Genomic DNA, 115,343 nt, shown 5'->3' with positions numbered 1-115,343 from the left:
AGAGCTGTGCATTGCAGGAAAAGGATTATCCCGCGGTTATATGCACAATGCAGCTGAGACCGATGCCCGATTCATTGCAAACCCCAATGTGTTGGGAGGCCGTTTGTACCGAACTGGCGATCTGGCCCGTATACTGCCGGATGGGGATGTTGAGTTAATGGGACGGTTGGATCAGCAGGTGAAGATTCGTGGCTACCGGATTGAACTGAACGAGATTGAGCAGGCAGCGATGAATTATGAACGTGTAAGAGAAGCTGTCGTTAAGGTAGAAGGGGCCGAGCAACATTCATTACAATTAATCCTTTTCTACAGTCTTAAGCCTGGGATTGGGCCTTCCGTTATGGAAGATGAAGACGTACAGCTTCGGACCTGGTTAAAGCAGCGGCTTCCACAGTACATGATGCCTTCTCGCTTGATTTGTCTGGAAAATCTGCCTGTGCTGCCTAATGGCAAACTGAATCGCAATGCCCTTCGTCTGGCTGATTTTGAAACGGGAGAGAAGGCTAATCCGGCTCTGGTTTATGGCTCATCGATTCAAGGAATGGAGCAGGCAAAAGTTGATCTGGAGCAGATGCTTATTGCAGCGTGGAAGGAAATATTGAATCTGGATACGGTTAATATCCATGATCACTTTTTTGACATCGGAGGCAACTCGCTGGGGCTTATTCTGATTAATAATCGGCTGAATGCCTATCTGGATAAAAGCGTTCCGCTGGTGCAATTGTTTGAGCATTCCTCTATTGCATCACTGGTCAATCATCTGGTGGCTGAGCAGATGCTGCCGACAGTTACACAACAGGTGCGAGAGGAGAGCGGGCATATCGCTACGGCTGGATATCCTGTTACGAACCCAGACCCGACAACAGCTCCCAAAGATGATGTGATGAGCACAGTTGAACACAGCAAAGTGGAGCAGAGCAGACTGGCACAGAGCAGACCAAAACAGAGTATCTCGTTTGCTTCAGACCACAGTAGCAGAGATTCTTCGTCGTCGGATATCGCAGTCATTGGCATGGCAGGGCATTTTCCCGGCTCAAGAAATATTGAGGAGTTCTGGGATAATCTAATGGCAGGTAAGGACGGTATCACCCGTCTGAATGAGGAGGATCTAAACGCTGCGGGTGTACGACCGCAAGACTTCAAACATCCTGATTATGTACGGGCCAAAGGTGTACTGCAAGATACTGAGTATTTTGACTCCGGATTTTTCGAATATCCGCATCAGGAATCCAACATGATGGATCCGCAAATACGGCTGCTGCATCAGTGCTCATGGGAGGCGCTTGAGCATGCCGGGTGTGATCCTTACAGTTATGAGGGATCTATAGGATTGTTTGCCGGAAGTGGACTGAGCTTACCATGGATGGTGCAATTTCTAGGTCGTTCCGGTAATTTGCTACAGGCTTTTGAAGCCATGACTTTAAATGAAAAGGACTATATTACAACCCGAGTATCTCACAAATTAAATCTGAGAGGGCCGAGTATGGCCGTACAGACCGCATGTTCAACTTCTTTGGTTGCTATCCACCAAGCTGCTGAATCGCTGATTCGTGGGGAGTGTGATGTGGCACTTGCGGGAGGTGTCTCTATCTCCTATCCGCTCAAAGAAGGTTATCGCTGGCATGAAGGCATGATTTATTCAAAGGATGGTCATTGCAGACCGTTTGATGAGCAGGCATCTGGTACTGTGTCTGGTAATGGATGTGGAATGGTTGTGCTCAAGTCACTCCGCGACGCGCAGAGAGATGGAGATCATATCTATGCAGTCATTAAAGGTTCAGCGATTAATAATGATGGCATGGACAAGATTGGATATACGGCACCGAGTGTGGCCGGGCAGGTCAAGGTTATTCAATCAGCCCTTCATCGTTCGGGAGTGTCTCCAAAAGAGATATCCTATCTGGAGGCGCATGGAACAGGAACCAAACTGGGGGACCCGATTGAAATCGAAGCACTCAGGCAGTCATGGGGAACAGATCGTAGAAATTATTGTGCTCTAGGTTCTGTGAAAGCCAATATTGGGCATCTTGATGCGGCAGCAGGTGTCGCCGGTTTTATTAAAACCGTACTGACGCTTTATCACCGGGTGGTTCCGCCACAGATTCATATGAATCGGACGAATCCGATGTTGGAACTGGAGCATAGTCCCTTCTATATCAACAAGGAGCCACAGTCATTAGAAGACGCGAAGCATGTCCTGCGAGCAGGTGTCAGTTCGTTTGGGATCGGGGGTACTAATGCTCACGTCATTCTGGAGCAACCGCCCGTCCAAGAGAGCCAAGCCAATTATGAATCATTGCTTCTGCTGCCCTTCTCGGCCAAAAGTGAATCTGCGCTGGAACGCACGTACGATTCGGTTCTACAGGCGATCCATGCATTGCCGGAGCAGTTGCCCAATGCTGCATGGACGCTACAGAAGGGAAGAAGCAGATTCATTCATCGTAAAGCGCTAATCGTTGTAGACGGTTATATTCCGCCAAGCGAGCAGTCTGTAGAGTTTGAGACACAGACAAGTGTGATGAATGGGAAGCCTAAGGTCATGTTTTACCTTAGCGGGAATGTAAGTTGGGAAGCGCGCAAGATTCGGGAACTATATGCTTCTGTGTATCGCAGCCAGGTCTCAGAGATATTCAAACAGCACTTTGAAGAGATACTGAATCTCTTTGAGTCCAAGGAACAGTATGCCATTCGCCAGGGCATAGGGCGATCGTTAACCGATCCAAGGCTTGAGCGCATGCAGTGCTTTGTTGTGCAATATGCTCTTTATAAAACCGTGATGCAGCTTGGTATCAAGCCGGATGCTGTCTGTGGACAAGGCGTTGGCGAACTGGTGGGGTTGGTTATTAGTGATGCACTTGATCCAGTACATGCCGTGGGGCTTTTATACAATCTGGAGCATTGGTCACTAGAAGAAGGAGCATTGTCAGATGCTTTGACAGGAAGGATGACAGATGCAACTGTAACAGACCTTGCGTCGAGTATTGCACCACTGTTATCTCCAAATTTCCTGTTCACGCTGCTAAATCGCAAGACGCTTTCTGAATCTGCTGGGCATACGCTGTGGATCGTTTCGAATCAGCAGCAGGATACAGACCAAATAGCCTTGGATTCATTTTCAGAGCCAAACATCATTGCTCTTACTGGAGATCGTCAGAGCTTGCTTGAGGCAGACGTGTATTTAATGAAAGTACTCGCTTTTTGCTGGTGCTCTGGCATGGAGTTGGATTGGGAACAGTTAAACGGAACGGGGCGTAGGCAAAAAATCTCCCTGCCGACGTATTCCTTTGATCCGATTGTTCATCAACATGATGTTGCGTTGTATCAGCTTGCAGGTATGTCGCAGGTTGCGGCGGGTTCTATCGCAGCATTAGACCAATCTCCATCTGGGAAAGTCACGGTTCAACGGACTGATGATGAGATAAGGCATATATTATCGCAATTGTGGCAGGAGTTGCTTGGTAATGGAGCAGTCAGCCTTGAAGATGATTTCTTTGAACTTGGGGGTCATTCATTAAAAGCGATTTCCTTGGCGTCGAGGATTAAAGAAATGTTTGGATTAAATTTGGGGCTGGAAGAGGTTTTTGATCATTCTGTGTTTGAACACATGGTCCAATGGATTGCTCAACATCAGGCTACAAGTGACTCTGATCCAGTGAACCCAATCTTGCCTGTAACTAAGAAAGAGAAATACAAGACCACTTCTGCACAGCGAAGAATGTATGTGGTGCATGAGTGGATGAAAGGTGAGAGTACGGCGTACAATCTCGCCAGCTCTTATATGGTAAGAGGAAAACTTGACCCTGTTAAATTCAGAGTAATAATGGATGCACTGGTAGAGAGACATGAAGCATTCCGTACTAGGTTTGAAATGATTGACGGTGAGCTTTTCCAGGTTGTCGAGGATCAGGTTCCAAGCGTTGTGGAGTTGCTGGAATTAGAAACAGCAGGGTTAGAGCAGGTCATGGAATGGATAAAGCCTTTTGATCTGACCAGCGCACCATTGGTTCGTGTTAAGCTCATTCGCCTTTCTCAAGAGGAACACATCTTATTCATCGACATGCATCATATCATTTCGGATCAGAGTTCCATTGCGATCCTGATGCAGGATTTTGCTCGCATGTACAGAGGAGAAACATTGCAATCTCTTGACATTCAGTATAAGGATTATGCGGAATGGCGTAATGAAGTTGCTTCACATGGACAATCCGTTGAAGACGCCAAGTTTTGGATACAGGAATTCAAAGACAAGCCTGCACCAGTTGTATTGCTTACAGACTTCCCAAGACATGGCGCGTCATCTTACAGAGGAGACAGACGTTCCATTGAACTTGGTGAGTTGTTAAGCACACAGGTCAATGATTTCTGTACTCAACAAGGGCTTACACCCTATATGTTGTTCATGGCAACTCTGAATCTATTAATCTGGAAGTATACGGGTCAAGACGACTTGGTCGTTGGTACAGCGGTTGCGGGGCGTGAGAAGCCAGAACTCAACAACGTTATGGGTATGTTCGTGAACATGCTTGCCATTCGCACCAACATGGACAAAGAATGGTCCACAGAGACGTATTTGAATGAGATGCGTGGCAAGCTGTTATCCTGTTATGAGCATCAACATTATCCTTATGAAGCACTGGTGGAACAACTTGGTCTATTCGGTGATTTAAGCCGCAACCCCCTATTTGATGTGGTGTTAAATTACATTAATATGGGAACCGATGATCCTGAAGCCGGGGAACTAATGCTTGAACCATGGGTCGAAGGTAAGGTGGATGCCAAATTTGATCTGACTTGGACACTGGTCGAGCACAAGCAATGTTACACGGTTGAACTTGACTATCGCTCGGATTTGTTTAAAGCGGAGTCCATGGAACTGATGCTGGATAAATTCCGGTATATCCTGTCTCAGATCACAACAGGGCATAATGAACGAATTGGTCAGATTAAGCTCACTACACCGGAGGAAGAGGAATGGCTGCTGTACGGAGTCAACGATAATGCCGCTCAGTATCCGCGAGATGCGACCATTTCCCAATTATTCGAGGAACAAGTTCATGTGCATGCACAGAAGACAGCATTGGTCTGGGAAGACGGTGAATGGAGCTATGCGGATCTGAATGAACGTGTTCAGTGGCTGGCGTTCAGGTTGCTTGGACAAGGGATAAAATCAGGCTCCAGTATTGCTCTCATTCTGGACCGTGGACCGATCCAGATGATCAGTATTCTTGCTACACTCAAACTCGGTTGCAGTTATGTTCCGATCGACCCGGCTTCGCCGCCATCGAGAATTGAATTTATTTTGCAAGATTGCGATGCGGCTGTGTTATTGACTGAAACGGCGTATGTCTCCACATGGCAATCTGTAGTTCCTTGTATCTTGCCGGCAGATGAACTGGCAGCATTTGATTCAGGAGACATGCAGGAGCCTGTTGAAGATATGAACATGACCGCTCTTGACCCGGCTTATATCATTTATACATCAGGGTCAACAGGAACCCCGAAAGGGACTGTGATGAGTCATCGCAATGTGACCAAAGTCATGAAAAATAGCAATTTTGTCACCGTCGTGCCAGAGGATCGTATCCTGCAAATTTCTAACTATGCGTTTGACGGTTCCATTTTCGATATTTTTGCTTCATTAATAAATGGCGCTACTCTTGTATTAATCTCAAAAGAGACCATTTTGGATATGGCTCGTTTGGCGGATGTCATCAGACAGCAACGAATTTCAGTATTTTATATTCCGACATCCTTGTTTAATATGCTGGTGGATTGGGATGCTGATTGCTTGAAGAATGTGCGTAGAGTGATGTTTGGTGGTGAAGCTGCATCGGTGAGTCATGCCAACAAAGCGCTTGCATGTGTGGGTCCGGGCAGGTTATTGAATGGATATGGGCCAACGGAAGCAACCTTTTTTGCCTCCTACCACTTATTACAGCAAACAGAGCCTTATACTGGCTCACTGCCTATAGGTTACCCCCTGTCTAACACAGCCTTGTATGTTCTGGATGATGAGCTGAAGCCTGTGCCACCTAACGTTCCAGGGGAACTGTATATCAGTGGGGATGCGGTAGGTATTGGATATCTTAACCGTGAGGATCTTACCCAAAAACACTTTCTTAATGATCCCTTCCGCAAAGGAGAACGAATGTATCGGACAGGTGACATCGTCAAACGTTTGATTGACGGCAGTCTGATTTTTATTGAACGTTCGGATTTCCAGGTCAAGATTAGAGGTTTCCGCATTGAGTTATCGGAGATAGGCAACTGCATGGAGCGTCTTTCAGGAGTTCGTGATGCCTTTGTCATGACAGTTACAGAGCCATCAGGAAGTCTATACATTGCTGCTTTTTATACAAGCAACACTGGGGCAGATACTGAGTACATTCGAAGAGAACTTCACCAGCAACTGCCAGAGTACATGGTGCCAGCACGAATTATTCGAATGGATCATCTTCCGATTAATGCCAATGGCAAAGTGGACCGAAGAGCATTGTCCGAGCATTTGGTTGAAGAGCAGCAGAGGTCTCTGGAAGTGAATTCACCTCGGACAAAAACAGAGCGTGTCATTCTTGCCGCCATGCGACAGATACTCGGTAATCCAAGCATTGGTGTGGAAGATCACTTCTTTCAAAATGGGGGGCATTCGCTCAAAGCGATTGCATTCACTCAAATTTTGTCAAAAGAAGGAATTGCCATCAATGTGAACGAATTATTCCAATATCCGACAGTTAGAGGACTTGCCAAATTAGTAGACATTAATCCTCCGGCGTCAGTTTGGTCCGAAGATAGCCTGCATATCCAGTCCCCGATAGTCATACCACAGGACATAACACTTCATGAAAAACAACTGGACAGCCTGGTCCTGCATGTCTTAAACAGCTGCAATCAGGTTTCATTTTTTATGGCGGGCATGACCCCTATGGGTCAATTCCCACTATCTCCAATACAACAAGCACATGCTTCTACGACTTCACGAGCAAGCGGATTTACAACAACGCTGGAAGGCGAATTGAATGAACAAGCTGTAAAACACCTGATACTTGGGGTTATATCCCGGCATCAGTTACTGCACAGCATGATATATGAGGAAGAACAATTGTATTGGCATCCATGTGATATGTCGTTAGCGGCGGACATGCTGCAACAGCTTATCCCATATCTTGATATTCGTCATTATGCTTCGGATACGATTGAGCAGTTGGAGTACAAACTGGTTCAGTCTCTGTTATACAAAACGTATACGCTGAAGGAACTACCTTGGCGTCTGTGTATTTTGCGTACAGGAGCCACAGAGCATAAGCTGATTTGGAGTTTTGATCATCTTGCGTTTGATGGTATGAGTGCTCAAATCATCAAACAGCAACTTGAGTCGAAGGCATTATATAGACCGCAAGGTGTAGGGACAGAGAGTGATCTTCTGTACCAAGTACGAAATTATGAGGATTATGTAAATTTTCTGTCTCAAGGCCCCATAGGGGTATCTGAAGATGAAATGAAGAAACAATTTTCACTTCAGGCATGGAATAGATATAACACCATCGTCATGGACAAGTTGAAGGAAATAGAAACATTGTCGCCTTCAGCAATGACTGCCGAGTTGTCCCTTGCAGGGAAGGAGCCTGCAGATGTTTGGTGGACATACTTTGAAACTTTTTCCAACATCATTGCGGCTTATCTGAACATAAGCCAATTGCCAATAGCCCTGGTGCATTACGGAAGGGAGTATGGCGAAGAATCCTACTACGATTATGTGGGAGAATTCCTTGATCTGATTCCAGTGCTGGTAGACAGTGAATTCACACAGGAAGATCTGTTGGAACGTCTGGAATTTACGAAGCGACACAGCATTAACTTTATGTCACTTACACATGATTCTTCCCTCTTGGCACAATATGATGGCATACGGGAACAATTGGGAACTGCCTACAGGCAAGCAGAACAGGAGCCGCGTCAGATGATTCTGTTTAATTATCAAGGCTTCATCTCCAGCAGCGAAGCGATCCCAATGTCGTCTCAGTCGTCGGATGACCAAGATTCGAATTCGGGACTCGCCCAATTCGAATGGGTAATTCGCTACGACGAAGAGTGTCTGTACGTACATCTGGCCTGTCAGGCTGGTCTGGACATCAAACGTATGAAACAGCTGATTGATGACAAGCTTGGTAGCGATGTGAAAGTGGTAGTTCACAATGAGGCAATGGAGGTGCAACATGTCCAGTAAATCCATACAGCGAGGACCCGAGCTGATTGTGCCAGAGCATTATTCAACAGTGGCTGAGATGTTAATCTACATTGCAGATACTCATCCAGAAAAGGGAATGACCTATATCAGCTCTTCAGGTGACGAACAGTTTGAATCATATCCTGAATTACTGATGCAGGCGCGCAAGTACCTGCAGTCTCTTCAGGAGCAAGGCATTCAACAAGGACAGGTCGTTATTTTGGAAATTGACCAGTCACAGGAATTTTACCGTACATTTTGGGCTTGTATGCTGGGGGGCATTATTGTCGCCCCGGTTAGTCCTCCAGCCGCCTGGGAACCAGGCTCAGCTGGTCTGGAGAAATTCACGAAAGTGTGGGAGGTACTCGGGCGTCCGGTTGTGATCGTCGAGGAAGCCTACATGCCCAAGTATAAGCAGCTTGCGGAAAGTCCGGTATTCAAAGATCTTATGTTGATTAGCGTGAATCAGCTTCAAGCAGGCCAGCAGATGGCTGATCTATGCCCAACCTCTCCTGATGACATTGTGTTCCTGCAATTCTCATCAGGAAGCACGGGAATTCCCAAAGGTGTGCAGTTAACAAATCACAATATTATCGCTAACAGTATTGCATGCAAGACTTTTCTTGGATCTGAAGAAGGAGATAATGTGTTTACCTGGTTGCCGCATACGCATGATATGGGGATATTTGGACAGCATCTGACACCCGTCCTGAGTGGAGCCAACATCATGGTGATGTCACCTTATACCTTCGTACGGTCGCCTTATCTGTTCTTGCGCAAGATTACGGAGCATCAGGGAAAATGGTTTTGCTGTACCAATTTCGGTTTCGAATGGATGGTTCAGAAGATCCCGGATTCCAAGCTCTCAACGCTTGATCTGTCTTCACTGCGTATGACCTTGAATGGTGCAGAGCCTATATCAACGTCTGTTATTGAGCGATTTGTCAAAAAATTCAGCTCTTGTGGCTATCGTCCCAATATGATGTTTCCTGCGTATGGCATGGCCGAAGCGACAGTAGGTGTATGTACCTCCAGACTGGGGGAAGAGCCGCGAATTGAACGTATTTCACGTTCGCGGCTGGTGCAGGATGGACTGGCTGTGCCAGTACAGCTGCCTAGCAGTGATAGCCATACTTCGGATGTGATCGAATTTGTTCATGAAGGATATCCCATGACAGGGATTCAAATCCGGATTGCGGATGAACAGGGTGAAGTGCTGGATGAGCGGGTTGTTGGCGAAATCCAGATCCGTGGGGAATCGGTAACCTCCGGATATTACAGTCTCCCGGAGATCAATCGTGAAATGTATGTGGATGGGTGGCTTCGCACTGGAGACTTGGGTTATATGGCTGATGGCTCCCTGGTTGTAAGCGGACGAATCAAGGACATTGTGTTTATTCGGGGACAGAACCATTATGCGCATGATCTTGAAGAAATTTTGTACCAGAATAGCAGCATTCCTAGAGGGAATCTGACGGTAGTCGGGCACTTTAACAGCCTCAAACAAGTAGAGGAGCTGCTTGTATTTGTTAAATACAAATCGGGCACTCCACAGTTTCTGGATGTACGTCAGGATCTGATCCAACGTATGAGGGCTGGATTGGGTATTGAGATCACCCATGTTCTCCCAATCAAGGTTATTCCCAAAACGACGAGTGGCAAGGTCCAGCGCTTCATGCTGAGAAACGAATATGAGCGTGGAGTATTTACCAAGGACATCGAGGCCATTGAAGAGCTGATTCGCGAAAACACACAACAACAACACGAGACGGTTTCCGCATCGTCTTTGGAGTATACCGTACGCAAAGCCTGGGCCGAAATTCTTCAATTGCCCGCAGGAAAGATTGAGATGGATACTTCTTTTCTCGCACTTGGAGGCAATTCCATCCTCTCCTATCAATTACTTGACAAGCTATCCGCACATATGGGGCGTGAATTAGGACAAGAACTACTTGTTTTTTGCAGTACTGTACGTGAGATGGTGGAATATCTGCAGGAACTTCCAGCAGATACGAAGGACTTTGAACAAGCTGAAACAACAGATAATCACCTGAATGTACATCGTGCTATTGCTATTACCGGGCTGTCTCTGCGTCTGCCTGATGCCGACACCCAAGAGCAGTTCTGGAGCAATCTTGTTAACGGGTTAGATAGTGTTGACCGGGTAAGCTTAGAGCGTGCAACACACTCCAAGCAACCCGATTGGGATGACTGGATTGGGGAACTAAAGCAACCGGATACGTTTGATCATGAGTTCTTTGAAATCCCCTCTGAACAAGCTGCATTTATGGATCCGCAGCATCGCAAGTTGCTGGAAGTTGCTCATGAGGCGCTGGAGGATGCGGGTATGCTCGTGGATCATGAGGATAAGCGTGATGTGGGTGTGTATGTAGGGATTAACCCAAGCACATACTTCGATCTGGTTGTTGATTATATGAACCGGAGTCTTGGAAAGGCTGTTCATTCTCACGCTATGGTAGGCAATATGTCCAATATAGCAGCGGCCTCCATTTCACACATGTACAATTTTACAGGGCCGGCACTGTCCATAGATACAGCATGTTCTTCTTTTCTGGTAGCACTGACACAAGCTGTGGCGGCCATTCAGGACAAGCGTATCTCTGGAGCAGTTGTAGGTGGAGCGAACATTTTGGCTACACCGCATGTTCATCAACTATCACGCAATGCTGGAATCTGTTCTTCCACTCAACATACGAAGGTATTTGACCGGGAAGCAGATGGTTCAGTCTTGGGAGAAGGTGCTGTTGTTGTATATCTGGAGCCGCTAACAGAGGCAGTTCGCAACAATAAGCATGTTTATGGTGTGATTCGCGGGACAGCGGTGAATAACGACGGATATTCCCTGGGCATTATGGCACCCAACCCTCAGGGACAATATGAGGTACTCCGTGCCGCTTATCGCGATGCCAACCTAAACCCGAGCGAGATTTCTTATATTGAAGCACATGGATCGGGGACAAGGATTGGAGATCCAATTGAGGTGAATGCCTTGCTCCGACTGTTCCGGGAAAAGGGATGCACAAGCGACAATTCGATTGGATTAGGTTCAGTCAAAACCAATATTGGTCATTTATTTGCAGCCTCCAGTGGAGCCAGTCTTGCCAAGGTTTTGCTCAGTATGCAGCATGGGGAACTGGCACCAAGTCTGCATATGGATAATCCGAATCCGGCCCTCCGACTGGACCAATCGCCGTTCCATATTGTAAGCGAGCATAAAACGTGGGATGTACCTGAAGGAAAAACACGGAAGGCAGGCATCAGTTCATTTGGCCTGGGAGGTACGAATGCCCACATTGTGCTGGAGGAATGGAAAGCCCCTGTCCGTGCAGTTGCCCCGGCACGCGGCCAATTGTTAACGTTCTCTGCCAAATCAGAGCATGCTTTAAAAAAGCTGATTGATAACACGGAGCAGTATGTGAAGAAACATGTGGACCTGGCACTAGAGGATCTTTGTTTTACCCGGAACAGATATAGAAAACATTATCGGTATCGTGCAGCAGTAGCTGTCAGCTCAACCGGAAAGTGGAACATCGAAGAGATGGAGTACGGCTTCAAGCCTAGAAACCGAGCTGCTCGTGTCAATATTGTGGTTGGGGGGCATGAGATTCGCGGAGAAGATGAGGCTCTAGCTCGTCAAGTAATCCGGCCAGACGATTCTAATGAAGATAAGGTATCTACCTTGAACTATTGGGTGACCTTGCTTGAGACACTTGTACGTCTGGTCCCTTCCATTCAGGAGATTCGAGGAATAGCTGCAGGAGAGGAGCTTGTATCCAGTTTACATCTGGATGGCGAGGAACATCACAGCGCTCATGCAAGCCAATCCATTCCAGTGAAAAATAGAGTGACGTTAGACAGTCTGCAAGACACACCTGGCAAGATGGCAAGCGCCGACATTGTAATTATGATTGCTGCAGATCATACAGTGCAGCAGCTTGAATACAGTGGCAAGGAGAGCTTCATCCGCCTGTCTGCCAAGCCGACGCTTACCATGGAGGATCAGCTTGCTTTATTACTGGGACAGCTTTATGTACGTGGTGCTGCGCTGGATTGGGAACAGTTACATCCGAATGGCTCTGGCCAGATTGTACATCTGCCAGCACATCCATTTGAGCCGTATGTACATTGGATAGATGTGAATCAGGGAACGGAGGTCATGATATGACAAAAGAAGAAATTGAGCTTTTTATCAAAAGCGAGATTGCAGCAGCGTTGAATCAGGAGCCAGAGGACATTGATGAAGAGATGAATTTTTTGAAAATTGGTGTCTCATCTGTGCAGGCGCTCAAGATCATTAACCGTGCGCGTAAGCATCTTCAAGTTGACATCAGTCCGGTTGCGTTGTTTGAATACAAAACAATTGCCGAGTTCGCCGCCTATCTGAATGAATCTCTTCTTCAAGAGGGGGTTGCCGAATGATTGAAGTGGATATAGAGCAAGAGATCATTCATGAAGCTGAATTGTTTGCTGCCCGTGAAATTCGTCCTTATGCTCAACAGATTCAAGAGCAACAAGCCATTCCCAGAACATTGATCCGTGCCATGGCTGAAAAAGGTTACTTGGCTGCCTCGATCCCGGCTGAATATGGCGGCATGGGTCTCGGCCCTAAGGCGTACGGGCTGTTGACTGAAGTATTTGGCAAGGCTCTTCCAGCCGTTCGCAGCTTGTTAACGGTACATACTTCACTTGTAAGTGAAACTTTGGTACGTTTCGGAACGCCTGAGCAAAAATCGTCCTGGCTGCCCAAGTTGGTGAAGGGAGAATGGATTGCTGCCTTTGGCCTGACTGAACCGGAAGTTGGTTCGGATGCCAAAAGTGTAAAGACCGAGTGGAGAGAAGAATCGGACTGTTATGTTTTGAATGGAAAAAAGAAGTGGATCACGTTTGGACATCTGGCAGATGTATTTATCATTATTGCCTCGAATCAGGGACGAAGCACTGCTTTTTGGGTCGAACGCCAGTTTGAGGGTGTACAGACCAAACCTATCGAAGGTGTCATGGTTGCGGGAGAGACAGGTATAGCTGAGATTGATCTCCATGAGGTGCGTGTACCAAAGAATCACATTATTGGACGTCTGAATGAAGGTTTTGAGTACATCGTAACCGGGGCACTCGACCAGGGCAGATATAGCATTGCCTGGGCAGGGCTGGCGATTGCGCAGGAAGCGCTGGATGCCATGGTGACTTACTCAAGGAAGCGGAAGCAATTTGATCAGAAGCTGAGTCATTTTCAGCTGATTCGCGGCATGATTGGAGATGCAGTGACAAAAGTCCATGCAGCACGAGCATTATGTTTACGGGCAGCCGAGCTGAGAGAAGCCAAGGACCCGCAGGCCGCCATGGAGACAACGATCGCCAAATATTTTACGTCCAAAGTTGCTGTTGAAGTTGCAAGTGATGCGCTACAGGTTCACGGTGCGAACGGAATTAGTAACCAATATCCTGTTGCCAGTCTGTATAAGGAAGCCAAAATTCTGGAGATTATTGAAGGTTCTTCTCAGATGCAGCAGGAGATGATCTCGCATTACGGATTAAAAGCCTATTACAAGCGTGGCGGTGGCGTATGACGTTTTGTGCGTTATTTCCCGGCCAGGGAAGCCAGTATATCGGAATGTGCAGCGAGTTGTTGGACAGTGAGCCGGAGGCGAATCAGATCTTTGCGGAAGCGAGCGAGGTGATCGGATTTGATTTGAAGGCACTGGTTATGGAAGGGACCCTGGATCAATTGACGGTCTCTGAATATGCTCAGCCTGCTGTACTGACGGCAAGCTACGTTCTATTTGACTCATTTGTTCGCCGGACTGGAATGACTCCAGATTATGCAGTAGGTCACAGTTTGGGGGAGATTTCGGCTTTAGTAGCGGCGGGTGCATTGCGATTTGCTGATGGAATCCGTTTTACAGCTCAGCGTGGTGCGTTGATGCATCGCTCCATCCAAGAGCAAAAAGGAAGAGCGGGTATTGTTGTTGATGTAACCCAAGAAGCGCTTGAAGAATTAGTCGAGAATATTCGTCAGAACGAGTATGTGACGATCTCCGGTTATAATTCACCGGGACAGTTTGTCGTCGCAGGTACTGCGAAGGGTCTTCAACTGCTGGATGATCAGGTGGATGGCTTCGGTGGGGAATTCATTCCTTTTCGCATGATGCCAATGAAGGCAGATGCACCTTATCATAGCGAGTTGATGCAGTTCATTCAGCCTGAGCTTGAAGAGATGCTTGCAGGGGTTTCCTTCTCTGCACCGGTGTTTCCCATATGCTCTACAGTACATGGTGAGTTCATTCGCGGAGCCGAGGACATTCCTCAGCTGCTGAGCAGCCAGCTTTTGCAACCTATTCGCTGGAATCAGGCATTGGCACGCGTTCAAAATCTGGGAGCGACGGTATGGATCGATATCGGTCCAGGCCAGAGCGTAAGAAATATGCTGGCTGAGAATAAGACCTTGCCCGCAGCCTATTCGCTGGATGATCCGCAAGATCGGTTCAGGTTATTGGAGCGATATGAAGCAGTAAACCAGACAAGTGGGGGAGGCGATAAGGGATGATCACGGAGATGATGCAGTACAATCAGCGGGTGAAGCAATGGCTGCCTGGCGGTGTCCACTATAATTTTCACCTTCCTTGGGAAGAGACGCCGCTCCATTTCAAGCATGCTTCCCGAAGCAGAGTGACGGACATGAACGGCAACGAGTATTTGGATCTATATGCCCGCTTTGGTGCCCTCATTGTTGGCCACGGCAACGAGGAGTATAACGAGTGTCTGAAGGATACCATTGACCGTGTTCTTTCTGTAAGTCATTGCGATCTGGATGCAGAGGCTCTGGAACTGATCCATCAATATGTACCTTCAGCAGAGATGATTCGTTTTGGGTTATCAGGCACGGAGATTGTCCAGAATGCACTTCGTCTTGCCCGGGCGTGGACAGGTAAAAATCGCTTTATACGTTTTGAAGGCCATTATCATGGCAATGCGGACAATATTATGGGTGGCAAGACTGCCCGTACAGGTTTGCCTGTACCTTCAGACTATCCTGGTGACATGAAAGGAACAAAGGGGAGGGCAAGGGATGCCATGGAATCTCAATCCTACCTCCTGCCATGGAATGACGCACCCCGTCTGGAGGAACTATTTCGCCAGCATGGAGACGACATTGCAGCAGTAATCATGGAGCCGGTTTGTGTAAATGGAGGCGGAGTCATGCCTGCTCCGGGTTATCTGCAAAAAGTCAGACAGTTATGTGACCAGTACCAGGTCGTGCTCATTTTTGATGAGATTATAACAGGATTCCGTATGGGACTCGGTGGTGCCCAACAGTTATTCGGTGTAACACCCGATCTGACTACACTTGGGAAGGCAATCGCCGGTGGCGGAGTTCCGGTGTCAGCCCTGGTTGGCCGAGCGGATATCATGAAGTTGCTTGTAGACAAAAAAGTAATTCATGCGGGTACGTTTAATGGCTATCCATTAGGTACAGCTGCTGTAAAAGCTACGCTGGAAATGTTGGGCCGCAATGGAGGACAGGCGATGAACAGCATGAACCGCCACGCTGAGATGATGCATGACATACTCTGCCAGGAAGCAGTGAAGGTAGGTCTGCCTTTAATTGTTCAGGGTCCGTCTGGCTGTGCTTCTTATCACTGTTGCACGGAGCCGCTTACGGATACGGCTGATTATACGTTTGAATTGATGTCTTTTGATATTTTGTTAAATAGCAAGCTTGCTGAGCACGGTGTTCTGGTATCTACGCTCTCGCGGATGTATCCGAATATCCTGCTTGATATGCAGGATGTTGCCTGGTTTAGTGAGCGTGTCCCAGCAGCACTTGCAGAAATGAAAGAGCTCTACGACGAGCTGATCTGATGGTAGCTCAATAAGGAGGTGATTAGGTATGCATAATCGACTCATTGCAATCATTGGCGCAGGGGTGATGGGATGCGCCACAGCACTGGATGTCGCGAGGGCTGGCTATCGTGTGATTTTGCAGGATATTTCGGCGTCGGTCATCGAACACGCTCCTGATGTTATACGTCGTGAATATCGTTCAGCTTGCTTCCTGAAGCAAGGGTACGGTCAGGTGCCACTGGATCAGATCATGGAACGAATTTCGTTCCAGACACAAGATGAAGGTGTGGAAGAGGCAAGTATCATTATTGAAAATGTAACTGAGAATCTGGAGTTGAAAAAGGAAGTTTACGCACGACTATACCACACGGCTCGTCCAGATGCTTTATTTGCGCTAAATACAAGCTGTATTTCCGTGACAAAGCTCGCTTCATTTTTGCCTGACCCAGGTCGAGTCATTGGGGTGCATCTGATGAATCCGGTTCCTGTTAAATCCATGGTGGAGGTGATCAAAGGACATCATACAACGCAGGGTACGGAACATGAGATGGTAGCGTTTTTGGAAACTCTTGATAAAAGTCCAGTTGTCATAGAGGATTTGCCTGGGTTTGTCTCTAATCGCCTCTCGCACTTGTTAATGAATGAAGCGGCGTACATTGTGCAGGATGGGATCGCTACACCCGAGCAGGTGGACGCCATTATGAAGAAGGGCTTCAATTATCAGATGGGGCCGCTGGAGACGGCGGATCTGATTGGTCTGGATACGGTCGTGCATTCATTGAAAGTATTGTACGACAGCTATCAGGACCCCAAATTCCGATGCTGTCCGATGTTGCAGAAAATGGTTGATGCAGGACAGTGGGGGCGTAAGACGGGTCAAGGATTCTATGCCTACTAAGATGAAGGGTGGCATGACCATGGAAAAGCTCAAGGATATCAAATGCATCGTTTGGGATCTGGATCACACCATATGGGATGGAGTTTTGCTTGAATCTGCAGATGTGCAACTGAAGCCGGGCTTAAAGGAGGTGATTGAAAAACTGGACCAGCGAGGTATTTTGCATTCTGTTGCCAGTAAAAATGATGCAGAGCTGGCTTGGGCGAAACTAAACGAACTGGGCATCGCCGAATATTTTCTGTATCCCGAAATCCATTGGGATGCGAAGTCCGTCTCTGTTCAGCGGATTCAGCAGAACATTAATATCGGTATGGATGCCATTCTGTTTGTGGATGATCAACCTTACGAACTGGAAGAAGTGCAAAGTGTACATGCAGACATCCAGGTACTTCATGCGGATCAATATGAAGCCATGCTTGATGACCCAAGGCTGATGCCTCGATTCATTACAGCCGACTCTGCGTGCAGAAGGCAGATGTATCAGGCGGATACACTCCGTAAACAGGCTGAGGAACAGTATGAAGGACCTTCAGAACAATTTCTGGCTACGCTCGGCATGAAATTTTCCATCTACGAGGCTACTGAGGATGATCTTCAACGTGCTGAGGAACTTACCGTTCGCACCAATCAACTAAATGCAACGGGAATTACCTACAGTTACGAGGAGCTGCATCAACTGATGACCTCGCAGGACCATATGTTATTGGTGTGTGAACTCGAAGACAAATACGGGACGTATGGCAAAATTGGGCTTGCACTTATTCACATGAAGCAGAAAGTATGGCGGCTAAACATGCTTCTGATGTCTTGCAGAGTGATGTCCAGGGGAGCAGGGAGTGTACTGCTAACGTATATCATGCGTGAAGCTCAGAAGCAGGGCAAACAGATGCTTGCGGACTTCAGGGACACCGGAAGGAACCGGATGATGAATATCAGCTATCACTTTGCCGGTTTCAAGCAGCAATCTGCAGATCAGGAAGGAAGAGTACTGTTTTATCATGATTTGCAGCAGGCTGTAGAGTTTCCAGATTACATTCAGGTTTTAGTGCCCGAGGGGCAACATCAATAACAAGGGGGAAGGGCAGTGGATTATCGTCAGGAAATTCGGGAGTTTATCGGGAACAACCTCACCATGGATCATGAGGACACTCAAATTAATGATAATGACAATTATTTTGAGCAGCGGTTCGTCAATTCGCTCTTTGCGATGCGTTTGGTGGACTTTGTAGAGCGTAGATTCCAGATTGAGATCGCAAATGAAGATCTGGATTTGGCTAATTTCTGCACGATTAACCGTTTGCATGATCTTATTGAGAGAAAGTTGACTGAGAAGGAGGCGGCACTATGATTACAGCTAATCAGGCATCCATTCGTCCAGTCACAAGTCCGGCAACCAGCCCGTCCAACAAATATATGTATTTGTTTTTGGGAATTTCCTTTGGCACATGTTATGGAATCGCAAGTTTGTTCATGTTCTTTGCGGATTTTATTGTACCCATAACAGGTGAGTTAACCTTGATGCATCCACTTGCAATCGTTGCTCTGTATTCACCTTCCATTGCCGGATTAATTACATGTTATGTGATGGGCGGCACAGAAGCATTAAAAGGAATGTTTATGAAGCTGGTTCCGCGCAGACAGGATCTGTTCTGGATACCGCTCATTATTGGAATTTCCATCATCTTTGCCTCAACAATGCACTTTGGTTCCTTGTTATTCGGCATACCGGTCCCTGAGTTGACATATAGTGTACCTGAAATGATCTGGTTGGGGATTGTGAATCTGATCAAGGAGACGGGGCTGATTGGTGGGCTGTTTGGCTGGATCGGATTTTTGCTTCCATTTTTGCAAGGGAAGTTAAAAAGTAATATAACAAGTGGTCTGCTTACCGGTCTGTTGTTCGGATTATGGGTGCTTCCGGGGTACTTGATTTCCTCTTTTGGCACCTCAACCACTTACATATACTACGTTGTTCAGCTTATGGCATTTATCGTGTTCCAAAGTTATATCTTCAATGCAACCAAAGGTACACTTCTGTTTTATCTGCTTGCATTCTGGCTTGTAGCTACAGGAAGTCAAATTGATTTGTACTACTTTAATCCGCAAGTTCAGATTATGCAATTTTTCTTTTTTGTAATATCGGCTATTGTCATACATGTCATCTTCAAGCGTAAAAATGTGGATACTTCACTTCAGACATTCCCTGCATATGTTCTGGAAAGAAAGTAAGCCTGATTATGGTGGTGGATAAGTGATGGAACCGATCTATTTGGAGCAGCTACAAAAGGGGGAGGGAAACAGACAAATGGTCTGTTTTCCTTATCTCGGTGGCAACTCCAACAGTTTTCAGCCCCTAGTGCCGTACCTTCATGACACGGAAATTTGGGCGTTTACGCCCCCGGGTCATGGTCTGAACACCGAAACACCCCTGGAGCATATGCAGCAACTCGTAGAACTGTATACCAGCAAGCTGCTGGATGTTATACAGCCCGGCAGTCTGTTATTTGGACATAGTCTGGGAGGGATTACAGCCTACTTCGTTGCGCAGCGCTTATGTCAGGAGCGTCCAGATGTAGCTAAAACGCTACGGCTTGTGTTATCTGCCTGCAACACGCCTGACGAATGCGGGATGCAGAATTATGATCGGATGTCAGACGAAAATCTGATTGATCATCTCTTTTCCTATGAAGCTCTTCCGCAAGAACTGATACATGAAAAAGAATTGTTGAATTATTTTCTGCCCGTCATCCGGGCGGATTTCAGGATGCTGGAATCTGCAGCAACGCTTGAATATGAGCCGCTCTCATTGCCGGTGTTGTATCTGTGGGGAGAACGGGATCGTACCGTTACCCTTCAATCAGCGTTGAGATGGGGCCGATATTTTGACACATCCATGAAGCTTCAAACCATCAAAGAGGGTGCTCACATGTTCATGATGCATCAACCTTCAACGGTGGCGCATTGTCTGACAAGCTTTATGACTCCAGATAAATAGGAACAACTTGTAGATGAGAGGAGCCATGTTCGTTTATGCTGCTACGAATGCTGAGAAACGATATAACGAGAAAAAAAGGGATTACGGCTGCGTTATTTATTTTTGTACTGCTCGCCGCCTTGCTGGTATCTTCGGGGTCACGAATGATTATGGAACTGACGAGTTCCATCCAATATCTATTTTCTGAATCCAAAACACCACACTTTGTGCAAATGCATGCCGGAGAACTCGATCAGGCCAAAGTGAATACATGGGCTGAAGAAAATGCCATGGTCCAGCAGCATCAGATTGTGGAAATGGTCAACATTGACGGCTCTAATCTGTTTCTCGGAGCAGAGTCCGAAAAGAACAGCGTTATGGACATTGACTTTGTTACACAGAATCAGGGTTTCGACTATTTGTTGAATTTGGACAGTGAGATTATTCAGGTGAACGATGGCGAGATCGCGGTTCCGGTATATTACATGCAACAAAAAAAATTGAGCGTGGGCGACCAGGTTCGGATCGATAATGGTCAATTTGAGCGTTCTTACACCATCGTTGATTTTGTCCGTGATGCTCAGATGAATCCATCAGTTGTGCACTCCAAACGTTTTATCGTGAGTGCAGGGAATTTGCAGGAACTGAAGCAGAGCGTCGGAGAGATGGAGTATCTCATTGAATTCCGGTTGAATGATCCCGGAATGACGAGTGAATTTACCCAAGCTTACCAAAATGCCGGACTTCCCAACGCGGGTCCAGTCGTTACCTATGGGCTGTTTCAGGTATTGAATGCCATGACCGACGGAGTTATTGCAGCCGTTATTATTTTGGTCAGTCTTGTGCTGATTCTGATCGCGATGCTTTGCATCCGATTCACGATGCTTGCGACCATCGAAGAGGATTATCGTGAGATTAGTGTCATGAAAGCGATTGGGATCGCAGAGAAGGATATTAAGAGACTGTATCTGATGAAGTATGTATTTATGGCCGGATTTGCATCCGTACTTGGTTACATTGCATCACTTGGCGTTAACAGATTATTTGTTTCCAACATCATGTTGTATATGGGAAAAGCACCTGCAACCCTGTTGCATTTCGCGATTCCGTTATTAGCCGCTGGAATCATATTTACCATGGTTGTTCTGTTCTGTCGAACGGTACTGCGACGTTTTCGTTCCATCTCCGCAGTGGATGCTCTCCGTACCGGGAGCCTGGGAGATACACAGATCATTCGAAACCGGCTTAGTTTGTCCCGCAATCGCTGGTCTTCTGTACCTGTCTTTCTTGGTCTGAAGGAAGTCATACAGCGAATCAAGATGTTCCGATTATTGTTGTTCGTGTTTGTAGTCAGTTCATTTATCATGATTGTGCCGGTCAACTTCCTGAACACTTTGCAGGCGCCAAGTTTTATATCTTATATGGGTGTTGGACAGAGTGATATTCGCATTGACTTGAGGCACACAGACGATGTGGAGCAGCGTTATGACAATCTGGTTGCCCAGATCCAAAATGATAAAGACATCAAAACGTATTCCCCATTGGTAACAAGCCAGTTCAAAATTAAAAATGCGGAAGGAAGTTACGACAATCTGAGTGTAGAAACTGGGGATTTCAGTATTTTCCCATTGTCTTATGTTAGCGGTAATGCGCCAACAACCGAGAATGAAATTGCGTTATCTGATGCAAACAGTAGCGAGCTGCGCCTGAAGACTGGTGAGCAACTTACCTTGCTCGTTAATGGCAAGGACCAGATGATGACGGTCAGCGGAATATACCAGGACGTTACGAATGGTGGGAAAACGGCGAAAGCCCTATTGCCTTACAACAAGGATAGCGTGTTGTGGTATGTGGTCAGTTTGGATCTGAATAATCGCGGGGACATGGCTACCAAAATTGCTGAATATGAGGCGGCTTTCTCGCCAGCCAAAGTAACCGATCTTCAAGGTTATCTGGATCAGACGTTAGGCGGAACCATCCAACAATTGAAATTGGTGACGATGTTGGCCTTGGTCATCGGTGTCTTCATATCTATTTTAATTACAGCACTGTTCCTTCAGATGTTAGTAGCCAAGGACAACAACGACATTGCTGTACTAAGAAGTCTCGGGTTTGCCTTGTCTAAAATCAAGTTCAAGTATGTCGTGATGTCACTTGTCATATTAATCTTAGGGGTTGTTACTGGAACGATATTGTCCAATACGTTGGGTCCGTTGCTGGTTAGTGCCATTATGTCGACGTTTGGTGCTTCCAATATTGTTTTTGTTGTTAACCCGTTACAGGCATATGTTTTGTGTCCATTGTTACTTGCAGGAACGATTGTACTAACAGCATGGATAAGCATCCAATCGATCAAGGAAACGAGCATATCCAAAATGATTGTCGAATAGGGAGGATCAACGATGACAACTATACTTGAGGCTAAAGACGTGAATAAATCCGTAGCGATCGGCGAGAATGAAGAACATAACATCTTGAAAGATATCAACCTTCAATTAAAAAAGGGAGAATTTGTTTCCATCATGGGGCCATCTGGCTCAGGCAAGTCTACCTTACTGTACAACATAAGTGGTATGGATCAGATTAGTGCTGGAAGTGTCTATTTTAATGGCAAAAAAATATCGGCATTTGAGGAGAGGGATCTGGCAAGTCTACGTTTGACCAAGATGGGATTCATCTTTCAAAATATTCATCTGCTCAAGAATCTGAATCTATTAGACAATATCGTACTTTCCGCGTATCTGGCCAAGAATAGCAGCAGAGAAACGATTAATACACGGGCAATGTCATTAATGAAAAAAATGGGGATTGATGAGCTTGCTGGGCATAACATCACCCAAGCTTCAGGCGGACAGCTTCAACGGATTGCCATCTGCCGTGCGCTGATCAATAATCCAGATATTTTATTCGGCGATGAACCAACGGGGGCACTGAATTCCAAATCAACGTATGAGATCATGGATATTCTGGGCGATATTAATGCAACGGGTACAACCATTCTGCTGGTGACCCATGATGTGAAAGTCGCTGCCAGATCGGAACGTGTACTGTTTATGATGGACGGTAAGCTTGTTGCAGACAGGAATATTGGAAAATATGCAAGAGAGCGTCAGGATCTAAAAACAAGGGAAAGCCATTTGGCGCAATGGTTGACTGAAATGGGGTTCTAAAAAAAGAACTCCATGACTACAATAGACCGACAGTCGGTCGAACGTATCGGAGGCCAGGGTATGAGATTGATAAAAAATCCGGAAGAACGAAGGAACGAGATTTTGGATGCCGCCGAGATTCTGTTCATAACAAAGGGGTACACCAAAGCTACGGTCATGGATATCCTTCAGGCGTGCAACATTGCCAAGGGTACATTTTATTATTATTTTCAGTCCAAGGAAGAGGTCATGAACGCCATCGTTATGCGTTTTATTCTGAGCGGGGAGGCATCAGCCAGACACGTGGTGTCCGACCCCAAACTGAACGCCCATGACAAAATTTTTCGCATCATGATGGCGCAGAATCAGCCTGACGGCAGAAAACATGATCTCATCGAGCAATTGCACAGTGTTCATAATGTGGAGATGCACCAAAAGAGTCTTGTAGAGACGGTAATTCGATTAAGTCCCATCTTGGCCGAGGTGGTAGAGCAGGGCATTCAGGAGGGGGTATTTCATACACCTAACCCAAAGGAATCCATCGAATTCCTGCTCGTATCGTCACAATTTTTGCTGGATCGAGGCATCTTTCAATGGGAGGAGGAAGAACTCCAAAAAAAGGTTGAAGCATTCACGCATATTATGGAACGTGTGCTGGGAGCAGAAAAAGGAAGCTTCGCCTACGTCACTCGTCTTTATTTTCCGAATCAAGGTTAGCCGAGAAAGGAGTATCATCCATGGAACATACCGTTCAAAAATCATTTAGAAAGTTTCTGGTAGTATGGTTCGGTCAGCTCATCTCCATGATTGGGATTGGACTTACAGCCTTCTCCCTGGGGGTGTATGCCTTCGAAAAAACGAATACAGCAACAAGTGTTGCGTTGATTACCTTATTCACGTTTTTGCCGAATATCCTGCTTCGACCTATTGGAGGGGTATTGGCAGACCGATTCGACCGTCGAACGATGATGATTATCGGCGACCTGGGGTCGGCAGCCGGTTTGATTTTCATTCTGTCGATTATGCTCACAGGTGATATCCAATTATGGCATATCTATGTGGGAGTGGCCTTTAGTTCGGTGTTTTCCGCGTTGCAGAGCCCGGCATACAAGGCCTCTGCTACGGACCTGCTGGATAAGGATCAATTCTCAAAAGGAAGCGGTCTTGTACAACTGGCTGAATCCTCGAAGTTTCTGTTTTCACCCATCATTGCGGGCATTCTGCTTAGTATAACAACCATTGAAGTCATTCTGGTCATTAATATTCTGACATTCCTGGTTGCCATTCTGGCTGTGCTGGTTATTCGGAAGAGCATGAAGGTGGAGCGAGAGGATCGAGAAGGAAAAAACTGGATCACCGATATTCAAGAGGGCTGGAGAGAAGTTGTAACCAACAAGGGAGTGCTGTTGCTGGTGGTGATTATTTCACTTGTCACCTTTTATCTGGGATTCCTGGAGACACTCATTGGTCCGATGCTTCTGTCATTCACGGATGCAAAGACACTTGGAACGTTTCAGTCTGTAAGTGCCATCGGCATGCTCATTAGCAGCTTGTGCATCGGCATATTTACAATAACAAAGAGATACGCAAGTGTGCTTGTGATGGGTCTGATTTTGTGCGGTTTGTCCTTTTCGCTTCTGGGGATATCCACCAACATTTATTTTATTATCTTCGCAGGTTTTCTGTTCCTGTCATCGCTGCCGTTTGTCAATATGAGCGCAGATGTGCTGGTGCGAAACAATATCGCCAACGAAAAGCAGGGCAGGGTATGGGGAATCATTGGTATTCTGTCACAACTCGGGTTTATTATCGCGTACAGTTTGGCTGGATTTCTGGCCGACCATGTGTTTAATCCGTTGCTGATGGAAGGGGGAGCACTGGCTTCGTCTGTTGGTCAAATTATTGGAACTGGGCCAGGCAGAGGTATTGCCTTTCTGTTTATCATCGCGGGTCTGTTTGTTATTCTGATCGCAATAATCACATCCCGTTTGAAAATGATCAAATCTCTGGAGCAGAGCCCAGATATAACGGCTCCATCCGATGTTGGCGGGTTGGCGCACGATTAATTCGAATCCAACAGCGTGAGCCCTTGTCCGCAGCAGCGTGTGATACTTCTTCTGTACGAAGAAGTTATTCACACGATGAGCAGACAAGGGCTTTTTGTGCTGAGGAGTCAGCAGATGTACTTAGACAAGATGCGTTTGTGTATTTGGATTGTCGGTGGAGCTTACCCTTTAACCGCCCCTGAAGTTAGTCCTCCTACAATATACTTTTGCCCGATGAGGAACACAATCAACACAGGCAATGACGTGAGCACGATATCGGCACTGACCAGATTCCACTGGGCACTGAATTGTCCGAAGAAGTTATATACAGCCAGCGTCATCGGCCACATCTCCACTGTATTCAGCATATAGAGTGGGGCAGTAAACTCATTCCAGACACTCAGGAAATTAAGAACAAATACCGTTACCAGCACCGAGGTTAACAAAGGTACAATGATTCTCAGGAACAGCTTGATCCCATTACATCCGTCCATGATCGCGGCTTCATCCAGCTCCTTCGGGATGTTAGACACAAACGCATACGTAATGAACAGCGAGATTGGAATCCCCATGGCGGTGTAAAGCAGAATCATGCCGACATGTGAATTGATCATACCCATGGACTTCATGACTTCCATCAGTGGAATGTAGTTGAGTGGAAGGGTAATACCAAGAATCAGGAAGAAGTAAAGGAACTTGCTGAGCTTCGAGTGATTACGGGATAACGTGAAGGCCGAGAAGGCCACAACAAACACCAATAGCAGGGAGGAGGCCCCGGAATGCAGCAGACTGTTGAAAAAGGAACCGCCCAAATGTCCCTGTTCATAGACAATTTTGTAATTTTCGAAAATAAACTTCTCGGGCAACGTGAGTTTAAGCACTTTGGCCTCGGCGTCCGACTTAAATGAATTCAGTACAATGACGACAAAAGGAATCAGGACCACCAGGCTGAGCAGCCAGGCGAGAGCATTTAACCCGGTGGAAGCCAATCTTTTTCTCAATCGCATGTTAGTATTCCACCTTTCGGTTCATCAAACGAATGATGAAAAAGGAGATGATCGCCATGATGACAAACAGAATGGTAGATAGCGCACTTCCGAGTCCCCAATACCCTTTGGCAAAAGAGGAATAGACCGCCGTGTTAATCACATCTGTTGCGTTACCGGGGCCACCGTTGGTTAACACGTATACGGCATCGAATACTCTCAGCCCATACGTAATATTGAGCACCGTGGCAATGGTAATCGTAGGCATCAGCATCGGAATCGTGATCCGGAACAGCTTTTGCCCAAACCCGGCGCCGTCAATGGACGCTGCCTCGTAATAATCCCGGGGGATGGCGAGCAGTCCGGCGATGAACAGCACCATGATGTACCCCATGCCTTTCCACGTGTCCACCGCCATAATGGATGGCATGGCCCAGGTTAGGGAACCCAGCCAGTTCTGGGCGAGAACATCCAGTCCCATGGAACGCAGGGTCACGTTCACGAACCCGTTGTTGGGATCGAGCAGACTTTTGAACACAAGCCCAACAATGAGAAACGACAGCACTTGCGGCGAGAAGATGATCATCCGGTGCAGATTGGCGGCCTTTACACCGCTAACTAGGAGTAGAGCCAGAAATAAGCCCAGAACGGTCTTGGCGATGGATGTCACGAGGGTGAACAGGACTGTGTTTTTGATAAAAAGAAGATAGGTCGGATCACCCGCCAATATGGTACGGAAATGCTCCAGACCGATAAAGTTCTTCTCCGAACTATAACTGTTCCAGTCGGTGAAGGAATAATAGATGCCCAGCAGGGCGGGAGCAACGATGAACAACAGATATAATACAATCGCTCCAGATGAGAAGTACCAGGGATATATTTTGTTTGCATTCATAACCGGTAACACCTTTCCTTCCTGCCAAAACAAAATACATGAGCGGGCAAATGCCCGCTGCATGTAACGCTGTTCAGCATTTATGTTTATCTACAATATGCGCTATTACTGCCACTTCTCATCTTTAAGCACTTTGGCTTGTTCAGCACGGCGTTTATCAATGTTTTGCAGAATCTGATCCGGTGTCATGGCTCCAGCGAACATGCCCGACAAGTCTTTACCAATATCCATCCATTGTGGATCAATATATTTCACAGCGGCCTGCATGACCGTACCTTTTTCATGTTTTTTCTCATAATCAATATAGTCCTGTGTCAGCTTTGGTTCGATTTCCGGCCAGCAGATCGTCAGATTACCTTCACCTTCGTCGAACACACGTTGCAGATGATCATGCTCAGTAATCCAGCGGAAGAATTTCAGCACTTCTTCGGGATGTTTACTGTTTTTGTTACCAAACATGGCAGCTGAACCGCCGGGATTCACACCAATCGTCTGATTATCTCCCCACGGCATGACGAAGAACCCCATGTTGTCTTTCATTGCAGGATACGCTTCGGAGACTTCCTTTTCCGTCCCTGGAACCCGCAGCAACATCGCTGCTTTCTCCTGACCAAACGCTTCAATTCCCGCTTCTACCGTATTGGACAAGAAGTCTTTGCCGAAATAACCTAGATCCGCAAATTCTTTCAACTGTTCAATGACCGTCTTGAGTTGCGTCATATCTGCGACTTTCATCTCATTGTTGTTTAATTTCTCGTAGGTTCCCGCTGTTGTTTGCTCATAGTTAGGTCCCGTTTCGAACAAAGGCAGAACCTGATACCACCCGCTGGCAGGTGCTTGATAGAACGGAATAATGTCTTTATCCATAATTTTCTGGCTGATTGCCTTGAATTCGGCATAGGATGTAGGAGGCTCTATGCCGAGCTCTTGGAAGATACGTTTGTTATAGTACACATACCAGATTTTCGTTGGCGCAAAAGAAACCCCGTACACCTTGTCATTGTGACTGACGGTTGGCAAAATCTCTTCAGACATCCGACCTGTAAATTCCTCATTGGTCAGGTCAATGGCATTTTCCTCCGGTCTTACGTTAGCCGGCATGCTCAGTGGGTCCACATCGACATTGAAAATGTCAGGTGCTTCGCCAGAGGCCAGCTTCACCTTGATCAGGTCACGCCACTGTGCGTCAGGGACGACTTGGAAGTCAATTTTGACACCGGTTTCCTGCTCATATTCCTTGGCCATCGTCTGCATGATGCCTGTACGCGGAATACCGGATTGGCTTGTTCCAAACGTGAGTGTCACCTTACCCGAACCTTCCGTACTTTTACCTGAGTTGCACCCGGCAAGCAGCAGGGTGGAGAGCAGGAGCACACTTGCAAGCGAAAATAGAAATCGTTTTCTCATCATTGAACCTCCCGAAATATAAAGAAAATTGTCACTTGCCGAAACGCTTAATGTAAGCGTATTCTTATGTGGATAACTTTACTGTGAACAAAGGATGTGCTCAATAGACAAAAGCGTTCTGTTGGGTGGACATTTTCGAATGGTGTGACTGATATCATCATAGGACGAGGTGTGAGGGGATTGCGATATCGATTTGGAACGCTTCAGCAAAGTCTGTTTGCCTATTACTCTGCGGTATTTATTATCTTTTCGCTGATTGTGGCGGGGCTTCTGTATGTTTTTCTCGCAAGTGACATTCGTCAGCGAAGTGAAGAACAACAGAGACAACTGGGGGTATCAATCGTCAGTAATCTGGATCAGGAAGTGGTGAAAATGAACAACTTCTCCATGAATATCGTGTACTCCAATCTGGTCAAAGAACACTTCAGTCACTACTTGGCACCAGCGGAGGATAGCGAGCAGACAATGACGAGTGATCCGGCATTGTATAAGGATACAACCACACTAATTGATGTCATTCTCGCGATCATCAGCAGCTCCAATACAGCCAAGCAGGCCAATATCTATGACGTGAACGGCAAGATGTTGGGAGCGGGTGCATTCAACGGTCAACTGTCGGTAGACCTGACTCAGCGACCGTGGTACAAGGAAACCTGGGAGCGGAGTGGCTGGCGAGTGATCCAATTGTTAGAGGGCGGAGCCTTGCCCATGCCGACCGGCGAAGGAAAATCAGATCAACCTTACATTTCGCTTACCCGTGTATACAAAGATGGAAATTATGTCAGCCAAGGCGTCGTTGAGATTTTGCAGGATGCCGGAACCCTGTTCCAGCATTTGAATGAATTGCAGGCGAATAACAACGATCTCCGGATCTATGTAGTGGATGAACAAAATACACGGTTGTATCCACTTTCTTCGGATGCCGGTGCTTCTCAAGCAGGCCATTTCGATGATGTGGACTTGATTCAAAATCTTTCATTTCCGCCTGATACGATGCAGGAGATCACCGATCCTTTGAATCATTCCAAACAAATGATGACGTACATGACGTCACAGGAGACGGGATGGACCGTTGTTGTCATGCAGTCCAAGCAGTCCCTTTTCGCGAGTCTCAACCGGATGGCTGTGATGTTTATCGGTGCCACGTTAGCTACTCTCATGTTGATTCTGGTTCTCTCGTATCTCATCTCCAAACGGGTTACTTTGCCGCTACATCGTTTGCAGCGTATTATTCAGAAAACGGGTGAGAATGATCTGGTATCGGGTCAGGATTCGGGTCAGTTGTTCAAGCTGGAGCATCCCGGTTCTATTCGGGAGATGGATGAGCTGAATGATACGTTTATCCGGCTGAATCAACAGCTTGTGCAATCGTTTCAGGACAGGCTGGCGATGAAATCTCAGGAGACAGAAGCGAGATTACTGGCACTCCAATCCCAGATGAACCCGCATTTTCTCTATAACAACATCACAAATATTAGCATCATGGCGGAAGAAGGCATGAATGAGCAGATTGTCGCGTTCTGCACCAATATTGCGTCTATGCTGCGTTATATTTCTACTCCGGGAAAGAATGGGGTTCCCCTGTCTCAAGAATTGGATTATTGTGAGCGATATCTGGAGTGTATGAAGATTAGGTTTGAGGATGATCTACACTACGAGTTCCATATTTCGGATGAGATGAAGTATATCCAGGTTCCTATGCTGATGGTACAACCATTACTCGAAAATGCCATGAAATATGGACTGGGTGATACCCCTCCATGGAGACTGAATATTACTGGAGATATGGATGCGGTACAGAAGACCTGGCAGATCCATGTGGAAGACAACGGGCCTGGCATGGAACCCGAAGCACTTGCCAAGATCATGCATTACATCGAACAGTCACAGGAGTGGGAGCGTATGCCTGACCTTGAAATTAACGGCATGGGACTCAAGAATATATGGGTCCGATTGAAATTATGGTATGGCACGGCAGCCCACATGCAGATTACGAACAAGCCTTCCGGCGGTGTCCAGATTACCATAGGTGGTTCCATTCGAAAGGAGCATGACTGAACCATGACAATCAAATACAGAACGATTATTGTGGAAGATGAAGCCCTGATTCGCAGGAATGTCTCGCGCAAATTCAGAGAGCTGGACACCCGGTTCGAGGTGATTGGTGAAGCGCGGAACGGTCAGGAAGCGTTACAGCTCATTGAACATTCCGTACCTGATCTGGTTGTAACTGATATACAGATGCCGGTAATGAATGGATTGGAACTCGCCAAACATCTGTATTTTGCCTATCCACATGTGAAAATTGTCATTCTGAGTGGTTATCATGAATTCGAATATGCACGGCAGGCAATCAGTTACAAGGTGGAGGATTATCTGCTCAAACCATTATCGGAAGAACAGCTTCGGACACTGCTGGATGCGATGGAATTGAAGCTTGGGAGCGCTGTGGATTCACTTGCCCACGTCAGTGCCGTGCTGGACGAGCAGGTGAAGCCGGAGGATATCGCAGAGGCCGTTAAGTTGTATTTGAAGCAGAATTACATGCATGAGATTACACTCCAGGACATGGCGGGACAGATGCATTTTAGTGTGGACTATCTGGGAAAGTGTTTTAAGAAAGTGACGGGTGAGACTCCGCTGAAATATATGACAGGTTTGCGGATTAATGAAGCAAAGCGTATGCTCGTCACGCACGAGAATATGGATATCAAGACCATTGGTGGAGCGGTAGGGTATAGTGATTCCCACTATTTCAGCCGGATTTTCAAAAACAAAACAGGCCTATATCCAAGCGAGTATCGCCAACAGTCACTGGAACGAAAAAAAGCCCTGTCCATGGATAATGGGAATCCAGATGGCTTGAGCTAATTTATTGCAGTAAAGCTTCTTCGGTTATTTTGCGAATATCGAACGGGGATCGAATACCTTCTTCGATGATATCAGGCAGGATGTGATTGAGGAAATAGCGGACACAGTGGAGATCGATGTTTTTGATCTTGACGAGTGCGTAACGGTACATGACGATAAATTCTTTCTCCGTATTACCCCGTTGCAGTTCGGCAAAGGCTTCGTACACTTGATCCATCTTGTCTGCGACTTCCAGAATCAGTCCTTCGACAGATTGATCTTTGCCTTCTCGGAGCTGTCTGCGGAAAATTTCTTTGAACTCTTCCGGGATATTTTCGTTAATAAAATGTTCAACCATACCTTCTTCCACTTGCTGAAGCATGGAACGAAGTTCGAGTGAAGAATGCTTGACTGGCGTTTTGATATCACCGATGAAGATTTCGCCATAATCATGGCTGCTGGTGATCTCGTATAGCTTCTTCCAATCTATGTTCACGCCTTGCTGCTCTTCAATATCGGCCAAGGTTTTGGCGTACTGAACTACTTTCCAGGAATGGGCGGATACACAATGTTCTTCGAACTTGAATTTGCCAGGAGTTCGAATAATGCGTTCAAGATCATTCAATGATCGGAAGTACGTATGAATTCCCATAGTAGAGATCATCCTTTGTAATTTTGAGTAGTCGCCTACACTGACTATACTCTAGTTATATTAACCTGGGATTAACGATGTATACATTGAATGTAAAACGAAGCCAAAAAGCCACCATGTATGACTGAACGTGAGTTCGGCATCCATCGTGGCTTTAGTTGTGTAAATGTTCTGCTATCTATCGTACGGAAATGCAGTTGGATAAAGAGTTACGCTTTTTTGCGTACTGATGAAGTATACCAGTAAGCCATTCCGACAAAGAGGGCACCGCCGATGATATTACCAAGCGTCACCGGGATCATGTTATGAAACCAGCCTGCCAGAGTAATGGTATCCGGGTGGTTTGGCAACAGCCAGGACAAGGACAGCAAAGTCATATTGGCAACACTGTGCTCATACCCACTTGCAATAAAGGCGTACAGACACCACCAGATGAGAGCGATTTTGGCGATATCCTCTTTTGTGCGAGCAGCCATCCAGATCGCCAGACAGACGAGCCAGTTACAGAGAATGCCGCGGAAGAACAACTCCGATACGGGAGCGGCCATCTTTTTGGCAGAAGCGACGAATAACAGATGTTCGGGCGCAGCCGTTTTGAACAGGCCGCTGCCTACAATAAGCAGGCTGAGCAGGATCGCACCTAGCAAATTGCCGAGGAAGACGAGTCCCCAGTTTTTCAGTGTATCTTTAACTGTGGTCCGGCCTGCCAGTGTACTCATGGTAAAGAACATATTGTTACCTGTGAACAGTTCCGATCCGGCAAAGATGACCAGCGTGAGGGCGAGTCCGAAGGACATGCCCATCAACATGGTTTGCAGTGGTGACTGTGCCGCAAGAAGCGGAGCACCAATACTGAAGATCAGAACGATGCCAAGCCCTACATAGGCACCAGCCATCAAGGCAGCAACCATATAACGTGGCAGGCTTGCGTTCATTTGATCCCGTTTTTTAACCGCAGCTTCAATAATTCCCTCAACACTTGGTGTATACATCACGGTTTCCCCCATTATTTTGCATCAATCTTTGAACGTTTCAATGGAGCTATATTTCGATCCAGACCTGGCCGTTCTCTACCTTCACCGGATACATCTGTACTTGACCATTGTCTGGTGCTTGCACAAGACCGGTAGTCAGGTCAATTTTCCAATCATACAGCGGATCGTACAGATAATGCCCGGACACGATGCCTTCAGCCAGCGGTCCACCCTTAGGGTGGGGATTGTGATTATCCGCAGCGAAGATGGTGCCATCCGATGCACGAAAGACAGCAAGCTGATGGTCCTTAATCTCAACTACTCTTCCGATTCGTGGCAGGAATTCTTCAACTACTCCGGCAGGGAAGTAGGTGCCTGATTGTTTTGTCGTCATCTAAAACCACTCCTTATCTATATTTAACATTCCGGCAGTATTAATCTTGCGAGCTTACTTATGGACGAGCCGATACTTCGATGCCGTGGAACATTTTGCTTTGGCCTTCCTCATTGCGAATCGCTTTTTGCCAAGGTTCTTCCACATGCTCAAGTGCGAATTCAATCCGTTGCATCAACGCTTTGCGTTCCTCAAGATTATCCACGACAACCGAACGAATATGCTCCAGACCCATACGTTCCACCCACTCGGAAGTCCGCTCCAGATAGTTACCTGTTTCGCGGTAATATTGCATGATGGCTCCGCACAGTTCAATCAACTCTTCATCTGTTTTCACTTTGCACAGGGAATCAGCAAGTCTTGCTTTAATACCGCCGTTACCACCGATAAAGATTTCCCAGCCGCCGTCGTTACCAACGATACCGATATCTTTTGTACATGCCTCTGCACAGTTCCGTGGACAGCCATTGACAGCGTATTTGAACTTGGCAGGCAGATCCAGACGTTCGAATTTCCGTTCAATGCGAGCACCCATAGCCATGGAATCCTGTGTACCGAATCGGCAGAATTGGGAGCCGACACATGTTTTGACCGTGCGCAGCGATTTGGCGTATGCATAACCTGAAGGCATATCCAGTTCAGCCCAGACTTTAGTCAGGTCTTCTTTTTTGACACCAATCAAGTCAAGACGCTGACCGCCGGTAACTTTGACTGCTTTCACATCATATTTGACTGAAACGTCAGCGATGCGTTTGAGGTCCGCTGGTGTAGTCACCCCGCCGTACATCCGAGGTACAACCGTATACGTTCCATCCTTTTGAATATTCGCGTTCATACGTTCGTTAACAAAACGGGATTCTTTCTCATCTTCGTGTGTGTCTGGTGCAATCATGCCAAGGTAGTAGTTGATCGCCGGACGACATTTGGAACAACCTTCAGGTTGACTCCAACCCAGTACATTCATGACCTCTTTGGTCGTTTGTAATCCTTTTGCACGAATCTCAGCTACAATCTCATCCCGTCCCATGGAAGTACATCCGCATATTCCCTGTTTGGCTCCACTGCTGAAGCCGTCTCCCAGCACATATTGCAGAATCTGTTCCACAACCGGTTTACATCCACCGCAAGAGCGTGTTGCACCGGTACAGGCTTTGATTTCATCTACAGTGGTAAGGCCCTGGTTTGTAATTACATCAACAATGGTTCCTTTGGTGACCCCGTTACATCCACAGACGATCTCGTCCTCGGGCATCGTTTCAACAGAAGTTGCTTTCTTATGACCGCCGCAGCCTGTACCCATGAGTGAACCGTACAATTCCTCGGTCATTTCGGTCTGTTGTTTGATCAGTTTCTGCAATTCGGCAGAATCCGTAATGTCACCGAAGAGAACAGCGCCGACCATTTTATTATCACGAAGCAGAATTTTTTTGTAAGTCCGTTTCCAGTCATCTTTGTGCGAAATGACGGTGTGCTCTGGACTGTCGATGAATTCACCAGTTGAAAAGACGTCTACACCCGAAATTTTCAATTTCGTAGATACTACAGAACCTTCATATGGAGCGGTCTCTACACCGCAGATATGTTTCGCGAGAATCATGCCTTGTTCGAACAAGGGGGCAACGAGGCCGTAACATACCCCACGGTGCTCTGTACATTCCCCGACCGAATACACATTCTCAAGTGAAGTCTGCATATAGTCATTCACGACAATACCCCGGTTCACTTCCATACCGCTTTCGCGGGCTACAGTCGTATTGGGTTTAATGCCTACAGCCATGACCACAAAATCAACATTCAGAACCGTATCATCTGCAAAACGTATCCCTTCAACGCGTTTGCCGCCCAGCAGTTCGGAAGTCTGCGCACCCATCTTGAACCGGATACCCTGACGTTCGAGTTCTGCCTTCAACATGGCTGAAGCTTGTGGATCAAGCTGACGCTCCATCAGATCCTGCATCAAGTGCACTACGGTAACTTCCATGCCAAGTTGTACCAACCCTTTGGCAGCTTCAAGACCCAGCAGTCCGCCCCCGATAACGGCCGCTCTTTTGTACTGTTTGGCAGCGTCGAGCATCACATTACAATCGGCGATATCGCGGAAACCGACAACACCCTCTTTGTCATGTCCCGGAACGGGGAGAATGAAGGAGTTGGAGCCTGTTGCAATGATAATTTTGTCATAAGGAACGCGAGTTCCTTCTTCAGTCACAACTTCGTGTGTCTCGGCATCGATTCGTGTAACCGTTGTGCCTGTGTGCAGCGTAATGCCGTAATCTTCATACCAGTGAAGGTCGTTCAGTACGATGTCATCCAGTGTTTTGCTTCCTTCCAGTACATAAGACAACATAATGCGGTTGTAGTTAGGGTAGGGCTCTGTGCCAAAAACAGTAATATCAAATCGCGATGTTAATTTTAAAATTTGTTCTACAGTACTGATTCCTGCCATTCCGTTACCTATGATAACGAGTTTCTCTTTTTTTCCGTTCATGTGTGTATGCCTCCTTGGATAGACGCTGTACATTACCAACAATTTTAGTGGTTTATATTTGAAATTATACAAGTAGTTGACGACAATTTATGTGATTTAATTCACTAATAAAGATAGAAGAGTCATAAATATAATAATGTGCGCCCCATCACAGAAAGTTATATTTATTTTCATACAAATAAGAAATGCGAACTATTGTTCTTATTTTGTTTTCGTTGTAAAATCGGAACTGGGCCTTATTGTTCCCGATTTCTTTGAAAGGACGTTTTTGCATCATGATGGGAAGATCCCACCTTATTATCGGGACAGGTGTGTCGCTTTCTGTTCTGCAGTTGGCCGGTATGCCGGTGACAGCGCCGGCAGTTACGGTTGCACTGATTGGTTCGTTATTGCCTGACATTGATGAGCCAAATTCGCTGCTGGTATCCAGAGCCTTGCCTAACAGTCTGATCAGGTTGTTACAGACGATTCTGTTGCCCACAGCTGTATTTGTGTACTTCTATGTTCATGCCAAACCATGGAACCTGTTGCTTGCGATCCTCATTGCGCTTGTGTCATTCCTGCCTTCACGTTCGCTTCGCAAAGTGTTGATGTTTGCGATTGGACTCGGACTGGTCTTTTATGGTCACGCGTTCGCACCGTGGAACTTGATTGCAGGCAGTTTGTTAATGCTCTGCACCACACTGACTCATAGGGGACTGACACATACCCTGTACGGAACCGCAATATGGGCGGGCTTGTTGTACAGCACGACCCAGCAGCAGGGACCGGAGATCTGGGTAGCGGGAGGAACTGCATATGCGATGCATCTGTTGGCCGATTCACTCACCAATCGAGGTATTCGTCCGTTACCACCGCTCAAGTGGCGCATACGGGTGAATCTGATGAGTACAGGGACCAAGCGTGGGGCCGTTGTAGAGAATGTCTGCATTGTGCTTACTCTTATTTTGGCCTGGATTGCATTCTCACCGCTATTTCTATAGCCATCCAAAAACGCCAGCTCGCATATTGTGGGCTGGCGTTTACAGATATGCATTTCATAATGAATGGATCGTAATAACCTAGCCAATTCAGGATTGAGAAGGAGAATCAGTCAGGTCGTCAATATCGGAAGAACCAAATACAAATAAAACAACAAGAATGACAATGATCAGTAGCTCAGCGAACCCATTTCCGTCAAAGTCAGACATCACTTCAACCTCATTTCTTGGCGTTTAGGAATTGATTCTCTGTTGGAAAGCCCGTATAACGTCATTCAACGTCATATCGCCACCGATTTCATCGAGGAATTGCACCAGTTTGTCTTGATTCGATGGTGTAATATTTTGTAATGTTTTATACTGCCCAACCAGTTCAACGACCAGTGTAGCTTCTCGAAACAACGTGACCGCATCCACTCTTAACTTCCCACTTACTAGTAATGCTGCAACGATAAGTTCCAGATTTCTCCCTTTAAGGTTGCCATTGAGAAGGGTGTTTGCGGCATTTGTTTTTTTGGTACCTTTATTCGATTTTCCATTCCTTCTCACTGCCATAACAGGTCCCCCGCTGCTTGGTGTTTAATTCATCTACCGTTATTACATCTTATGTGTAATTCCCTATAATGTTCGGCCTATTAATCTACGTATGTTGAACTAAAAAATATTTACACTTGCCACTCCGAATGACAGAATAACCTTTCAATCACCGAATAAAGGCGAAGTATATGCTTCCGAAGCAGCTTTCTTGCAGAAAGGTTTTAGCTCCGCTTCTTCAGGTTATTTCTGGCCTCTGCGTTCAAGTGTAAATGTGTCCAACTGATATAGTTGTGGATATAAAAAAAGAGACCTCCCGATATAGTTAGGAGGTCTCTTGTCAACTGTTATGCGTTATTAATTATGGTATTCATCGTTGTCCGATCAAGACCCTTGACCAGCTTCACGATCAGTTCTTTGGCTGCATCGTAGTCGTCTGTATGAATGATGGAAGAAGAGGTATGGATATAACGTGCGCAGATACCGATCACTGTTGAGGGCACACCAATGCCACTCAGGTGAACTTGACCTGCATCGGTACCGCCTGGTGAGATGAAATACTGCATTTTGATCTGATTGGATGAAGCCGTATCTTGAACATATTCCACCATTCCGCGATGGGTGAACATGCCCGGGTCAAAAATACGAAGCAATGCGCCTTCTCCGATATGTCCAAATGACTGTTTGTCACCTGTCATATCATTCGCCGCGCTACAGTCAAGTGCAAAGAAGATATCAGGCTGAATCAGATTGGCCGCCGTACGTGCACCGCGAAGCCCCAGTTCTTCCTGAACCGTTGCACCAGCATAAAGCGTGTTAGGCAGTTTTTCCTTGTGCAGCGCTTCAACCAGTTCAAGTGCAAGTCCTACGCCGTAACGATTATCCCACGCTTTAGCCATAATTTTCTTAGGATTGGCCATAGGTGTGAATTCACAGATCGGTACGATCTGCATCCCTGGATGAATGCCCCAGGATTCTGCTTCCGCACGGTTGTCTGCTCCAATATCGAGATACATGGAATTCAGATCCACAGGTTTGTTCCGCTGGGACTCGTCCAGCAAGTGTGTAGGTGTAGAACCTACAACTCCGGTAATCCGACGATCAGGTGTGATGATTTCCAATCGTTGAGACAGTACAGCCTGACTCCACCATCCACCCAGTGGACGGAACTTGATCATACCTGTTTCCGTAATGCCAGTAGTCATGAAACCTACTTCGTCAAAGTGTCCGGCTACCATAACTTTGGGACCGGATTCCTCCCCGCGTAATACACCAAATAGACTCCCCAGGCGATCCTGGACGAACTCATCGGTATAAGCGGAAAGCTTATCTTTCATCCAGCCACGAAGCTCACGTTCAAAACCGGATGCGGAAGGAAATTCCGTCAACGTACGAAACATATCCATCGTTTTTTCATTCATGTGTCAACAACTCCTCTGTTGGTATGTAAATCAGGTCACAGTAGAACGGCTACCCGCCTGTTGTCCTTTAAGATGTAGTTCAAAAAGTCTTTTATCTTTTTGAACATGCACTTTAAGATGCTGAGGACTTGTTATTTAACCACTGGTCACATTACAGTATGAACCTTGCGCAAGTGATTGTCCATGTTTATGTCACGTATTTAAGGCATGTTTTGGGCGCTTACCGTGTCCAAGTTTCATGACTCTATCCGCTGTAGTCGTAGTCCTGATGCCACTTCAATGAATATGAATATATGGAGGAGATGTCATCATTTTGTGATGTTCTTTTTGTTCAATATTTGTTGGTCTGTTTACAGAAAGGAGCTAAATATCCAATGAAGCCTCCAGAAGAGGGCACGGAAAAAGTACTGTTTATCGTTCTTTTTATCTTGCTCGTGATTGTTCTTCTTTATTTATAGAGCGTATCTAAAAGTCCTCAGAACCGGCGTATTCCCATCTTGCTTCCACAACATGATCTTGTTGGAAACATATGCTGTCTGTCGCCGGATACATAACCTTCCGATTATTAACAAACAATGAATATAGGATTACACACATTGGCATTCAGCCGTAGCTTTGAACCATTTCACATAGAGGAGGTCTTGTATCTTGCCAGCTCAATCTGCATCCGGAAGCGAAAAAAAATCGTCGTCCCTGTCCATGGATGAAAAGGAGTACAAAAAAGTCGCAAAAAAACATGAGCCGCCTCGTCCAATCCTGAAAAATTGCCTCAAAGCATTTCTGGTTGGGGGTACCGTCTGTTTGATTGGACAGGCCATTCAAGAGGCTTTTATGGCCGGTTTCGACATGACATCGAAGGAAGCTTCCAGTCCTACGGTGGCGGTCATGATTCTCATATCGGTTATTCTAACGTGTCTCGGCGTTTACGATAAAATGGCTCAATGGGCAGGAGCAGGAACGGCTGTGCCGGTTACCGGCTTTGCCAATTCCATGTGTTCTGCTGCACTGGAACATCGTGCTGAAGGACTGGTGCTCGGTGTAGGGGCCAACATGTTTAAACTTGCTGGTTCCGTTATCGTGTTTGGTGTCGTGGCAGCATTTGTCGTAGGGATTGTTTACGCCTTTTTGGGATTTGGAGGTGGGCACCTGTGAAGCGATTGGGTCGCCAGACATGGCAGTTTGAGAATCGTCCGCGGATCATTGGTAAAGCCGCAGTTGTAGGACCAGAAGAAGGCGAGGGTCCACTGTCATCTGATTTCGATTATGTCTACGACAACCTCGAGATCGGCGAGAAAACGTGGGAAAAGGGAGAACGCAAACTGCTCGAACAGGCCTCCCAACTTGCTTTGGTAAATGCAAATATCACCAAGGAAGAGCTTCAATTTTTTGTTGGTGGAGATCTGATGAACCAGATTATCAGCAGTTCCTTTTCAGCGCGAAAACTGGGTGTGCCTTACCTGGGTGTCTTTGGAGCCTGTTCTACTTCCATGGAAACGTTAGCGTTAGCGTCCATGATTGTTGACTCCGGAGCTGGAGATTATGTCCTTGCAGGAACGGTGAGCCACAACTGTACGGTTGAAAAACAATTTCGGTATCCGACGGAGTATGGCTCCCAGAAGCCGCCTTATGCGCAATATACCGTCACAGGATCAGGGTGTGGTGTGGTCTCCCGTACTGGTGATGGTCCCGTTGTTACCAAAGCCACTATTGGACGCATTATGGATTTGGGCATCAAAGATCCCTTTAATATGGGTTCAGCCATGGCGCCAGCAGCAGCCGACACTATAATCTCTCATTTCAGGGATACGGGATTGGAACCCGGCTATTATGATCTCATTGTGACTGGGGATCTGGCTTCCGTCGGTCTGCCAATTACGAAAGAGCTTTTGCAAAAAGAAGGCATTCCCATGGAACAGACGGTTTTTAATGACTGTGGCCTGATGATCTATGATCGGGAGAAACAGCCTTATGTTGTTGCCGGGGGAAGTGGCTGTGGATGTTCTGCCACCGTCACCTATGGTCACATTTTGAACCGGATGCAGAAGGGTGATCTTAAACGGGTGCTCGTCGTTGCTACGGGTGCGCTGTTATCTCCGATTTCGTATCAGCAGGGTGAAAGTATTCCTTGTATTGCACATGCCGTAGCTATTGAAAAGGAGGGATAAAGGTAATGCAGTTCTTGTGGGCATTTATCGTTGGCGGTTTGATCTGTGTTGTCGGACAGCTTCTAATGGATGGGGTTAAACTGACGCCAGCTCATACCATGAGTACACTTGTTGTGACAGGTGCGCTTGCGGATGCATTTGGCGTGTATGACCCCTTGGTTAAATTTGCAGGTGCGGGTGCTACCATCCCCATCACAAGTTTCGGTAATTCCTTGGTGCACGGGGCATTGACGGAGCTGGAAAAAGAGGGATGGCTGGGTGTGATTACAGGGATTTTCGATCTGACTGCGGCGGGGATTTCGTCAGCGATCATCTTTTCTTTTCTCGCGGCATTGGTCGTTAGACCAAAAGGCTAACATAGAATGAGAAATCTCCTTGAACATATTGCGATTCAGCAGAGGCTTCGGATAACTTTTATCCGGGCCTTTTTTGTCGTATTCATGCGTGAACTGCGGTGAATCTGACGGGCTGGAAACAAATTGTGAGTTCCTTCGAGTGTACTCGTGACTCTGGATCATGTACAATAAAAGGAAATCTGTATGCTTTTTTAGGAGGTTAGACCACATGCCTGTGCGCAAAGAGTCGATCCAAATCATATCCGCAGTTCGTTCAAATCTGGAATCCTGTATTATGGGGAAATCCTTTGAAATTCAACTTTTACTTACAGCTTTGCTTGCAGGCGGGCACGTTCTGATTGAAGACGTACCGGGAACTGGCAAAACGCAATTAATCAAGGCATTATCGAAATCCATGCGTGGTGAGTACCGGCGTATTCAATGTAATCCTGATATTTTACCCAGTGATATTACGGGCGTATCCGTGTTCCATCCGAAGGATGAGCGTTTTTATTTCCGGCCAGGTCCTGTGATGACCAACATCTTGCTAGCTGATGAGATTAACCGGGCCACAACGAAAACTCAGTCGGCGTTGCTTGAAGTCATGGAGGAGCGCAGTGTAACCGTGGATGGCGATACGTATGATCTGCCACATCCGTTCATGCTCTGTGCAACTCAGAATCCGATTGATTTTGAAGGCACATACACATTGCCGGAAGCACAATTAGACCGGTTTATGTTGAAAATAAGCCTTGGTTATCCGGATAAAGAGATCGAGAAAACCCTGCTGAAAACGCATCAGTCCGGCCAGCCTGTAGATCGTCTCGAATCCGTAACCCATATGGACCAGATCTCGGCAATCCAGCAGGAGATCAAGGAAGTCTTTATCGGTGATCCGGTCATGGACTATCTGCTGGATGTTGTTCGTCAAACCCGCTCCCATCCATCTGTATTGCTGGGTGCCAGCCCACGGGCAGCCATATCCTTCATGATGGCGGTAAAAGCCTTTGCTTTCTTGCAGGAACGTGATTATGTGCTTCCGGATGATGTGAAAACGATGGCCCCTTATGTGATCTCTCATCGTATTGTGCTTCGCCCCGAATCGAGACTGGACAGTATGAGTTCCGAGGCCGTTTTGAATGCCGTACTCCAGCAAGTACGCGTGCCCGTCTCCATGGGGCAATAGTTCATGAAGCCGCTTTTGAGAACAGTCAATAGAGGGTTACGCCACCCACGCGTATGGAGCATCGCAATGGTGTGGATGTGCTGTCTGGCTTATGTTTTGTTTCAGGGCGGGAAGACATCCCTTATGTTGCTGTCGATGGTGACCCTGCTCTGTGTGTACCTTGCCATTGCTGGATTTAGCGGGGTAAGACGTGCTCAAGGAGTTCGTAGGTTATCTTCTGGTCCAGACCACGAAGAATTGCTGCATGCGGGTGACCAGGTTCAAGTACATCTGAGTCTGACGATTCCAGGATTCCTCCCGCTTCCCTATGTTGTTGTACGTGAAATGCTGCATCGGCATAACGGAGAATCGTGGTCGTTCAAGGAAAGTTTGATTCCCAATATGCGAGGTAATGGCGAGTTGTCTTTTCAGACACCGCCACTTGAGCGGGGGAAGTATGTTTTTTCAGAAACGGAATGTGCCAGTGAGGACATATTTGGACTGATTGAACATCGAGGAAAGTTTAAGGCAAAAGGTGAGTTTCGTGTACTGCCAAGAACGGTATTTATTCCATATTGGCAGCTCTACGACCGCAAATCACGGTTATCCGGTCCTCAGACGGCGTTAACCCGCTCACGGAGAGAGACCACTCAGATCAATGGTGTACGTGACTACGTATACGGAGATCGACTTTCCCGCATTCACTGGAATGCAACGGCAAAGACAGGGAACTGGAAGTCCAAGGAGTTTGAACATGAGTCTGTGCCCAAAACCATTCTGGTTCTGGATGCGCTGGCATCAAGTTATGAACATGGGGATGCATTCGAAATTGCCGTTTCCACGGCTGCCTCTCTGCTGGAGTATGGTGTCAGGGAACGAATGGGGATGGGGTTGTTGACATTGTCAGACCAGACATCCTTCATGGCCCCCAGTGAAAGCCTGATGGAACGACAGAAGATGATGCATCATCTGGTTGATATTCAATATAACGGTCAGGATACCCATCTGTTGCCTGGCGTGGAAAGAATCGCACGTCAACTGCCTCAGGGAGCTTACTTTGTCGTGATTTCTCCCCAGAAGGATGAAAAAATAATGGAACTGTTGCGCTGGGCCGATACACGGGGCATGACGCCATGTCATATTCTGATCGATACCAGTGAATCCCGTCGAAGTGCCGAGTGGAATGCCATGTTGCGTGGAAGAGGCACGAGGTCATTCACTGTTTCTCACTTGCAGGAGCTTCCAACGGTGATGGGGGGAGGTTCTGTATGAGTACAAAAGGAAATGAAAGTGTTGCAGGCAAACGATCCTGGTATCATGCAGCGTCATTGCTCTGGATTTTCCTGATTGGCATGCAGTGGATTTCCTTTACGCAGGAATCGTGGTACACGGAGACAACTTCTCTGGTCTTATGGACACTTGCAGCAGTCACTGTGCTGGAGGTCATTCTGCCCTTCAAAACGATGTATCGGGCGATCATCAAGGCGGTCGTTGTTGGTTACATTTTGCATAAAACGCTGATTGATTATACGGTGTACATCCCTTATGGCTCTTTAACGGACCGAGCGGAGCAATTCATATTACACATGACGCCGTACATCTGGTTCTCCCTGTGTGCATGGGTGATGCTTGAAGCTGCGCTTCGACTCGTGACCACAACACGTCGCATTCTTGTTTTTCTGGGTGTTAACATCATTTCGATGGGGATTCTCGATTCTTTCACCCAGATTCCACTCTGGATTGAAATCGCGTGGGTGATGTTTGCGGGGATGGGATGGCTCGTATGTCAGCATTTCCGTAACTATCAGCTACAGTATCCACAAGGTTGGAAACGAATCATCCGTTATCCTTATAAAGTCCTGGCCAATATTGCCATTATCTTTTCTTTAATTATTGTAGCCAGCGTTAATATGCCGGAGATTCCACCCACCTTGACGGACCCATATACGGCGTGGCGTAACTATACCGGAACTTCCACAAGTCAGACTGGTAACGGAAACCTTGATATTCCCGCGGCTACCGAATCGGGATACAGCAGGGAAGACAATCAGCTGGGTGGAGGGTTCAACTTCGACTATACCCCTGTTATGTCTGTCACCACCAATGAGCGTAGTTACTGGCGCGGTGAGACACGTGCAGAGTATACAGGCACAGGTTGGGATGACCGTGGACGGGGTGCGACAAAAAATGTTGAAGCCGGACAGCCTCTGGAGAACCAAGAATCCGGAAATGTGAATACCAAACAAGTGACTCAGAACGTAACGATGCTGAATGATAATGTCTATCCGATTCTCTTTGGTGCTTATTCGATCGCTGAAGTGAGCTCGATTAATGGTGAAGACAGAACGGAACGGATGTTGTGGAATGCCGAACAGGCTGAACTGCATGTGGTGACAGACCGTCAGCAACCACAGTATCCCAAGACATACACCATCGTATCGGAAGCCCCTGTGATTGTGGAAGATGAGCTTCGTACGAAGTCATTTGAAGATCTGTATAACAGTAATCCGGCAGATGATATGTACCTGCAGTTACCATCCCGTTTCCCTGACCGTGTGTCGAATCTGGCAGCCGAGATAACGGCATCTGCGAATACTCCGTATGAAAAAGTGGCATTACTGCAAAACTATTTACAAACTAATTTTGAATACACGAACAATCCGGATTTATCTCGAAAAGTAAGCAGCGACTTTGTGGAAGGTTTCCTGTTCGACATTATGGAAGGCTACTGTGATTACTTCTCCACTGCGCTGGTGATGATGGCGCGCTCGGAGGGCATTCCTGCAAGGTGGGTTAAAGGTTATGCGCCTGGACAACTGTCCCTGAATTCGGACATGCAGGCTCCACGTCAACCTGGCGCGGAGATTGAGACGACCTACACCGTTACCAATGCAGATGCACACTCCTGGGCAGAGGTTTACTTTGGTGAGTATGGCTGGATTCCTGTTGAAGCAACGCCGGGCTTTGATATGCCGCTGCTGACGGAACAGCCTGCTGTAGAGCCTGTAGATGAGCCTGAAGAAGAGCCAGAAGAGGAGCCGGTACAAGAGGAAGAGCAGACCCCTGCACCTGAGCAGACATCGTCTGCCATCCCGACTTTTGTTATCTGGGCTGCAGGAGCCATTATTGTAATGTGGGTAGCATATATGTTCTGGCGTAATCGTTTCTCCATGCGATTCTTCCTGCTTCGTCTACGGACAGGTGGACCGCTCACCCCTGAACAGAAGGTAGTGGCAGAGACCGAGCGTTGGATTCAGTATGTGAAACGCAAAGGGTTGACCCGGAGCGGAGACGAGACACTTCGTGAATCGGTAGCCCGCTGGAGCCAGGCAAAACCTGCTGCAGAAGCAACATTGTATGAGCTTCTCACGAAGTTTGAACAGACTCGTTACAGTCCGGCGTCCGTAACTGCCGACGACTGGAAGGGCGTCTATCAGACCGTCTTGAAGCTGCGGAAGGAACTGAAAGCGGAACGGGCATAGTTGTTGCCCGTCCCGTTTTTCCTTTTTTCCTGTGCCATCAGGCGCTGTATGCATTTTCAGGAAAGACGGATTTGTGATATAGTGTGTCGTATGAAACTGAGGTGACTTCTTTGTTTAAAATGTTAATGCCCAAGCTGCGTGTAGACACGGTTTTTGACATTAATCTGGAAGAGCTGTACGCTCAAGGCTACCGTGGAATTATAACTGATCTGGATAACACACTCGTTGGAGCCAAAGCCCCTGACGCTACGCCCGAACTGATTGAATGGTTTGCACGTGTGAAAGAGGCAGGTTTCAAGCTGATGATTGTGTCCAATAACAATTTGAATCGTGTATCCCTGTTTGCGACCCCGCTGGATATCCAGTTTGTGCATAGTGCACGCAAACCATCGAATGTACCGTTTCGTAGAGCAATGAAAATGATGGAGTTATCTCCTGAAAACACGATTGTAGTAGGCGATCAGATGCTTACGGACGTTTATGGAGGGAACCGAATGGGGTTATATACCGTTCTGGTACTGCCAATCTCCATTGGGGACGAAGGTTTTATGACCCGCTTCAATCGACGCGTGGAACGGATTGCTCTAACGAGTTTACGCAGGAAAGGCTTATGGCTTGAGGAGGAAAAGAAGAAATGACAGAACCGCATAACGGCAATCTTGCCGTAAGGTGCAGCGGATGCGGCGTGCATCTGCAAACAGAAAATTCGGAATTACCAGGGTTTATCCCTGAGAAGGCATTGGATCGTGAACCGGTTATATGCCAGCGCTGTTTCCGCATCAAAAACTACAATGAGTCATCATCCGTTACGGTGGATCAGGACGAATTCCTGGCGCTGCTTAGCAAAATCGGGGATAAGGATGCACTTGTCATCCATATCGTTGATTTGTTTGACTTTGATGGCAGTATTATCTCCGGTCTGCAACGTTTTGTAGGCAACAATCCGGTATTGCTTGCTGTGAACAAAACGGACTTGCTTCCGAAAGTAACCAACTGGAACAAGGTTCGCAACTGGGTACAGAAGCAAGCCAAAGAACAGGGTTTGCGTACCGTGGATGTAGTCTTGTGCAGTGCAAAGCAAAATCAGGGCTTCGACCGACTGCTTGAGCTTGTGGGAACGTATCGCGAAGATCGTGACGTGTACGTGGTTGGCGGTACCAATGTGGGTAAATCCACACTGATTAACCGTCTGATTCGTGATTACAGCGATCTGGAGCAGGAGCTGACCACATCCCGTTATCCGGGAACAACGCTGGATATGGTGAACATTCCGTTGGATGATGGAAAATATATCATTGATACGCCTGGAATCGTGTATCCATGGCGTTTCAGCGAGATTGTTTCACGTAAGGATCTCGCTGCCATCATGCCAGAAAAACCGCTTAAACCAGCTGCGTATCAGTTGAACTCCGGTCAGACGCTGTTCTTCGGCGGCATGGCTCGATTTGACTTTGTGGAAGGTGATCGCCAGTCGTTCACTTGTTTTATCAGCACTGCGCTTGATATTCACCGGACGAAGCTGGAGCGTGCAGATGACCTGTACCGTGACCATCTGGGAGAATTGTTGTCTCCGCCAACCCGTGAGGATGCAGCAGAGATGGCTGAATGGACCAGACATGAATTCCGCATCAAACGCGGCAGTCAATCTGATGTATTCATCTCTGGCTTGGGCTGGATTAAGGTTAATGGCGATATTGGAGCGCTTGTTGCTGTTCATGCTCCAAAAGGCATTCGTGTACAGATCCGCCCATCCTTGATCTAGTAATCTCAGAAGCTGTACATCAGATGGATCGGAGGCGGAACACTATGTCTGAGCAGAAAAAGTTCAACTCTTCACTTCCCGTGTTGCTTGGTGTTATGGGTGATCCTATTGCTCACTCCAAGTCTCCGGCAATGCACAATGCGGCTCTGCAGGCTGCAGAAGTGAATGGAATGTATATGCCACTGCATGTTCATCCGGATCAACTGGAAGCGGCCGTTCGGGGAATTGTGGCACTGGGCTATCGTGGTGTTAATGTCACCATCCCGCACAAAGAGCAGGTGATGCAGTATCTGGATGTGATCGATGAAAGTGCTCGCCTGATTGGTGCGGTGAATACCATCGTTAATGAAGGTGGAACACTGACAGGGTACAATACCGATGGTATTGGTTATGTCCGATCGCTGAAGGAAGAGGCTGTACCTGAGCTTGCGGGCAAACGTATCGCTGTATTGGGAGCAGGTGGAGCGGCAAGAGGCGTTATATACGCACTTGCATTGGAGAAGCCTGAGCAGATCCACATTCTGAATCGTACAGCGGACAGGGCTGTTGCACTTGCTTCGGATTTACGGGGCCATGGCTTGGGAGAAATCTCGGGCAGTGGCATGGAAGACGCTGCAACGGTACTGGCTACGGCTGATATCGTGATTAACACAACGGCTGCCGGTATGCATCCTCATGTTGATGACGTTCCGGTTGATCCTGCACTGATCCGTGAAGGAGCAGCGGTGAGTGATCTGATCTACAATCCGCTGGAGACCCGTCTGCTTCGAGAGTCGCGGATGCGAGGATGCACGGTGCACGGTGGTCTGGGTATGTTTGTATACCAGGGCGCAGTGGCCTTTGAACATTGGCTCGGCATTCCGGCTCCAGTGGAGACGATGAGACGAGCTGTACTAAACAGTTTTGAAGTGTGAAAATAATAATTGAATGGTCAGGTCCGGACAGTTTTTGCGCTGTCGATCAGGGCCTGCTCAACATAAGGAGTATGGAGTATTCATGTTAAACGGTAAACAAAAGCGCTTTTTGCGGTCACAGGCACACCACCTGACCCCTGTATTTCAGATTGGTAAAGGTGGAACAAACGAGCACCTGTTCCGTCACATCGAAGATGCGATTGAGAAGCGCGAATTGATGAAAGTGCAAGTATTGAACAACAATGACGAGGACAGAAAAGAGATGGCAGAAGAAGTTGCCCGTGAAACGGGAAGTGAGCTTGTACAACTGATTGGTAACACAATCATCCTGTACAAAGAATCTCGTGATAACAAACAAATCGAACTACCTAGATAAGGGAGCGTGACGCAGGTGAAGATCGGCATCATGGGTGGTACGTTTGATCCGATCCACATGGGACACCTCCTGGCAGCTGAAGCGGCAAGGGACTCGCATGCACTGGATGAGATCTGGTTCATGCCTTCCCATGTTCCACCTCACAAACGCGGAGCCGGAGCTTCGGGACAGCAACGTCTCGATATGACGGTAGCGGCTGTGAAGGGTGTGCAGCAATATGAGGTGCTGGGTATCGAGATGGAATTGGGCGGAGTGTCTTATACCATCGATACGATGAAGGAACTGTGGCGTCGCCATCCTGAACATGAATTTTATTTCATTATCGGGGCGGATATGGTGAACTATCTTCCCAAATGGGAGCAGATTGAAGAGCTTGCAGAACGCTTAACCTTTATCGGAGTTGGTCGGCCGGGCTTCCAGTTACATCTGGATGATTTACCAGACGAGTTACAGGATCGGGTCCTGCTGGCCGAGATGCCCTTGGTCGATATTTCATCGACAGCCGTACGCAGACGTCTGGCCAAAGGACATTCGGTACGCTTCATGATTCCTGATGAAGTGCACCAATACATTGTAAGGAGCGGTTTATATGGCACTAAGCCGTGATGAACTGATTCAAGCCGTATCCGGACAAATGCCGGAAAAACGCTGGAAGCATACACTGGGTGTAATGGAATCGTCAGTGATGTTGGCTGAAAAATACGGTGCTGATCCTGTGAAAGCAGATCTGGCAGCGATATTGCATGATGTGGCGAAGTACTGGCCCGTAGCGGAGATGGAAGCGGTCATCCGTGACAACGGATTAAACCAGGAACTTCTGCAGCATGACAAGCAACTCTGGCATTCCGAAGTCGGTGCTTTTGTAGCCGAGCGTGATTACGGTGTAGTGGATTCCGAAGTTATTAATGCCATCCGGTGGCATACCTCGGGTCGGGTAGGCATGAGCTTGCTGGACAAAGTGGTATGTCTTGCCGATTACATTGAACCGGGACGAGATTTCCCGGGAGTGGATCACATTCGCGAACAGGCTGAACGTAGTCTGGAGGAAGGTTTAATTGCCGGATTCGATTCGACGATCAGCTTGCTGATCTCGCAACGACGTGTCATTTATCCTTTGACCATGCTGTCGCGGAATGACTTAATTGCACAATTATAGATTATGGAGGTTGGTTCATGACAGTATCATCGAAAGAACTTATGAATATGGCGGTTGCTGCCGCTGACGACAAAAAGGCATCCAATATTGTAGCATTGGATCTGATTAATGTTTCCCTGGTGGCGGATTATTTTGTTATTTGTCACGGGAATTCCGATACACAGGTACAAGCCATTGCCACTGAAATTCGCAAACAGGCTCATGCAGCCGGAGCGACGATCAAAGGTATCGAAGGTATGGATTCTGCACGTTGGGTACTGATGGACATGGGCGATGTTGTTGTTCATATCTTCCACCGCGACGAGCGTGAATACTACAACATTGAACGACTGTGGTCTGATGCCAAAGTGGTGGAAACTGTATGAGTTTGATTGCTGGAACAGTCGTCTCTTTGCCGGTTTCACGTGAAGTGTCTCCGTTTGGTTTCTTTTTGACGACAGGATCGGAAGATGTACTGCTTCACTACACCGAGTTAACGCGGGATATTAAGATTGGTGAGACGCTTGAGGTATTTGTGTTCTTTGATACGGAAGATCGTCTGGCCGTAACGATGAAAAAGCCTTATCTCATGCTCGGCGAAATGGCACGACTGGTTGTGGCTGATGTTCACCCACGACTGGGTTGTTTCCTGGAAATGGGACTTGGACGGCAATTGCTGCTTCCTATTCGTGAATTGCCTGAACTGGAAGAACTGCGTCCTCAAGTAGGGGATGAAGTCTTTGTAATCATGGAACATGACAAGCAGGGACGTCTGCGTGCCAAATTGGCCGGGGAACGTGAGCTTTCACCATTGTCTTTCCATGCGCCAACTTCATGGTTAAACGAGTGGGTTGAAGCGACGGTATACAAGCCACTGCAGATGGGTACTTTTGTACTTGTAGAGGGCGGTGTACTGGGCTTTGGCGCAATTGGCATGATTCATTCATCCGAACGCAGTCATATGCTGCGTCTTGGTGAAAAAGTGAAATGTCGGGTGACACTGGTACGTGAAGACGGACGTGTGAATCTGGCCATGACTCAACTCAAACAAGTTGGACGTAACGAAGATGCAGACAAGCTGCTCGCCTTTATGAAAGAGCGTCCTATGGGTGGCATGCCATACTCGGATGCAACTCCGCCGGATATCATCAAGCAACGCTTTGGCATCAGTAAGTCTGCTTTCAAGCGTGCCTTGGGCAAATTGATGAAGGACGGACTGGTGGTCCAAAAGGAAAGCTGGACGTATCTGTCCGAATCTGCTCCTGCGGATCAAAGTGAAAACAAATAATCTTCTTGATTAAATAGTTGTAATATGGAACTCGGATAAGGCAGGGATAGGCTGGGTAAACACCGGATGCCCCTGCTTTTTCTTTTGTTAGCAGGATTGGAAAATGAAATTGAAAGTGCGGTGCCTGACATGTCTTACCGGAAATTTGCCTATGTGTATGATGAATTAATGGAAGATATGCCTTATCCGGACTGGATAAGGTTTGCAAGAACAGCATGGGAAAAGCATGGAATGCCCAAAAGTGTCGCTGAACTTGGCTGTGGAACGGGCTCCATTACGATCCCGCTCGTGAACTCCGGTTTCGAAGTTACAGGCATTGATCTCTCAGCAGATATGCTGTCGGTTGCACGCAGCAAGATGGAGGCTACGCCTCAAGGTCATCGTTTGTATCGGGAAGGCAGTGTCCGTTGGGTGCAGCAGGATATGCGGGAATGGCGAGTTCCGGAACCTGTGGATTCGGTGATATCTTTCTGTGATTGTGTCAATTATTTGCTTGAACAAGAAGATGTCATTCGTACATTCCAGCGCACATATGAGATGCTGAAGCCTGATGGAACGTTCCTGTTTGATGTGCATCATCCCAATACCCTTATTCGTTATGATGAGGAGCAGCCTTTTGTACTGGATGAGCGCTCCGTGTCGTATATTTGGACTTGTGATCTGGATCAGGATCGCTGTGAGATCGAACATCATCTCAGTATTTTTTCGCGTGTGGATGATGGTAACAAGGATATGTACCAGCGGTTTGAAGAAGTTCATGTCCAGCGTGCATATAATCCGGACTGGATGAAGCTGGAGTTATCCAAGGCAGGTTTTAGAGACGTGAAGGTATATGCGGATTTTGAATGGAAAGAGGCCGAAGACAGCGCACAGCGCTTGTTCTACGTTGCTGTGAAGTAAGAGCGAATAATGAGAACTGTCCTTATGTATGGTGCATAAGGGCAGTTTTTTTGTTTGATTTTTTATGGGAGAATGAATAGCAATACATTCTTAAATAGGGTAAAGGAATCAAGAAAAGACATAACGACGTGACAAAAAGTATTGCCAGTTAAAGTAAAGGAGGCGATAATAGTCGGATAGAAAGCGTTTTCTGAGAAAATAATCAATTGTCAATGTGAGGTGTAGAAATGGAAAGTACATATAAAACAAGACTTACGTCAGAACAGTTGAATGCCATAATAGAGCAGCATTTTTCTGCAAGTATACAGGACTACAAGGAAATGGTGGATGGCTGGGCCAATCATGCATATCTCATCACACTTAGTGACGCACAGCGAGTGGTACTCAAGATTGCACCGTCGGCTTCGACAAATCTGATGCGCTGTGAGCAGGATCTCATGATTGCCGAGGTTGAGGCACTACGCCTCATCACGGAGCTACAGGATGTTCCCGTACCCCAAGTGCTGGCTTATGATGATTCGTTAACCATGGCTTCAGCGCGTTATTTTATCATGGAGTACATGTCTGGAACACCCTATAATCAGGTCAAGGATCAGTATTCTGTGGAAGAGCAGGAGGCCATTGAACAACAACTCGGTCGGTACAATCGTCGAATTAATGAAATCAAGGGTGAGAAGTTTGGATATTTCTCGGAACAAAAACAGCGTTATTCCACATGGAAAGAAGCATTTATGAATTTGATGGATGACATTCTTACCGATGGTGAAGAAGCCGGAATTACATTTTCGATCGATTACCCTGAATTGAGACGTTTGATTGAAGAAAAATCGAATGTGCTGGACGATGTCAAAGAACCTGTGCTTGTGAGTTGGGATCTGTGGGATGGCAATTTTCTAGTAGACGCAGGTCGTATCACAGCGATTATTGATTTTGAACGTTCACTGTGGGCAGATCCTCTGATGGAGCATTATTTCAGTCATTTTAACTATACGCCTGGTTTTGTGAAAGGGTATGGGCATGCGATTACGACCGAAAGTGAGCTGAAAAGAAGAAGCCTCTACGACTTGTACTTTGATCTGGTGCTACGCATTGAGTGCGCTTATCGTCAATATGATAATCAGGAACATGTGAATTGGACCATTCATAATCTGGAGGAAGGCATTGAGCGTTTTCGGTTATCCTAAACAGCAACCAGCGTTATGAACGGTACGAACCGCAGACTTCAAGATGGCGATTATAACGTGTAATATTGACTTTGGGCTTGCTTTTTTATATAATGGTCCCGATATTGTATACATATTTCGATGATAAGGATCAGTAGTAATTCCTGTACATAACAGAGAGCCGGCGGTTGGTGCAAGCCGGTTGACAGTGATTTGCGAACTCGCCTTGGAGAAATGCGGTGATTACACCATTCTGTTTAACCTGCTTGTATAAAGGTTGGGTTCAGGAATGGAAATCCGCATCGGTTAACCGCCGTTACAGGTCCAAAGGGAGTGGATGACGAAGCACGTTCGTCCGCTAACTAGGGTGGTACCACGGGAATTCAACCTCTCGTCCCTAGCGCTGCAAACGCTACGGGATGCTGAGGTTTTTTTGTTGCAATTAAAGCTAAAGCGAATAACCTGAAGGAGGAACAATAGATGAGTGAGAATAACCAGCCGAAACACGGCTATCAGCCACAAGTCATGGAAAAAAGTTGGCAGCAATACTGGGATGCAAATAAAACGTTTAAAACGGGTGAAGACCCTGCTAAACCGAAATTTTATGCACTGGATATGTTCCCTTATCCATCCGGTTCAGGTCTGCACGTAGGTCACCCGGAAGGATATACGGCAACGGATATCGTTTCCCGTTACAAACGTATGCGCGGTTACAATGTATTGCACCCAATGGGTTGGGACGCTTTCGGTCTGCCTGCTGAGCAGCATGCACTGGATACAGGTGAACATCCACGAGATATTACATTCCGTAATATTGACAATTTCCGTCGCCAGATCAAATCGCTCGGTTTCTCTTATGACTGGGATCGTGAGATCAGCACAACGGACCCTGAATATTATAAATGGACACAATGGATCTTTATCCAGCTGTACAATAAAGGCCTGGCTTATGTGGATGAAGTTGCAGTTAACTGGTGTGAAGCCCTTGGAACGGTACTTGCTAATGAAGAGGTTATTGATGGCAAGAGTGAACGTGGTGGTCATCCGGTTGTACGCAAACCGATGCGTCAATGGGTTCTGAGAATTACCGAGTATGCAGAGCGTCTGTTGGAAGACCTGGAAGAGCTGGATTGGTCTGAAAGCATCAAGGATATGCAGCGTAACTGGATCGGTAAATCGACAGGTGCAGAAGTTGTATTTGCCATTGAAGGTCGCGAGGAAGTTATCAAGGTGTTCACCACCCGTGCGGACACATTGTTTGGTGCGAGCTTTGCAGTACTTGCTCCGGAACATGAATTGGTAGAAGCAATTACAACTGATGACCAATGTGAAGCGATTCAGGCTTATCAGGAGCAGGCTTCTCGTAAAAGTGATCTGGAACGTACGGATTTGGCCAAAGACAAAACAGGTGTATTCACTGGCGCTTATGCAATCAATCCCGTTAATGGTGCAAAACTGCCGATCTGGATTGCTGATTACGTTCTTGCAGGTTACGGTACAGGCGCGGTTATGGCTGTTCCGGGTCATGATGCACGTGACTGGGAATTTGCGAAGCAGTTCGGTCTGGATATCATCGAGGTTATTCAAGGTGGCGACGTTACACAAGAGGCATATTCGGGTGATGGCGCGCATGTGAATTCCGATTTCCTGAACGGACTGAACAATGAAGAAGCGGTTGCCAAGATGATTGCTTGGCTGGAAGAGAACGGCAAAGGACAAGGGAAAGTAACCTATCGTCTGCGTGATTGGCTGTTCAGCCGTCAGCGTTACTGGGGTGAGCCAATCCCGATTCTGCATCTGGAAGACGGAACGATGAAGACAGTACCGGAGGATCAACTTCCACTGCTGCTGCCTGATATCGACCAGATCAAACCTTCGGGTACAGGAGAATCACCACTGGCGAATGTTACGGAGTGGGTGAATACGGTAGATCCGGAAACGGGAATGAAGGCACGTCGTGAGACCAACACCATGCCACAATGGGCGGGTAGCTGCTGGTATTACCTGCGCTTTATCGATCCGCACAATGACAAGGAACTGATTTCCAAGGAGAAACAGCAGCAGTGGTTGCCAGTTGATCTGTACATTGGCGGAGCAGAGCACGCGGTGCTTCACTTGCTTTACGCTCGTTTCTGGCACAAAGTGCTGTATGATCTGGGTGTTGTGGAGACCAAAGAACCTTTCCACAAACTGGTGAACCAAGGTATGATCCTGGGTACCAATAATGAGAAAATGAGTAAATCCCGTGGTAATGTCATTAACCCGGATGAAATCGTGAATGAATTCGGTGCAGATACATTGCGTCTGTACGAGATGTTCATGGGACCATTGGAAGCGACAAAACCGTGGAATGCAAACGGGGTTGAAGGCATGCACCGCTTCCTTTCACGTGTATGGCGTCTCTTCATTAACGAAGACACAGGAGCCATCAATGACAAGATTACGGTGGACGGTGGAACGGATGAGTTCAAACGGACTGCTCACAAAACGATTAAAAAAGTTACGGAAGATCTGGAACATCTGCGCTTCAACACATCCATCAGCCAGCTGATGATTTTCATCAACGATGCATACAAAGCGGACACACTGCCTCGTGAAGCGATGGAGAAATTTGTGCAGCTGTTGTCACCACTGGCACCGCATATGGCAGAGGAACTGTGGAGCCGTTTGGGTCATGAAGGTGGAATCTCTTACGTGGCTTGGCCTGAATATGATGAGTCCATGACAGTAGATGCGGAAGTAGAAATCGTTGTTCAGGTAAACGGTAAAATCGTAACTCGTGCTACAATCGCGAAGGATCTGGATGCACAGGGTATGCAGGACTTTACGATGGAGCTGGCACCTGTTAAGCAGGCGCTGGAAGGCAAGACCATTCGCAAGGTCATTGCCGTTCCAGGCAAACTCGTTAATATTGTTGCCGGTTAATCTCACCGGCTCGGAATAGTTCATCCAGCTTTAACAAATCTTCATCATATTTGTCATGTGTCGTGTGGATCAGGCTGTCGAAAACACCGTCGAGACTTACCTTCAGCAGTGCCAGTGCCTGAGCGGTAATACCGCCAGGTACAGCGACACGAGCCTGAAGCTCTTGCGGGGTGTATCCTCCTTCGGTGAGCAGCTTGCCTGTTCCCAGGAGCATTTCGCCAGCCAGAGCGCAGGCATCTGCCCTTTTGATGCCAGTCAGTTTCACGGCACTTTCGATCCACTGTTCCAAAAAGAACGAAATGAATGCAGGTCCGCAACTGGAGAAGTCGGATGTAATTCGTGTACAGGCTTCATCCACTTGGTACGGCCTGCCTATATGACTGAGCAGACTTTCCAACACAGCGCGGTCTTCACTGGTCATTCGTTCGCCATGTATGCAGAGGGATGCTCCACTGCCGACTTGGTGTGTGACGCTGGGAATTACCTTGGAGACTTTGCAAGGAAGTGAAGATTCCAGATGTCGCAGCTGCACGGGACTGGTGATCGAGACAATTATATGATTGGGATTCACGACAGGCAGGATGTCGTCAATGACATGTTTGAATTCAAGCGGCTTCACGCACAGGAAGATGATGTTGCTTCGGATCACCGTTTCCCGGTTGCTCTGGGATTCATGCAGACCGGGGTAACGAAGGGATAACTGACGTACTTTGGACGGGGTTCGATTGCTGGCCGCGATCTGCCGGGGCTCAAGTGCACCCGATTGGATCAGGGCATAGATTAGCAGGCTGCCCATGCTGCCGGTTCCGATAAATCCAACCTTCATTGTTTCAGGCCTCCTTTCATGCTTTACGGTACTGGCGCAGTTCATTCCCTCTATTCTATGCGTGAGGACCTGTTTCACATGACATGAAAAATGCACAACTTGTTTCATCAGGAAAGTACAACGGTTCGGAAGCACCGCCCGTGTTCGAAATGAATGATTTTGAATTCAGGGAGAGGTGTGAAAGAATGAGATGGAACAAAGGGATGACCATTGCTGCTGCGGTGGTTGGAAGTATACTTATATTATGGTCGGGCAAAAGTGAACAACCACCTAGTGGCTGGGAACCCTTGCAGCTCGGCACCGAGAAGCCGACGATAGAGCAGGAACTCCCTGCTGTGCAGTCGGCTACTTCGGTTCAGGGCAATACAGGAGCATCTTCGGGTACGGATGCAAATGGGATGCAGACTGGGAATGAGGCAAAGGCAGGAGAGTCTAAAGATTTTTCGAGCATTGGGGTTGAAGGTGATTCGGGAGTTCAAACTCCAAATCAGACGAACGATAATCCTTCAGATGCTGCTACTTCGATTGAACCAGTTACGCAAAGTACAAATTCGAATCCTTCGGTTCCCTCCGAGATGGGCTCGAACAGTAATCCACCTGTAGTTGATGAGGAAGCTAGCGACAATGGCAAGATTGATGTGAATACTGCATCTGTCTCCAAGCTTACGGAGCTTCCCGGAATTGGGGAGAAGAAAGCTCAGGCTATTGTGGACTATCGGAATGTACATGGTCCTTTTGCAAAAGTCAGTGATCTGACAAAGGTCAAAGGAATCGGGATGAAGATGCTGGAGAAGATGGCGCCGTATGTGCAGATCCGGTAAAATTAAAATATAAATTGTATTAAGCGGGAGGAAAGCAGCATGAGTACAGAGGTACGCAAGGACTGGGATACGTATTTTATGGACATCGCGTATATGGTTTCCACCCGTTCCCGCTGTTCGCGTCGTCATGTGGGTGCAGTTCTTGTTCAGGGAAAGAAACTGCTGGGAACAGCCTATAATGGTGCACCCACCGGCGTCCCGGATTGTTCTGAAGCAGGTTGCATGATATCGGAAGAGTATGAGTTGGTCGTGACCGATGGGCAAGAAGAAATGGTGAAAAAGCAACGATGCATTCGCACAATCCATGCGGAGCAAAACTTGCTTTTATTCACAGATCGAATCGACCGCGAAGGCTCGTCCGTGTATGTGACTGACGAACCGTGCTGGACATGTGCCAATATGCTGGCGAATAGTGGGATAACAGAAATCGTGTTTCATCGTTCTTATCCTAAAGATACCGGCAAGGTTACAAATATGATGGAACAGAAGGGAATAACGTTCCGCAGGCTGGAGAATTACCAGCCCCCGCGGGAAACGATGATGACTGTGAGCAATTAATGTGAATATGGTCGAATACGCGAGAGGGAGAACCTCCGGCAAGCCTGAATTGGCTTTCCGGGGGTTTTTCTGCGTTCAACGGGTGAAATGAAGGAGGGGTAGAAATGAAAGGCAGACCATTATTAAGTTTTACGATTTGTTGGTTGTGCGGGAGCGGGATAGCATGTGCGTTAACAGGCTGGACGTTAATCTGGGGGTTAATTGGAGCTCTGGCATGTCTGCCACTTTTACTTCGTTTTATAGATGTGCGTGGATGGTCTGTTTTATTTTTACTCGCTGCCTTTATTGGAGGCGCTGTACATTGGGAGTGGAATGACGCACGCAATCATAGCAGTCTGCCGGAGACCCTGCATATCGCAGCTTATGAGTTGGACGGATGGTCAGCTGAAATTCAGGGTGAGCTGGTGTCAGATGTACGCATTGATGGAGATCGGGCTGACTTTAAGATTCAGATGTCTTCAATATTACCAATATCGGATTCGTCAGCAGATACAGATCTTGTAGCATCATCTGCATTCAACATAGATGAACAATTGATGGTACAAGTCAGACTGTTGGAGGAAGAAGAACAACAGGTAGCAGCGGGCTGGAAGAGGGGCGATTTGATCACGCTTAATGGTTCTTTTGTCCTTCCTGGTGAAGCCAGGAACTTTGGCGGGTTTGATTATCACAGTTACTTGCGCACCCTGCATATCCACTGGTTGTTCAAAGTGAAGGGAGCTAGTTCGGTCACAGTAGTTGCTCCTGAGGGACTTGGACAATATAACGTACTACGGTGGACGGATTGGACTAGGCATAAGTTGGGCTCGGCGGTTGAGCAGTTATTTCCAGAGCCTCATGCTGGATATATGAAGGGTCTTATTATCGGGATGGCTACTGATATCGATCCAGGTACCTATGGTCAGTTTTCACAACTCGGTCTAACGCATATCCTGGCAATCTCCGGAACCCATGTCGCTGTGTATGTTGCTTCTTTGCTTCTTATTCTATCTTGGCTAAGGCTTACCAGAGAGACGGCACTCACGATTGTTCTGATCCTGGTGCCAGCTTATGTACTGTTATCCGGTGGTTCACCTTCGGTGATTCGAGCAGGCATTATGTCCATGATTGGGTTGTATATGGCACGTCGTGGTCTCGCCAGAGACGGCCTTCAGATGATCAGTGCAGCAGCGTTGCTGATGATGTGGTGGGACCCGTACTTTTTGCTAAACGTGAGTTTCCAGTTATCCTTTCTTGTGACCGCAGGTTTGATGATCTATATGCCATTGATTAACCGACTGTTTAGCAGCTGGCCGAAATCTCTTTCCGCAACAGCATCCGTAACGGTAACCGCTCAGCTGATTTCTTTTCCAGTAACCATTCTGTACTTCAACCAGTTCTCATTACTCTCATTTGTAGCCAACTTTCTGCTTGTTTCTTTGATTAGCGCCATTGTATTACCTCTGGGGACAGTCGCCATGTTATTGTCATTCATATGGGTTCCCATGGCGAAACCCCTCGCATGGATAGCGATGCAACTGAATCAACTGACATTTGTAAGCGTGGAGTGGATGAACAGCCTGCCAGGTTTTGTATTGATCTGGGCAACACCGCCCTTGTTATGGATTACTGCATATTATGCCGTGTTGTATGCCTTGCTCTACCTGTTGCATCGTGGCAATGGTGAGCAGCGAGAAACAACGTTTATTGAGGAGGAGACGGCACCTCTTGTGAGGCGACAACCTACAGTTTCCATGGGGAATGTGGGCATTCGCTCTTCTAAGTCTAACATGGCACAGGATCAAGGTAAGAACCGTGTAGATGGAAAAGAAACTTCATTAACGACTTTAGGAGCCAGTATCGCATGGCCGGAGTATACAAGTGCATTTACTGCACGAGGTGCAGGTTATTATACGCATCAACGAATGAGTAAAGCTCAGCGATGGTTGTGCGTGTTGCTCGCGCTAAGCTTTATTGCTGGATTGTGGTGGGCATATCAGACTCCCAAGCCTGCTGGAACCGGCATCGTGCAGTTTTTGGATATTGGACAAGGGGACAGCACATTGATTACAACCCCGGAAGGCAAACACATTCTGGTGGATGGCGGAGGAACGGTTAGTTTTGGGAACACCGAACAATCATGGAAAACAAGACGTGATCCGTATGAGGTGGGAGCTAAGGTGGTTGTTCCTCTATTGAAAAAAAGAGGCATCCATCAACTGGATGCTGTAATTGTCACGCATGCTGACCAGGATCATGCCGGAGGACTTCAGGCGGTGCTAGAACAGATTCCAGTTAAACGTTTCATGTTTAATGGCACGACCAGCGGTAAGGATAACTTTGATAAGCTGCTGAATACAGCCATGGAACGGAAGATTCCTCTGTACGCCATTCAGCAGGGCATGTCCTATAAGGCTGACAAGCAGACGAGTTTACATTTTATAGCTCCAGATCTGGCACATATGGATGTAAATGTATCGGGCAGTTTGCCTGTATCTGAACATCAGAATCATGATTCCGTTGTCTTTTTTCTGGAAATGGCTGGCACTTCCATGTTGTTCACTGGGGATATGGATGCAGCAGCCGAGCAGGATCTGCTCTATATGATTCAAGATGGCTCACTTGCTGAAGTCTTTGAAAAACATAAGGTGAAAGGAGGCATTGCAGATAAAGTTGTCCTTAGCGAGATAATGCAGAAGTTTTTGGGAAATCCAATTAAATATGATGCATCCTCCTCTGCTATTTCCATTGACGTGTTAAAGGTCGCTCATCATGGTAGTAAAACATCGTCAACCGAAGCCTGGCTCCAATACTGGAACGCCAAAACGGCCGTGATATCTGCTGGTGTTAACAATACATATGGGCATCCCAATCCGGGAGTGATGGAACGTCTGGAGGCTACCGGGTCAGATATTTATCGGACCGATCTGATGGGTGAGGTACAGATGAAAGTGAAGGATGGAAAGATCGATATTCGGTACAAGTTGGTTGGAGTTGAGTGACGGAATTTACATTACATGGTTGCATGATAAGCAGGTTGAAGAGTTTATAAAAACGGATGTCACGGCATGCAAAAATGTGACTTAACCCATAAGAAGATAAATTTCACCCATATGTGTGCTGGAATTTGCTTTAATTTCCGTTGTTTTTTGCCTTTCGGAACACAAATAGAAGCATAAGTTTGCCATGAGTCGAAACTGGAAGCATAAAGTTGCCATGAGTCCCCATTATGACGACTTTTCATTTAACTAACGGGCAGGTTAGTTTAAATACATATTCAACTTAACAATCAATATTAAATTACAATACTGGATTGTAGATCGCTGATTGCAAAGTTATAGAGCTTTATTAATACAGCCCTATACAAACCCGCTCTAGACGCGTTTTTTCATTTTAAAGGGTCAAGTTCATGTCCTTGGTCAGGTACATGAATTTGACCCTATTGCCGATAGTGGACATGAACAAGTCCTTATAGCCTTGACTATACAGAGAGTCTACTCCGCTACTCTGGTGAGTGGGACGGGGTAAACTCCATATAGCTTACGGAATACTCAGAAACTGCCCGGGTAAAATGGTTTACCAAGGCACAACTCCATTTTCATCAAAAAAGCTACCAGTTGGACCATCATTATTGATTGTGGCGAGCTTAACTACACTGGAAGCTGCTTGTTCGACTGTGCGATAGCCACTATTATCATTTAAATCGGTAGCTGTAAATCCAGGGCAAACTGAGTTGATTTTAATAGGAGTATCTCTTAATTCTTTAGCAAAGAAAACAGTTAAAGCATTTACAGCCGTTTTGGAACTATTATAGGCGAGCGAATTCACATTATAAAATTCCGACGTTGGGTCTGAATTCAAAGTTAAGGAACCTAATGCGCTGGAAAGATTTACGATTCTTCCGGCAGAAGATTTTTGGAGCAATGGAAGTAATGCTTTAGTGACAGAAAATACGCCGAAAACGTTTGTCTCATAAGTATTCTTGAGAACGGACAGTTCCAGTTCCCTTGGAGATGTGTTGCCTTCAAAAAACACGCCTGCATTATTAATCAAGATATCAAGGTATCCATATTCTTGTTCAATCCATTCTACTGCCGAGAGAACGGAGCTGGGTTTTGTGACATCAAGAACCACCGTTTTAGCTTTAATGTTCTCCGTTTCCAAGTGCGTTACGGCCTCATGTCCTTTTTCTTCGCTTCTTGCTCCTATTAAAATCTCATACCCCATGTTTCCCAATTGTCTTGCTGTCTCAAAACCAATACCCTTATTGCCACCTGTAATTAATACGATCTTGGATTTATTCATAAAATTGCCTCCCTAATCTGTTTTCTAAAACCTATACCTACGAAAATGTATTTAATTCTTATAGTTGTGACTGCCATTAAGATTCTCTCATTGTAACCGTGATATATCTCCTTTCATTTCTGATATAGTTAATATAGTGGAAATGATTGATACTTATAAGTACGCACATTTTTGTAACTTAATGAATGGAGTGGCAATATGGGATATGGATTAAAAAATTATGGCGATTGCAGTGAAGAGGTTATAAAGGCCTGTCCTGTTGAAATGGTTTTACATATGATAGGAGGAAAATGGAAGGGAATCATTATCGACATTTTATCCGAAAAATCGGTCAGATTTAATGAACTTAAACGATTAATACCAGGGATTACACAACGGATGTTGACTTTACAACTCAGGGAACTCGAGGCGGATGGAATTGTGAATAGGATAGTAGATGACACTGTGCCACCCAAAGTAGAATACTCCCTCACTGAACAAGGAAATAAATTGTCGAGTATCATCGATTCTATAAGAGTATGGGGAAAAGAGTTTCAATCCTAAGTCGCGATCGGGAAGTCTTAATGGATAGCCGTGTCGGAAAAAAATCGTAGGCGTCTTCACTTTTCACCGCGCCGCATAGCGGGATTCGATTCAGAAGTTTTGGTTCTGGGCTGACTGCCTGGACAGGAGATGTCGTGCTTTTGAAGCCGGAGTTCGATCTACCCAACGGAACGCAAATCTGATAATAATGGCAAAACCTACCGTGCAAGGCGAAAGCCTTACGGTGGGGTATAATTTCTTAAATAACACTGTATGATTTGTTCTTACCACCCTTGCTTGTGCTCAATATTGAACTAACAGTAAACTTTAGTTATATAGCCCCAGTCTAAAACCTCTTATTTGAAGCAAACTAGAATTAATTGCTCTTATAGGAGGTTTTATTATGATTTTAAGTGAACTTTGGAATCAATATGAGGCAGATAAACGAATTCAAGGGTTTAGCCCGAATACATTGCGCGCCTATGCTTTACAACAAAAGATGTTGGTTCTGGATCTTGGAGACGTAGATATTTCGGGGGTAACTTTAAATCTCCTGAAGGAATACTTATCAAAGCAATCGGATCGTCTAAAACCAAGCAGCCTAGGGCACCGTATTCGTTTTATAAGTTCTATTAAACTGCGTGAGCCAAAAATGGAAATGGTGCAAATCTAAGTTTGTTCAGGTAAGCTATAGGCAGTTAATGGAATGTCTTTGATCTTTATGATTATCATCTCCTCGCAAAAAGGAGATAATCTCCTTCAAGGTGACTATATGTTGTCTCCGAAGTCAGAATAGCTAGTAATAATGCAGAATTATCCTTTAATATTTAGTCAGAAACATTATATTTTTTGATCAGGCTCAAACTTTGGAAGGAGCATTCAATAATGAGCAACATATGTTGAAGAGCAGACAGGCTATAGGTACTATTCAATTAACCAATTTGAACGATTGAATACGATTCTTTATTTAAAAGCACTGGATATTCCGCTTAAAGAAATTAAGAAGTTCTTAGACAACCGTGAAATAGATGAGATACTGAACTTATTAAAAGAGCAACAACGAAGAACAGAAGAGAAAATTCAGAAGTTTAATCATATTCATATGAAAATTTGCGAACGAATTCAGCAAATTGAAGATGTTTCGAAAACGGAAGACCTTTTCAAAATGCGTGAATCTTGGTTTCCAGATCGTACAATAATAATGCTGAAACAAAAGATTCGTCGAAACGAAAATCTTGAAATGCCTATACGTTATTTAGAGAATAGTAACAATTTGAAATCCAGCATTTTTCTCGGACAAGTTGGTTTAACCATTTCTATTAAAGAGTTAGAACTAGGGAATATTCAGGAGTACAATTCCTTATTTGTATTCGTTAATCCGGACAATCAGTTGAACTTTAATAGTAGCGTAAAGTGCCTTCCTAAAAACAAGTATCTGACCTTTCGTTTTGTAGGCACACATGCAGATGCAGCACCTTATTATGAAAAATTATTACTATATATTAAGCAGTGCGGGTATTCTGTGGTTGATGACGTAATTGAGATTACTTACATCGATTATGGGCTCACAAACAACATTTCTAGATTCGTCACCGAGATTCAAATTCCCCTAAACCAATAATTATCTCTTGACCCTCCATCTGCTGGAGGGTTTATTTTATAGGAAATAAGTTTTAGGGGAGAAAATAAATGATCGGAACCATTGTTAATGTAGTAGCCATAATTATAGGTAGTATGGTAGGAACGTTATTTAAAAAGGGATTGAAAGAGTCATATCAAAACATTCTTATGCAGGCCATGGGTTTAGTTGCAACTATTCTTGGTATTCATGCTGCGGTTTCTAACCTGTCAGGCACTAAATACCCTGTGTTATTTATTGTAAGTTTGGCTTTGGGCGGTGTTATAGGACAGAGTCTTGATCTGGAAAGACGTTTCAAAGGGATGGTCAATAAATATTCTAAAGGGAACCTAGCTGAAGGCTTATCGACTGCAATCCTGCTTTTCTGTTTAGGTATACTATCCATCATAGGACCCATAGAAAGTGCACTTCGAGATAATCATTCCTATTTATTCACCAATGCAATACTTGACGGAGTTACATCTATTGTATTGGCGTCTACATTTGGAATTGGGATTACTATCTCAGCGCTAATCCTATTTTGTTGGCAAGGCTTACTTTTCTTATTAGCACATGTTTTATCAGGTTTAATTACTCCGGTGCTGCTAACTGAAATATCAATTGTAGGAGGAATTCTTATTTTTTGCTCTGGATTAAGTATACTTGGCATATGTAAATTCAATTCACTCAATTTAATTCCATCATTGGTGATTCCAGTTTTATTTTTTATAATTAAAAGTGTTGCAGGGATCTAGCTGAAAATTCTCCAATGAAGAGAAGATGAGTTAAGATATCTTAAGTGTGATTAAGTTCTACTTACTATATTGTTGATAAGATTATACTTTAATGCATAAAACTATAAGACCAAACAAGCACTAGTACTTGTTACGCTAACGGGAAACGTTAGTTGAAAAATTAAGAGCAGTCTGTAGTTTTCTAGACTGCTCTTAATTTTTCGTTGAGTTATCCATTTGTTTGTGATGATACCAAGATGATACTGAAGTGCCATCACTATTGGAAGCATAAGTTTACTAAATGCAAACCTTATGGGTTAAGTCGTACGCACTCTATTTATCGGTGTGAAGATAAGTGAAAAAAGCTCCGATTTAATACCAACTGTAAGGCAAAAAAGACAAGAGAGCTTACAATAATGTGGATAGTCTGACCAGAAAAAGTAATGAAGTTAAGTGTAAATATCGAGTAGATGACCCCACCTATGAAGCCTAATAGACCATATGCCGCAATAGCAACGAGCAATCTCATATACGTATTATCTTTTCTTCTGTATAAAAGTAATCCATCCACCAATATGGAAAGTGGCATAATTAAGAAAATTAGAATAGCGAGGTTAATCAATAATCCAACCGCAAATGTATACCCGAATGAATAATAGTGGGTATTCTCTATTCTTTCATCCAAGGGAACGTAGTGATATAAACCCATTACAAGTGAAATTACTATTGCAGTTAATATAGCTGCAAGTATTTTTCCGCGCGGCCTATGGATTCTATGAGTTTTTGTCATTTCAAATATTGACCTCCATCTTAAAAAACTATATTTAACAAGAGATTAACTAAGAGAGTTACTATATTTTAACATACGGAGGTGTAGGAAAAGTGGGAGTTAAAGAAAGAGAGTACTTGGTTGACCTATAAAGGAAAAAAAGTCGTTTCACTGCGAACGACTTTTTTCTTGAATTGCATGATGGTGACATATTTCAATGTCTATGTACTTTAAGCACATCTCGACTGTCACTTAGGGGAGTTGACTAAAAATATGTTACTTTTTTGCTTTTAAGATACTAATCGGCAAGCTAATTATAATTGCGCTAAATAAGTTAAGTACGTGATCAATTTGGTCCCAACTTTTATGCCCCATTATCATATTAAATGCAACAAGTAACACATTAGAGAGTAGAAAGATTCCCAGGAAGTATTTAAAAAAAGTTTTTAGATTCATTTAATCTCCCATATATTCAATTGAAATTTTGTTACGGATGTACGTTTATATGTTCCATTTTAGGTGATTGAATAGAATTATTTGTATGTTATTCGTTAATTATATGTAAAAATATGGTTTTAGTTGTGTTTGTTATTAGTCAGTAATTTTATTTGCAGGATTATGGTTATTTTTACCGAATAATAGTTAAGCCTGCCTTGGAGGAGGGATAGAGATACTTAGTGATCGTAGCACTATACATAATCATAAGGGGATCAAAAAAATGGAACTTGTAGAAATGACACCAAGTAAAAGGAAAAGTAATGCAACTCAGAAGTTTAGAGTGAAATGGATTAGAAAAGCGATAGCCCTATGGATTGGACTTTTGGTTATCGGTTTGATCGGAGGACAGTCCTCCGCTTTGGCATCATCTGGATCGGGTAATTCCATCACTTCAGTTCTAGACCGAAATGACTATTTGCTGGACGATGGTACACTTTGGTCTAAAGGGGCCACAAGTGGAATATGGACACAAAATCGAAAACTGATTGGTATTTCAAAATCTGACGACCATTCCATCTTTGGGTGGACTGCCGATGGCCAAGTGATTCGGTGGGATAAGGACAATGCGCATAAACCAGTAACGAAACAATTCAATGGTGTGATTAAGGTATATGGCCATGGATGGGTTCAGCTTCAGGATGGAAACCTTTATAATTTTGATGATCAGGCTAAGGTTTTGGAATCGATTATCGATGTGGATTCTTATCGGGATAGTTCTGGGAGAGATTCTTCTTATACTGCATTATCTTCATCAGGAGATATATATTATGACAAATACAACAAAATACGTAAAGCAGGAAATGTACCTGATGGTAAAGCAATTGCAACAAATGGTGTTTACGCAGCAGTGCTAAAAAATGATGGCTCGGTAGTGATCGTAAGTATGCTATATGAGGATGACTACATCACGGTTGCAAATAATGTGCAATCTTTGATTTGGTGGGGGGGTACGCATAAGCTGCTCACGGTGAAACAGGATGGAACCGTCTGGAGCTACGATCGAACTGCCAAATATAAGGGCGAGCAACTGCCGGGTTTAAGTAACGTATCGCAGATGGTGTATGCGCCTATTCTGGATGAACTATATGCAGAGTTACAGGATGGATCATGGGCTACATATGATAATGGAAAGTTAACGCCTCTATTAGCACCCGCGTTAAATCAAGTGACACTTACGGCCTCTTCCAAGGAAGCTAATATTGGGGATACGATTACCCTTACCGTTCAGGAGAAGTATAGTAATGGTTTCAAAAACAAACGTGCGCCGTTGCCTGAAGAACTTATAGTGGAGCAGCCACAAGTTGCACAGATTCAGGCAGGAGGCAAACTAAAGGTTACGGGCATGGGAACAACCAAAGTGACATTGAAGATAGGTGATTTGGCTTCAAGTCTTCAACTGAACGTTGATTCAGAGCAAAAGTTATCAGGTGCCACATTGCTGGATGGAAATGTATACTTGCCAGTACAGTCGGTGTTTAAAACATTGGGAGCTAAAGTTGATGTCAAAGGCTCCTCTTTTGAAATTCAATTTGGAGATGACATTATTACTTTGCAAAAGGGAAGTGCTGTTGCGCGATTGAACAACAAAGAGCTGAAGTTGAAAGGGAAAGTACAAACCATTGGAGGACAAACTGTATTTCCTGCGGACTTGTTAAGACAGGCTGCGGGTATTCAGGTTCGATGGGATGCTGAGCTAAAGCAGGCCAAGGTGCTGGTTGGAAATTCTTCTATTCTGGTGGAATCGAAGGATACACTTGCACTGATCAAGAAAAAAGAGTTGGGGAATCTTGCTCGCTTCATTGGCAAGTCCTACTGGATCAACAGTGATACGAGTTTAGGGCAACGTTTCAGTAAAGTGACCATATCAGATATCAAAATTGAGAAGATTAAATACGGTGATCGAAGTTACTCTATTGTCTTCCGTAATGCAAAAGGAAAAACAGTTTCTGCCTACGCAGGAGGTGCGCCTTCCAGTGTGACGGAGATGCTTAACGATTCCAACCAATTCTTCTCTTCTGATCCGTATAAGAAATACAATTGGTCTCAGTCCACTTGGAATAAAATTATTGCCGGAGAAGTAGCTCTAGGAATGAACATAACCCAAGTGCGCCTTGCGTGGGGAGATCCATCCAGCATTTCGTATGAAACGAGTTCAAAAGGCAAAATCGAGGTTTGGGTGTATGGCAGCTCAGCAGGCATAAGAGCTTTAGGGTTTCTCAATGGCAAACTGATCGTGATTTACTGATGAATACACCAATTCATTACTTCATTTGATTGCAAGTCACAGCACAAAAAAAGCCCGCTTTCCGTTACACTCCACGAGGGAGAATATCGGAAAACGGGCCATTTTTTCAAAATGTAGAAGAAATATAAGAACTACTCTACGCCATCCTTGAAGTGTTTGTTCCAATGTTTGTCACCCTTGTGCAACAGATCTTCTACTGTTTTCTCAAGAGTCATCAACAGCTGTGCTCTGACATCAAGTACGGTTTCTCTGTACAAGCGTTCTTCCGATCCAACGATTTTATCGCCGTATAATGCCTGTGCAGCTACGTACTTCCGATGTTCCTCGACCAGAGTATCAATGGAATCCAATGCATGTTCCACAAAGTGGGAAATACTTTGGTATTCTTTGGGCATTTGTTCTTTTAAAGCTTGAATTTTCGCAAGAGCTGGCATGCTCATCACCTCGTGTTTATGAATGTAAATTTACAATACACTATTTTCATGAAAATTGCATTAAAATCAGCTTAAATTTTGACAAATTTCGACTTTTTTTATTTTAGGAACCAAAAAAGTGCTTATCTATAATGTATGCCATTGCATTTGAATTGAGTCGTGTAAGTAATGGAATCCCTTTTGGATACGTTTGGTGACTCGTTATGCAATTTCTGTTATTCTAAGAGAAGATTTCAGCGGCCCTAATACATACGCCGTTATTTTGTTATGGCAAATTAAAAAAATACTTAACTTTGCAACAATTTTATTGATGATCACGTCTGTAAGGTTGCAGGGAGAGGGGGATCCTTTGTGGTAGAGCCGGAACTCATCAGAGCCGCTCAATCGGGCGATCGCGACGCTCTAATTACCCTATTGCGGGAGATTGAACAACATGTCTATCGGACCGCATATTACATTCTAAATAATGAACAGGACGCTTTGGATGCTGCGCAGGAAGCGTTGATCCGAATTTACACCAAAATCAATTCATACGAAGAAAAGGCCCAATTCAAAACATGGGTACAACGCATCGTCACGAACATCTGTATTGATAAATTCAGAAGAACCAAGCCGTCCGTCTCCATTGACGAACATGACATGGTTTTTCAGGATAATCAGGATGTGGAGTACGAGGTCATGTCTACATATGTGGCCCAAGACATTCAGGATGCGATCAACAAGCTTCCCGAGCATCATCGTACCGTTATTGTTCTAAGATATTTGCAGGACTTATCCTACAATGAAATTGCGGATTGTCTCGATCTTCCGTTGAATACGGTGAAATCTTATTTATTTAGAGCCAGACAGCAATTACAGAATCTACTACAGGAATATCAGAAAGGTGGTGTGACAGGATGAAATGCGAAGAGGTGGTGGAATGGATGCACCGCTATCTGGATCATGATCTGGGCGAGGCGGAAACCGCGCAGATGCTACAGCATGTGGCAAAGTGTCCGGAGTGTGCCGAGAATTTTAGTTTACTCAGAGCTCTTTCGAGAGAACTGGAAGAATTACCGCAAGTAAGCCCGAAATTTAGTCTGGTTGATGCGATTATGCCACAGCTTGATGCCATTGACGAAGCGCGGAAGGAACAAAGTAGCACCATACAGGAAATGAATCCTGTCCCCGCTACATTTGAGAATTTACAACGTTCAAGTGAGCGGAGAACGAAGCAAAAATGGCTTAACTCGATGGCAGGACGTATGTCCATGGGCGCAGCGGCTGCGGCAGTTATATTGGGATTCGCCATCTGGGGAAATCCGCCTGAACAGATTGAGAATGCCGATTCCATGCTGATGAGCTCTGGAGCTTCTCAAGAGAGCGGCAATGTGGACGAGAATCCATTAAGCAAGAATATTGAAAATTATGATCCAGCCACTTCGTCCCAACCAAGCAGCAACGATGTGTTTGTGGATCAATCGAATGTTTCACCAACTAAACCAGATAACCAAGACGTAGAAACAATTCCTGAAGAGAACGGTGGAGATGGGGTACAGGAGCCTGAAGTTCAGTCAGATCCGACACCTAAACAACCGGCTACAGAATCAACGCCTGCTCCAAATAAAGGACCGCAGGATAATTCGTCCAGAACTCCTTCGACCGATAATCAAAAGAATCCGGTTCAGAACCAAGATTCTGAGCAGAGAATTCAGGAATCAGGAGATTCTCCTAAATCTTCTGCAGATGGGGAAGAGAGTGGAGTAACAGAAACAGAAAATGGAGATGCGCAATCCTTCACTTCTCAGGATACAACACCTAATATGACTGAAGATGTTCCGGTTGAAGGTAACATTGTACCTGATTCCAGTGCAGGTGCAGACGCTTCTGGAGGAAACAAAGGATTCGCAGCAGGACCGGATCAGGAAATGACAACAACGGCAGCACCAAAAGAATGGAAATCACCTGACGGCTCTTATGTAGTTATGCTTATTGGTGATCAAATCAGCATATACTCTAAACCTGTGAGCGAACCGGATGTTCTAAATTTGGTTGAACAACGCAGCATAGAGGGGACACTGAAGTCAGCGAGTTGGTCGAAGGATGGTACCCTATTTAATTACGAAACGGACAAGGACGGAACAACGGCGAAGAACTCGTTTAATGTACCTGCTGTTTCAGGTGGAGCTCCTGCGAAATAATTAAAAATGGGGAGTGCGCTCCTCTAAACGAAAGAACATTTTCAGTATGACAAGCATATAGTGAAAGTAACAAAACGTCCTATCTCAGTTCAAACAACTGACGTCGTATGACCGCGCACCGGCTTTTTCTAGAACTGCTGGTGTCAGCGTTTATATAGATGTAGGACAGGGGACCTTCATCCATAACTGGATGTAAGGTCCCTTTGTTGTCTTGCACTTTTTCTGGTAGGATAAGAGGGATAGGGAGGCGCCGTGAATGGATGTAAAAAGTGCAACAAAGGCAATACGTAATGGAGAAACGGCACCGATATATGTGCTGTACGGAACGGAGAAGTACCAGATACAGCAATTTACGGATATGTTAAAAGAACAGGTTATTGAAGAAGAACATCGTGATTTTGCGATTATTCCATATGATTTGTCTGAAACGGCTGTGGAGGTCGTTATTGAAGAAGCAGAGACCGTACCTTTTCTGGTTCCACGCAAATTAATTATTGTAAGGGACTCGAGCCTGTTCACCGCAGGTAAAGAATCCAAGATTGAACATCAGGTTGATCGTCTGCTTACATATATGGAAAATCCGGCAGATTACAGTACGATTGTTTTCCTGGCCCAAGGGGATAAACTGGATGAGCGTAAGAAACTGGTGAAGGCTGTCAAGAAACAGGCAGTAGTTCTTGCTTTTGCTCCACTTAGTGGAGATGAGCTGTTGAGTTGGATAGCGAAACTGGCGAAGCAACGGGATGTTTCCTTGGAGACGGGAGCGGCGGAAACGTTGATTAGCTATGCAGGAACAGGTCTTCAGACCCTGTCTGCTGAAGTAGACAAGTTATGTTTGTTTGCGGGTAATGGGGGGACAATCAAGCGTGCTGATATCGAGTCACTGGTTGCCCGTAGTACAGAGCAGAATGTATTTTCGCTAGTGGAGGAACTCGCTAATTTGCGATTAGAGAAAGCGTTGGCTCTTTTCTATGAGTTGCTGAAGCAGCGGGAAGAACCGATTAAAATTGCAGCTTTAATCGCTCGTCAGTTTCGGATCATGATCCAAGTGAAAGAGTTGGGTCAACAAAGTTACTCCCAACAGCAGATTGCCAGTCAGCTTGGTCTGCATCCGTATGCTGTTAAGATTGCGGGTGAACAAGCTCGTAAATTTCAGCCGGAACGTCTGAGAATGATTTTGAGTCACCTCAGCGAACTGGATTACCAGATGAAAACAGGAGCGGTGGATAAAGTGCTTGGTCTGGAGCTGTTCTTATTGAGACTTGGTGCATGAATGGATAAGTAAACGTAATAGATTACTAGTGTGAATAACAAACAAAGCGACCTTTGCTCCATGATGGTTAAATCATCGGAATAAAGGTCGCTTTTGTTTGTGTCTTATACTTATCGAATCAGATACTAAAAAATCCTGAAAGCCTATGCTGTTCAGGATTTTTCCATTGGATCGTATAAGTAACGCTTCTTACGCTTGTGCGGAAAGAGCGTTCAGTTTTTTCGCCAAGCGAGACTTTTTGCGTGCTGCAGCATTTTTATGAACCAGACCTTTAGTTACAGCCTTGTCCAGCTTTTTGGAAGCAGCTTGAATCGCAGCTTTTGCAGTATCAACTTCGTTACTTACCAGAGCAGCATCAGCAGCTTTAACAGCTGTACGGAGTGCAGACTTCTGGGAAGCGTTGAGTGCGCGGCGCTTGTCGCTCGTTTTTACGCGTTTAACAGCGGATTTGATGTTTGGCATTACATTCACCTCCTGTAAGGCATTTGCATGAATACAAACGTTTCACAACTTAAAATATTCTATCACGCTAGCATGTAAAATGCAACAGATATTCCTACGATGTTCGACATGCTGTATAAAGAAACCCTTTTTCCCACACAATATGCTCAAATGCGGTAAGGGAGGCAGGGACAGAATGACACTGGATTTGCAAAACTATACAGTTCGTACCGATTTGGCGATCGACTCCAAGGAAATGGCGCAAGGTAGACAGAAACAGACGATCCCCGGACTGCGGGAAGATGTGGAGAAAAAAGAGGGGATTACGATTACACGTATTGATGTCCTGAATGAAGAAGCAGCCACGGCTATTGGTCGGGTAAAAGGCCACTATGTCACCTTGGAAGTACCTTCCCTACGGAATGGTGATACCGAGTTACAGGAGCGAGTTGCTGCCGAGTTCACACGTGAAATGGAAGATTTTATGATTAAGGCCGGAATCAACAAAACATCCAAGGTTTTGATTGTTGGGCTGGGCAACTTAAATGTCACCCCGGATTCACTCGGTCCACTTGTTGTGGAAAATCTGATGGTAACCCGTCAGTATTTCGAATTGGTGCCAGATCAGGTTGCGCCAGGGTATCGGGAAGTCAGCGCGATTGCTCCCGGCGTGCTCGGTACAACGGGTATTGAATCCAGTGACATCGTACAGGGGATTGTAGACCGGACCAAGCCGGATGCCATTATTGCGATTGATGCGCTGGCCTCCCGTTCCTTGGAACGTGTAAATACAACCATTCAGGTAGCGGATATTGGTATTCATCCTGGTTCCGGTATTGGAAACAAACGGCGTGGCCTGACCCGTGAGATATTAGGTGTGCCTTGCATCGCCATCGGAGTACCAACCGTATGTTATGCGTCCACCATCGTGAATAATGTGATTGAGATGATGCGCTCACACTTTCGCCAGGAAACGGATCAGACCAAACAGATCATGGGCATGCTGGACGACATTGGTGAGCAAGATCGCTTGAGTCTGGTGAAAGAGGTACTGGAGCCACTGGGTCATGACCTCATTGTTACCCCAAAGGAAATCGATGAGTTTATTGAAGGAATTGCCAATGTTATCGCTACAGGACTTAACGCTGCACTCCATGATGCCGTGAATCCGGATAACGTAGCCGCCTATACACATTAAAACTTAAAACTGCTGAGAAGAAGGTCCGAATCTATCGGACTTTCTTTTTTTTGTTTCTGGAATCTTTCATTTTTCTGTTCTATCAAATTGTTCGGGCTCATAGAGTTGAAGTATAAGAGTTGTCCAGCAGGGAAGGAGACAGCAGAATGAACAAGATATTGGCCTGGAATATTGGAAAGTGGAAAAAAAGATGTCTGCACGTGCTGGCCATGGGCCGTACGTTGTTGTTGCTTATGATCATATCTGCCTTGTTTTTTGTCGTACTGGGTCTGGGGGGCATGGCAGAGAAACGCTTGAATAATTCACCCGTTTCTTCCATGAAAGGATTTGCGAGTGCCGTATCAAGCCGCTTTTTCGTCGATATGCTCGGTATGGAGATGCCTCATCTCACCCAGAAAGAACAGACCTCTGCCATATCCGGTGAAAATCTCACCTCATTTGTTTTCCAATTACTAACAAATGTAAATCCTCAAGATCCGAAGAGCCTGATTGCGAGAGAAATGCCGGGCATGGGTTCCAACCAACCTGTTCTGCTCCGTCCTGGATCTGGTAACGAAAAAGCCGAGGCTCCCGAAGATTATCAGCCCGGTCCCGGTCTTACGGATACGGCTTCCGCAGGTGGAGGAAAACCCGGTAGTGATCTGCATGTTCCACCAGGCCAGGACAATACGGATCCACCTGAGTCGAGTGAGCCTGGAGATGGAGAAGGTAAAGAAGATCCCCCAGCGAAGAATAGTGAGAAAGACAATTCACTGACAACAGGCAAAAAGTCAATTCTTATCTATCATTCCCATCCACGGGAAGGCTACAATCCACTGCTAGGTACGAAAAGTGATAATCCATCATCAGGCAAATCAACAGGCAATGTGTTTCAAGTGGGATCCTACCTCTCAGACAGTCTGGAGAAGCTGGGAATCGGCGTAGAACACGCCAAGGATGATTACCCCACTAAAGTAAAGGACTATAACTGGAACTATTCTTATAAATACTCCCGTCAAACGGTAAAAGCGGCACTCGCTCAAAATGATGATCTGACGTATCTCATAGACATTCATCGCGATTCACAACGTCATGGCAAAACAACAACAACTATTAATGACTTGGGCTACGCCAAAGTATATTTCATTATTGGACATGAAAATCCAAATTGGCGGCAGAATGAAGCCTTTGCAGCGAAAATTCATAAGAAACTGGAAGCCAAGTATCCTGGGGTATCCCGTGGTGTGTGGGGCAAAGATGGCGGAGGAGCCAACAATGGAGAGTATAACCAAACCCTTTCACCCAACAGCATTTTGATTGAGATTGGTGGCATCGACAACACAGGAGCTGAGCTCCAACGGACATCGAAGATTCTAGCAGACATGATTGCTCAAGTGTATTGGGAAGATCAGAAGGTGGACAAAGCCAGTGCCAAAACCTCGTCGCAGGGTGGATAAGAACTATATATGTATGAAGGAAAAATAGTAGAGAGTGACAGGAGGCAATGCACATGTCCAGATTCGGTAAAAGACTGTTATCCATCGCTGTATTAATGTTGCTGGGTGTTCTGTTTGGAATGCAGCTGGCTGGCAGCAACTTTCATATGGGCAATCCATCAGGAGGCACGTCAACTGTTGTGACAACTGAGCCAACTTCATCGGTTACCGAATCTGTTTCGACTGCACCTGTCCAAAAGGAAATTAAAGAACCACCATTTGTACCTGTTCAGTCACCAAGCCAAGTGCTTGGGGCAGATCAAAATAAGGCTCCGGTTGATGTGTTGGCAGACAAAACGGCTGGACTATTGCAAAATCTCTCACATAGTGGAATCAAGTGGGTGGTCTCTCTTTTTAGTGGCGTTGCTGAATAAAATACCATGATTTAAAGGTACAATATAACCTCTGGGAGTGCATGATAACACTTTATTATAAAGTTGAGACATCACGGGATTGATGCACTGTGCTTCAACTGTTATAATGAAGTGATTGACACTAGGCTGTTTCTGGGGGTAAGGAATGACTGACATTCGGGCAAGACAACGTAAAATTCGTAACTTTTCTATTATTGCACATATAGATCACGGCAAATCAACACTTGCGGACCGGATCTTGGAGCACACAGGTGCGCTCACTTCGCGTGAAATGCAGGAACAGGTTCTGGATAAGATGGACCTTGAACGCGAACGTGGAATAACGATCAAGCTACAAGCAGTAGCCTTGACTTACAAAGCGGATGACGGTGAAGAGTATTTATTGAATCTGATTGATACACCGGGACACGTAGACTTCACCTATGAAGTATCGCGCAGTCTTGCTGCATGTGAAGGTGCTCTGCTGGTTGTGGATGCGGCTCAGGGAATTGAAGCCCAAACACTTGCCAACGTGTATCTGGCATTGGATAACAACCTTGAAATTTTACCGGTTATCAACAAAATTGACCTTCCGAGCGCTGATCCTGAACGGGTGAAGCAGGAAGTGGAAGATGTTATTGGTTTGGACACAAGTAATGCGGTTTTGGCATCGGCCAAATCAGGAATCGGAATCAAAGAAATTTTGGAGCAAGTGGTGAAAAGTGTTCCGGCACCGACTGGTGATCCTGACCAGCCTTTGAAAGCGCTGATTTTTGACTCGCACTATGACCCGTACAAAGGTGTAATCGTATATGTACGTGTTGTTGATGGCAAAATCAAATCGGGTTCCAAAATCAAAATGATGGCAACAGGTAAATCATTTGAAGTCATTGAAGTTGGAGCGTTCAAACCTCGCATGACCATCGTGGACGAGCTGAACGTGGGTGATGTTGGATTTATCGTTGCAGGTATCCGGCATGTTGGCGATACACAAGTCGGGGATACGGTAACGGATGCCAAAAATCCAACACCGGAACCTTTGCCGGGTTATCGTAAAATTAACCCAATGGTGTATTGTGGTCTCTATCCGATCGAAACATCGGACTATGTTGATCTGCGTGAAGCGTTGGAGAAATTGCAGTTGAACGATGCGTCTCTGAGCTTTGAACCGGAAACATCCAGTGCACTCGGTTTTGGATTCCGTTGCGGATTCCTTGGACTGCTACACATGGACGTTATCCAGGAGCGGATCGAGCGGGAGTTTAACATTCCGTTGATCACAACGGCACCAAGTGTAATCTATCACGTCACCTTAACAAATGGTGAAGTGATGAAAATCGACAACCCATCCAACTATCCTGAGGTGGGACGGATTGATTACGTCGAGGAACCATACGTCAAGGCAGATATTATCGTACCGAATGATTATGTAGGTACCATTATGGAGCTGTGTCAGAATAAACGCGGTGAATATGTGAATATGGAATATCTGGACACAACCCGGGTTACCATTACCTATGAGATTCCGTTGTCCGAGATTGTATATGACTTCTTCGACCAGTTAAAATCCGGTACCAAAGGATATGCATCCCTGGATTATGAGCTGTCCGGTTACCGTCAGTCCAATCTGGCGAAAATGGATATTGTACTCAATGGCGAACAGGTGGATGCTCTGTCCTTCATAGTTCACCGTGACCGTGCCTATAACCGCGGACGCATTGTCTGTGAGAAACTGCGCGAGCTGATTCCACGGCAAATGTTCGAGGTGCCAATTCAGGCATCCGTAGGAACCAAGGTTGTTGCTCGTGAGACGGTAAAAGCAATGCGTAAAAACGTACTTGCCAAGTGTTATGGTGGTGACATCTCGCGGAAACGGAAACTGCTTGAGAAGCAGAAGGAAGGTAAGAAGCGGATGAAGCAGGTTGGTAACGTTGAGGTGCCACAAGAGGCATTCATGGCGGTACTGAAAATTGATGATTAAACAATCTATTTTGAGGTACAACACAGAATGTGTGTATTCAAATTAGATTAAGGAGAATTCAATTTCGGTTACAACACAGAATATTAAATAACTAAGCTGAAAGGGAAGCCGGATGGCTTTCCTTTTTTCAAATAGAGGGGGACTTGCCATGACATTGGCAGCACACAGCCGGAAGACAGGTGCGCCTCAAGCGGTGTATCTTCACATTCCCTTTTGCACGAATAAATGTTTTTATTGCGACTTTAACTCCTACGTTCTGAAAGATCAGCCCGTGATGCAATATCTCGAAGCGCTGGAACGGGAGATGGAACATACAGTCAAGGCCAATCCACCGGGTGAGATCAAGACCATATTTGTAGGTGGGGGTACGCCAACAGCTCTGAAACCGGATGAGATGGCAGTATTTCTTCGTTCCGTGAAGACGTATTTCCCAAATTGGGCGGACGATATTGAATTTTCGATGGAAGCCAACCCGGGAACCACGGATGCGGAGAAACTCGCTGCGATGAAAGAAGGCGGCGTCAACCGTGTCAGCTTTGGCGTGCAGGCTTTTCAGAATGATCTGCTGACAGGCATTGGCCGTATTCATAATACGGATGATGTATATCGCAGTTTGGAGAACGCTCGTAAAGCGGGACTGAATAACCTGTCCATTGACCTGATGTTTGGTTTGCCGAACCAGACTGTTAAAATGTTAAATGAGAGTATCGACAAAGCGCTGGAACTGGATCTGCCGCATTACTCCATCTACAGCCTGAAAGTGGAAGAGAATACACTTTTCCATACACTGTATCAGAAGAACCAGTTACCACTCCCTCATGAAGATGACGAGCTGGAGATGTATCTTCTATTAATGAGACGTATGAAAGAAGCAGGTTATGGACAATACGAGATCAGTAACTTTGCCAAGCCGGGCTTTGAGAGTCGTCACAATATTACCTACTGGCGTAATGAGGAATACTATGGTCTGGGTGCAGGTGCACATGGATATGTGGGCCGCGAACGGCATATGAATATTAAAGGTATAAATCCTTATGTTGAAGCTTCACGAGCAGGGCTGCCTCGTCTGGATCATTTTGAGATTGCTCGCCCGGAGGCCATGGAAGATTATCTGATGGTTGGACTGAGAATGTTGGAGGGGGCCTCAGCCTCACGGTTTAGCGAACAGTTCGGAGAGTCCATGGAAGAAGTGTTTGCGAAGCCTTTGGGCAAAATGTTGAACGCAGGGTTGCTTGAGCGGACGGCAGACGGCTTCCGACTGAGCGAGCAGGGTATCCTGTTCGGAAATGACGTTTTTGCGGAGTTTATCGGGTCCATATCGCTGAATTCATAGCTTGAAATTCTATACGCTTTGTTGTATATTTATTCATATTGATTTTACAGAGCGTGTTAATTTAACAACTACGAAGTCAGCTTTCCTCTGGAAAGCTTGGTAATAGGAGGAGAGCAGGATGTCGGTAATATGCAGAAAAGCCGTGCCGGAAGATGTTGAACCACTGTATGAAATGATTAAGGGCTATGCAGAGCGTGGGATCATGCTTCCGCGATCACGGGAAATACTGCACCGACAGCTGGAGCACTTTGTTGTAGCCGAAGTTGATGGTGAAGTGGTGGGTTGCGGATCGCTTTGTCGTCTGGGGAATGATTTGGTGGAAGTCAGATCACTCGGTATCTCGGAAGGGCACAAAGGGCTCGGTATTGGCTCGCGATTGCTGGATCGACTGGTAGAAGAGGCGGAGAAACAACAGATTCCCAAGGTGATGGCGTTGACATATGAAGTATCCTTCTTCCTCAAAAACGGCTTTGCTGTGGTGGAAAAAGAGATTTTCCCCGAGAAAGTATGGACCGACTGTGTTCATTGCAGCAAGCAGGATTGTTGCGATGAGATCGCGGTATTAAAAGAGCTTAACGTTTCAGCCTAACAACTGAATGGACTGCATGGATTGAGCCGAGTCAGCCTCTGCCCTACATGCAGTCCTTTTTTATTTCAAAGTATGTTCAATAAAGTTGTTAGGACTCGTCGACATTGGTCTATACTATAAATAGATGAGCCCACTCATCAAACTCACTTGACAATGTTCACGTCAGTTTGGTATTTTTGTATTACCGCTTAGCACTCATCTAACCGGAGTGCTAACGACATGGGACAGTACAGTCAGAAGGAGGGAATACTCACCATGTTAACAGAGCGTCAACGAATGATTCTGAACGCTATAGTGGATGACTATATCCGTTCAGCTGAGCCCGTAGGGTCCCGGAGCATTTCCAAAAGGGGAGATGTTGGATACAGTCCGGCGACGATCCGTAATGAAATGGCGGATCTTGAAGATATGGGCTTTCTGGAACAGCCGCATACATCTGCTGGACGCATTCCATCCCATAAAGGCTATCGATATTATGTCGATCATTTGGTTCCCTGGAATCAGGTAGAGCCTCAGGAATTGGACGATCTGAAGTCGTTCTTCGCCGAAAAGCTGAATGTCATGGAACAAGTTATTCAACATGCATCCAATATTTTGTCACATATGACGAATTATACTTCGATCCTGCTTGGACCGGAAGTATTCCATACGTCCCTACGTCACTTTCAATTGCTTCCGCTGAACGAAAGTGAAGCTGTGGCAATCATCGTGACCAATACCGGTCAGGTGGAGAACAAGACGGTCCAGATTCCTCCAGAAATCTCGGTAGCCGAGATGGAGAAAGTGGTTCGACTGTTGAACACCAAGCTGGTTGGTGTGCCAATTTACAAATTGAAATCCCGTCTCTATACTGAACTTGGGCAAGAGATGGAACGGCATATTACACGTTACGAGGAAGTTATGCAGGTGCTGAACAGTGCCTTTGACAACGAACATGATAATCGTCTGTTCCTCAGTGGTGCCACCAATATGTTGACTCAACCGGAGTTTAAAGATATCGAAAAGGTAAAAGATATTCTTGACCTGCTGGAAGAGACACCAACACTCATGAAATTGATGATGCCCGTGCCGGGTGGATCTGGTATTCAAGTGCGAATCGGCACTGAGAATGATCATGAAGCCTTTGCCAACTGCAGCCTGATTACAGCCTCCTATTCATTGGACGGTGAGGCTTTGGGTTCGATCGGTATTCTAGGACCCACGCGGATGGATTATGCACGTGTCATTCATATTCTAAATACACTATCCCGTGACTTGACGGCGATGCTCACGCATCGTTTCAAATAAGATTCGGGAATGAACCATTTCATTCGTATAAGGAGGTGAACATCTTGAAAGAGGAGCAATCATTTACAGAAGAACAAGAGGTAACAGCAGCTGAACAGGAGCCTATTAATGAAGCTGGCGCTGCAGAAGCACAAGCTGAAGAAATGGCTGATCAGGAGCAGGATGAGCTTGCACGTCTGAAGGCAGAAGCTGAGGAGCAACAGCAGCGTTATGTCCGTGCACAGGCTGATTTTGATAACTTCCGTCGTCGTACTCAGAAGGAAAAAGAAGAATTGGCTAAATACGCTTCGATGAAGCTGGTCACCGAACTGGTACCGGTTATTGATAACTTCGAGCGCGCCATGGCTACTGTACCGGAAGGAGCAGAGGTCGAATCTTTCTCCAAGGGCATCCAAATGATTTTCCGTCAATTGGAAACCGTGATGAATAACGAAGGTCTGACGGCAATGGAATCGGTAGGACAACCGTTCAATCCTGAATTCCACCAAGCTATTATGCAAGTGGAGAGCGACGAGTACGAAGAAGGTATCGTTGTTGAGGAAGTCCAAAAAGGCTACATGCTGAAAGATAAAGTGCTTCGTCCAGCTATGGTTAAAGTCAGCTCATAATTTCCTTATAGGAAGGAATGAGTCGGCTCCATAGTTGAACAATGTGGGCGAAGTTTAATATAAAGGTTTGTACACATAGAGCACGATTAGCAACATGAACATCTAAATAGGGGTCAGATCAGACCCATTCATTTTAAATTGTTGAGGGAGGAAATTTTCGGATGAGCAAAGTAATTGGTATTGACTTAGGAACAACAAACTCATGCGTAGCAGTAATGGAAGGCGGCGAGGCTGTCGTAATTCCAAATCCGGAGGGCGCACGTACAACTCCATCCGTAGTTGGTTTCAAAAAAGATGGAGAGCGCGTTGTTGGTGAAACTGCAAAACGTCAAGCGATCACCAATCCGGATCGTACCATCATGTCGATCAAACGTCACATGGGTACTTCCCACAAGGAAACAATTGATGGCAAAGACTACTCTGCACAAGAGATCTCTGCAATCATCCTGCAAAAATTAAAAACTGATGCTGAAGCTTATCTGGGTCAAACGGTAACTCAAGCAGTTATCACTGTACCAGCTTACTTCAATGACAGTCAGCGTCAAGCGACTAAAGATGCGGGTAAAATTGCAGGTTTGGAAGTTCTGCGTATCGTCAACGAGCCTACAGCAGCAGCTTTGGCATACGGTATGGAGAAATCCGAAGACCAAACAATTCTCGTATATGACCTGGGTGGCGGTACGTTCGACGTATCCATTCTTGAACTGGGTGACGGCTTCTTCGAAGTTAAAGCAACGAGCGGGGACAACCAACTGGGCGGGGATGACTTTGACCAAGTAATCATTGATTATCTCGTAAGTGAATTCAAAAAAGATCAAGGCATTGACTTGAGTAAAGATAAAGCAGCGGTTCAACGTTTGAAAGATGCAGCGGAAAAAGCGAAAAAAGAACTTTCCGGCGTATTGACTACAACGATCTCCTTGCCGTTCATCACGGTTGCTGATGGCGTTCCTCAGCATTTGGAGTTGAACCTGAGCCGTGCGAAATTTGAAGAAATCTCTGCAGGTCTGGTTGAGCGTACGCTTGAACCAACTCGTCGTGCATTGAGTGATGCCGGTATGACAGCTAACGATATCGACAAGATCGTATTGGTTGGTGGTTCCACACGTATTCCTGCAGTACAAGAAGCAATCAAAAAACTGACGGGTAAAGAGCCTCACAAAGGCGTTAACCCGGATGAAGTTGTAGCTTTGGGTGCTGCTGTACAAGCGGGCGTACTGACAGGTGACGTGAAAGACGTTGTATTGCTTGACGTAACTCCACTGTCCCTGGGTATCGAAACAGCAGGTGGCGTATTCACTAAAATGATCGAGCGTAACACAACGATCCCTACAAGCAAATCTCAAGTATTCTCCACATATGCAGACAATCAACCAAGCGTTGAGATTCATGTTCTGCAAGGTGAGCGTGAGATGGCAGCAGGTAACAAATCGCTTGGACGTTTCATGTTGGGTGATATTCCACCAGCTCCACGTGGCGTTCCACAGATCGAAGTTAGCTTCGATATTGATGCCAACGGTATCGTTAACGTATCTGCAACAGATAAAGGTACGAACAAAACTCAAAAAATCACAATCACTTCTTCCAGCGGTTTGAGCGATGCTGAAGTTGAGCAAATGATGAAAGATGCTGAGTTGCACGCTGAAGAAGATAAAAAACGCAGAGAACTCGTTGAAGCGAAAAACAGTGCAGATCAATTGATCTACTCTGTTGACAAAACGATCAAAGATCTTGGCGAAAAAGCAGATGCTGGCGAAGTTGAAAAAGCAAATGCTGCCAAAGAAAAACTGCAAGGTGTTCTGGCTTCCGACAACCTGGAAGATATCAAAGCTGCTACAGAAGAACTGACAGAGATCGTTCAACAACTGTCCGTGAAACTGTATGAGCAAGCTCAGGCGCAAGAGCAAGAAGCACAAGGTGCTGAAGAGCAACAAGGTTCCGCTAAACGTGATAACGTCGTAGACGCTGATTACGAAGTTGTGGATGAAGATAAAAAACAAAACTAATTCGTAGTTCTACGCGAATTAAACATCGGTGACGTTCGAATTAGAGGGAAAGTCATAGCCGGGGCTCCCGCGCTTTGGCTTTCCTTTTGTCACGATGTGCGATATGGTGAATGATATGGGGGTGGAAGAGTGGCTGAAAAGCGTGATTATTATGAGGTGCTTGGCGTTAGTAAAACGGCTAACGACGATGAGATTAAAAAGGCTTACCGTAAGCTTGCCCGTCAGTATCACCCTGACGTAAACAAGGCTGCTGATGCGGAAGCTAAATTTAAAGAAGTTAAAGAAGCTTATGACGTAGTGAGTGACGGTCAGAAGCGTGCACAATATGATCAATATGGTCATGTCGATCCGAATCAGGGTGGATTCGGTGGTGGCGGTGATTTTGGCGGCGGCGGATTTGGCGACATCTTCGACATGTTCTTTGGCGGTGGTGGCGGTGGACGACGTGATCCAAATGCTCCGCAACGGGGAAATGATTTGCAGTACACGATGACGATCGAGTTCAAGGAAGCTGTATTCGGTAAAGAAACCGATATTACGATTCCGCGTACCGAAGGCTGTGATACCTGTCATGGCTCAGGTGCCAAACCTGGAACGAAACCGGAAACCTGCTCGGTCTGCCAAGGTAGCGGTCAGCAGGAAGTCGTGCAAAATACACCGTTTGGTCGTATGGTTAATCGTCGTGCATGTTCGAACTGTAGTGGTTCGGGCCAAATTATCAAAGAAAAATGTACAACGTGCAGTGGTAGCGGTAAAGTCCGCAAGCAACGCAAAATCCATGTTCGCATTCCAGCGGGTGTAGATGACGGCGCGCAACTGCGTATGACAGGTGAGGGCGAGGGAGGCCTGCGTGGCGGACCAGCGGGAGATCTGTATATTGTCATTCGCGTGAAATCACATGATTTCTTCGAGCGTGAAGGGGACGATATTTATTGCGAAATCCCACTTACCTTTGCTCAGGCAGCTCTGGGAGATGAAGTTGAAATCCCGACGCTGACCGAGAAAGTGAAGTTGAAAGTACCAGCTGGTACACAAACGGGAACGTATTTCCGACTCAAAGGCAAAGGTGTACCACGCCTGCGCGGTATGGGGCAAGGGGATCAACATGTGAAAGTGGTTGTGGTTACACCTAGTAAGCTGAATGACGAGCAGAAAGATCTGCTTCGCCAAATTGCTGCGCTGGATGGAGAGCAAACACATGAGCATGAACAATCTTTCTTTGACAGAGTGAAACGCGCCTTCCGCGGCGACTGAGAATAAAATAAAGCAAGCCCAAAAGGACACCACAGCGGTTTTTACCGCAAGGTGTCCTTTTTTGTACGCCTTTTTTTAGTGGTTCAGTGTTTTTGGCAAAATCCATGGATTTATGCTACAAAGAACGACAACAATTTGTGGGGGCGTTTCGGTATATTCTGAGCAAACTTGCGGAAAGATAGCATGGCGAGAATGATATGCATAGCTGATATGCGAGAAATTAGGGAAGCAGGTGAAGCGGATGACCGAGAAAAATATTTTGGCGTACTTCCACAGCCCGGAGCAGGCTCAAGGGGCAGCCAAAAAACTGGAGGCATTGCGAGTGGAGGACCTGTCCATTAATCGATTCAGCCGATATGCGGGTGTAGGACCAAGCGGGGCTTCCTACAAGCCGGGTGTTTCCGGCAGTTTTTCATCATGGGTGCCCGATTCGATGCAAACAAATGCCAGTGCTGGAATCATGGCTGCGGCGGACCCTTCTGCAAGCGGCATGAGTGATGGTGGACAGGGTGGACCTACGGGAAGGGATGTATTACTAACGGTCATCGTAGATGAATCGGTACATCACCGCGCTATGTCTATAATCGAACAAGCCGGTGGAATGATCTAGTTTCAAGAAATCCATATTTAGATCACAATATAAGATTCAATCTAAACATTTACACAATAACGGAGAGGACAGAAAAAAATGAAGAAGCGAAGCGTTCGCCTTTATCCCCGGATTTTCCCTTTGGAAGAAGGGGAATTAAAAAAAATCTGGGGATAACAGCGATCGGAAAGTTGTTCTGTCATCGGAGTGTCAGTGTAAATATGATTTAGTTGAACTTATACAATTTGAAGGAGGAGTATTACAATGGCAGAACATGAACGTCCAGGCAAGATTTTAACGAAAACGGAAAAGATGAAACGTATGCAATCCGCAAAAAATGAGGACGTGGAATTCAGCGCTGAAGCTGCGGATCATGAAGATATAGAAGCACTACGCCGCAGTGAAGCGGCTGATCGACGTCAGGGACGGGAGCTTCATGACTGAAGATCGCTCGGCAGTGACCCTCGAAGCTGTTTTTACAAGCTGGACTGAGGCCGAGTCTGCACGCAGAGCCCTGGAATTGTTGCACCCAAACCAATTGAGTATAGAGAGCCTTGGCAATGAAGCGTCTGCATTGGAATCAAACGATGTTAAGGGCTTCGATAATTCTCCTACAGCCGTCGTCGGAGGATTTAGTGGCGAATTGAATGTACTTGCCCTGATTAGTGATGACACGGAAATGTTGTCCAATGGTCAGGTGTATGATACACCCGAAGAGGATTCGGCAAACAGGCTAAAACAAGAAATTTTGCTGACCGTGTCCGTATCCAACGATTCGCTCCCGCAAGCCGCAGAGATGATCACACAGAATGGTGGACGTTTTTGCTAAGTGAGATTCGAATGTTGCAAAATGCTGAAGTAAATGAAACAGATATGTATGAATAGAGAACAGGATATTCGAGCAGTCAGGCTGCGGATATCCTGTTTTGTTTTTCTTTTACTGGTGCGGCTTTGTGCTCCGGCTAGCTTGTGTAGTACAATAGTTGGGATGTTTGAAAAATGAGGAGGAAAAACCAAGTATGTTATGGCATGAACTAACAATACATACCACTGAAGAAGCTGTGGAGATGATTTCGAATTTTTTACATGAAGCGGGTGCTGGAGGGGTTTCGATTGAAGAGTCCGGTACTTTAAATAAAAAACGGGACACAACATATGGTGAGTTATACGACGTTCCTTTGAATGATATACCTGAAGGCTTTGCGGTCATCAAAGGGTACTTCTCCGAAGGTACGGATATGGTTGCATTACAGTCAGAAGTTAATCCGAGAATTGAGGAACTCCCCGAATTCGGAATTGATACAGGTGAAGTTCGTTATGAGACGCGTACAGTAGATGAAAATGACTGGGCAACAGCCTGGAAGCAATATTTCAAGCCGGTACGTGTATCGGAACGTCTGACGATTAAACCAACGTGGGAAGAGTATACGCCAGAAAGTCCGGATGAGAAAATTATTGAGCTTGATCCAGGCATGGCTTTTGGTACAGGAACACATCCAACGACCTCCCTCTGCTTGCGTACACTGGAAACGGTTATTCAGGGCGGCGAGGAAGTCATTGACGTAGGTACAGGTTCTGGTATTTTGGCTATAGGAGCGATTAAGCTTGGCGCTAAACATGTACTTGCGCTCGATCTTGATCCGGTTGCGGTAATCAGTGCCAGAGAGAATGTGGAATTGAATGGGCTGGAGCAACAAATTACGGTTAAAGAGAGTGATCTGTTGTCCGTCCTTGGGAGCCAGGACCCTGCGCTTGGTGTGCAACTGCCAGTTAAGGTTGTTGTGGCGAACATTCTGGCTGAAATCATTTTGTTGTTCGTAGACGATGTCTATCATGCGCTTGAGTCTGGTGGGACCTATATTGTATCCGGCATTTGGAAGAACAAAGAGCAGGTTGTACATGATGCACTGGTAGCCTCCGGGTTTGAAGTGAGTGCGATCCACCGTGATGAGGATTGGCTGGCGTTTGTAGCCAGAAAGGGGTAACGTATGGACTTTTGGAATTCGTTCTTTCGTTATCCGATCGATCAGCTTCCGTTTTTCCTGCTGACCATCCTGATCGCATTTACGGTGCATGAATTCTCGCATGCGTATTTTGCCAACAAATTCGGTGATCCGACAGCCAAGCTGTTGGGTCGGGTCACACTGAATCCGGTTGTACACTTTGACTTGTTTGGTGTGCTGTTGCTCATTATTGCCGGCTTTGGTTGGGCACGTCCGGTTCCGGTTAATCGGGCTAACTTCGACAAGCCTAGATTGATGGGCATCATCGTATCCGCAGCAGGGCCTCTGAGTAATCTGTTGCTCGCGATCATCGGTACAATCATCTATGCTTCACTGGTTGGTTCGGGCGCACTCGGCAGCATTGATAATGAGCGGTTGCTGACAGCAATCACGACGTTCTTCGCTATTTTTAACTTAACCAACTTTTTCCTATTCCTGTTTAACTTGATTCCGTTGCCCCCGTTGGATGGTTATCGGATTCTGGAGGATGTAGTGCCACCTTCAATCAGCCGCAAGCTGCAAGGGGTGGAGCAATGGTCCATTTTTATCTTCCTATTGATTCTTGTTATACCTCCGTTGCAAAATATGACGATTCAACCTTTGTATGAGTTTGCGCAAACGATGTATGTGGATCTGGCAAAGCTGGTTATTGAACTATATCGCTAAAAGTGCATCTTGTATTGGACCGGAATACTGGTCAGAAACACGTAAAAGTTGTATGATCATCTGTGGCGATTGGATTCACGCCTGTCATTAGGCGGGGGGAATTCCAGTCATAACAGGACAGAATGGGTGGATTGACTAATGCAGCGATATTTTGTATCTGCAGAGCAGTTTAATGAACACGCTGTGATCATCACAGGTGATGATGCACGCCATATCGGCAAGGTCATGCGTGGTAAACCTGGAGATAAACTGATTGTCAGTGACGGAAACTCCAGAGAAGCACTCGTGGAAATTGAGACCATTGAAGTTGGCCAAGTTACAGCCAATATTGTGGAACCTCTCGAGATGGACCATGAAGCACGGATTCGTGTAACCGTGGCACAGAGTTTGCCCAAGGGCGACAAGATGGAAACAGTGATCCAGAGATGTACTGAGATTGGGGCGGTATCCTTTGTACCCTTCCTATCAGAGCGTACGATTGTGCAATATGATGCCAAGAAAGAAGGCAAACGGTTGGAGCGGTGGCGGAAAATTGCCAAGGAAGCTGCCGAACAGAGTCACCGGAATCGTATTCCATCCGTTGAGCAGCCGCTTTCCTGGAAAGGGTTGTTATCTTCTTTTGAGGGCTACAGCCTGGTATGTTATTGTTATGAGAAAGAAAACGGTAAACAGCTGAGAGATGCACTGAAGCCGTTTGTTGAGCAGCTTGCACCTGATGCAAGTGCAGAAGTACTGATTGTTGTTGGACCGGAAGGTGGATTTTCTGAGAAGGAGACGGCAGAGGCTGATCAGGCTGGTGCTGTATCTGTTGGACTGGGCAAACGCATTTTGCGTGCTGAGACAGCTGGAATGGCAGCACTAACTTGCGTGTTATATGAATCCGGAGAAATGGGAGGAATGTAATTATGCCATCCGTGGCGTTTTACACCTTAGGCTGCAAAGTTAATTTCTATGATACAGAGGCGATTTGGCAATTGTTCAAAAACGAAGGTTACGATCAAGTGGACTTTGATGAACAGACAGCGGATGTATACTTGATTAATACTTGTACAGTAACCAATACCGGCGACAAAAAGAGCCGTCAAATTATTCGTCGTGCCATTCGGCGCAACCCGGAGGCGATTGTGGCCGTTACAGGCTGCTACGCGCAGACTTCTCCGGCAGAGATTTTGGACATCCCAGGGGTGGATCTGGTTATCGGTACACAGGACCGTGACAAGATTCTGCCATATGTTAATGAAATTCAGGAGTCCCGTCAACCCGTTAATGCGGTACGCAATATTATGAAAACCCGTGTATTTGAAGAAATGGACGTACCGGATTTTGCTGACCGTACCCGCGCATTCCTGAAGATTCAGGATGGTTGCAATAACTTCTGTACATTCTGCATTATTCCGTGGTCTCGTGGTCTCTCACGCAGCCGTGAGGCAAACAGCATTATTCAACAGGCGCATCAACTCGTACACGCTGGATACAAGGAGATTGTTCTGACCGGTATTCATACAGGCGGGTATGGCGATGACATGGAGAACTATGATCTGACTGATCTGCTGTGGGATTTGGACAAGGTAGAGGGCTTGGAGCGTATTCGAATCAGTTCGATTGAAGCCAGCCAGATTAATGACCGTATGCTCGACGTGATCAAACGTTCGGATAAACTTGTTCGTCACTTCCATATTCCGCTGCAAGCGGGTGATGATACGGTGTTGAAACGTATGCGCCGCAAATATACGACAGAAGAGTTCTACAACAAGATGCTTCGCATTCGGGAAGCGATGCCGGATGTAGCGATTACAACAGACATTATTGTTGGATTTCCAGGTGAGACGGAAGAGATGTATCGTAATGGCTATGAATTGATGCGGAAGATCGGTTTTTCCGAAATGCACGTATTCCCCTATTCCAAGCGTACAGGTACACCAGCAGCACGAATGGAAGATCAGGTGGACGAAGAGGTCAAAAATGCACGTGTGCATGAACTGATTGACTTGTCTGAACAGATGCAGCTGGAGTACGCTAAGCAGTTTGTCGGACAGATACTGGATGTTATTCCCGAAGGTGAAGCCAAGGGCCGCGAAGGAAGTGGCAAGCTGCACGGTTATAGCGACAACTACATCCAACTGGTCTTTGACGGAACGATGGATATGGTCGGTAAAGTGTGCCGAGTCAAAGTGGTTGAAGCTGGCGTCAACGAAAGTCAGGCTACGCTGGTACGTGTGTTGGAAGAGAATCTTAAGTCCGCCGCGATGTAAATCGAGGCGTCAGAAACAAGGATTTCATTTCCTTGGGGAGCTTACCCGGGGAGATGAGGTCCTTCTTTTGCAAAAAATAAGATAAAGATATGAAGTTGATGGGGGAGCGCACGATGAACAAAAAAGAAATTTCAGCAGGCGGAGTTGTTTATAGAACAGGGGAAGACGGACGTCTTCAAATTCAGCTTATCGTAGATCGTTATGGTAAAACAACTCTCGCCAAGGGCAAAATGGAAGATGGAGAAACAATCGAACAGACGGCACTGCGTGAGATTTTGGAAGAGACAGGTATGGTGGGTCGCATTGTAGAGCCGGTTGATATCATTGCTTACACGTACCAACATGCAGATTTTGGCCCGGTGGACAAGGAAGTTCATTATTATCTCGTTGAAGCCGAGAGTGGAGATCTACAGCCTCAGATTGAAGAAATCAAGGGTGTGGATTGGTATGCTCCGGAAGAAGCATGGTCCAGACAGCAGCAGAACGGATATGATAATAACGATGATATCTTGCGTGTAGCCCTGAACAAGTTAGGCATTAACGTATAACGCATTATTGTTCGAATCGGTTAGCCGCGCGCTCTGTGGGTCTGGATAGGCAGATCATCAAGCCACGGGTGACTTCGCCGATGGGGCGTGGACCGGTGGTTTTTTGTGCCAGATTGGCAAGTAACAGAACGGTAAGGCAAGCAGTGAACTGGTGATGTTAAAAAGGGTCTGGGCATGCGCAATCTGTGCCCCGTTGTCCGCTGACAGCCAGGCCGAAGCTGCATGCAGCTGGCCGATCAGCGGCATAAACAGCAGCGCTCCCGCAATGTTTAATACAACATGGGAGGCTGCGACAAATTTGCCTGCGGATGCTCCGCCCGCGGCAGCAATCACAGCGGTGATGCAGGTCCCCACATTGGACCCGATCACAATGGCGATGCCGATCTCCACAGGCAATACCCCTGTGGCTGCGAGCGTAATCGCCATGCTAATGACAGCTGCACTGCTGTGAATGAGCGCTGTCAGACAGGCACCTGCCAGGAAGCCCCACCACAAGCTGTCGGCAGAGCGGTCGAGAAACCATTGAAATACGCCCATGCTCCGCAGTGGCAATGCAATGGACTGCATCACCTGTATGCCTGTCATGACAAGTGCAAATCCCGCAGCTGCGAGGAAGCTGTACTGGATGTTAAACAGAGTCTGGCGCGTACGTTCAGGAGCGGTCAGATTGCGTTCACCAAGTACAACAAACATGGCCCAGCCCGTCAGCGACAGGACAAGCAACGGCAGGGAAGCACGTCCGATCTGCAGTCCCACCAGCTCCGTCGTCAGACATGTCCCGATGTTCGTGCCGAGGATGATGCCGAGTGTGCGTCCATAGGTGATTAATCTGGCATTAGCCAGTCCAATGGTGAGTACGGTGACTGCAGTACTGCTCTGTAACAGAGCCGTTGCGCCCGCACTGAAGGCCATGCCTTTCCATGGAGCAGAGGTGGCGCGATTGAGCCAACTTTCCAACATGGGCCCAGCCATGCGCTGCAAGGCCGTTTCCATTAGCTTCATGCCACCAAAAAAGATAATAAGCCCATATAGTAGGGGCAATATTACATCTCTAAACATAGAAACATCATTCCTTCCGTCCGGGTTCCTTAACTCATCCTATGAGTAAGAAAAGACAACCATGACAAGCCTAAAGGAATTCAGAGGGAAGCGACCTAATTCCGTCCCCTCATTGAAAATTACGGAAATGTGTCTTAACTGCTCCACCCCAATTTGAAAGATACGGTGATTCGTGCAAACGTAGTGGAGGGACGGATCGGAATCTGAAGAAGCGAGTAGCACGTGTATGTGGCGGTTGTTTAAGGTTTTTTTGATTAGGTGAGTCTCAAAAAAAGAATAGCAACGCTCAGAACCAATCCGTAACCGTTACATCATTTAATTAAAGCGACCAAAGTACCAATCGGCGGCTGAAGCTTCTAAATTACCCGCCCCAATTCGAAAGATACGGTGATTCGTGCAAGCGTAATGGAGGGGACGAAAACGAATCTGAAGAAGCGAAGCGTGCGCCTTTGTCTCCGGATTTTCCCTTTAAGAAAGGGAATCAAAAAAATCTGGAGACAACAGCGATCGGAAGATCGATTCGTAACCGAAACGCCACCTACGCGCCGCACCAAACCTATCTTTCGAACTATTAAATTAAAGGAAGTGGATCTACCTTGCCATCAGTTACACTCGAACGCAGTCGCAAAAAGCGGCTTGAACATGCACATCCATGGATATTTAACAACGAAATTGCCTCGGTTGACGGAAACCCGGAACCGGGACAACTGGTCAATGTATTGAATCATCAAGGTCGCTATCTGGCGACAGGATATTACAATCCCGCATCTCAGATCACTGTAAGAGTTGTAGCGTATCAACCGCTGGAGTCTGAACAGATGGATACGGCGTTCTTTGCAGCGCGTTTCCGCGATTGCTTGCGTCATCGGGAACGTTTTATCCAGGATGGAGAGGCATACCGTCTCGTTTATGGCGAAGCTGATTTTCTGCCAGGATTGATCGTTGACCGGTTCGGCAGCATCCTCGTTGTACAGTTGCTTACACTTGGTATGGATCGTTGCCGTGAAGCCATTGTACAGGCACTCATTGAAGTAATGCAGCCTGAAGGCATTTACGAGCGCAGTGATGTCTCGATTCGTGAACTGGAAGGTTTGGAGCAGACCAAAGGTCCGCTGTACGGAGAGTGCCCACGGCATGTCACGGTTACAGAGAATGGACTACTCATTAAAGTCGATATCGTGGAAGGACAGAAGACAGGTTACTTCTTCGATCAACGTGAGAATCGTGCAGCGATCGAACCGCTCATGAAGGGTTGGGGCTACAAGAGTGGAATCACACTTCAAACGACTGAGCAGGATGGCACAGAGCAGCTCTTGCCTGTGAATAAAAGCGGTAAGGTAGTTACATTCCCATATTGGGATGGTGCCACTGTATTGGAGTGTTTCTCACACACGGGCAGCTTTACGTTGAATGCTTGCAAGTATGGAGCCAAAAAAGTGACTTGTCTTGATATTTCGGAGCATGCCATTGAGAGTGCACGAACAAATGTGGAGCTGAACGGTTTCACCGACCGGGTCGAATTCGTAGTTGCTGATGCATTCCAGTACTTGCGTGAACAAGTGAAGGGGCTGGATGAACGTACTGCACGTGCGCGCGCTGGCGAACAAAAAGTAGATACTTCCAAAGCGCTTGCAGCTGGCGGTAAAACATTTGATGTAGTCATCCTCGATCCCCCGGCGTTTGCCAAGACGAAATCAGCAGTTAAAGGTGCATGCCGCGGATATAAGGATATCAACCTGCAAGGTATGAAACTGGTTAATGAGGGCGGATATTTGGTAACAGCCAGCTGTTCGTATCACATGCGTCCTGACCTTTTCTTGGACACGATTGCCGATGCAGCAGAAGATGCAGGAAAAGTACTGCGTCTAATCGACTGGAAGGCAGCTGGTAAGGATCACCCGCAAATTTTGGGCGTGGATGAAGGACATTACCTGAAATTTGCTATTTTCGAAGTGCGCAGCAAAAAGAATTAGAGGAGTCTCTTTTTACTTGTTTTAATCTTTCGTGAGATAAAATGAAGTTTAAATGAATGATACTTTCGGTCAAAAGTCCACAGTGTGCTAGCTGCGGGCTTTTTGCCGTGTTAACGGAGAGAATCTCCGGTTTTACCGGATAGTGGCAAACGTATGTTCCGAACCAAGTCAGATATGTTATACTGGGAATTAAAATCTTGTACGTGTGGTTTGGAGGATTAGACATGTCCGTTCGTTTTGTTATTGGCCGGGCAGGCAGCGGCAAAAGCTCGCTGATTACCCGGGAAATTACATCCCTGCTTCAACAAGAACCGCAAGGCACACCTTTGATTTTACTCGTTCCCGAACAGAGTTCTTTTCGAACAGAGCAGGCATTGGTGTCTTCTGGAGCAATTAAAGGTACGATGCGTGCAGAAGTGCTCGGCTTTCGCCGTTTAGCCTATCGTGTAATGCAGGAAGCAGGTGGTTCTGCTCGTATTCCGATCGGAGCCGAAGGCAAAAAGATGCTGCTCTATAAAGTGATCCAGCGTCGTAAGGAAGAATTAAAGCTGTTTGGCGCATCCGGCAGCCAGCTGGGTTTTATAGGCGAATTAAATGACTTATATAGTGAATTTAAACGTTATGAAGTTGATCCATCATTGCTGGAAGAAGGGCTGTCTGGAGGGAATACCTCATCCACTTCGCCAATTCTGGAGGACAAGTTGCATGACTTGAATCTGATATATCGTGACTATGAACAGGAACTGACCAATTTATATATTGATGATGAAGACACGTTGACCGAGCTGACAGATCGTTTGTCGGAAAGTGCATTGCTGCAGGATGCCCAGATCTGGATTGATGGTTTTCAGGGATTCACGCCACAGGAGATGAGTGTGATTGGTCGATTGATGTTGCAGTCCTCTTCCGTGACGATTGCACTGACATTGGATCGTCCTTATGATCACGGCGCACTGCCTGGAGAACTGGAACTGTTCTATCCCACGGCAAGTGCCTATGCGCGCCTGAAAGGGATGGCTGACGAACTGGGTATACGGAGCGATATAACCGTGCTAGATTCGGAGATTCCACCGAGATACAAGGATCGTCCGGGACTTGCTCATCTGGAGGCTGGTTTCGACCGCCGAATTCGTTGGAAAAGTGAAGGCCTTGATTCCGGAATCCGACTGGTTGCAGCGGAGAACCGAAGAGCTGAGATGGAGGGGGCACTGCGTGAGATGCGGCGCCTGGCACAAAACGAAGGTGCGCGTTATCGAGATATGGCGGTACTTGTTCGTCAGTTGGATACCTACGCTGATATAGCTGAACCTCTATTCAGGGATTATGACGTACCCGTCTTTCTGGACCGCAGAAGAAATGAACTTCATCATCCATTATCCGAGTTTATCCGTTCCGCACTGGATATTGTTCGGCGCCACTGGCGTTACGAGGATGTATTTCGCTGTGTCAAAACGGATCTGCTGCTTCCGCGTGATGGTTCCATCACTCGTGAAGATATGGACCAGCTTGAGAATTATGTACTGGCTTGTGGTATCCATGGGTATCGCTGGACTGACGGCAAACCATGGAAGTATGTACCAAGCCTGTCCCTGGAAGACAACGGTGAGGATGGCCGTAGTCGAGGACGGGACCAGATGCTTTCTCTAATGGAGAGCTGCCGAACAGTCATTACAGATTCCTTGGGTGTTTTTGAGAAACGAATGAAAAAGGCAAAGACAGCCAAAGCCCAGTGCGAGGCACTATACAGACTGCTGGAAGATGCTGAGATCCCATGGAAGCTGGAGAACATGTCTGCTGAAGCTAAGTCTCAAGGTGACCCCGAACGGTCGAGAGAACATCGGCAGATGTGGGGAGCTGTGCTGGATTTATTGGATCAGATGGTCGATATGATGGGGAATGAACGGCTGGATATCACTCTGTTTGCCGGGATGATTGAGACCGGATTGACGGAACTGAAGCTGGGTCTGGTACCACCAGCACTTGATCAGGTATTGGTCGGTTCCATGGACCGTACACGCCTTCAGGACATCAAATACGTATTTATCCTTGGCGCCGTTGATGGTGAATTACCCGCCGTACCTCAGGATGATGGCGTATTAACGGAACTGGAGAGAGCGTTACTGACGGAACGTGGCATGGCGCTTGGACCAGGTGCAACAAGGCAGATGCTGGATGAACGTTTTCTGATCTACACGGCACTTACAGCGGCAAGCAGCCAGTTGTGGCTGAGTTACCCGGTTGCTGATGATGAGGGAAAAGCACTGCTTCCTTCCGAGATTGTCCGCCATGTACGGAAAATGTTTGGTCTACAAGAACAGCCATTGCTCGCTCAACCACCGGTTGCGAACTCAGAAGAAGCGCATTGGTCCTATGTCACCCATCCGGGTCAGAGTCTGTCAACGCTCATTGGACAATTGCGCAAATGGCGCCGCGGAGAAGACATTCCTGAAATGTGGTGGGCGGTCTACAATTGGCATGTATCTCGAGAGACAAGCAGACCTCAGCTGGAGCGGTTGATGGGATCGATCTTTTATCGTAATAGAGCATTACCACTACGTACAGCCACCAGTCGCAGACTGTATGGCACAGAGGTAAGGACGAGTGTCTCACGAATGGAGCGGTTCGTAGCTTGTCCGTTCTCCCATTTTGCCTCGCATGGGCTGCGTCTCAAAGAACGGCAATTGTACCGCCTTCAGGCTCCTGATATCGGACAGCTGTTTCATGCTGCACTAAGCCAGCTGGCTATGCGGTTACGCGAAGAAAATCGTAGTTGGGGCAGTTTGACTCCAGACCAATGCCGTCAGGAAGCCGAGCAAACGGTGGAGCAGATTGCTCCACAGTTGCAAGGGGAGATTTTGCTAAGCACCAAGCGATACGGTTATATTTTCCGCAAATTGAAGGACATTGTTAGCCGGGCATCTGTTATTCTCGGGGAACAGTCCAGACGTGGAAGTTTTGAACCGATTGGGTTGGAGCTTGATTTTGGACCGGATAAAACACTGCCGCCACTGCGTTTTGAACTGGAGAACGGCTGTGTGATGGAGATCGTGGGTCGTATTGACCGTGTGGATGTAGCAGAAGGCGAGAATGGTCTGCTCTTGCGTGTCATTGACTATAAATCAAGCCAGACGGACCTCAAGTTACATGAAGTGTACTATGGGCTGTCATTGCAGATGCTCACCTATCTGGAGGTGCTGCTTAGTGCTGCCGAGGAATGGCTTGGAGAAACGGCGATGCCTGGAGGAACGCTGTATTTCCATGTGCATAACCCGCTGTTGCAATCCGCAAACGGCATGACATCGGAGCAGGCCGGGCAAGAACTGCTGAAACGGTTCAAAATGAAAGGTTTGCTGCTGGCAGACCGGGATGCAATCGCACAAATGGACAACACCCTGGATAAGGGGTATTCAGCCATTATTCCGGTTGCCCTTAAAGCAGATGGCAGCTTTTATAGCAGCGCCGCTGTAGCTACGCCAGAGCAATGGGATACGCTGCTTGCTTCGGTTCGCAGTAATATCCGCGAGATTGGTACCCGGATTACGGATGGGGATGTGGCCATTGAGCCTTATCGCATTCAGCAGGAAGTGGCGTGTACGTTCTGTCCGTATAAGCCTGTATGTCAGTTTGATGAGAATATAGAAGGAAATGAATACAACCTGTTGTCCAAACCGGGCAAACAGCAAATCTGGGATATGTTGTCTCACACCAAGGGAGGGGAAACATCATGACGAATATGCCAAAACCGGAAGGAAGCTTCTGGAGTGATGACCAGTGGAGTGCCATCTCCGAAAGCGGAGAAGACATTCTGGTTGCCGCTGCGGCGGGATCAGGCAAGACAGCTGTACTGGTTGAACGAATTATTCGCAAGATCGCAGATCCCTCCCAAGGATTCAGTGTGGATCGCTTGCTTGTAGCTACGTTTACCAAAGCCGCCGCCGCCGAGATGAAACAACGGATTCGGGAAGCGCTGGAACGTGCGCTGGAAGAACAGCCTGGAGAAGAGCATCTGCGCAAGCAGCTGTCGCTGCTTGGACGGGCATCTATTACAACGCTGCATTCATTCTGTATGGAAGTCATTCGCCGTTACTATCAGCAAATTCCGTTGAACCCGGCTTTTCGTATCCTGAATGAAAATGAAGCGGAAATCATGCGCCAGGAACTACTCGAAGAACTGTTTGAGGAAAAGTATGGCGAAGAAGATGAAGGGAGTACATTCCGCGAATTGGTGGACTGGTTCAGTGGAGAACGAAATGATGATGCGATGCATCGACTGGTGCAACGGTTGTATGATTTCTCCCGCAGTCATTCCTGGCCGGATCATTGGCTCTCTGAGATGGCATCTGCTTTTCAGGTGGAAAGTGTGGAGGCACTTGGACATTCAGCATGGGTTCAGAGTATTTTGCGTGATGCGGCTCTTGCTTTGAGTGGTGCAGCAGGACTGCTCCGTCAAGGTATCCATATTTCCATGCAGCCTGAAGGTCCGGCACCTTATGCGGATACGTTAAAAGAAGACCTGGTGATGGTAGAGGAGCTGTTGTCAGCGGCCCAGGTTATGCCATGGGAAAGGTTGCCTGAAGTGTTTCAACCCGCTGCATTTGGCAAACTGAAACCCTGCAAAAAGGATCAAACGGACCCTGCTTTACAAGATCAGGTGAAGGAACTCCGTGAGGCTGCGAAAAAGGCAGTTACCGACCTGAAAGGTTCATTGTTCGGAAGAAGTGCGTTTTCGTTCTGGCAGGAGCTGGAGCAAGCGGCACCACTCATGCAGGAGTTATCGAGGTTGGTTAGTACATTTGGAGAACGTTATCGACAGGCCAAACAGGAACGTGGGCAAGTTGACTTCAGTGATCTGGAGCATTACTGTCTTCACATTTTGCGACATGAGGATTCAACGCCTGAACTGTCGATGCCTTCCGATGCGGCTATGGAGTACCGTTCGCGATTCGATGAAGTGTTGCTTGATGAATATCAGGATACCAATACGGTTCAGGAAGATATCGTGAAACTGATCTCCAGAGAAAACCCGGGTAACCGATTCATGGTCGGTGATGTCAAACAGAGTATCTACCGTTTTCGGTTGGCTGAGCCAGGTTTGTTTATGAACAAGTATCGCCAATATGGAGCGAGCACACGCGAAGATGGAATAGTGGAAGATCGTTTGCATCGTACAGGTCAACGTATTGATCTTGCACGGAATTTCCGCAGTCGTGCGGAAGTTGTGCATTCGGTAAATATGATATTCCGGCAACTCATGAACGAAGGTGTAGCAGAGATTGCTTACGATGAACGAGCTCAACTGGCATATGGGGCTACGTTTCCGTTAGAAACGCTTGGTGATAAGGGGTATACACCTGAACTTATGCTGATCGATCGTCAGGGCGGTGGTCCTGATCTGACAGAGAGTACGGATGAGAATGGGGATGCATCGGTCTCCGCAGAACTGGAGAGTGCCGAACTTGAAACAGCCCAGTTGGAAGCGCGGGCGATCGCAAGGCGTATTCGTGAGATGGTTGGGGATACGGACAAACCTGCCCTCCATGTATATGACAAAGCCCTGCAAACGATGCGCCCGGCACGTTACGGTGACATGGTCATCTTGCTGCGTTCGACCTTGATGTGGGCTCCGCTCATGATTGAGGAATTCAGACAGCAGGGAATTCCTGCTGGAGGAGAACAGAGCAAGGGCTATTTTCAGGCTACAGAAGTGGAAATCATGATGTCTCTGCTTCAGCTTGTTGATAATCCAAGGCAGGATATTCCGCTCGCTTCCGTGCTTCGTTCCCCGATTGTTGGACTGGATGAAGAAGAACTGGCACAGATTCGGCTTGGTGACAAAAGACAGTCATTCTACGATGCAGTTATATCGGCTGCTGGAGAATGGGGCGATTCTTCCACTAATGCCGGACAACAATTCCGGCAGGAAAATCATCCTGATACCAATATCGTCCAGTTACAGTGGCCGGAAGTTTGGTCAGAGATGGAACAGGGACAGCGGGAGACAGCAGCATCAGTCGAGGCAGAGATTCTGGACGACGTACACGAATTCGATGTGCATAGAGTCCATACAGATGGAATGCAAGATGCTGGTGTTGCTGGACATGCAAGCGAGGATATGGGTATAACGGAGATCTCAGGCTCGGAGTTGCAGCAAAAGTTAATTCGCTTTATGCGTCAATTGCAGCAGTGGAGACTTGAGGCAAGACAAGGCAGTCTAAGTGAACTGATCTGGCGTATGTATCGGGAAACCGGGTATTTGGACTGGGTTGGTGGTCTTCCAGGAGGGCTGCAACGTCAAAGTAATCTTAAGGCATTGTACGATCGCGCACGACAATATGAGGAATCAACTGCGAATCGCGGCTTGTTCCGTTTCCTGACCTATGTTTCCAGACTGCGGGAAAACGGGGGAGACCTCGGGACTGTAGCAAGTAGTTCTGGTGAGCAGGACAACGCCGTACGTATCATGACGATTCACCGGAGTAAAGGTTTGGAGTTTCCAATTGTCTTTGTCGGTGGCATATCCAAGATGTTTAATCAGCAGGATCTGAACGCACCGTTTCTAATGCATAAGGAACTGGGATTTGGTCCGAGGTTCGTGGATCGTGAGAACCGGGTTGCCTATCCTACATTAGCCAATCTGGCGATTCGTCGTCGTGCGCAATTTGAACTGCTTGCTGAAGAGATGCGTGTGCTGTATGTTGCGTTGACCCGTCCCAAAGAGAAAATGATTCTGCTGGGTACTGTAAAGGATGCCGCGAAAAAAGCGCTGGCGTGGTCTCAGGTCAAAGATAGCCCTGAACTGGCATTGCCAGACTATCTGCTTGCTGCTGGACGGAGTTACCTGGACTGGATTGGACCATCCCTGATGAGACATCCAGATGCGGTTGTGCTGCGTGAACTTGCTGGAAGCAATGATTCGTTCTCAGCCTGTCTTGCAGATGATCAATCACGCTGGGCGATCTCTATTATTTCCGCCGATCAGGTATCCCGTGACCATGTGGTGGATCAGACACTCGGAGAAGAAGACGGAATGACTGAGGTACGGAAAGAACGAATTGCTGCGCTAAAAGCCGTTCAGCCTGTGAAGTTGGTTACATCCTCAACTGTAGAAGAGCTGACGAAGATTGCACAAGATACGGCTAACCAAAACATTGGAGATGAAGGTGCAGATACAGTTCAACAAGAGGAGACACGGCTGATCAACGAGGTTGATCAACGGCTTTCATGGACGTACCCCTATGAAGCAGCAACTCAAGTAGCAGCCAGTACTTCTGTCACGGAGTTGAAAACGTTACTTGCGATGCAGGATGTCCAGTCCGTAGAGGTGATGGAGGAACTGGGAGAACAGTCCGAGACATTATTGGCTCACAACACCCCAGGAATCAATTACACCAAAGATGAAGCAGGCCATGTACTACGTGGCGTATCCGATGAATCTAACGAGCGTGAGACTGGATCAGAGGCAGATTCAAACGGTACGGTGAACCTTTCGGATGCGGGATCTGCGGGTACGTCTTTCAAACTGCACCTGCGTCGTCCGAAATTCATGGAGGCAACGCAGCTGACAGGGGCAGAACGGGGGAATGTGTATCATACGTTGATGCAGCATCTTCCTATAGAGGGTTCATCCGTTGATTCACAGCTTATTGAACAGACGATTGAGCGGTTGATTAAGCTTCAGATTTTGCTGCCCCATCATGCTGCGGCTATTGAACCTGAAGAACTGGCCGGATTTTTCAATACAGAACCAGGGAAAGAATTATTGCGTGCAGCGTGGGTGAAACGGGAAATACCGTTTGTGTATGGACTTCCGGCACATCAGTCTCCAGTGGAATGGCTTCATGAACGGGCGGCGAACTCAGATACACAGGTGCTAAAAGAAGATAGCAAAATGCAGGCAACGATTGAAAATGAAACCGTGCTTGTACAGGGGATTATCGATTGCCTGTATGAGGTGGACGGCGAGCTTGTCTTGCTTGATTACAAGACGGATCGGGTGTTGGAGCATCGTGGTGGTTTGGATGAACTCACCAAAAATTATCGCTTCCAGCTGGATCTTTATGGACGGGCCATTGAAGATATATTGGGTCGGAAAGTTGACCGGAAATGGCTGTACTTTTTTGATGGTGGACATGCAGTGGAATTGTAAAAGAACTGGATCGGAATTTAAAACCATGGATTTCATATGGGAGAGGGGTGGAACGGACGATGCGTATTTTGCATACAGGGGACTGGCATTTGGGAAAAACGCTGGAAGGACGAAGCCGACTGCGTGAACAGGAAGATTTCGTTGATGAACTCGTCAGGTTGGCTGATGAGCAGCAGGCGGATGCCATATTGATGGCCGGAGATGTATATGATTCGGTGAATCCTCCCGCAGCGGCGGAACAACTTTTTTATGAAGCGGCAGCGCGTCTGACGGAGCATGGAAGACCCCTCGTGGTGATTGCAGGAAATCATGATCAGCCAGAGCGTGTGGCTTCTGTGACTCCGCTTGTGAACAGACAGGGCATCACACTCGTAGGGATGCCTACTTCAGAAGCGGTGACTATCCATGCAAAGCGAACCGGAGAAATTGCACAGATTGCCGCATTACCTTATCCTTCTGAAGCCAGATTGAATGAACTGCTGACAACAGATGGGGACGAAAATGTGCTTCGTCAGGCTTACAGTTACCGTGTGGGGATGTTAATGCAGCGTCTGGCAGCTTCTTTTCGCCCGGATACCGTGAACTTGGCCATGAGTCATATCTATGTGCTCGGCGGTCTTGAGAGTGATTCGGAACGTCCGATTCAGATCGGTGGGGCCTACACGGTGGACCCTTCGTCTTTATCGACTGGTGCGCAATACACGGCGCTTGGGCATCTTCATCGTGCACAGGCTGTCAAAGGAGACGGTGTGATTCGATATAGCGGCTCTCCGCTGGCTTACAGCTTCTCGGAAGCAGGGCAGAGCAAGTCTGTCACGATGGTTGATCTGGCACCGGGCGGAGCTGCACAGGTAGAGGAAGTTTTGTTAACGTCCGGGCGTCCGCTTGTGCGTTGGCAGGCCCGTGGTGGTCTGGCAGAAGTATATCGCTGGCTGGATGAGGGACGTGATCCACAGGCTTTTATCGACATGGAAGTGTGGCTGGACGAGGCGATGTCCCTGAAGGAGATTCAGCAGCTGCGAAAATCACATGAAGGTATCATTCATATTCGCCCGGTGTATCCCGAGATGGCTGCAGCAGGGCTTTTGGAACAACGATCCGAGCTGCCGGTCCACGAACTGTTCCGTAAATTTTATCAGCGTCAGACGGGTGGTGCACAGCCGGAAGACAGCCTGGTACAGCTTTTCCTGGAACTTGTGGATGAAGACGAGCCAGGTGTGCGTGAGGAGGTCGAGGAAAGATGAAGCCAATTCTATTAAAAGTTGCCGGACTGCAAAGTTATCGGGAGATGCAGGAGATTGATTTTACCGTGCTGACGGAGACGGGGCTATTCGGTATTTTCGGTCCAACGGGTAGTGGTAAATCTTCCTTGCTCGATGCCATCACACTCGCCATGTACGGAAAAGTGGAACGTGCGGTGAATGGGACGCAAGGCATTATGAACCATGCAGAGGATTCGTTGTCGGTTGCTTTTACATTTGAACTGATGTCGGCAGAGGGGACTCGAAGATTTCGTGTAGAGCGACGTTTCAAACGAAATAATGAAGTGTCGGTGAGTAACACGATCAGCAAATTCATAGAGACGGTTAATGGCGAAGAACAGGTACTTGCCGACAAATTGGCAGATGTGAATCGCTGCGTTGAAGATGTGATCGGTTTGAAGATGGATGATTTTACACGGGCAGTGGTGCTTCCGCAAGGGAAGTTTGCCGAGTTTTTGTCACTCAAAGGCAGTGAACGTCGCCAGATGCTGCAACGATTATTCCATCTGGAGAAATATGGGGACCAGCTAGCCATCAAATTAAGCCGGCGGGTCAAGGATAATGATATGGTTCACCAATCTCTTGCTGCGGAGCAACAGGGACTGGGCAATGCCAGTAAGGAGACGCTGGAAGAAACGAAACGTCTTCTTCAAACCGCTGTTCAGCAGTCTGAATTGTCCCGCAAAGCGCTGGATGAAGCTGCGAAGGAAGCTGAGCAGCTGGGTAAAATCCGTGAGTTAAGTAACGAACGGCAGGCCCGGATGGATGAACAGCAGAAGCTGAAAGCACTGGAACCACAGATAGAGGCAGGCGAACAACGGCTGAAACAATCCGTTGCGGCAGATGCAATACTGCCTGCGTTGCAGACGGTTCGAGATGCCAAGGCTACACAGAAGCAACGGCAGGATACCGCCGAGACAGCTCATCAGCAAGCACTGGAACATGAGCGTCTGGCTGTCCAGGAAGCGGAGAAGGCTGAGACGGCACGCAAGCAAATGACAGAGGAAGAACCGAAACTTTTGCTGCGCCTGGAGCAACTCGAACAAGCAAAAGAGCTGCAACGTGAACGAGACGGGCTTCAGGCCGATTGCTCACGCCTCGCGCAGCTTCTGGAAAAGGGGCAAAGCGAACAAACTGCACTTGGACAGCAGCTTGAGAAAGAAAAGGAGCTGCAGCAGCGCGGGCGCAAACGGCGTGAGGAGCTACAGGAGAGCCTCAAGCCAAATGAAGTGAAGTCAGAGGAACGCAGGCAACTTCAAGCTGCGCTTGAACTGAAACATCGTGTGGATACTGCCGCGGAGCAGTTGCGGCAAAACAAGGCTGACATGCAAGCCTATAAGCAGTCGGCAGAACAGGGAGCCGACAAGCTGAAGGCGGCGGCTGAGGAAGAAAAACGCCTGAGTGATCAGCGTCAGCATCTGGTAGAACAGGCGTCAGCAGGTCTTGAGGCCTTGCTTGCTTGTGAGCAGGATATTAGCCGCGAGCAAAGCCTGCTGGCCCTTGCGGAGGAACAGCTGCGTGGCACGATGCGCGAGCAGGAGCTGCACCGGCTGTCCTCCGCCTTGCGCGCCGAGCTGCACGACGGCGAGCCATGCCCGGTGTGCGGCTCGCCGCATCACCCACTCCCGGCTGCGCCGCCGGGAGAAGGTCCGCACGCAGGCGATGCGGACCTGGAACTGCTGCGCAGCCTGCACGCGGAGCTGCAGGAGCTGCGCTTTGGGCTGCGCCAGCAGCTGCACGAACGTCGCAGCCTGCTGACGCAGCTTGGCGCTGCGGCCGGCGAAGCTCCTGCCTCAGCCGAGGCCGCACCTGCGGCAGCGGAGCCCGAGCCCGTCGGGTCGCCCGAACACGGGCGCTCCCCGGCAGGCTGGGCATCGCGTGCCGCTGCGCTGCGCGAAGCCGCGCAGGCGCTGGCTACCGCAGCAGCGCCGCTCCAGGCCGAAGCCGCCGCGTTGCAGCAGGCGGCTGTGGGCGCGCAGCAGCGCCGCATGGAAGCGGCAGCTGCGCAGGAGGCCGGCCGTGCCGGGCTCGCCCAGGCGGAGCGCAAGCTGGCCGAAAGCGAGGCCGCTGCGGCTGCCTTGCAGGGCCGCTGGGCCGCGGAACTGCCGGGCATCGCTCAGGAGGAGGCCAAGGCCCTCTATCAGGCGATGCAGGAGCGCGATGCACGCGCCGAAGACATCAAGGAACGTCTGAACAAAAGCGTGACTTTCCTTGAGGAAAAAGACCAAATCATTCAATCTCTCCAGCAGAAGCTGGTTGAATTGGATAAACAACTGATTCAGTGGCAAACGGAGTGGCAGGGCAATAGCAAACAGCTGGTCGAGAAGGAAGAACGCTTGCGCCAGTGGGTTGGGGAGCAGCGGGTAGAAGATCTGATTACTGCGGCTCAGGCTCGTCTGGATGGACTGCGGAAAACAGCTACGGACTCGGCACAACGCTTCAAAGAGGCGGACACGCTGAAGCAGGAATCAGCCAAGAAAGACATTATGGCTCAGCAGGCAGCCGCCTCGGCCACAGAACATCTGCAACAGGCACAGGAACGGTGGAAGCAATTGCTGGAACAATCCCCGTTTGACTCGGATGATGCTGTTGTGTCTGCGGCAATTCCTTCCCACGAAGCCGAGCGACTGGCAGGAGAGATCCAGCAACACCGTGAACGTGAGCGTGAACTGGCATCCCAGTTGCGTGAATTGGAACAAAAGCTGGGTGGTGCTGTCGTATCAGAGGAACAGTGGTTAGCCTGCACCAAACGTTTGCAGCAGGTCCGAATTGAGGACGAGGCTGCCCTTCGTGCCAAAGCACGTGCAGAACGTGATCTGGAGGATGTGGAGCAGCGACATGTTCGATGGACCGAACTTGAGAACAAGCGGGTGGAGGTAAGCCGTCAAGGCGAACTGCTCAGCAAGCTGCAATCCGCGTTTAGAGGCAATGCTTTTGTAGAGTATATTGCCGAAGAACAACTGATGCAGGTTAGTCATGCGGCATCTCAGCGTCTACGCTTCCTAACCAAACAGCGTTATTCACTGGAGGTGGATTCCGGCGGTGGTTTTGTAATCTGTGATGATGCCAACGGGGGGGTCAAACGACCGGTATCAACGTTGTCAGGTGGCGAGACGTTTTTGACTTCGTTGTCACTGGCCTTGGCACTGTCGGCCCAGATTCAGCTGCGAGGTCAGTACCCACTTCAATTCTTCTTCCTGGATGAAGGGTTTGGTACCCTTGACCCTGAACTGTTGGATACCGTCATTACGTCTCTGGAAAAATTGCATGACGACCGTTTGGCTGTCGGTGTAATCAGTCACGTGCCTGAACTGCGTGCACGTTTGCCGCGCAAGCTTGTGGTGATCCCGGCAGGTGAGGCTGGAAACGGCTCACGGGTGGTCTTGGAGACCCTGTAGAGGGAAACGTGTATGATGTATATCCGCTTACAATCCGGGCTTGGACCAGAATGCTGAAAATATAGTGCGGATGTATGTTTGTCTGGAGAAGTGACCTGTTACGGCTTGAACGGCAGGACGTGGAGAAAAGAGGGAGGCATTACGCTTCTCTCTGCCCCAAATTTCAGCAATATAAATGATAGAAGTGTCTCTTATTATCCAAGCAACTGAATATTACCGAATTGATGTTGTGAAAATATTTCTTTTCTTGCTCTTATAACATAGCGGAGTGAGTTACATCACAGATACAGGTTCATCCCGCTGTTATACTACAGTTAAGCCGACAAACTTTATTTAAGTACCCCGGCGGACATCTGATCAGGACGTCTCCTGAATAGATGTCCGCGCAGCAGCCTTCCAAGGAAGCCGCTCACGGGGTGCTTCTTTTTTGTGTTTTCTCGTCAGTAGTGTCAATTCGCCCATTTCTGAATACCATGAAAAGGTGATCAAGAGCAGAATCAGGGAGGCGTTGGCAAGTGGAAAAAGTGGAAGCGAAGAAAATATGCAAGGAACACATGCACCGTTATGTATGTGTACAGATGAATGACGGTATGCACTACGATGGCATTATGGAAAATGTGGATGACGAAATGATTTACCTGGCTGTTCCGGTTGGGCCGGAAGCCATGGTGAATCATGCGAACTGGGCTCCAAATGCAATGCCGGGAGCAAACTATCCGATAGGTCATACTCGCGGATTTTATCCAGGTTACGGCTACCCTACGCCTTATCCGTATTATGGTTATGGCCGTAGACGTTTTAACCGACTGGTGCTCCCGTTATTTGCGCTTACAGCGTTAACCCTTTTACCGTACTATTGAAATTAAAAAAACAGGCATAACTGCAAGTGACACATTCTTATGTACCCTATGGGCATCCGATGAAAATCCTCGAAAATAACTAGCTGAGGATGGATGTTTCATTCATGGTACCGTACAGCATGAGATAGAGAGGTCTTATCACATACGCAGTCTCAGCCTGATGTATCGCGACAGTCCTTGCAATACAACGGGCAACATACGAACAACCAAAAGGTCATGCCTGTGCAGAAGTGAACTTCTGTAAGGCATGACCTTTTTTTGAACCTAACTAGTGTAAGGTCGATGATGAACGGATGGCACAACAAGTGTATTTAAACCTGCTTAAAGCAGAAGCGGGCCTTAACGTGTCCGCAGCAAGCGGCGTACTGCATCCTGAATAAGCGAGAACGTGCCCATGTGCTAGCAAACGATCAGGACACCGAAAAGCTTTAATTCTCTATTCCGATAAAAAGCTTCCCTTCAGGTGGAATCGATGCTGTTCTGTTGCCCGCGATTGGAGGTGCAGAGCATGATGTGAGTGCTGACGAATCTGAGGCATCTTATTCAAGGCTTTGAAGCGTCAGCAGAAATTGAAGGAATCTGAGACACGTTATAACCGGATAAACAGCCGCTTTCAGCATTTTTTTGAGGTTTTTTCGGGAAATAACGGGCCTGATGTTCCTTATAATTTCAAATGTGGGTTTGAACGCCAAATAAGATGCCCTGTGTTCCTTAGAAAATCGTCGACTACCCATTCGCGAGTATCAGCCAGCGTGGACTTCAAAATGCCCTCAACTTAATGCAGATTTCAAATCCTCAAGTAAATCCTCAACATCCTCGATCCCAACGGAGATCCGAATCAAACCATCCGTGATCCCCAATTCTTGCCGACGTTCATAGGGAATGGAAGCATGTGTCATTCGGGTAGGTACAGAAATTAAACTTTCCACCGCGCCCAGACTTTCAGCCAATGTGAAATAACGGACTTTGCTTAGTACTTCATCTACTTTTTCAGCACTTCCTACATCAAAGGAAACCATACCGCCATATCCTCTCGCTTGCATGGAAGCGAGCTTATGCTGTGGATGGTCGGGCAACCCGGGATAATAGACTTTGCTCACTGTTGGATGCTGATTGAGAAATGTCACAAGCTGCTCTGCATTGCGTTCTTGCGCTTCCATCCGCAGTCCCGATGTTTTAAGACCTCGCATTAACAACCAGGAATCCATAGGTCCCAGGACTGCGCCAATTGCATTTTGAATAAAATGCAGATCTTCACCAAGTTGCTCGCTGTTGACAACCGCAAGTCCTGCCACGACATCACTATGACCACCGATATATTTTGTTGCAGAATGCAGTACAATATCTGCCCCCAGAGCCAGCGGGGTCTGCCAATAAGGCGTACTAAACGTGTTATCCACGATGAACAACAATTCATGTTGTTTTGACCATTTCGCTACAGCAGCAATATCGGTGACTTTGAGTAACGGATTGGTAGGTGTTTCTACATAAATGGCCTTTGTATTGGATTGCAAAGCCTGCTCCAGTGCTTGTAGTGAGGTGGTATCTACAAAGGTAGACTCGATCCCCAGACCATTCAGCACCTTGGTGAAAATGCGATAGGTCCCGCCGTATACATCATCCGTCAGAATGACGTGATCTCCAGTTTTCAGCAGAGACAGTACAGCGTGAATTGCAGCCATTCCCGAACTAAAAGCAAAACCTCGAACGCCATCCTCCAGCTCCTTAATGACTTCTTCCAACGCATGACGGGTAGGGTTGCCTGTACGTGAATACTCGTATCCTTTGTGTACGCCAACCGATTCTTGCTCATACGTGCTTACTTGATAGATCGGTACACTCACTGCTCCAGTGTGTGGATCACCAACAATACCTGCATGAATCAGCTTGGTTTTTGGTCTCATTTCATTGTCCTCCATTATAGATATTTTGGCTTAAATACCGTTCGCTACTATCCGGGAAAATAACGACGATGTTACTTCCGGGAGCTGCGTGAACAGCTTCGTTTAATGCGGCTTGCATAGCTGCACCTGAGGAACTTCCTACCAGTAAGCCTTCCAACAAGGCCAGATCCTTGACCCGCTCAAAGGCATCTTCATCTGAGATCGTATGAATGGCATCAAAGTAACTCACATCCATAAAAGAAGCTAACGTTTCGACCCCTATTCCTTCTGTACGATGTGGTCCCGATGGACCTCCTGCGAGAATCGAACCTTCGGGTTCTACGATACACGTTTTAATTAACGGGTTTTGCTCCTTCAAATAGCGAGATACTCCCATGAAAGTTCCGCCAGACCCGGCTCCGGCGACATATACATCCACCTGTCCGTTCAGATCACGCCAAATCTCAGGGCCCAGATGTTCATAATGTGCGAGTGGGTTATCCGCATTGGAGAACTGACCTGGAATATACGAACCCGGTATTTCTTTCGCCAGCGATTCCGCCTTACGTATGGCACCAGTGATACCTTCTGATGTGGGTGTGTTCACGACCGTAGCACCAAGGGCTTTCATCAACTGCTGCTTCTCAACGCTGAACTTCTGAGTTACTGTAAAAATGACCTTTAAATTCAGGCCTACAGCCGCCATTGCAAGACCAATTCCTGTATTGCCTGCGGTAGCTTCAATCACTGTTCCACCTGGCTTAACATCTCCTCGTGCCAAGGCCTGCTCCAATAAAAACTTGCCGATCCGGTCTTTCACACTTCCTCCAGGATTCATGAATTCCAGTTTGGCGAAAAGGCCGATTCCTTCCGGTAATGGATAACGAGTTAATTCAAGAAGAGGTGTATTACCCATAAGTTCCTGTACATGTTGATAAACGGTCAAATTAACCAATCTCCTTTTGTGTGTTATTAACCATACATATTTGTTTACTCGGGAAAAGTTCGTGATAAAACCATATTTCGATAAAATGGCTTGGTATACATCCAATGTTGTATAGTGTTTGGCTCGATGATAGATGGAGAGTTGACCTAGAATACCTGGTTGTGTGTCTAAAGATTGGACGTGGGTTTTTACATTTAGTATGATAGAAGGGAATACATACACTGGAATACAAAGGAGGGTATGAACTATGGATTGCTTATTTTGCAAAATTGTAGAGGGCACCATTCCCTCCAATAAAGTACTAGAGAATGACCATGTTATCGTTTTTCATGACATCCAGCCCGCTGCACCGACGCATGTTCTTGTCATTCCGAAGAAACATATTGCTTCCATGAATGAAGTTACTGCAGAAGATCTGCCATTGATCGGCGAGATTCATCTGGCTGCTCAAGAAGCGGCGAAGCGTCTTGGCGTGGAGGAAACAGGATATCGCTTGATCAACAATTGTGGTAAGGATGGAGAACAAACCGTTCATCATCTGCATTACCATTTGTTGGGTGGTACCAGACTTGGCGTGTTGACAAGTCTGTCCGATTCTCACAAATAAACGAGCTAATGGGTACTAATATTGAGGATTTAGTCATATGCATTAAATCCACGAATGTGTGACCAAATGCTTATATAATGAATTCATTTCATAATACCTTTGAGTTATAAAATGGATTCAAATAAGTGATCATTACATTGAGGTTGACACCTTTATTACCTTTCGCCTATAATGAAAGATGATGAACCGTGTTATTGCTCTTGGACGGTCTGGTCGGAGGGAGGGAAAACTGGTGTCTGAAACTAAAGTTCGCAAAAACGAGACTATTGATGCTGCACTTCGTCGTTTTAAACGCTCCATCGCTAAAGATGGCGTATTGGCTGAGGTGAAGAAACGTAAGCATTATGAGAAGCCAAGCGTAAAGCGCAAGAAAAAGTCCGAGGCTGCTCGTAAGAGAAAGTTTTAGGAGGATTTTAACTACATGAATCTTAGCGAACGATTGAACGAAGATATGAAGCAAGCGATGAAGAGTAAGGACAAGTTCAGACTCTCCAACATTCGGTTGATTCGTTCGACGATCAAGAATCTTGAAATAGATTTGAAAAGAGATTTGGATGACAACGAAGTGCTTGATATCCTGAGTCGTGAAATCAAACAGCGCAAAGATGCCCTCCAAGAATTTGACAAAGCGGGCCGTGAAGATCTCGCGGCAAATGCAAAAGCGGAAATTGAAGTACTCATCCAGTACCTTCCCACACAGCTTACCGAAGAAGAAATTAAAGTTATTGTACAGCAGACCATCCAGGAAACCGGTGCTTCTTCGAAAGCCGAGATGGGGAAAGTCATGGCGGCCCTTATGCCGAAAGTTAAAGGCAAAGCGGACGGCAAACTGGTAAATCAAGCAGTTCAACAATTTCTGCAATAAAGCAAATCAATAAACACCTTCTGACTTGTCAGGAGGTGTTTTTTCCATTTATCAAAAGGCATGATGTCCTTGTTATGACAAAATTTCTTTTTAATGGTTAATATATATTATTATGGATTTTTATACTTGCAATTGATCGAGTTTTCAAATATAATTTTAAGATTTTGAAACGAAATGTTGCATTGCACGTAATAAATACCATAAGCTGGACAGTATAACATTAATGGAAAAGGGGGGACTATTGTGAAGGGAAAGCGCCGGAAGAAGCTTACGGGGCCATTGATGCTCTTAATGCTGCTGACGCTGTTGCTTCCTGTCTGGATTGGATCACCGTCAGCGCATGCAGCTGAGAAGAGTGGCGCCGTATATATTATTCCGGTTGATAAACCAATCGAGCAGGGACTTGGCAAGTTCATGGAACGCGGGTTCAAACAAGCAGAAGAGATGAATGCTGGCCTGATCGTTCTTGATATCAATACGCCGGGAGGCCGTGTCGACACTGCAGAAGCATTGGGTACCCTGATCAAGGACAGTCCGATTGAGACTGTTGCATTTGTTCGTGGAGATGCTGCTTCAGCCGGGAGTTTTCTGGCTCTGAATGCAGATAAGATCGTAATGTCACCAGGCAGTATGATTGGTGCGGCAGCAATGGTGGACAGTACGGGTAAACATGTTGATGATCCAAAGCTTGTTGCATTCTGGAAAAGCAAAATGCAGGGAGCAGCTGAGATCAGTGGTCGTGATGGCAAGATTGCAGCTGGAATGACTGATGTTAACATGGTTGTGGAAATGCCAGAGATCAATAAAACCAAGCAAAAAGGTGAAATTATTGCTCTCTCTGCTGAAGAAGCACTGAAAGTTGGTTATGCTGACCACATCAGCAACACACCGGAAGAAGCGGCAACGTGGCTCGGTTACAGCCAGGATGATGTATTTAAGGTAGAACGGACGACAGCAGAGAACATCTCATCCTTTCTTACCAATCCGGTTGTCATGACCATATTGTTGTTCCTCGGAATCGCAGGTGTGGCCATTGAACTGATCGTTCCTGGTTTTGGAGTTCCTGGTATTGTAGGTATCGTGTGTTTCGTGTTGTATTTCTCAGGTAATTACATTGCGGGATTTGCCGGAGCAGAGACATGGGTGCTATTTACTGTCGGACTCATCTTGATGATTCTGGAGATGTTCATACCTAGCATGGGTATTTTGGGTATTCTGGGATCAATTGCGCTTGTTGCAGGGGTTGTGAGGGCTGCTTATGATACGAGTGATGCATTTGTTTCCTTGGGTATCGCTTTCGGAGCGGCAGTGGTAGTTATTGCGATTATTGCAGTGCTGTTTAAAGATCGAGGGATATGGAATCGATTTATCCTGAGTGACAGTCTCTCTGCGGAACGTGGATACTCATCTGCTACCGAGCGCAAAGAGTTGATTGGACTGCAAGGAATAAGTCTGACACCACTTCGTCCATCAGGTACAGCCATGTTTGAAGGTGAACGAATTGACGTTGTGACAGATGGTGATTTCATTCCGGTTGACACCCCGATTATTGTGATTAAAGCGGAAGGTACCCGGATTGTGGTTCAGCAAGCATTACCGGTGTAAACCCGCTCTGTTGTCGAAGTGCTTAATACTTCGGCAATGTACATAACCACTTGGCTTAAACAGTCAGCGATGTGGTGCATTCTTCAAACGAGCAGTAATTCATAAAATCTGCTCGGATTTATTTATCAAATTCAAATAACAAATGGAGGAATTATCACATGGACACATCTATGATCACGATTTTGCTCATTGCGGTAGTAGGTATTATCGTATTGAGCGTATTCTTCAGCTTTTTCCCGGTTATGCTCTGGGTATCAGCGATTGCATCAGGTGTAAGAGTAAGTATTATTACGCTGGTAGCAATGAGACTGAGACGTGTAACGCCTAGCCGAATTGTAAATCCAATGATCAAAGCAACCAAAGCAGGTCTTCAATTGTCAATGAACCAACTGGAGAGTCACTTCCTGGCGGGTGGTAACGTTGACCGTGTTGTAAATGCCCTGATTGCTGCACAACGTGCAAACATTCCACTGGAGTTCGAACGCGCTGCTGCCATTGACCTCGCAGGTCGTGACGTGTTACAGGCCGTGCAGATGAGTGTAAACCCCCGTGTAATTGAAACACCGGTTGTATCTGCAGTAGCAAAAGACGGTATTGAAGTTAATGTTCGAGCACGAATTACAGTTCGAGCAAATATTGATAGACTCGTTGGTGGTGCTGGTGAAGAAACAATCATCGCCCGTGTCGGTGAAGGTATCGTAAGTACGAATGGTTCCTCTAACTCTCACAAAGACGTTCTGGAAAATCCGGATATGATCTCGCGTACGGTCTTGTCCAAAGGACTGGACTCAGGGACTGCATTTGAGATCCTGTCCATTGATATTGCGGACGTCGATGTAGGTAAGAACATTGGTGCCTTCTTGCAAACAGAGCAGGCAGAAGCTGACAAACGAATCGCTCAGGCTAAAGCGGAAGAGCGTCGTGCAATGGCCGTGGCACAAGAGCAAGAGATGAAAGCGCGCGTAGTGGAAATGAGAGCCCGCGTTGTTGAGTCTGAATCGGCAGTACCACTTGCAATGGCAGAGGCTTTGCGTAGTGGGAAAATTGGTG

91 protein-coding genes, 2 pseudogenes and 1 other annotated feature (2 of these 94 only partly in view) are annotated in these 115,343 nt (G+C 46.7%); of the genes and pseudogenes, 77 read left to right on the top strand and 16 right to left on the bottom strand.

The window, feature by feature from the left end:
• The 15 genes in view from J2X75_RS13605 to J2X75_RS13535 are tightly spaced (at most 60 nt apart) and all read left to right on the top strand, a layout consistent with a single transcriptional unit that may run on beyond the window.
• On the top strand, nucleotides 1–8,224 hold the 3' portion of the coding sequence (locus tag J2X75_RS13605; protein ID WP_310337653.1) for a non-ribosomal peptide synthetase/type I polyketide synthase. 8,570 nt of this gene lie to the left of the window's left edge; only the last 8,224 of its 16,794 coding nucleotides appear in the window; its start codon lies beyond the left edge, outside the window; its stop codon occupies nucleotides 8,222–8,224.
• Nucleotides 8,214–12,410: a beta-ketoacyl synthase N-terminal-like domain-containing protein gene (locus J2X75_RS13600; RefSeq protein WP_310337181.1), complete on the top strand. Its 4,197-nt coding sequence runs from the start codon at nucleotides 8,214–8,216 to the stop codon at nucleotides 12,408–12,410. Before J2X75_RS13605 ends, J2X75_RS13600 begins: the two co-directional genes overlap by 11 nt.
• On the top strand, nucleotides 12,407–12,664 hold the full coding sequence (locus J2X75_RS13595) for an acyl carrier protein (protein WP_017687150.1): 258 nt from the start codon (nucleotides 12,407–12,409) through the stop codon (nucleotides 12,662–12,664). Before J2X75_RS13600 ends, J2X75_RS13595 begins: the two co-directional genes overlap by 4 nt.
• Complete coding sequence (locus J2X75_RS13590; protein ID WP_310337179.1) at nucleotides 12,661–13,812, top strand: acyl-CoA dehydrogenase family protein; 1,152 nt, start codon at nucleotides 12,661–12,663, stop codon at nucleotides 13,810–13,812. The genes J2X75_RS13595 and J2X75_RS13590 overlap by 4 nt, the downstream gene beginning before the upstream one ends.
• Nucleotides 13,809–14,789, top strand: coding sequence for an ACP S-malonyltransferase (locus tag J2X75_RS13585; RefSeq protein WP_310337177.1), 981 nt, complete (start codon nucleotides 13,809–13,811; stop codon nucleotides 14,787–14,789). Before J2X75_RS13590 ends, J2X75_RS13585 begins: the two co-directional genes overlap by 4 nt.
• Complete coding sequence (locus tag J2X75_RS13580) at nucleotides 14,786–16,105, top strand: aspartate aminotransferase family protein (RefSeq protein ID WP_310337175.1); 1,320 nt, start codon at nucleotides 14,786–14,788, stop codon at nucleotides 16,103–16,105. The genes J2X75_RS13585 and J2X75_RS13580 overlap by 4 nt, the downstream gene beginning before the upstream one ends.
• Nucleotides 16,106–16,133: 28 nt before the next feature.
• Nucleotides 16,134–16,985, top strand: coding sequence for a 3-hydroxyacyl-CoA dehydrogenase family protein (locus tag J2X75_RS13575; RefSeq protein WP_091013879.1), 852 nt, complete (start codon nucleotides 16,134–16,136; stop codon nucleotides 16,983–16,985).
• Nucleotides 16,986–17,004: 19 nt separating this feature from the next.
• Nucleotides 17,005–18,054 (top strand): HAD-IIIC family phosphatase, encoded by a 1,050-nt coding sequence (locus J2X75_RS13570; RefSeq protein WP_310337173.1) that lies wholly within the window; start codon nucleotides 17,005–17,007, stop codon nucleotides 18,052–18,054.
• 15 nt (nucleotides 18,055–18,069) lie between these two features.
• On the top strand, nucleotides 18,070–18,333 hold the full coding sequence (locus tag J2X75_RS13565; RefSeq protein WP_017687156.1) for an acyl carrier protein: 264 nt from the start codon (nucleotides 18,070–18,072) through the stop codon (nucleotides 18,331–18,333).
• Nucleotides 18,330–19,214, top strand: a complete 885-nt coding sequence (locus J2X75_RS13560) for a hypothetical protein (RefSeq protein ID WP_190945037.1) — start codon at nucleotides 18,330–18,332, stop codon at nucleotides 19,212–19,214. Before J2X75_RS13565 ends, J2X75_RS13560 begins: the two co-directional genes overlap by 4 nt.
• 25 nt (nucleotides 19,215–19,239) lie before the next feature.
• Nucleotides 19,240–19,980, top strand: coding sequence for a thioesterase II family protein (locus J2X75_RS13555; RefSeq protein WP_310337172.1), 741 nt, complete (start codon nucleotides 19,240–19,242; stop codon nucleotides 19,978–19,980).
• Between the two features lie 35 nt (nucleotides 19,981–20,015).
• Nucleotides 20,016–22,349 carry an ABC transporter permease gene (locus J2X75_RS13550; RefSeq protein ID WP_310337170.1) on the top strand — a complete coding sequence of 778 codons (2,334 nt, stop codon included), beginning with the start codon at nucleotides 20,016–20,018 and terminating at the stop codon, nucleotides 22,347–22,349.
• Between the two features lie 12 nt (nucleotides 22,350–22,361).
• A complete protein-coding gene (locus tag J2X75_RS13545; RefSeq protein WP_047843824.1) occupies nucleotides 22,362–23,129 on the top strand; it encodes an ABC transporter ATP-binding protein in 768 nt (255 codons plus the stop codon).
• 60 nt (nucleotides 23,130–23,189) lie between these two features.
• Nucleotides 23,190–23,825, top strand: a complete 636-nt coding sequence (locus J2X75_RS13540) for a TetR/AcrR family transcriptional regulator (protein ID WP_124115939.1) — start codon at nucleotides 23,190–23,192, stop codon at nucleotides 23,823–23,825.
• 20 nt (nucleotides 23,826–23,845) lie between these two features.
• Nucleotides 23,846–25,174: an MFS transporter gene (locus tag J2X75_RS13535; protein WP_124115940.1), complete on the top strand. Its 1,329-nt coding sequence runs from the start codon at nucleotides 23,846–23,848 to the stop codon at nucleotides 25,172–25,174.
• A 161-nt stretch (nucleotides 25,175–25,335) separates the two neighbouring features.
• Here J2X75_RS13535 and J2X75_RS13530 read toward each other — a convergent pair whose 3' ends face one another.
• The 3 genes from J2X75_RS13530 to J2X75_RS13520 all read right to left on the bottom strand — a co-directional run bounded on the left by J2X75_RS13530 (nucleotide 25,336) and on the right by J2X75_RS13520 (nucleotide 28,444).
• Entirely contained in the window at nucleotides 25,336–26,160 is an 825-nt protein-coding gene (locus tag J2X75_RS13530) for a carbohydrate ABC transporter permease (protein WP_310337168.1), read from the bottom strand.
• Nucleotide 26,161: 1 nt separating this feature from the next.
• Complete coding sequence (locus J2X75_RS13525; protein WP_017687164.1) at nucleotides 26,162–27,034, bottom strand: carbohydrate ABC transporter permease; 873 nt, start codon at nucleotides 27,032–27,034, stop codon at nucleotides 26,162–26,164.
• A 105-nt stretch (nucleotides 27,035–27,139) separates the two neighbouring features.
• The gene (locus J2X75_RS13520) at nucleotides 27,140–28,444 is read right to left on the bottom strand and encodes an ABC transporter substrate-binding protein (protein ID WP_310337167.1); all 1,305 of its coding nucleotides are present in this window, start codon (nucleotides 28,442–28,444) and stop codon (nucleotides 27,140–27,142) included.
• Between the two features lie 177 nt (nucleotides 28,445–28,621).
• Between J2X75_RS13520 and J2X75_RS13515 the strand changes: the two genes are divergently transcribed.
• On the top strand, nucleotides 28,622–30,499 hold the full coding sequence (locus tag J2X75_RS13515) for a cache domain-containing sensor histidine kinase (RefSeq protein WP_310337166.1): 1,878 nt from the start codon (nucleotides 28,622–28,624) through the stop codon (nucleotides 30,497–30,499).
• A 3-nt stretch (nucleotides 30,500–30,502) separates the two neighbouring features.
• Nucleotides 30,503–31,312 (top strand): response regulator transcription factor, encoded by an 810-nt coding sequence (locus J2X75_RS13510; RefSeq protein ID WP_124115944.1) that lies wholly within the window; start codon nucleotides 30,503–30,505, stop codon nucleotides 31,310–31,312.
• A 1-nt stretch (nucleotide 31,313) separates the two neighbouring features.
• On the opposite strand, the gene J2X75_RS13505 is transcribed toward J2X75_RS13510, so the two are convergent.
• From J2X75_RS13505 to nirB, 4 genes are all read right to left on the bottom strand, one after another.
• Nucleotides 31,314–31,943 carry a YfbR-like 5'-deoxynucleotidase gene (locus J2X75_RS13505; protein ID WP_124115945.1) on the bottom strand — a complete coding sequence of 210 codons (630 nt, stop codon included), beginning with the start codon at nucleotides 31,941–31,943 and terminating at the stop codon, nucleotides 31,314–31,316.
• A gap of 209 nt (nucleotides 31,944–32,152) precedes the next feature.
• Nucleotides 32,153–32,935, bottom strand: coding sequence for a formate/nitrite transporter family protein (locus tag J2X75_RS13500; RefSeq protein WP_124115946.1), 783 nt, complete (start codon nucleotides 32,933–32,935; stop codon nucleotides 32,153–32,155).
• Nucleotides 32,936–32,984: 49 nt separating this feature from the next.
• Nucleotides 32,985–33,311, bottom strand: a complete 327-nt coding sequence (nirD, locus tag J2X75_RS13495; RefSeq protein WP_091028331.1) for a nitrite reductase small subunit NirD — start codon at nucleotides 33,309–33,311, stop codon at nucleotides 32,985–32,987.
• Nucleotides 33,312–33,369: 58 nt separating this feature from the next.
• Complete coding sequence (gene nirB, locus J2X75_RS13490; protein ID WP_310337163.1) at nucleotides 33,370–35,799, bottom strand: nitrite reductase large subunit NirB; 2,430 nt, start codon at nucleotides 35,797–35,799, stop codon at nucleotides 33,370–33,372.
• Nucleotides 35,800–36,074: 275 nt separating this feature from the next.
• On the opposite strand from nirB, the gene J2X75_RS13485 reads away from it, so the two are divergent.
• On the top strand, nucleotides 36,075–36,782 hold the full coding sequence (locus J2X75_RS13485; protein ID WP_036615169.1) for a metal-dependent hydrolase: 708 nt from the start codon (nucleotides 36,075–36,077) through the stop codon (nucleotides 36,780–36,782).
• A 231-nt stretch (nucleotides 36,783–37,013) separates the two neighbouring features.
• Here the strand turns inward: J2X75_RS13485 and J2X75_RS13480 are convergent, their stop codons facing one another.
• Together J2X75_RS13480 and J2X75_RS13475 are read right to left on the bottom strand one after the other, a co-directional pair.
• Complete coding sequence (locus tag J2X75_RS13480) at nucleotides 37,014–37,334, bottom strand: hypothetical protein (RefSeq protein WP_124115949.1); 321 nt, start codon at nucleotides 37,332–37,334, stop codon at nucleotides 37,014–37,016.
• A gap of 326 nt (nucleotides 37,335–37,660) precedes the next feature.
• Nucleotides 37,661–38,734, bottom strand: coding sequence for a M42 family metallopeptidase (locus J2X75_RS13475; RefSeq protein ID WP_192133617.1), 1,074 nt, complete (start codon nucleotides 38,732–38,734; stop codon nucleotides 37,661–37,663).
• A 648-nt stretch (nucleotides 38,735–39,382) separates the two neighbouring features.
• Here J2X75_RS13475 and spoVAC point away from each other — a divergent pair.
• The 17 genes from spoVAC to leuS all read left to right on the top strand — a co-directional run bounded on the left by spoVAC (nucleotide 39,383) and on the right by leuS (nucleotide 56,344).
• Nucleotides 39,383–39,886: a stage V sporulation protein AC gene (spoVAC, locus tag J2X75_RS13470; RefSeq protein ID WP_036615164.1), complete on the top strand. Its 504-nt coding sequence runs from the start codon at nucleotides 39,383–39,385 to the stop codon at nucleotides 39,884–39,886.
• Nucleotides 39,883–40,899, top strand: a complete 1,017-nt coding sequence (spoVAD, locus tag J2X75_RS13465) for a stage V sporulation protein AD (protein WP_076214289.1) — start codon at nucleotides 39,883–39,885, stop codon at nucleotides 40,897–40,899. Before spoVAC ends, spoVAD begins: the two co-directional genes overlap by 4 nt.
• Before the next feature lie 5 nt (nucleotides 40,900–40,904).
• Nucleotides 40,905–41,255 (top strand): stage V sporulation protein AE, encoded by a 351-nt coding sequence (spoVAE, locus tag J2X75_RS13460; RefSeq protein ID WP_047843814.1) that lies wholly within the window; start codon nucleotides 40,905–40,907, stop codon nucleotides 41,253–41,255.
• A gap of 208 nt (nucleotides 41,256–41,463) precedes the next feature.
• The gene (locus J2X75_RS13455) at nucleotides 41,464–42,420 is read left to right on the top strand and encodes an AAA family ATPase (protein ID WP_253439472.1); all 957 of its coding nucleotides are present in this window, start codon (nucleotides 41,464–41,466) and stop codon (nucleotides 42,418–42,420) included.
• 3 nt (nucleotides 42,421–42,423) lie between these two features.
• Nucleotides 42,424–43,671 (top strand): DUF58 domain-containing protein, encoded by a 1,248-nt coding sequence (locus J2X75_RS13450; protein WP_373428192.1) that lies wholly within the window; start codon nucleotides 42,424–42,426, stop codon nucleotides 43,669–43,671.
• A complete protein-coding gene (locus J2X75_RS13445) occupies nucleotides 43,668–45,881 on the top strand; it encodes a DUF4129 domain-containing transglutaminase family protein (RefSeq protein ID WP_310337157.1) in 2,214 nt (737 codons plus the stop codon). Before J2X75_RS13450 ends, J2X75_RS13445 begins: the two co-directional genes overlap by 4 nt.
• Before the next feature lie 110 nt (nucleotides 45,882–45,991).
• A complete protein-coding gene (locus J2X75_RS13440) occupies nucleotides 45,992–46,519 on the top strand; it encodes a YqeG family HAD IIIA-type phosphatase (protein WP_036615148.1) in 528 nt (175 codons plus the stop codon).
• Nucleotides 46,516–47,643, top strand: a complete 1,128-nt coding sequence (gene yqeH, locus J2X75_RS13435; protein WP_310337153.1) for a ribosome biogenesis GTPase YqeH — start codon at nucleotides 46,516–46,518, stop codon at nucleotides 47,641–47,643. Before J2X75_RS13440 ends, yqeH begins: the two co-directional genes overlap by 4 nt.
• Before the next feature lie 44 nt (nucleotides 47,644–47,687).
• The gene (gene aroE, locus J2X75_RS13430) at nucleotides 47,688–48,557 is read left to right on the top strand and encodes a shikimate dehydrogenase (protein ID WP_307534188.1); all 870 of its coding nucleotides are present in this window, start codon (nucleotides 47,688–47,690) and stop codon (nucleotides 48,555–48,557) included.
• An 82-nt stretch (nucleotides 48,558–48,639) separates the two neighbouring features.
• Complete coding sequence (gene yhbY, locus J2X75_RS13425) at nucleotides 48,640–48,933, top strand: ribosome assembly RNA-binding protein YhbY (protein ID WP_017687186.1); 294 nt, start codon at nucleotides 48,640–48,642, stop codon at nucleotides 48,931–48,933.
• Between the two features lie 15 nt (nucleotides 48,934–48,948).
• Nucleotides 48,949–49,539, top strand: coding sequence for a nicotinate-nucleotide adenylyltransferase (locus tag J2X75_RS13420; protein ID WP_310337150.1), 591 nt, complete (start codon nucleotides 48,949–48,951; stop codon nucleotides 49,537–49,539).
• A complete protein-coding gene (gene yqeK, locus J2X75_RS13415; protein ID WP_124115953.1) occupies nucleotides 49,523–50,089 on the top strand; it encodes a bis(5'-nucleosyl)-tetraphosphatase (symmetrical) YqeK in 567 nt (188 codons plus the stop codon). The genes J2X75_RS13420 and yqeK overlap by 17 nt, the downstream gene beginning before the upstream one ends.
• A gap of 17 nt (nucleotides 50,090–50,106) precedes the next feature.
• Nucleotides 50,107–50,454, top strand: coding sequence for a ribosome silencing factor (rsfS, locus tag J2X75_RS13410; RefSeq protein WP_036615136.1), 348 nt, complete (start codon nucleotides 50,107–50,109; stop codon nucleotides 50,452–50,454).
• Entirely contained in the window at nucleotides 50,451–51,356 is a 906-nt protein-coding gene (locus J2X75_RS13405; RefSeq protein WP_036668546.1) for a CvfB family protein, read from the top strand. The genes rsfS and J2X75_RS13405 overlap by 4 nt, the downstream gene beginning before the upstream one ends.
• Nucleotides 51,357–51,485: 129 nt before the next feature.
• On the top strand, nucleotides 51,486–52,256 hold the full coding sequence (locus J2X75_RS13400; protein WP_124115955.1) for a class I SAM-dependent DNA methyltransferase: 771 nt from the start codon (nucleotides 51,486–51,488) through the stop codon (nucleotides 52,254–52,256).
• A 227-nt stretch (nucleotides 52,257–52,483) separates the two neighbouring features.
• On the top strand, nucleotides 52,484–53,440 hold the full coding sequence (locus J2X75_RS13395) for a phosphotransferase family protein (RefSeq protein ID WP_310337147.1): 957 nt from the start codon (nucleotides 52,484–52,486) through the stop codon (nucleotides 53,438–53,440).
• Between the two features lie 111 nt (nucleotides 53,441–53,551).
• Nucleotides 53,552–53,821, top strand: a binding site (T-box leader).
• Nucleotides 53,822–53,899: 78 nt separating this feature from the next.
• The gene (leuS, locus tag J2X75_RS13390) at nucleotides 53,900–56,344 is read left to right on the top strand and encodes a leucine--tRNA ligase (RefSeq protein ID WP_310337146.1); all 2,445 of its coding nucleotides are present in this window, start codon (nucleotides 53,900–53,902) and stop codon (nucleotides 56,342–56,344) included.
• Here the strand turns inward: leuS and comER are convergent.
• Entirely contained in the window at nucleotides 56,325–57,170 is an 846-nt protein-coding gene (gene comER, locus J2X75_RS13385; RefSeq protein ID WP_036615122.1) for a late competence protein ComER, read from the bottom strand. The two genes, leuS and comER, sit on opposite strands and share 20 nt — an antisense overlap.
• A 185-nt stretch (nucleotides 57,171–57,355) precedes the next feature.
• On the opposite strand from comER, the gene J2X75_RS13380 reads away from it, so the two are divergent.
• The 3 genes from J2X75_RS13380 (at nucleotide 57,356) to J2X75_RS13370 (ending at nucleotide 61,530) form a co-directional block, all read left to right on the top strand.
• Nucleotides 57,356–57,991, top strand: coding sequence for a ComEA family DNA-binding protein (locus J2X75_RS13380; protein ID WP_310337143.1), 636 nt, complete (start codon nucleotides 57,356–57,358; stop codon nucleotides 57,989–57,991).
• A gap of 39 nt (nucleotides 57,992–58,030) precedes the next feature.
• The gene (locus tag J2X75_RS13375) at nucleotides 58,031–58,549 is read left to right on the top strand and encodes a deoxycytidylate deaminase (RefSeq protein WP_017687196.1); all 519 of its coding nucleotides are present in this window, start codon (nucleotides 58,031–58,033) and stop codon (nucleotides 58,547–58,549) included.
• A gap of 104 nt (nucleotides 58,550–58,653) precedes the next feature.
• Nucleotides 58,654–61,530 carry a ComEC/Rec2 family competence protein gene (locus J2X75_RS13370; protein ID WP_310337139.1) on the top strand — a complete coding sequence of 959 codons (2,877 nt, stop codon included), beginning with the start codon at nucleotides 58,654–58,656 and terminating at the stop codon, nucleotides 61,528–61,530.
• A gap of 574 nt (nucleotides 61,531–62,104) precedes the next feature.
• Here J2X75_RS13370 and J2X75_RS13365 read toward each other — a convergent pair.
• A complete protein-coding gene (locus J2X75_RS13365) occupies nucleotides 62,105–62,833 on the bottom strand; it encodes an SDR family oxidoreductase (RefSeq protein WP_307534206.1) in 729 nt (242 codons plus the stop codon).
• Between the two features lie 198 nt (nucleotides 62,834–63,031).
• Here J2X75_RS13365 and J2X75_RS13360 point away from each other — a divergent pair, with 198 nt between their 5' ends.
• The 7 genes and pseudogenes from J2X75_RS13360 (at nucleotide 63,032) to J2X75_RS13330 (ending at nucleotide 69,219) form a co-directional block, all read left to right on the top strand.
• Nucleotides 63,032–63,376: a winged helix-turn-helix transcriptional regulator gene (locus J2X75_RS13360; RefSeq protein WP_310337137.1), complete on the top strand. Its 345-nt coding sequence runs from the start codon at nucleotides 63,032–63,034 to the stop codon at nucleotides 63,374–63,376.
• Between the two features lie 54 nt (nucleotides 63,377–63,430).
• Nucleotides 63,431–63,558 (top strand): annotated as a pseudogene (locus J2X75_RS13355) (tRNA-binding protein); the annotation flags it as partial.
• A 200-nt stretch (nucleotides 63,559–63,758) separates the two neighbouring features.
• Nucleotides 63,759–64,028: an integrase gene (locus tag J2X75_RS13350; protein ID WP_310337135.1), complete on the top strand. Its 270-nt coding sequence runs from the start codon at nucleotides 63,759–63,761 to the stop codon at nucleotides 64,026–64,028.
• 246 nt (nucleotides 64,029–64,274) lie between these two features.
• Nucleotides 64,275–64,361: pseudogene (locus J2X75_RS30370) on the top strand (MerR family transcriptional regulator); the annotation flags it as partial.
• Between the two features lie 96 nt (nucleotides 64,362–64,457).
• Nucleotides 64,458–64,976, top strand: a complete 519-nt coding sequence (locus tag J2X75_RS13340) for a GyrI-like domain-containing protein (RefSeq protein ID WP_310337650.1) — start codon at nucleotides 64,458–64,460, stop codon at nucleotides 64,974–64,976.
• A 68-nt stretch (nucleotides 64,977–65,044) separates the two neighbouring features.
• A complete protein-coding gene (locus tag J2X75_RS13335) occupies nucleotides 65,045–65,728 on the top strand; it encodes a DUF554 domain-containing protein (protein ID WP_310337134.1) in 684 nt (227 codons plus the stop codon).
• Nucleotides 65,729–67,194: 1,466 nt separating this feature from the next.
• The gene (locus J2X75_RS13330; protein ID WP_310337133.1) at nucleotides 67,195–69,219 is read left to right on the top strand and encodes a copper amine oxidase N-terminal domain-containing protein; all 2,025 of its coding nucleotides are present in this window, start codon (nucleotides 67,195–67,197) and stop codon (nucleotides 69,217–69,219) included.
• A 131-nt stretch (nucleotides 69,220–69,350) separates the two neighbouring features.
• Here J2X75_RS13330 and J2X75_RS13325 read toward each other — a convergent pair whose 3' ends face one another.
• A complete protein-coding gene (locus J2X75_RS13325; RefSeq protein WP_076211684.1) occupies nucleotides 69,351–69,653 on the bottom strand; it encodes a hypothetical protein in 303 nt (100 codons plus the stop codon).
• 351 nt (nucleotides 69,654–70,004) lie between these two features.
• On the opposite strand from J2X75_RS13325, the gene J2X75_RS13320 reads away from it, so the two are divergent.
• The 3 genes from J2X75_RS13320 (at nucleotide 70,005) to holA (ending at nucleotide 73,106) form a co-directional block, all read left to right on the top strand.
• Nucleotides 70,005–70,553, top strand: a complete 549-nt coding sequence (locus J2X75_RS13320) for an RNA polymerase sigma factor (protein WP_017687205.1) — start codon at nucleotides 70,005–70,007, stop codon at nucleotides 70,551–70,553.
• Nucleotides 70,550–71,833: a zf-HC2 domain-containing protein gene (locus J2X75_RS13315; protein WP_310337131.1), complete on the top strand. Its 1,284-nt coding sequence runs from the start codon at nucleotides 70,550–70,552 to the stop codon at nucleotides 71,831–71,833. Before J2X75_RS13320 ends, J2X75_RS13315 begins: the two co-directional genes overlap by 4 nt.
• 256 nt (nucleotides 71,834–72,089) lie before the next feature.
• Complete coding sequence (gene holA / locus J2X75_RS13310; RefSeq protein ID WP_310337130.1) at nucleotides 72,090–73,106, top strand: DNA polymerase III subunit delta; 1,017 nt, start codon at nucleotides 72,090–72,092, stop codon at nucleotides 73,104–73,106.
• Nucleotides 73,107–73,295: 189 nt separating this feature from the next.
• Here the strand turns inward: holA and rpsT are convergent, their stop codons facing one another.
• Nucleotides 73,296–73,568 (bottom strand): 30S ribosomal protein S20, encoded by a 273-nt coding sequence (gene rpsT, locus J2X75_RS13305; RefSeq protein WP_024628504.1) that lies wholly within the window; start codon nucleotides 73,566–73,568, stop codon nucleotides 73,296–73,298.
• Nucleotides 73,569–73,743: 175 nt separating this feature from the next.
• Here rpsT and gpr point away from each other — a divergent pair, with 175 nt between their 5' ends.
• The 18 genes from gpr (at nucleotide 73,744) to J2X75_RS13215 (ending at nucleotide 91,689) form a co-directional block, all read left to right on the top strand.
• The gene (gpr, locus tag J2X75_RS13300) at nucleotides 73,744–74,745 is read left to right on the top strand and encodes a GPR endopeptidase (RefSeq protein ID WP_307534218.1); all 1,002 of its coding nucleotides are present in this window, start codon (nucleotides 73,744–73,746) and stop codon (nucleotides 74,743–74,745) included.
• A gap of 146 nt (nucleotides 74,746–74,891) precedes the next feature.
• Nucleotides 74,892–76,181 carry a stage II sporulation protein P gene (locus J2X75_RS13295; RefSeq protein WP_310337127.1) on the top strand — a complete coding sequence of 430 codons (1,290 nt, stop codon included), beginning with the start codon at nucleotides 74,892–74,894 and terminating at the stop codon, nucleotides 76,179–76,181.
• Between the two features lie 53 nt (nucleotides 76,182–76,234).
• The gene (locus J2X75_RS13290) at nucleotides 76,235–76,594 is read left to right on the top strand and encodes a hypothetical protein (RefSeq protein WP_310337125.1); all 360 of its coding nucleotides are present in this window, start codon (nucleotides 76,235–76,237) and stop codon (nucleotides 76,592–76,594) included.
• A gap of 145 nt (nucleotides 76,595–76,739) precedes the next feature.
• Nucleotides 76,740–78,554: a translation elongation factor 4 gene (gene lepA, locus J2X75_RS13285; protein ID WP_076211672.1), complete on the top strand. Its 1,815-nt coding sequence runs from the start codon at nucleotides 76,740–76,742 to the stop codon at nucleotides 78,552–78,554.
• 148 nt (nucleotides 78,555–78,702) lie between these two features.
• Nucleotides 78,703–79,887: a radical SAM family heme chaperone HemW gene (gene hemW / locus J2X75_RS13280; RefSeq protein WP_310337122.1), complete on the top strand. Its 1,185-nt coding sequence runs from the start codon at nucleotides 78,703–78,705 to the stop codon at nucleotides 79,885–79,887.
• Nucleotides 79,888–80,005: 118 nt separating this feature from the next.
• On the top strand, nucleotides 80,006–80,476 hold the full coding sequence (locus tag J2X75_RS13275; protein WP_017687214.1) for an N-acetyltransferase: 471 nt from the start codon (nucleotides 80,006–80,008) through the stop codon (nucleotides 80,474–80,476).
• A gap of 255 nt (nucleotides 80,477–80,731) precedes the next feature.
• Complete coding sequence (hrcA, locus tag J2X75_RS13270) at nucleotides 80,732–81,763, top strand: heat-inducible transcriptional repressor HrcA (protein ID WP_076211670.1); 1,032 nt, start codon at nucleotides 80,732–80,734, stop codon at nucleotides 81,761–81,763.
• Nucleotides 81,764–81,807: 44 nt separating this feature from the next.
• Nucleotides 81,808–82,371 carry a nucleotide exchange factor GrpE gene (gene grpE, locus J2X75_RS13265; protein ID WP_076211668.1) on the top strand — a complete coding sequence of 188 codons (564 nt, stop codon included), beginning with the start codon at nucleotides 81,808–81,810 and terminating at the stop codon, nucleotides 82,369–82,371.
• A gap of 161 nt (nucleotides 82,372–82,532) precedes the next feature.
• Complete coding sequence (gene dnaK / locus J2X75_RS13260) at nucleotides 82,533–84,377, top strand: molecular chaperone DnaK (RefSeq protein WP_091028373.1); 1,845 nt, start codon at nucleotides 82,533–82,535, stop codon at nucleotides 84,375–84,377.
• 129 nt (nucleotides 84,378–84,506) lie between these two features.
• Nucleotides 84,507–85,631 carry a molecular chaperone DnaJ gene (dnaJ, locus tag J2X75_RS13255; protein WP_062835521.1) on the top strand — a complete coding sequence of 375 codons (1,125 nt, stop codon included), beginning with the start codon at nucleotides 84,507–84,509 and terminating at the stop codon, nucleotides 85,629–85,631.
• A gap of 241 nt (nucleotides 85,632–85,872) precedes the next feature.
• Complete coding sequence (locus tag J2X75_RS13250; RefSeq protein ID WP_017687219.1) at nucleotides 85,873–86,241, top strand: hypothetical protein; 369 nt, start codon at nucleotides 85,873–85,875, stop codon at nucleotides 86,239–86,241.
• Between the two features lie 243 nt (nucleotides 86,242–86,484).
• On the top strand, nucleotides 86,485–86,664 hold the full coding sequence (locus J2X75_RS13245; protein WP_017687220.1) for a YfhD family protein: 180 nt from the start codon (nucleotides 86,485–86,487) through the stop codon (nucleotides 86,662–86,664).
• Nucleotides 86,657–87,049, top strand: coding sequence for a hypothetical protein (locus tag J2X75_RS13240; protein ID WP_310337117.1), 393 nt, complete (start codon nucleotides 86,657–86,659; stop codon nucleotides 87,047–87,049). The genes J2X75_RS13245 and J2X75_RS13240 overlap by 8 nt, the downstream gene beginning before the upstream one ends.
• Before the next feature lie 190 nt (nucleotides 87,050–87,239).
• The gene (gene prmA, locus J2X75_RS13235) at nucleotides 87,240–88,205 is read left to right on the top strand and encodes a 50S ribosomal protein L11 methyltransferase (protein ID WP_237174349.1); all 966 of its coding nucleotides are present in this window, start codon (nucleotides 87,240–87,242) and stop codon (nucleotides 88,203–88,205) included.
• Nucleotides 88,206–88,208: 3 nt separating this feature from the next.
• Nucleotides 88,209–88,889, top strand: a complete 681-nt coding sequence (locus tag J2X75_RS13230) for a site-2 protease family protein (protein WP_310337116.1) — start codon at nucleotides 88,209–88,211, stop codon at nucleotides 88,887–88,889.
• 138 nt (nucleotides 88,890–89,027) lie between these two features.
• The gene (locus J2X75_RS13225) at nucleotides 89,028–89,792 is read left to right on the top strand and encodes an RsmE family RNA methyltransferase (protein WP_192133644.1); all 765 of its coding nucleotides are present in this window, start codon (nucleotides 89,028–89,030) and stop codon (nucleotides 89,790–89,792) included.
• A gap of 2 nt (nucleotides 89,793–89,794) precedes the next feature.
• Nucleotides 89,795–91,141, top strand: a complete 1,347-nt coding sequence (gene mtaB, locus J2X75_RS13220) for a tRNA (N(6)-L-threonylcarbamoyladenosine(37)-C(2))-methylthiotransferase MtaB (RefSeq protein WP_310337115.1) — start codon at nucleotides 89,795–89,797, stop codon at nucleotides 91,139–91,141.
• Between the two features lie 113 nt (nucleotides 91,142–91,254).
• The gene (locus J2X75_RS13215) at nucleotides 91,255–91,689 is read left to right on the top strand and encodes an NUDIX hydrolase (protein WP_211080820.1); all 435 of its coding nucleotides are present in this window, start codon (nucleotides 91,255–91,257) and stop codon (nucleotides 91,687–91,689) included.
• A gap of 57 nt (nucleotides 91,690–91,746) precedes the next feature.
• Here J2X75_RS13215 and J2X75_RS13210 read toward each other — a convergent pair whose 3' ends face one another.
• Nucleotides 91,747–92,748, bottom strand: a complete 1,002-nt coding sequence (locus J2X75_RS13210; protein WP_310337114.1) for a Na/Pi cotransporter family protein — start codon at nucleotides 92,746–92,748, stop codon at nucleotides 91,747–91,749.
• 596 nt (nucleotides 92,749–93,344) lie between these two features.
• Here J2X75_RS13210 and J2X75_RS13205 point away from each other — a divergent pair.
• The 6 genes from J2X75_RS13205 to J2X75_RS13180 all read left to right on the top strand — a co-directional run bounded on the left by J2X75_RS13205 (nucleotide 93,345) and on the right by J2X75_RS13180 (nucleotide 108,387).
• Complete coding sequence (locus J2X75_RS13205; RefSeq protein ID WP_310337111.1) at nucleotides 93,345–94,721, top strand: class I SAM-dependent rRNA methyltransferase; 1,377 nt, start codon at nucleotides 93,345–93,347, stop codon at nucleotides 94,719–94,721.
• Nucleotides 94,722–94,945: 224 nt separating this feature from the next.
• Nucleotides 94,946–98,449 (top strand): helicase-exonuclease AddAB subunit AddB, encoded by a 3,504-nt coding sequence (addB, locus tag J2X75_RS13200; protein WP_310337110.1) that lies wholly within the window; start codon nucleotides 94,946–94,948, stop codon nucleotides 98,447–98,449.
• Nucleotides 98,446–102,867 carry a helicase-exonuclease AddAB subunit AddA gene (gene addA, locus J2X75_RS13195; protein WP_310337108.1) on the top strand — a complete coding sequence of 1,474 codons (4,422 nt, stop codon included), beginning with the start codon at nucleotides 98,446–98,448 and terminating at the stop codon, nucleotides 102,865–102,867. Before addB ends, addA begins: the two co-directional genes overlap by 4 nt.
• 59 nt (nucleotides 102,868–102,926) lie before the next feature.
• Nucleotides 102,927–104,111 (top strand): exonuclease SbcCD subunit D, encoded by a 1,185-nt coding sequence (locus J2X75_RS13190; protein ID WP_310337107.1) that lies wholly within the window; start codon nucleotides 102,927–102,929, stop codon nucleotides 104,109–104,111.
• Nucleotides 104,108–107,527, top strand: coding sequence for an AAA family ATPase (locus J2X75_RS13185; RefSeq protein ID WP_310337106.1), 3,420 nt, complete (start codon nucleotides 104,108–104,110; stop codon nucleotides 107,525–107,527). Before J2X75_RS13190 ends, J2X75_RS13185 begins: the two co-directional genes overlap by 4 nt.
• Before the next feature lie 515 nt (nucleotides 107,528–108,042).
• Nucleotides 108,043–108,387 carry a hypothetical protein gene (locus J2X75_RS13180; protein ID WP_036674796.1) on the top strand — a complete coding sequence of 115 codons (345 nt, stop codon included), beginning with the start codon at nucleotides 108,043–108,045 and terminating at the stop codon, nucleotides 108,385–108,387.
• Between the two features lie 770 nt (nucleotides 108,388–109,157).
• On the opposite strand, the gene J2X75_RS13175 is transcribed toward J2X75_RS13180, so the two are convergent.
• Nucleotides 109,158–110,291 (bottom strand): bifunctional cystathionine gamma-lyase/homocysteine desulfhydrase, encoded by a 1,134-nt coding sequence (locus tag J2X75_RS13175; RefSeq protein WP_310337104.1) that lies wholly within the window; start codon nucleotides 110,289–110,291, stop codon nucleotides 109,158–109,160.
• Nucleotide 110,292: 1 nt separating this feature from the next.
• On the bottom strand, nucleotides 110,293–111,186 hold the full coding sequence (locus J2X75_RS13170) for a PLP-dependent cysteine synthase family protein (RefSeq protein ID WP_397383721.1): 894 nt from the start codon (nucleotides 111,184–111,186) through the stop codon (nucleotides 110,293–110,295).
• A 277-nt stretch (nucleotides 111,187–111,463) separates the two neighbouring features.
• Here J2X75_RS13170 and J2X75_RS13165 point away from each other — a divergent pair, with 277 nt between their 5' ends.
• From J2X75_RS13165 to floA, 5 genes are all read left to right on the top strand, one after another.
• Complete coding sequence (locus tag J2X75_RS13165; RefSeq protein WP_017687236.1) at nucleotides 111,464–111,823, top strand: histidine triad nucleotide-binding protein; 360 nt, start codon at nucleotides 111,464–111,466, stop codon at nucleotides 111,821–111,823.
• A gap of 232 nt (nucleotides 111,824–112,055) precedes the next feature.
• Nucleotides 112,056–112,229, top strand: coding sequence for a 30S ribosomal protein S21 (rpsU, locus tag J2X75_RS13160; RefSeq protein ID WP_005547957.1), 174 nt, complete (start codon nucleotides 112,056–112,058; stop codon nucleotides 112,227–112,229).
• Between the two features lie 15 nt (nucleotides 112,230–112,244).
• Entirely contained in the window at nucleotides 112,245–112,688 is a 444-nt protein-coding gene (locus tag J2X75_RS13155; protein WP_017687237.1) for a GatB/YqeY domain-containing protein, read from the top strand.
• A gap of 282 nt (nucleotides 112,689–112,970) precedes the next feature.
• Complete coding sequence (locus J2X75_RS13150; protein ID WP_310337649.1) at nucleotides 112,971–114,293, top strand: NfeD family protein; 1,323 nt, start codon at nucleotides 112,971–112,973, stop codon at nucleotides 114,291–114,293.
• A gap of 158 nt (nucleotides 114,294–114,451) precedes the next feature.
• Nucleotides 114,452–115,343, top strand: partial view of a flotillin-like protein FloA gene (gene floA, locus J2X75_RS13145; protein ID WP_150364953.1) — the 5' portion only. The gene runs 119 nt beyond the window's last position; only the first 892 of its 1,011 coding nucleotides appear in the window; its start codon is at nucleotides 114,452–114,454; its stop codon lies beyond the right edge, outside the window.

It is taken from the genome of Paenibacillus sp. 2003 (assembly GCF_031455635.1).
GTDB lineage: Bacteria > Bacillota > Bacilli > Paenibacillales > Paenibacillaceae > Paenibacillus > Paenibacillus amylolyticus_B.
This window is presented reverse-complemented; position numbering and strand designations above follow the sequence as displayed.

Bases quoted from the DNA above. Each gene is read 5' to 3' on its own strand.
- J2X75_RS13600 (WP_310337181.1), top strand. From the start codon at position 8,214: ATGTCCAGTAAATCCATACAGCGAGGACCCGAGCTGATTGTGCCAGAG.
- J2X75_RS13595 (WP_017687150.1), top strand. From the start codon at position 12,407: ATGACAAAAGAAGAAATTGAGCTTTTTATCAAAAGCGAGATTGCAGCA.
- J2X75_RS13590 (WP_310337179.1), top strand. From the start codon at position 12,661: ATGATTGAAGTGGATATAGAGCAAGAGATCATTCATGAAGCTGAATTG.
- J2X75_RS13585 (WP_310337177.1), top strand. From the start codon at position 13,809: ATGACGTTTTGTGCGTTATTTCCCGGCCAGGGAAGCCAGTATATCGGA.
- J2X75_RS13580 (WP_310337175.1), top strand. From the start codon at position 14,786: ATGATCACGGAGATGATGCAGTACAATCAGCGGGTGAAGCAATGGCTG.
- J2X75_RS13575 (WP_091013879.1), top strand. From the start codon at position 16,134: ATGCATAATCGACTCATTGCAATCATTGGCGCAGGGGTGATGGGATGC.
- J2X75_RS13570 (WP_310337173.1), top strand. From the start codon at position 17,005: ATGGAAAAGCTCAAGGATATCAAATGCATCGTTTGGGATCTGGATCAC.
- J2X75_RS13560 (WP_190945037.1), top strand. From the start codon at position 18,330: ATGATTACAGCTAATCAGGCATCCATTCGTCCAGTCACAAGTCCGGCA.
- J2X75_RS13555 (WP_310337172.1), top strand. From the start codon at position 19,240: ATGGAACCGATCTATTTGGAGCAGCTACAAAAGGGGGAGGGAAACAGA.
- J2X75_RS13550 (WP_310337170.1), top strand. From the start codon at position 20,016: ATGCTGCTACGAATGCTGAGAAACGATATAACGAGAAAAAAAGGGATT.
- J2X75_RS13545 (WP_047843824.1), top strand. From the start codon at position 22,362: ATGACAACTATACTTGAGGCTAAAGACGTGAATAAATCCGTAGCGATC.
- J2X75_RS13540 (WP_124115939.1), top strand. From the start codon at position 23,190: ATGAGATTGATAAAAAATCCGGAAGAACGAAGGAACGAGATTTTGGAT.
- J2X75_RS13535 (WP_124115940.1), top strand. From the start codon at position 23,846: ATGGAACATACCGTTCAAAAATCATTTAGAAAGTTTCTGGTAGTATGG.
- J2X75_RS13530 (WP_310337168.1), bottom strand. From the start codon at position 26,160: ATGCGATTGAGAAAAAGATTGGCTTCCACCGGGTTAAATGCTCTCGCC.
- J2X75_RS13525 (WP_017687164.1), bottom strand. From the start codon at position 27,034: ATGAATGCAAACAAAATATATCCCTGGTACTTCTCATCTGGAGCGATT.
- J2X75_RS13520 (WP_310337167.1), bottom strand. From the start codon at position 28,444: ATGATGAGAAAACGATTTCTATTTTCGCTTGCAAGTGTGCTCCTGCTC.
- J2X75_RS13510 (WP_124115944.1), top strand. From the start codon at position 30,503: ATGACAATCAAATACAGAACGATTATTGTGGAAGATGAAGCCCTGATT.
- J2X75_RS13505 (WP_124115945.1), bottom strand. From the start codon at position 31,943: ATGGGAATTCATACGTACTTCCGATCATTGAATGATCTTGAACGCATT.
- J2X75_RS13500 (WP_124115946.1), bottom strand. From the start codon at position 32,935: ATGTATACACCAAGTGTTGAGGGAATTATTGAAGCTGCGGTTAAAAAA.
- nirD (WP_091028331.1), bottom strand. From the start codon at position 33,311: ATGACGACAAAACAATCAGGCACCTACTTCCCTGCCGGAGTAGTTGAA.
- nirB (WP_310337163.1), bottom strand. From the start codon at position 35,799: ATGAACGGAAAAAAAGAGAAACTCGTTATCATAGGTAACGGAATGGCA.
- J2X75_RS13485 (WP_036615169.1), top strand. From the start codon at position 36,075: ATGATGGGAAGATCCCACCTTATTATCGGGACAGGTGTGTCGCTTTCT.
- J2X75_RS13480 (WP_124115949.1), bottom strand. From the start codon at position 37,334: ATGGCAGTGAGAAGGAATGGAAAATCGAATAAAGGTACCAAAAAAACA.
- J2X75_RS13475 (WP_192133617.1), bottom strand. From the start codon at position 38,734: ATGAATGAAAAAACGATGGATATGTTTCGTACGTTGACGGAATTTCCT.
- spoVAE (WP_047843814.1), top strand. From the start codon at position 40,905: ATGCAGTTCTTGTGGGCATTTATCGTTGGCGGTTTGATCTGTGTTGTC.
- J2X75_RS13455 (WP_253439472.1), top strand. From the start codon at position 41,464: ATGCCTGTGCGCAAAGAGTCGATCCAAATCATATCCGCAGTTCGTTCA.
- J2X75_RS13450 (WP_373428192.1), top strand. From the start codon at position 42,424: ATGAAGCCGCTTTTGAGAACAGTCAATAGAGGGTTACGCCACCCACGC.
- J2X75_RS13445 (WP_310337157.1), top strand. From the start codon at position 43,668: ATGAGTACAAAAGGAAATGAAAGTGTTGCAGGCAAACGATCCTGGTAT.
- yqeH (WP_310337153.1), top strand. From the start codon at position 46,516: ATGACAGAACCGCATAACGGCAATCTTGCCGTAAGGTGCAGCGGATGC.
- aroE (WP_307534188.1), top strand. From the start codon at position 47,688: ATGTCTGAGCAGAAAAAGTTCAACTCTTCACTTCCCGTGTTGCTTGGT.
- yhbY (WP_017687186.1), top strand. From the start codon at position 48,640: ATGTTAAACGGTAAACAAAAGCGCTTTTTGCGGTCACAGGCACACCAC.
- yqeK (WP_124115953.1), top strand. From the start codon at position 49,523: ATGGCACTAAGCCGTGATGAACTGATTCAAGCCGTATCCGGACAAATG.
- rsfS (WP_036615136.1), top strand. From the start codon at position 50,107: ATGACAGTATCATCGAAAGAACTTATGAATATGGCGGTTGCTGCCGCT.
- J2X75_RS13405 (WP_036668546.1), top strand. From the start codon at position 50,451: ATGAGTTTGATTGCTGGAACAGTCGTCTCTTTGCCGGTTTCACGTGAA.
- J2X75_RS13400 (WP_124115955.1), top strand. From the start codon at position 51,486: ATGTCTTACCGGAAATTTGCCTATGTGTATGATGAATTAATGGAAGAT.
- J2X75_RS13395 (WP_310337147.1), top strand. From the start codon at position 52,484: ATGGAAAGTACATATAAAACAAGACTTACGTCAGAACAGTTGAATGCC.
- leuS (WP_310337146.1), top strand. From the start codon at position 53,900: ATGAGTGAGAATAACCAGCCGAAACACGGCTATCAGCCACAAGTCATG.
- comER (WP_036615122.1), bottom strand. From the start codon at position 57,170: ATGAAGGTTGGATTTATCGGAACCGGCAGCATGGGCAGCCTGCTAATC.
- J2X75_RS13380 (WP_310337143.1), top strand. From the start codon at position 57,356: ATGAGATGGAACAAAGGGATGACCATTGCTGCTGCGGTGGTTGGAAGT.
- J2X75_RS13375 (WP_017687196.1), top strand. From the start codon at position 58,031: ATGAGTACAGAGGTACGCAAGGACTGGGATACGTATTTTATGGACATC.
- J2X75_RS13370 (WP_310337139.1), top strand. From the start codon at position 58,654: ATGAAAGGCAGACCATTATTAAGTTTTACGATTTGTTGGTTGTGCGGG.
- J2X75_RS13365 (WP_307534206.1), bottom strand. From the start codon at position 62,833: ATGAATAAATCCAAGATCGTATTAATTACAGGTGGCAATAAGGGTATT.
- J2X75_RS13360 (WP_310337137.1), top strand. From the start codon at position 63,032: ATGGGATATGGATTAAAAAATTATGGCGATTGCAGTGAAGAGGTTATA.
- J2X75_RS13350 (WP_310337135.1), top strand. From the start codon at position 63,759: ATGATTTTAAGTGAACTTTGGAATCAATATGAGGCAGATAAACGAATT.
- J2X75_RS13340 (WP_310337650.1), top strand. From the start codon at position 64,458: ATGAAAATTTGCGAACGAATTCAGCAAATTGAAGATGTTTCGAAAACG.
- J2X75_RS13335 (WP_310337134.1), top strand. From the start codon at position 65,045: ATGATCGGAACCATTGTTAATGTAGTAGCCATAATTATAGGTAGTATG.
- J2X75_RS13330 (WP_310337133.1), top strand. From the start codon at position 67,195: ATGGAACTTGTAGAAATGACACCAAGTAAAAGGAAAAGTAATGCAACT.
- J2X75_RS13325 (WP_076211684.1), bottom strand. From the start codon at position 69,653: ATGCCAGCTCTTGCGAAAATTCAAGCTTTAAAAGAACAAATGCCCAAA.
- J2X75_RS13315 (WP_310337131.1), top strand. From the start codon at position 70,550: ATGAAATGCGAAGAGGTGGTGGAATGGATGCACCGCTATCTGGATCAT.
- holA (WP_310337130.1), top strand. From the start codon at position 72,090: ATGGATGTAAAAAGTGCAACAAAGGCAATACGTAATGGAGAAACGGCA.
- rpsT (WP_024628504.1), bottom strand. From the start codon at position 73,568: ATGCCAAACATCAAATCCGCTGTTAAACGCGTAAAAACGAGCGACAAG.
- gpr (WP_307534218.1), top strand. From the start codon at position 73,744: ATGACACTGGATTTGCAAAACTATACAGTTCGTACCGATTTGGCGATC.
- J2X75_RS13295 (WP_310337127.1), top strand. From the start codon at position 74,892: ATGAACAAGATATTGGCCTGGAATATTGGAAAGTGGAAAAAAAGATGT.
- J2X75_RS13290 (WP_310337125.1), top strand. From the start codon at position 76,235: ATGTCCAGATTCGGTAAAAGACTGTTATCCATCGCTGTATTAATGTTG.
- lepA (WP_076211672.1), top strand. From the start codon at position 76,740: ATGACTGACATTCGGGCAAGACAACGTAAAATTCGTAACTTTTCTATT.
- hemW (WP_310337122.1), top strand. From the start codon at position 78,703: ATGACATTGGCAGCACACAGCCGGAAGACAGGTGCGCCTCAAGCGGTG.
- J2X75_RS13275 (WP_017687214.1), top strand. From the start codon at position 80,006: ATGTCGGTAATATGCAGAAAAGCCGTGCCGGAAGATGTTGAACCACTG.
- hrcA (WP_076211670.1), top strand. From the start codon at position 80,732: ATGTTAACAGAGCGTCAACGAATGATTCTGAACGCTATAGTGGATGAC.
- dnaK (WP_091028373.1), top strand. From the start codon at position 82,533: ATGAGCAAAGTAATTGGTATTGACTTAGGAACAACAAACTCATGCGTA.
- J2X75_RS13250 (WP_017687219.1), top strand. From the start codon at position 85,873: ATGACCGAGAAAAATATTTTGGCGTACTTCCACAGCCCGGAGCAGGCT.
- J2X75_RS13245 (WP_017687220.1), top strand. From the start codon at position 86,485: ATGGCAGAACATGAACGTCCAGGCAAGATTTTAACGAAAACGGAAAAG.
- J2X75_RS13240 (WP_310337117.1), top strand. From the start codon at position 86,657: ATGACTGAAGATCGCTCGGCAGTGACCCTCGAAGCTGTTTTTACAAGC.
- prmA (WP_237174349.1), top strand. From the start codon at position 87,240: ATGTTATGGCATGAACTAACAATACATACCACTGAAGAAGCTGTGGAG.
- J2X75_RS13230 (WP_310337116.1), top strand. From the start codon at position 88,209: ATGGACTTTTGGAATTCGTTCTTTCGTTATCCGATCGATCAGCTTCCG.
- J2X75_RS13225 (WP_192133644.1), top strand. From the start codon at position 89,028: ATGCAGCGATATTTTGTATCTGCAGAGCAGTTTAATGAACACGCTGTG.
- mtaB (WP_310337115.1), top strand. From the start codon at position 89,795: ATGCCATCCGTGGCGTTTTACACCTTAGGCTGCAAAGTTAATTTCTAT.
- J2X75_RS13215 (WP_211080820.1), top strand. From the start codon at position 91,255: ATGAACAAAAAAGAAATTTCAGCAGGCGGAGTTGTTTATAGAACAGGG.
- J2X75_RS13210 (WP_310337114.1), bottom strand. From the start codon at position 92,748: ATGTTTAGAGATGTAATATTGCCCCTACTATATGGGCTTATTATCTTT.
- addB (WP_310337110.1), top strand. From the start codon at position 94,946: ATGTCCGTTCGTTTTGTTATTGGCCGGGCAGGCAGCGGCAAAAGCTCG.
- addA (WP_310337108.1), top strand. From the start codon at position 98,446: ATGACGAATATGCCAAAACCGGAAGGAAGCTTCTGGAGTGATGACCAG.
- J2X75_RS13190 (WP_310337107.1), top strand. From the start codon at position 102,927: ATGCGTATTTTGCATACAGGGGACTGGCATTTGGGAAAAACGCTGGAA.
- J2X75_RS13185 (WP_310337106.1), top strand. From the start codon at position 104,108: ATGAAGCCAATTCTATTAAAAGTTGCCGGACTGCAAAGTTATCGGGAG.
- J2X75_RS13175 (WP_310337104.1), bottom strand. From the start codon at position 110,291: ATGAGACCAAAAACCAAGCTGATTCATGCAGGTATTGTTGGTGATCCA.
- J2X75_RS13170 (WP_397383721.1), bottom strand. From the start codon at position 111,186: ATGGGTAATACACCTCTTCTTGAATTAACTCGTTATCCATTACCGGAA.
- J2X75_RS13165 (WP_017687236.1), top strand. From the start codon at position 111,464: ATGGATTGCTTATTTTGCAAAATTGTAGAGGGCACCATTCCCTCCAAT.
- J2X75_RS13155 (WP_017687237.1), top strand. From the start codon at position 112,245: ATGAATCTTAGCGAACGATTGAACGAAGATATGAAGCAAGCGATGAAG.
- J2X75_RS13150 (WP_310337649.1), top strand. From the start codon at position 112,971: ATGCTCTTAATGCTGCTGACGCTGTTGCTTCCTGTCTGGATTGGATCA.